An 81,646-nucleotide genomic window follows, 5' to 3' on the forward strand; every position below is an offset into this window, starting at 1 on the left:
CTGGATACAGCACCGAATTCCGGACGGAGCAAGAGGTGCGGGGGCCGCTGGCTGGATACAGCACCGAATTCCGGACGGAGCAAGAGATGCGGCGGCCGCTGGCTGGATACAGCACCGAATTCCGGACTTCTCAAATCAAAATAAAAGCTATAAAAACAGCACTGCAAATTGCAGTGCTGTTTCTCTATATCACAGTAGATGATACGAGAAGTATCTTCGCAGGCTCCTCCGTATCGTTATACCATTCGTGTTCCATTTTCGAATCGATGTGAATCGAGTCGCCCGGCCCCAGAACCGTCCGCGCACCCTGGATGATGACCTGCAGTGTGCCACTGAGCACATAGATGAATTCCTGCCCCCTGTGGGTGTATGGCGAGTGTTGTGTCTCCCCTGCTTTCAACTCCACGAGCGCCGGGGTGAATAAAGGATTCTCTATATCTCCGGACAAGTCCTCGTATGAAAAATTGCCGTTCAGTGACGCGGTGTCCACCGGGTCTTTCTGGTTATCATCAAAGAAGAAATTGACATTGACGTCGAGTGCTTCAGAGATTTTTTTCAACGATGTGAAAGTCAGTGTCCTCAAGTCGCGTTCGACCTGAGATAAGAAGCTGATGGACAACCCGCTTTCGGCACTCAGCTCCTTCAACGTCATTTTCCTGCCCTTCCTTAATTTCTTCAGTTCACTTCCCAGTGTCTCACTCATATCCCGACCCCATTTGCTTATGATCTGTGCATATTGACGAACACACTCTTCACTTCCACGTAGTTTGCGATGCCGTAGTCCCCGCCCATATCGCGGCCGATGCCGGAGTGCTTGTAGCCGCCGAACGGCATGGTCTCTAGCTCGAGTCCGAAATCGTTGATCCATACTGTGCCGGCTTCCAATTTTGATGCGATATAGTGGCCGTCTTTGATATTCTCCGTCCAGACGCTTGAAGCAAGGCCGTAGTCGCTGTCATTCGCCCTTTTAATTGCTTCATCGATATCATCGAACGGCATGACGCACATTACAGGTCCGAATATCTCTTCCCTCGCGATCGCCATATCATCCGTGACATCTGTGAATATCGTCGGCTCGACAAAATATCCCTTATCGCCGATGCGGCTGCCGCCGGTGATCACTTTCGCACCGGCTTCTTTGCCTTTCTCGATATATCCAAGGACCTTATTCATCTGCTTCTCTGAAATCAACGGGCCGATATCGGTGTTTTCATCGAGACCGTCGCCGACGACCAGGTCCTCCGCCCGCTTCTTCAGCTCCTCGACCACCTTATCATAGATTCCCCGCTGCACATATACCCTTGTCGTCGCACTGCAGTTCTGGCCGGAGTTGTACATCGTGCCGTCGAAGATCCCGTCAAGCCCTGAGTCAAGATCAGCATCTTCCAGTACAATCGCCGGTGATTTTCCGCCGAGCTCCAAAGTGATGGACTTGATGTCTTCAGCGGCATGTTTCATGATTTCACGGCCGGTGTTCGTCGATCCTGTGAATGCAACTTTCGATACGTCCTTATGGGTGACGAGCGAGTGGCCCGCCACCGAGCCCTGACCTGGTACGATGTTGACCACACCGTCCGGGAAGCCCGCTCCTTTGAAGAGATTGGCCGCATAAAGGATTGATAACGGCGTATCCTCGGCAGGTTTCAATACGATTGTACAGCCTGCAGCAAGCGCCGCACCCATCTTCCACGCCGCCATCAGAAGTGGATAGTTCCATGGCACGATCTGCGCCACGACGCCGACCGGCTCATGGACGGTATAAGTCACGTAATTCGGGTCGACATTCGTCGTCTTGCCGAAGATTTTCGTCGCCCAGCCTGCATAATATCTGAAATGCGTGACAGTGCCGTCCACATCATCTTCCAGTGCCTGCATATATTTCTTTCCGTTGTCCAGTGCCTCCAGCTGAGCAAGCTCTTCCCGGTTCTCCTCAAGCAGATCGGCGAACTTATAAATCAGTTCAGATCTTGAGGCCGCATCCATCTTCGTCCATTCCCCATTGTCGAACGCCTCTTTTGCGGCACGCACCGCCTTGTCGATGTCCTTTTCCGTCGCTTCACTGACAGTTGCGATCACTTCTTCGGTCGCCGGATTTTTGACTTCGAATGTATTGCCGCTCTCCGAAGGCGCATATTCCCCGTTGATGTACAGCCCCTTCTCCTGCTCCAAAAACTCCCTTACTTTAGGTTTCAATTCCATCAATGACATCCCATCCCACTCCTTGTTTTGATATTTAATGACTAAATCTTCTGTCAACTAAATCATAAACGATGCCAAATAAAAAATCAATCATAATTTCACTCACTGTGAAATTATGATTGATCAGGATTTAATATTCTAATTGTTTTCAAGTCTTGAAAGCACTACTTCCCCGAGCACTTTCGCACTGACCAGCAATGATTTTTCATCGATATCAAACTTTGGATGATGATTGATATAAGGTTTTTCAACACCTTCAGGTTTTGCACCGACATTGATGAACGTGCCCGGTGTTTTCTGCAGATAGTAGGAGAAATCTTCAGAACCGCTCGCTGGATCATGGTGCGCGACGTTCGTGAGGTGTCCGCCAGTGCTGTTCTTCAGAATCTCTTCAACCGCCTGTGTTTTTTCCGGATCATTGTAAAGTACCGGGTAATCGTAGATGTACTCGAGGTCACAGGTGACTCCGAACGAAGTCTCTATCCCCTTAAGGATCTTGACCATCTCGTCATGGATGGGTTCTTTATTCTCCTCTTCCATGTAACGTACAGTTCCGCGCAAAGTCACTTTGTCCTGGATGACATTCTGTCCGCCCGGCGCTTCAAAAGCCGTTACGGATACGACTGCGGTGTGTTTCGGGCTCATCCTTCTTGAAACGATCGTCTGCACCTGGGTCACGAAATAGGAACCTGCGACGATCGGGTCGATCGTCGTTTCCGGCATCGCGCCATGACCCCCGCTGCCCTGTATGTGAAGATTGAAGTTTGAACGTCCGGCCATCGCATTGCCCTCGATCAGTCCGACTTCACCGGTTTCAAACATCGGGAACAGGTGGATGCCGTAGACTTCATCCAAATCATCAAGTATACCGGATGCGATGATGCTCTTCGCGCCGCCCGGCGGCACTTCTTCAGCATGCTGGTGAATGAGTTTGATGGTCCCGTCCCACTCGTCCTTCAATTCGATGAGTACTTCGGCAAGTGTGAGCAAATAAGCTGTATGCCCATCGTGGCCGCACGCGTGCATCACACCATCATTTTTGGATTTGAACGGTACATCCGTTTCTTCGGTGATGGGCAAAGCATCAAAGTCTGCCCTCAAGCCGATCGTCCTGCCCGGGCTTTTCCCATTGATCTCAACGACGATGCCGTTCTCACCTTCGATTTTCTCCGTGACCTTCACATCTTTATCTTTATAGAAATCCGCGATGTAACGGGCTGTCTCCTCTTCTTTGAATGAAAGTTCGGGATTCTCGTGGAGATGACGCCTGATTTCGATCATACGCGCTTCTTTTTCTTCAAGTTTTTGGAACAGCTTTTCTGTAATTGACATACAAAACCCTCCTGATAATGTTACTTTCATTTTATACTTTATTTCGATAGTCTTCAAATATTTTGTTACCGGTTTCACAAAAATTCGGATATGCAATCAAATGAGTTATGATAAGATGATATGTATAAAAACTTTAACTTAGGGGCAAGAGATATGACTATTGATAAAAAACCAATGAGCTTCTCAAAATCCATCAAATCAACGCAGGTCTTCCCTGAGCATACCAATCACCTGGACACGATGTTCGGGGGGAAGATACTCGCAAACATCGATGAGATTGCCGCCATCGCGGCGATGAAACATGCAGAAACGAACTGCGTCACGGCATCCATAGATTCCGTGAACTTCCTGAAACCGATCCGTGCCGGGGAAATCGTTACATACGAAGCGTATATTTCACATGTGGGCACATCTTCACTTGAAGTCTGTGTCCAGATCAAAGTGGAAAACCCATTCACCCATCAGAGCGACCTGGCGGTGCTCAGCTTTCTGACTTTCGTCGCCGTCAACGAAGCCGGCGAGAAAGTCGAAGTGCCTAAAGTATATCCGACCAACCAGCACGAAGAATGGCTGTTCAAGACAGCGGATGACCGCATAAAAAAACGGCAGGATCAGCGTGTGAAAAGTAAGGAAATGATTGAATTCCTGAAGAGTATCGAAGAAACCTCATAAAATAAGGAAACGGGACTATTCCCGTTTCCTTATTTATTCGGTCCGAACACTCTCGCTCCATTATTCTCCGGTATACCATCCAGACGTTTCTGCATGGTTTTTTTCCAGCTTTCAGCGAGCAGCGCCACATCCCTCAGATTTTCCGCAAGGCCGGGGTTTTCCGGCTGGTTGTACATCACTTCATTGCAGGCATCAATCGTCCATTCAGGGTTCGGCCGTTCCAGGAGCCTGATGCTGTCACCGTTCTCCACGCACCCTTCCTTGATCACCCTGAAATACCAGCCGGTCCGCCCGCTCTCCTCGATTTTCAGCGCAAGGTCGACGATCCTGTGTCTTCTTGCAGGACGCCAGCAGGGTCTCCTCGGCTGCGAAACTTGAACCTCCGCTTCACCAATCCGGTAAACATCACCAATGCATACATTCGTTTCATCCAGGCCGGTGACGGCCAGATTTTCTCCAAAAGCGCCCGGACCGATATCCTGACCGAGCGCATTCCTCCAATCCGTATAATGTCCGGCAGTATAACAAAACACCGCCTTTTCGGGTCCGCCATGATTCTTCTTATCCCCGACTTCATCGTTTTGAAATCCTTTTTCCGTCAGGTAAACCGCTTCATTGGTTTTCCCGCGGTAAATTGCCGTCGTCCATTCACGATCCATCTTCCGTTCTGCATTGTCATCCCCATATGTTTTTGCCTTGCCGATGAATAGGTGCATCACTTTGCCAAGTTCCATATCCTGCCTCCAGCGCATAAAATTAGATGGTACCAGTTTACCATGGTTCTCAAATACTGAAAAACTGAAAAGCCCCTCTCTCTCCCCATGCAAAAAGGCAGTGGGACCACCGCCTTAATTTTCCCTCACCTTGACGTTTTTATCGTTGAACTCCGTGATGGCATATTGGACTGCAAAAATCTTTTGAAGTTTACGGTTGATTGCGCTTTTGGGAAATCTGGTCTTGTAATTCGATCGTTTTGCCACCGCTTCCGTTTCAAGGTACTCAGGGTGGGTTTTATCGTTCAAAATCATATAAAGCCTGTCAAAGTCCTCAATCCCCTTTGACTCTTCTATCGGGCACGGGCCTGTATATCCCACAATTTCCGGACACGGCCTTTCCTCTTCCGATAAAAACTCGACGAGTTCAATCTTATGGAACCACTTTGTTTTATAATCATATACATATCCGAGGCTGCCGCCTTCGGTCAAAAGTGCATCCACTTGAATATGGCTTGAAGTGAGCTCCGGCTTTTCCCGGCCATCGTCACCCTGGTCATCGGAAAATACCCGGATCACCAACTTATCATATATGAACTGGGCAGAATGCACATTATTCCAGTCGAAGACTGACTGGATGACCAGATGAAGCTCGTAGAAGTTCAGTCTTGTCGGTATGATCATTTCACGGTAAATCTTATTTTCCCCTCCGGGGAGGGAGATTTTAATTTTGAATGCGTTATAGGAAGTGTGTCTCTGTTTGTTTTTCAACAGGACATTTTTATAACGTTGCTCCTCCACTTCCCCTAAATTCGTTTCCCTGATCGTTTCAAGCACTTTCGGATGCGTGATGCCATATTCACCCTCCAGCCTGATGACGAGACCGGATGCGATCAATTCTTTGAACTCCCCGATATCGTTGTAGAATGGATGGTCGTTCTCAGCCCTTTCTTTTATCACCTGAAAACTCTCATCCGGTAAAGACAGCAGTATCCTTTTAATACGTCTACTGTCCGTCAGCAACCTTTTCAGTTCATCCACAAAAACTTCCTTTTGAAGTGATGCAGGTGTATGTGAAAGCGCTTTCGAAATTTCCTTTAACTGAGTGATTGTTATTCCTCTCAACAAGTCCTCAAGATCCAGATCAGCGTATGAAATAAGGATCGCCCTTTTAAGCGGACTGATTTCATTCAGCCATTTCAGGTTTTTGTCATTCTTATTCATCTCTTTGACCAGGCTTCTTAAAGTCCCTTCATGAACCACATATTGGTTTCCCTCATAAGGGACCAGAATGAACTGGTCGACCAAAAAAGGATGTTCTTCCCCGGATGCCTCCACAGTATAATAACCATCTTCGGACTGAGAAGCTTTCAACTGCTCGATAAGACTAAGGTCCTGTGTGCTCAGCTGTTCCACCAGCCAGCTGATATGATAAGGGTTTGTCATTTCACGGTACCTGTAAACGACAAATTCATCAATGGACTGATCACCCTTTTTCCGTTTCTCATTCAATTGATTTAAAATGTCCTCCGTCACAAATTTTCTGTAAAACTCTTGAATCCCCATATAACGACCCCCTTCAAGACGTCTCCCATGTCGCCGGTTAAGCTTAGTATAAATGTATCACAAATTGTAATGATACACTAGATATTTATGTCAATTTTCTGTTAATTCAGTAATTTTACTGCCCCGGCTTTCCTGGCCTTGTTCTGCAGCCTCTCTTCCTTTGTAACCAGCCAGTGATATAATATTCTTTAGATAATGTAATGGAAGGGATGTATTTTATGGGGAACGGTTATATTTCAGAAAAAGAAATCCAGGTGTTATATTCAGATACCGATATGATGGGTGTCATCTACCATGCAAATTACCTGAAATGGGCAGAGCTTGGCCGGATGCAGCTGATTGAAGATGTTGGTTATGATTATGCTGCAATGGAGCGCGAAGGCTATTATGCCCCGGTATATAACGTCGATATCACTTATAAAAAAGCGTTGAAATACGGGGACCGTGCCTTCGTCAGAACATGGGTCCAGTTGAATTCCGGAATGAAGACCATATACGGTTTTGAAATCATCGACGGTGATGGTGAATTGTGCACATTCGGCACAACCACACATGTCGTCGTCAAAAAAGTGGAGGGGGAATTCAAGACGGTTCCCTTTAAACGGATCTACCCCGAGTGGTTCCGGAAATATGAAGAGATCAAGATGAAATAAAAGAACCGGGCATAAGCCCGGTTTTTTCCATTAGTCATCTTTTTCCACATCAAGTACTTCACCTGTCGTTGCATTGATTTCAACTTCGTATTCGGAGCCGTTATAATCGATTTCAATATCGTATTCATCATCCTCCTTATCGAGGTCCCATTCTGCAACTGTGCCGCCGCCGACAGCCTCAAGTGCTGCCTCGATTGCTTCTTCAGAAGAAATGAAGTCTCCGTCAAGCTTTATGTTGTTCGTATAGTTCCCGCCGGATTCATTTTCCTGGTCGATATCTTTGACTTCACCTGTCGTTGCGTTGATTTCCACTTCGTACTTGGAGCCATCATAAAAGATGTCTATTTCATATTCATTGTCATCCCTGTCGAATGCCTTTTCGTGCACATCCCCGCCACCGACTTTATCTTTGGCCACCTTAACAGCTTCATCCATACCTATGAATCCGGAATCCGTTACCGTCTCCTCATCTGATGTGTGCCTGCCTTCTTTTTTCCCGACTTCGACATCCTTTACATCACCTGTCGTTGCGTTGATTTCCACTTCATACTTGGCACCGTCCTTCAGGACGTCAATTTCGTATTCATTGTCGTCCCTGTCGAACTCCTTCTCATCCACTTCACCGCCGCCTGCTTCATCCTTTGCGATCTTCACCGCTTCATCCATGCCGATGTATCCACCATCTGTCACTTCTGCAGCGTCAGTCTGAGCACCATCAACTTCATCACTTTTCGCTTCACGGTCGGTTTCTTCCTCTTTGATGCTTAAATCTTCAGCGTTGATCTCTACATCATATTCATCTTCACCATTTTTCATTTCAATCTCATAGTAATATTCACCGTCATCCCCATCCAGTTCCACATCAGTGACGCTGCCTTCAAAACGTTCTGCGGCCATGTCCACTGCATCCTGGACAGAATACTTGAATTCAGAAGTTTCCCCGGTTTTGACGATTGCCACGCCTGCGTTGTCCGCGTTTTCCCATTCCATATCATCCGAAGCATTCGCCGTTGAACAGGCCCCAAGAACCAAAGCTGCTGATAAACTGCCTGCCAGTAAAGTGTTTTTATAGAATTTCATTTCTTAACTCCTCCTTTATATCTTACTTATATAATAGCCCGCCCTGACTAAAGGGTGCTTAAAGTAAAATTAAAGGTCGGTTAAAAAATAATACATGATTTTTAAGCGCCTGCCTGCGCTTTAGCCCTGAGCCTGATTGCAAGTGTAATCAGCACAAAACACAGCAAAGCCGCGGCCAGGTTGACCATGACCACACCCGGCCAGTGATGGCTGACCCAGAACACTCCTGCAAACGTCCCGAGCAGGGAGGCCCCCACATAGTAGAAGAACAGGTAGAGCGAAGAGGCCTGGGCTTTATTCGCCCCGGCGCTCCTGCCGACAAACCCGCTCACAACGGAGTGGCTCGCGAAAAATCCGTAGGTGAATAAAGACAGGCCAAGGATGATTGCCGGCACGCTCGGGATGAACAAGATCAATATACCAAAGGTGAGTATCGTAAGCCCGAGATAGATCACCTTCTCCTGTCCAAGGTGCATCACCAGATTTCCGTTGATTGCTGAACTGACCGTGCCGATCAGAAGGATGAGGAAAACCCAGCTGACGATCGACTGGCTGATGTGGAACGGGTCACCGAGCAGAACGAATGTCACATAGCTGAACAGGGCGATATTCATCCCCATCAATAGAAAACCTGTGCCGAAGAGGCATAACAGTAAAGGGTTTTTCAGGTGGCCGATGAGCGACCCCAGCAAAGTGCCGACTGAAAATTTTTGAGCCTCGAAATGGCGTGAGGGGTTGAGCAGCTTCCAAAATATCAAAGTCGCGACGACACTGATGATGCCGATGGCGAGGAAAGCGACCTGCCAATTGAATACGTCCCCCATGAGCCCGGAGAACACACGGCCGAAAACCGCCCCGAGCGAGTTGCCGCTGATGTAGAGCCCCATGGCAAGCGGCATGCTTTTCGGGTGGATTTCCTCGCTGATGTATGCCATCGCGATGGAAGGGACACCGGCAAGGACGACACCCTGCAAAGTTCTGAGTATCAGGAGCATCGTGAAGCTCCCGCCGCTCAAAGGTGTCAGCACACAGAGTAAAGACGCTGCAAACATTGAGGCGACCATGATTTGCTTGCGGCCGACCGCCTCGGATATCGAACCGAAAAGGATCATGCTGACGGCTAAAGCAAGCGTGGTCAAAGTCAGGGACAGGCTCGAAACGGCTGGCGTGACATCGAACACCTGCGTGAATTCAGGCATGAGCGGCTGTGCAGTATAAAGGATTGCAAACGTGTTGAAGCCCGCAGCAAAAAAAGCAATGGATATCTTGTTAAACTCCGGGGTCCCCTTTTCTATAAAGTCCATGATCAGCATCTCCATCGGATTTTCTATTACTTATCATGCTACCATTGTGGTATCTGTTAGTAAATTGCCGGTATTCATCCATCAAAAAAGCAGCGGACCCTCCCGGGAACACTGCCTTAACAGATCAGTCATACTCCACATCCAAAATTGCACCGTTTCTTGAATCTACCTCAACTTCAACTTCCCGCCCATCCACGTTCAACTCGATTTCGTATTCAAAATCGTCATCATCATACTCCCACTCGATGACGATGCCGCCCACTGTATGAAGCGCTGTATCCATCGCTTCCCGTGGTGTGATCATCCTGTCCTCATCATCCTCATACCCTGCCCCGGAGTGTTCCCTCCCCCCGTCTTCATTTGATGGTCCTTCCGCCATGCCTTCACTTCCGGCCGGTGATCCATCCTCTTCGTTCCTTTCAACTTTTACAGGCCCGCCTCCAGACTCCAATATGATGTCATACTTCTCATCGGTCAGCTCCCAGGCCGATACATCACCGCTGACCTCCCCTGCCGCAATATCGAAGGCCGCTTTGGGAGTGATGCGGGTTTCCCTGCCTTCTGTTCCACCGCTGACGATGTCGCTTTTTTCAAGTTTGATGATACCAAGATCATCCGCATTCACTTTGCTCTCGTATTTCACTTCACCGTTGATGATTTCAACTTCATAATGATAAACACCGTCATCCTTATCGATTTTCACTTCAGTGACAGCACCCTCGTACAATGTGCTGATTTTGTCCACCGCTTCCTGCGGCGTATGTTGAATGTGGCTCACTTCTTCGGCTATATGATTTACAGCCCGCCCCTCATTGTTTTTATGCTGCCACTTCAAGTCTGTCTCTGCTGTTGCTGATGTGCATGCGCCAAGTATAAGAAAAGAGCCCAGCACAGCAGTCAACGCGTGTTTTTTCATATCAATGATCCTCCGTCCTCATTCGATTACTTCAAATATACCTCTCCTCTGCTAAAGGATTTTTAACAATGCATTAAAAACCGATTAAGACACTTGAGTATTTTGATTTTTCAAAAAACTGTCTTCCCATTTATTTCGGTTTATGAGATAATTATTATAAATGAACATCTGTAACATTAAACGGGGTGAGTAGGAAGGGGGAGCGTGATGAAACGGTTATCCCGGGGGATGCTGTTTTTCCTGATCACCGTCATTTTGAGCGGCTGCAGTGAGGATGATTTCGATGGCCGGACATTCAAGATCATTGATTCGACGAATGCCTTGGAGAAGAAAACAGAAGACACTTCAGAAAAGGAAAGGGGTGAACTCTTGTCTTTGACTTTCGATTCCGGGGAAGTCACCATCAAATCCGTCGAAAATTTGAGGGGGGAGTATACCGCAGTGGATGATCAGCTGGAAATCACTTTGATGGACCACGAAGGGGAACTGCTGCTTATATTTTCTGACCTTGCTTCAAGTGTCGAAAAAAACGTCAAGTATCAGGCGGAAATTTCTACTGTCGACTATTCTCTGGAGAGGACCGAGGCACTGGCACATCTCGAGTTCATCGCAATACATGACCAGGAAGGGAGGATGGTCTTTTTCGAAGAAACAGAAGACTGACCACAAAAAAACGACCTCGTTCGAGGTCGTTTTCATCGTTCCATTTTCCAGTTCAGGCGGAAGCGCACATTGAGCACCGTGCCTGAATCGGCATAAGTGATCGCACCCTGATTCTTTCCTGCGATGAAGTGCTTTAAAACGTGTTCGCGCGCCTTCAACACTTCATCAGCGATTTTTTCACCGCCGGGCCCTTCACTTTCCGTCTCCAGAGATTTGAAGATATACGGTGATTCCTCAAATTCATAAAGCTCCATATCTTCCGAGTGCCAGGAACTGTCCAGATAAAATGTCTGGTGATGGGCACAGATCAGATCTTCATAGAGCTGTTCTGAAATTTCCACTCTCCGGTACGATTTCACACCATCTTCTTCATTGCATAAAGTCGCAAAATACTTGTCTTCCTCCACTTCAATCGAAGATGGTTTCAAGTTCTTGAGCTCCGAGTAATTTTCTCCGCGTATGCCTTCAAGCAGCGCCCTGTATATTGCGATATCAGAATCATTTTCGACTGTTAATATGAAGTTGTTAAAATCATTCAGATGATACATATGATTTTTATACATCACGAGTCTGATCCTCCGTCCGTTTATTTCAACCACAATATATTATACATTATTTCACAAAAAATTTATACCGATGTGCATGTTCCCTTGAATTTTGTACGAGGATTGGACGCAGCCATGAGACTCCGGTCGCATCGGCCGCTTCACTTATCCAGTATGATCCGGTCAATATCTTTCGGGAAGTTGTTGAAGTTGTGCGTTCCTTCTTCACCGATATATAATGCATCCTCAATCCTCACACCGCCGAAACCCGTCTGGTAAATGCCGGGTTCGATTGTGATCACGTGCCCGACTTCAAGCGGATCCCCGTTTTCACTGTCGAGTGACGGCTGTTCATGCAGTCCGTACCCGAGGCCGTGCCCGATGCGGTGCGTGAAGTAATCCCCGTACCCCGCTTCTATGATCAGATCTCTCGCCGCAAGATCCACTGCCTTCATCGGAGTGCCGGGGACAGCCTTTTCGATGCCCGCTAGATTCGCTTCATGGACAGCGTTATAAATCTCACGCTGCTGATCCGTCGGCTCCCCGATGATGAAAGTGCGTGTCATATCGGAAACGTACCGTGATTCCGAAACGATGCCAAAATCTATCAACAGGAAATCCCCCCGGCGCACTTCCGCATCACCGGGTTCACCATGGGGCAGGGCCGAGTTCTCACCAGTCAGGACGAGCGGTCCGAAAGATACATCTTTAGCACCATAGTTTTTCAACCTTCCTGTCAGAAAATCCGCAATTTCTTTTTCGCTCTTCCCGATGACGCCTGCTTCCGTCAAATCCGACAAGGCCTTCTCCGTAATATCCACCGCTTCCTGCAGGTGTGCTTTATCCTCTTCATTTTTAATGCCGCGTAATGCGTTCACAGCGGGATCAATCGAAAAAATACTTTCTGCTGCATATTCATCGAGCAGCTTCACATACCTTTCATATACAAGGTGGCTGCCTTCGATACCGATTGATTTTGTCTGTCCGTGGGCAAACTGCTCGAACAGTAATCTGAAAGGATCTTCGCCGTCGCGGTGCGGCATATGGTTCACGACCGTGGCAGTCTCATTCACGATTTCCTGATCGAGTGCTGGATACATGATCGTCGTCTCTTCGCTTTTCGCATCGATGATGAGGGCAAGCAGCCTTTCATGCGGTTCGATGAAGCAGCCTGTAAAATAAAATATGTTCGTCGGTTCAGTGAGTAAAACCGTATCGACGTTCACACTTGATGCAAGTTTGGAAACTCTCTCTTTATATATGGACATTGTCTTCCCATCCTTTAAAATTTATTCGGCCGGTGCCTTACAGTTATCAATAAAACTTTGGCATGGTATGATTTATTATAATGTTATTAATGAATGGTGATGACAATGAAAAGGTTTTATCAGTCCCTGAACACCCTGCATACCAAAATCAACAAAAATTTTAAACTGCCGCCTTTGATGTCTTTCTCGCTTGTCACCCTGTATATCCTCCTTACATCGCTTATCGCTTATTCGATCCATTATGCTTTGACAGGGGAGGGCGGCGGCTCGCTGACGGATAATTATTTTGTGATGGTCTTGAGGACCGTCATCATCATCCTGTTCATCAACTTCAACATCATTTATTTATATATACTGGTGCGCTATTTCAGACGCGATAAAATCCCTTTGCGTGTAATCTACTCTTATTATGCGGTTTTTTCGACACTTCTGTTCTTCATTGCCGTCACTCTGCTCTTCAGTGTCATGTTTTCCTACTACGTGATCGGCATGCAGATGGAATCGATCTTCCTCATTTTCGGCATTGCGATACTCATTATATTGACTGGTGCAAACCTTTATCCGGCCTACTTCCTGTCACTCGCCTTGAAAGAGGAGCCGGTGGATGTTTTTTGGGCGATCATCCTTTGTGTAATAGGTATCCATTTGTTCAGCTACCTCTTCTTCAGCATTTGGAACAGGATTCATATTTTCCAATTATGGTTATAGACCGAAAGCGGCTCTACCGGGCCGCTTTTTTAATCGAATGTGCCCTTCACAACAGTTTTTCCATATTGTTTGAGCACCACGCCCTTGGCGATGACGGCATCCAGATTGAAGCCGTCATCGAACAGCAGCAGGTCCGCATGCATATTTTCCCCGATGCGGCCTTTATCGGAAAGGCCCAGCACCTCTGCAGTGTTTTTGCTGACAATTGAAAAGACTTCCTCAGGACTTAAAACGCCACTTTCATACAGCTCTGCCACCCCATGCAGCAGTGTCTGCAAAGACGCCACTTCCAGCTTTTTCAGGTTTCCCGATGCATCGAAGACAGGCAGGCTGCCGTTGCCGTCGGATGAGAGCGTCAGCCGTCCGACATCACCGTCCGCCGCCTTGAATTTTTCCACATCGCGAACGATATCCGGTCCGGCGGTCATATCCACATAAGCACCAAATCTGGTAAGCTCTGCCGCCTCTGCAATCAACCCATCCGTCCGGTTCACGTGCGTCGGAAATATATTATACGCCGGCAGATCGTACTCTTCTATCAGTTCTTTCAGCTGTCCGAGCCCGGCTTTTCCGCCGCCTGTATGGAAATGGGTCACCCCCGCTTTCCCCGCGGTCATTCCGCCGACCCTCGTTTCCGCTGCGATTTTCGCAATCTCCCCTGTGGTGGGCTGACTGGAGCGGTGGTCGGAAATGGCAATTTCCGCGGTCCCGATGACCGGATCCACCAAATAGATGTCCCGTTCTATCGTACCGGTGATGGTCGGCGGCGGGATCTGGTAATTTCCTGTATACATCAAAGCCGTGATGCCTTCTGTCGTCAGGGCTTTTGCCTTTGCATAGAGTGCCTCAAGTGAACGGCTCGTCTTATCCGTCCCGATCAGGCCGACAGCGGTCGTTATTCCGGCTTCCACGAATTGGCGGATATGTGTTTCCGGGGTGCGGGTATGATAACCGCCTTCCCCGCCACCACCGATCAGATGCACATGAGGGTCGATGATCCCGGGCATCATGATCCTGCCCTCGCCCGGGATGATGTTGACCGGAATGTCGAGGACCAGATATTTTTCGATATCGACTTCATTTTCCACCAGTGCAATATGTTCGCCGATGATCACGACGTCATTGATCCCTGCATAGGCAGGCGCAAACACTTCAGCGCCCGTTATGATCGTGATCATGCTTCATCATGCTCCAGGTATGTGTCGAACCAACCGGTCAGATGTTTCAACCTTTCGATCCTGAGGTTCGGCTTTCCTGTCCGGGACAGGTTGTGGTCTGCTGCAGGGAAGCGTATGAACTCAGTCTCTTTCCTTTTATACTTCAGGGCGATGAAGAGCTGCTCCGCCTGCTCCACCGGACAGCGGTAATCATTCTCACTGTGCAGTATCAGGAGCGGCGTCTCGATATCGTCCACATACTTGATCGGTGAATGATGCCACATTTTTTCAATTTCATTGAAATCCGCCTTGATCTGCCAGTCACTGAAATAGTATCCAATATCGGACACACCCCTGAAGCTGACCCAGTTGGATATGCTGCGCTGTGTGACTGCAGCTTTGAAGCGGTTTGTATGACCGACGATCCAGTTCGTCATGAAGCCGCCGTATGATCCCCCTGTCACCCCAAGGTTATCCCGGTCGATCCAATCGTATTTTCCGGTGATGAAATCCACCCCTGCCATGATATCTTCATAATCGCCGTTGCCGTAATCGCCTCTGACATCATTGACGAACTTCTGGGAATAACTGTGGGATCCGCGTGGGTTGACATACAGGACAGCGTACCCTTTCGCCGCGAAAACCTGCATTTCATGGAAGTAAGTATTTGAATAAAATGCATGCGGGCCGCCATGTATATTCGTCACCATCGGATACTTGCGCCCTTCTTTGAAACCTGCAGGTTTCATGAACCATCCATGTATGGCCGTATCATCAAAACTTTTGTAATCGATGGCTTCCGGCCTGACGATTTCAGTCTGCTCCACGTATTCTCCATTGATCGCCGTCACCGGTTCCAGTTCATTGCTCTTCAAATCGAGCCGGTACAACTCCCCGGGATGCTCCGGCTTCGATATTGTCAGCCAGGCATGGGTTTCACCTGCATCCATACCGTGTATGTGGTGGGCCCCCTGCAGCAGCGGAGTGAGTGTTCCGTCCAAATTACCGCGGTGGAGGTTGACACTCCCGTCTTCTGAAACGAGGAAGAGAAATTCTGCATCTGAAACCCACACAGTCGGATTCATCACCGTCGACTGCTGGGTGTCGTGCACCGCATAATCTCCGACCGGTTTATCGAGGTGCTTTGTAAGCTCCGTCCATGTCCCGCTTTCAATATCGTATAAAGCGATATTGGCATGAGTCGCATTTTCAAATTCACGCCCTGCATGCGTTATCAATAGATGCTTCTCATCGGGACTCACATCCACTTTCATTACATACCCTTCTTCTTTGGCGATTTCCTCACTTTTCCCATCGCCCCTTTGGATGTACAGCTTTTCAGAGAAATTGAAATCCTTGTCATCACTGTCATCGGAGGAATAAATGATTGCACCTTCGCCGAAAGCGGCATGCACAGTGAAATTCGCACTTCCAGACAAAACCGTCTGTTCCTTCTCCGTCTTCAGGTCCAGGGACTTTACGGCCTGATACTTCTCTTTCACGAGACCCAGGCTGTCCGCTTTATATTTCATTCGGCGTATGACGACCGGTTCAGGGAACTTCTCCCCGTTTTCCTGCTTCTTTTCCGTCCCCCCGGTGCCGTTTGCACTTTCGGAAGTGAGGGACACATGATAGAAAATCTTTTGTCCGTCCTTTGAAAATAATGCACTGGCGACGCCTTCCTTTTCCCTCGTCAGCTGCTTCCTTTCACCGCCGTATAATCCGAGCAGGAACACCTGCGGTTTATCATATTCACCTTTCGCGATGAAGATCGTTTCTTCACCGGACGGTGAATGGGCCACATTCGAAATGCGCTCCTTTTTGAAGGTCAGCTGCCGATTGCCGGAATCATCATATTTATAGAGGTTGGTCACATAATCATTTTCTTCCTCATCCAGATGCGTCACTGAATATGTAACTGCATCGCTGCCGGTCACTACAACGGGTGCCGCCACCGACTTGATATTGAATATATCTTTAATGTCTGATTTTTTGGACACAAAAAATCCCCCTTATCTGTTTCCTACAGTTTAACACTAATAAAGGGGCGGTTTGAACAATAAACCATTTAATTTTTAAAGCATTCCGAAAGTTCCGTCATGCCCTCGATGAGCCTTGGACCGGGCCGCGTCAAAAGATCCGGGTCGATGGCACACTGCCTGTCGGTATTTTTTATCGACAGACCCGCGATACCGCGCATAGCCTCCACCTCTTCACTCAGCTGCCCTTCATCTGCACCGCTGACGGAAACTATGTAATCGGGATCCCGGGCCAGTATTTCTTCATAACTCACACTGACAAACCCGTCCAGGTCTTCAAAAATATTTTCAGCACCTGCTTTTTCCAAAACATCATGGAGGAATGTGTTCCGGCCCGTCGTATAGATTTCCGGTCCGCTGCTCACCTGCAAAAAGACGGTTTGGCCTTCTCCATGAACCGCCTGCCCGGCCACTTCTTCCAATCCCTCTTCAAATGCACGGGCCGCCTCCAGAGCCATGTCATCCTCCCCCGTAAATCCGCCGATGTCAATAAAGGTCTGAGGGATCTCATCCACAGTGTCCGCTTCTTCAATGAAGATGACTTCAGCCCCCGTAGCCGCGGCAGCCTCTTCCAGTACACTGCCATGGACGGCACGGGAAGATTCATGGGACAGGATATGGGTCGGCTCCAATGCCATCAGCTGCTCCACATCAAATTCAAATGCATCAAGCTTGCTGACATCAGGATCGCCGATGAGCGCTTCAGGGTATGTATCGGCAGTGGAGATGCCTTCAATCTCCTCCCCCAGACCCAGTTCGGCAAGTATTTCGGTATTGCTCGGCATCAAGGATACGATCCTTCTTTCCCCGACAGAAAAAGACTCCGAGCTGTTGAGCTCAGAGCCTGCATCACTGCTTAGATCCGAATCTGAAGATGTGTGTTCCTGCTGCTCGGAAAAATCATTCTGCTGTTGCTGCTGTTGCTGCATCATCATCATGCCGCACCCCGACAAGTTCATCGCCAGGAATAGCATGACCATTGTTTTAATGACTTTTCTCATAGAAAAACTCCTTAAATTCACATTTTTTCAGGGGCTGAAACACCGACGAGGTTAAGGGAATTCTGCAGCGTCTGCCTCACTGCCTCTATCATCAGTAAATATGCACGGGTTTTATCCGGGTCCCCGCCCAACACTTTCTCTGCATTATAAAACTTATGGAAAGTGCTTGCAAGTTCCTGGATGTAGGTGGCCATCCTGTGGGTTGCACGATGTTCTGCAGCTCCTCTGATGACATTCGGGAAGGCCGCCATCTTCTTGATCAGGTCAAGCGCCTGCTCCTGGTCTATGATTGAAACATCCGCACCTGCATCCAATTTATGACCCTTTTCTTCCGCCTGCCTTAAAATACTGCAGATCCTCGCATGGGCATATTGCGCATAATAGACAGGGTTGTCATTGGATTCCGATTTTGCCAGGTCCATATCGAAATCAAGGTGGGAGTCGGAGCTTCTCATCGCGAGGAAGTAGCGGCATGCATCGACACCGATCGTATCGATCAATTCACGCAGTGTGACCGCTTTGCCGGTACGCTTGCTCATCTTGACTTCTTCACCATTCTCAATCAACCGTACCATCTGCATGATCTTAATTTCGAGCATGTCAGGATCTTTGCCGAGTGCGCCGAGAGAACCTTTAAGACGGTTGATGTACCCATGATGATCTGCACCGAAAATATTGATCAGCTTGTCATAGCCCCGTTCGACTTTGTCGTAGTGATAGGCCACATCCGGCATCAGATAAGTGTATGTACCGTCGCTTTTACGAAGTACACGGTCCTTGTCATCGCCGAAGTCGGTCGTACGCAACCATAAGGCGCCGTCGGCTTCAAACGTATAGCCGTTTTCACTCATCACTTCCAGTGCCGCTTCGACCTCTTTCTTCTCGTACAGTGAAGTTTCGCTGAACCAGTTGTCGAAGTGTACATTGAAATCATCAAGGTCCTTCCTGAGCTTTTCCATCTCGAAATCCACACCGAGTTTTCTGAACATCTCTATACGGTCCTCTTTCGAAGTCTCCATCAGCTCAGGTGATTCTTCAGCAAGCTTCTCTCCGATCGCCTGGATGTCTCTGCCCATATAACCGTCTTCCGGCATGATCAGCTCCTGCCCGAGCGCTTCAAGATATCGTGCATCGATCGAGAGTGCGAGATTATCGATTTGATTGCCAGCATCATTGATATAGTATTCGCGGACAACTTCATATCCTGCAAAATCCATGATATTGGCGAGCGTATCACCGACACTTGCGTTTCTGGCATGGCCGATATGCAGGTCCCCCGTCGGGTTTGCACTGACGAATTCCACGAGCACCTTTTCTTTCTGATCAGGAGTGGAGCGCCCGTAATCTGCACCCAGCTCCACCACCCGGGGGATGATCTGTGTGATTGATGACTCATCCATATAAAAGTTTATGAAACCAGGTCCCGCGATATCCACTGATTTGACCTTGGCAGCGGAGCGGTCCAGTTTTTCAACGATGGCGGAGGCGATGTCCCTTGGATTCTTCTTCGCCTGTTTCGTCAGTGTCATCGCGACATTCGTTGAAAAATCGCCATTCTTTTTATCTTTCGGGGTTTCCACCTTTATTTCAGGCACTTCATCAACGAGACCCGAGCTTTCCACTGCGCTTTTTATTGCTTCCAATAAACCGGCTTTTAAGTTCATCAATAACCCTCTCTCTCTAAATTATAATGATAGCTGCCCAGCAGCTGACCCTGTTCGTATAACTCATAATCGATGACTATGCGGTCACGCTCGACGAGCAAAGCTTTTGTATACAAAGTAAAATGGTGGCGCCCTGCCGCCGATTCATAAAATGTATCGGTCATCTCATTCCTGACAAAAGTGAACGTCATGCTTACGACGCCGTTCCTCTGGATTTTGATGAAATCCTCGCCGACCCGCAAAATGACCTCCAGCTGATGCCCTTCCATATCTTCCTGATACTTCAAATACCTGTCACGCTTTTCAACTTCCGAAACTTCGACTTTCTGAACGAAAGAGCGGTCCTCCCCGCCCGTCCGGAAATTTTGCGTGAGTAAAAATTTTGTTGTTTCACCCTTCATATCATCACCTGCAAGTAAGGTAAATTATATCATATTTAAATATTTTTAGAGAGTGGGAATAAAAAAAGGCAGGGTGTCCCCCGCCTTAGTGTCCCAGTTATATTTCATATAACTAAATAGTATTTTATAATCGATCGGGAAAATCTGCAACCTCCCGACATAAAAGACATAATTCAGACAAAAATTCAGTCGTCTTTCATCACGTCCTGTAATTCTGATGAATTATCCCACATTTCTTCATTGTGGTTTTGAAGGAATGTCTTAAGTGAACGTCTGCTCTCCTGATCCATGTCATCGATGATGATCTTCCCTTTCATGGACCGGTCCATCTGGTTCACGTGTTCATGCATCAGTTTGTAGCCGCGCTTTTTCGTCTTATTGACCGCCTCGTAGCAGGCGGTCACACCATGGTACAATGGTCCGTCCTTAGTGCGTTCGACCGTCACCCAGACCAGCCAGAACCTTCTCTCCCCTTCACCTTTCGGCACTTCCGGATCCGCCACCCATTTGACGCGTCTTTCCACCTCGGCACGTCCATGCAGGCCGCCGACATCTATGAAGACTTCCTGAGTGTCTATATCGATATACACCGGTGCGACGTTTTCGACGCTGATCATTCCGAAGTTCTGCCCTTTGTGGCCTGTCAGGGGGTCGTCCTTTATGATGTTGAATTGGAATCCCGGCTTTTTCCCATTGGAATCATTTGACATTATATCCTGCTCCTATGCTAATTGATTCAGTATATTGATTATTTCACCTTTGATTTCAAGGTCTTCGATCTCTAATATCTTCTCTTTCGGATAGTATAACTTCGATTCCATCCGGTGTACACCCGTTATGGAATTGATGATTGCCGACTGGCTGCTGATTTCCCTGAGTTCCCCGCTGTCCCTCTGGAGGTGGATCGGCTTCCGGTTGTTCTTCGCACCCGGACGGTCGTAATCATAAGGAAGATCCGAGAATGAATCACTGAAGAAATAGTACTCCGGGTCGATGCCTGCGCTTTTGAACAAGTCCTCGAGCTCGCTCTGCGTGATGTACGAACCGTCAAACGGAAGATATTTGAACAACTCCCGGTTCACAAAGCGGTTCGCAAGGTCCGACAATATCTCATCGTCCTCATTGATCCACTCCTGCAGATAGAAATTGACGACCATTTCATCCAGCCGCAGGTAATCGTCGACGGAGACATCCTCCTCAAAGAACGGTATGAAATATTTCGGTGCCTGCTTGAATTCATGACCGTGTTCATATAAATGCTTGGCACGTTTCAGGGCCAGGTTCAACAGCACCTCACCACCCCGGGAGACCGGATGAAAATAAACCTGCCAGTACATCTGGTAGCGGCTCATCAGATAATCTTCCACTGCATGCATACCGCTCTCCTTGATGATCACTTCTTCCTTTGAAGGCCTCATCACACGGAGTATCCTCTCCATATCAAACATGCCGTAACTGACGCCCGTATAGTATGAGTCCCTTTGAAGGTAGTCCATACGGTCCGCATCAATCTGGCTCGATATCATGCTGATGATCAGCTTGTTTTCATGTGTCTGATCGATCACCTGAGCGACTTCACGCGGAAATTCCGGGCTGACACGCTTAAGGACTTTATTGACGTCCGTATTGCCCAATATGATTTTCCGTGTGTATTCTTCATGATCTGTATGGAATATCTTCTCGAAACAGTGGGAGAAGGGGCCGTGTCCGAGATCATGCAGCAAAGCCGAGGCGAGTGCAAGCAGCCGGTATTCACCGCTCCATTCCCCATGTTCCTTGAAATTCTCTGTCATCCGTCTGACGATTTCATATACACCGAGAGAATGGTTGAAGCGTGTATGTTCAGCAGAATGAAAAGCCAGATACAGTGTACCCAGCTGTTTGATCCGGCGGAGGCGTTGAAATTCCCTCGTCTTTATAAGGTCCCAGATCAATTGGTCACGGACATGGACATACCGGTGGACCGGGTCTTTGAAAACTTTTTCTTCAGCAAGTTGTTTTTTTGCATATGGAATTTCCGTCAACATGGTGGACTGCCTCCTTTGCCTTCAATTCCCATATTATCATAACTCATTATATTAAGTGCAAATCACACGTCTTCGTCCGGCCTCCGGACGTAAAATACGGCGGATGCGCCATGGCATCCACCGTCACTGTTTCATTTATAATTTCCTTTCGCGCTTATCATCCTTCTGCTCCTGAACATCTTCTTCACGTTCGGCGTCCTCTTTGATCTCTTCGCCCGGCGGCTGATCCGGGGGCACCTGCTCCCTGACCTCGTCCCCGCCTACTTTTTCCTTCTCTTCAAGTGCTGCCTCATCTTCACGTGTCGTCATTCTTTTATTTTCATCGTTCTTTTTATCCATATGATCGGGCCTCCTTCTTTTATATCACAATTCCCAATACACGCATGTCGTTAAACTAAATTTCATACTTTTTTTCATGCCTGCCGTAGACGAAGTGGAAGATGACCATCGCCGCCGCTATGGAAAAGACGAGCAGCTGGTAGAGCCCGCCGTAACCGGTGAATGGTACGACCATCCCGAGAAAGAACGGGCCGAAGCCGAGGCCGATTTCCAACATGATGAAAAAAGTTGAAGTCGCAAGACCGACATTATCCCGCTTTGCGACCTTCACACACACCGCCTGGGCCGCCGACTGGAAATTGCCGTAACCAAGCCCGATCAGGAACCCTGCAAGCAGAAGCACACTCCCGGCCGTCGCCTGTCCGAGCGTGAAGAACCCGGCTGCCGTCATGATGAAGGATGGATAGAGGACGACATTCGCACCATACCTGTCCAACATCTTACCCGTGATCGGACGGGTCACCATTACTGCGGCTGAATAGACAAGGAAGAATACACCAGCCGCAGTGACCAGATTCATCCCAAGCGCGTACGTGTTGAGGAATGAGAGCACCGCTGAATAGGCGAGTCCCATGAACAGTATTGAAAGGCCCATCGGCAGGACATCCCTGTCGATCATCACGAATCTCCCTTTCGGCGCAGTTTCCGGCCTCGGCGTATTATTGATCCTGATCACAGGGAGCAGAAATGAGACGGCCAGAACAATGAGACCGACGTAAATCAGCATCATATTGAAACTGATGTGTTCAAGTGCAAGGAACGATAAAAAGGGCCCGAAGGCCGCCCCGAGGATCATGCTCAGGCTGAAATGGCTGATGCCTTCGCCCCGGCGCTCCGGCGGTACGGAAATCGTCGCGAGCGTATTCAGGGCAGTGCTGATGATGCCTGTGGCCACACCGTTCAGCAAACGTACGGCTATCAGGAGATGAAGCCCGCCGTCGATGAAGTACAAAGCATATGTAATGAAAAAGAAGACGGTTCCGATATACATGATTTTCCGGGCGCCCATATTGTTGATCTGATACCCGGTGAGGGCCCGCCCGGCCAGCACCCCGACGATGAATACACTCGCTGCGAATCCGGCGGTGCCCGGCGATGCCCCGTAATCTTCAATCGTCACAGTACCGACCGTCACTAAAGTCGAATACATCGAAAACATCAAGATGAAGTGAAATAGAAAAATGACTGAAAACTCGCGCGTCCAGATTTTACCTTTATATTTATTTTTAGACACTGCACCCCTCCTCTGCCAACATCACAAAACCAGTAACGCTGCGTTACTGGTTTAAAGGGTTGGAAATATTTTCGCATCAAGCGCATGTCTGATATCTTCATTGCGCCTGATCATGCGCCGGATATACTCCTTATACCTGCCGTCAAATTCCCCGGACAGGGTGTACGGGGTCTCGGGGTCGATATTCAGGACATTTAAAAACTTTTCAAGTAGATCATCCGCAGTCCAGCTTTTTCCAAGGAGTTCATTTAAGGATGCCATGACCCGGGGGTTGATATCCGGATAATCGAACTTGGTCTCCGCATCCTTTTTCGCATGACCATAAAATTCCCTCATGACCTCCGCCCGCTCTGCACCGCTTCCGGTGATGCACAAATAAACCTGTACGGCGACACCGTCCCTGATCCGCCTCTGTGATATTCCGGCAAACTTTCTGCCGTCCATACTCAAATCATAACTTCCGGGGCAATAGCTTCCATGAATTTCATATGCTTCCACATCCGCACCGTCCAGCACATGCCGGATCAGGTCGAGCATCAGCTCATAGCCCGCATCAATCGTCGGTGAATGTTTCTTATTCATGATCAGCGAGATGTTCAGCACCCCGTCATCCAGTACGACACCGAGCCCGCCACTGTTCCTTATAATGTAATCATAACCCGTCGAGGTTAAATGGTCCAGGCCGTCCTGAAGATGCGGGAGCCTGGCATCGTGGAGGCCGAGGATGATGAACGGATGATGGACCCATGCCCGGAACTTGAAGGAGCCATCACCGCCCACAACTTCCTGGAGGACATCATCCATCGCGAATGATTGATAAGGATGTACTGTCTCACCGGGCGGTATATAGTCCCACCGTTCAGCAAACAAATCATTCATGGTCATTTTTCATCGCAAGTGCCTGAGTCGCAGTGAATAAGGCAAGATTAAAAACTTCGTCCGTGGTGCAGCCGCGGGATAAGTCGTTGACCGGCTGGTTGAGCCCCTGCAGTATCGGTCCATATGCCTCAAAGCCGCCAAGGCGCTGTGCGATCTTATAACCTATGTTCCCCGCTTCAAGATTCGGGAAGATGAATACATTCGCATTCCCCCGGACTTCGGATCCCGGCGCCTTCTTTTCGGCAACGCCGGGAACGAAAGCTGCGTCAAACTGGAACTCACCGTCAATCGGCACTTCAGGGAGTTTGTCCTTGGCGTATTGTGCCGCTGTCCTCACACGCTCGGTTTCTTCTGTTTTGGCCGATCCCTTGGTAGAGAAGCTGAGCAGCGCCACGGTGGGATCCACGTTGAAGCTCATGGCCGTCCTGGCCGTTTCGACCGCAACTTCCGCCAGTTCTTCAGCATTCAGGACAGGGTTGATTGCGCAGTCGCCCATGACGTAGAGTTCTTCTTCGCGCAGCATGAAGAAGATGCCGCTTGTACGGGAGACACCCGGTTTTGTTTTGATGATCTGCAGCGCCGGACGCACAGTGTGCGGTGTCGAATGCATCGCACCGGATACAAGTCCGTCTGCTTTCCCTGTATATACCATCATGGTTCCAAAGTAGTTCACATCATTTATGATATCGTCAGCCTGTTCTTTGGTCACTTTGCCATTCCGTCTTTCAACGAAAGCATCCGCAAGTTCCTCTTTATCATCACAGCTTACTGGATCGATGATTTCCAGACCCCCGATGTCGAGTGACTTTTCTTCAGCCAGAGCTTTGATTTCATCATGGGCCCCCAATACTATGGGATGAACATAATCGGTTTCATTCAATTCAACCGCCGCTCTCAATATTCTCGCGTCAACACCTTCAGGAAAGACGACTCTCACATTCTGCCCTTCTAAGTTAGCTTTTAATTTATCTAGAAATTGACTCATGATTTCCTCCTTGAAAAGCCTATGTACGAGATTATTATACCTTTTCTGTCACATTTTTTCATCCTTAAATACTTTTAAAACGTTTTCAGTTAGAGTATCATTGATATGATAACAATAAAAAAAGAGAGGTTTTTAAAATGAGCGAAGCTGTTTCAACGTTGGATGGATGGTGGAGCCTTCATCTGCTGTATAATGTCGACTGGGCGTCATTGAAGACACTGGAAGAGTCGGAGAAAAACCGGCTGGTCGGCGAACTTCAAGAGTTTTTGGAGCGTGAGGAAGAAGTTCATCAAAATAAAGAAGGCAGCTATTCATTTTACAACGTGACCGGACAGAAAGCTGACGTCATCCTCTGGATGCTGCGCCCGACAGTCGATGAGTTGAATAAATTGGAGTTGGAATTCAATAAACTCGGCATCAGCAAGTATCTGATCCCTTCCTACTCCTATTTCTCAGTCATTGAAATGAGTGGATACCTTGCCAAGGAATCGGATGAAGATCCTTACGAGAACCCTTATGTCAAAAGCCGCCTCTATCCGGAAGTGCCAAAATCCAAATATATCTGTTTTTACCCGATGGATAAAAAACGTGATCTCGATGATAACTGGTATATGCTTCCCATGGAAGAAAGGCGCCGCCTGATGCGCGACCACGGCATGATCGGCCGCAAGTATGCAGGTAAGGTGAAACAGTTCATCACAGGCTCCCAGGGTCTTGATAAGTATGAGTGGGCTGTGACTTTATTTTCCGATGATATGCTCGAATTCAAGAACATCATCTATGAGATGAGATTCGACGAAACATCTGCAAGATACGGTGTGTTCGGCGATTTTTATGTCGGTGTCCACCTCCCGACGGCGGAGCTGCCTGCGTTTTTCAAGTAGGAACAGATGTTTAGACACCATGGAAATCGGCTATAACAGACTGCTGGATTAATTTTATCAAAGGGGTGTTTATATGGGCCGTTTAATAAGAAGACTTGCAATAGTCCTTGGACCTTTAATTATTAAGAAGATATTCAACAAGAAGAAATCAGGTAAATAACGATATAAATCTGCCGGGGGGTTGGCCATCCGGCATTTTTTTATCCTGCAGGGCTGCACCCTGCTTTGATTTTCCGGGTACCGCTTGTGAAAGCGCAATTATTTTTGATAGTATGTCATAAAACAGTAAATGAGGAAAAATCATGTCATCCAATATCAACAGGTCCAAGAGATGGATACTCATATTCACCGGCACTGTGACTTCCGTCGTCGCCATCCTGCTGCTCGTCACCGGCCTGATCTTCATCATGACGGAAGGCGGGATATTCGGCTTCGCCATAGTGCTTTTCGGCCTGATTTCAATCTGGTTTGCACAGCGGGAATTCAAGGAATATCGTCAGCTGAAGAAGGAAGCTGATGAAATGCGGAAGCAGGGTTAAATTACACGGCTGCAGTCAGCCTAATTATGTATTTTCGCCAAGTTTTCAGAAATGGTTTGAATTATGGGCGGTATTCACTTACCATTCAATTATAATCAGATTTAAGCGAATCAAACTTTAAGTGAATGAATCCATATATTAAAGGAGGTAATTCTAATGGCATTTGTAATCACCCAGCCATGTATCGGCGAGAAAGCAGGAGACTGTGTGGACGTATGTCCGGTCGACTGTATAGAAGAAGGGGAAGATCAGTACTTCATCGATCCCGACATCTGCATCGACTGCGGTGCGTGTGTCACCGTATGTCCTGTCGAGGCGATCATTGAAGAATACGACATGACCCCGGAAGACGAACCATTTTTCGAAAAGGCCAAGAAATTCTACGGCCTTGCGTGATGATGGATTGCATAACAATACCCGTTCATGATGAAAGCCGCACCCTGTGAGGGTGCGGCTTTTTTAGATCCCAGCCATTCCTATGATCACCATCACCCAGGCAGCCAGAAACAGTACGCCGCCGATCGGGGTGACCGCCCCGAGGACTGAGATGCCTGAGACCGCCAATACATACAGTGATCCGCTGAAAAAGATGATGCCTGCGAACATCAGCCAACCGGCCGCATTCATCGGCACACCGGTGAGTCCGACCAGGATGCCGATCGCGATCAAACCGGCCGCATGGAACATCTGATACTGCACTGCCGTTTCCCAGATCCCCAGATAATGATCGCTGATCCGGCCTTCCAGCCCATGTGCGCCGAATGCACCCAGTGCGACTGATATGAACGCATTCACAGCACCCAATATTACAAATAATTTCATATCCATTTACTCCCTGCTGTTAAAAATCAAAAATCGATTCATCCGTCCGCTTATTTTCCCGCGGCGCTCCCTCATCCTGACTGCCGCCCATCAATTCGAGCATCCTTTTGTCTTTATCCGTCAGACCCGGCCCCGCTGCTTCTTCCTGTATGCGGCCGGCCTTCCGGTCATCTTCCGGCTGTGCCTTCAGGATGCCGACCAGCGTCTCGATTGTGTAGAGGTGCTTCTCAAACTCTCCGGGCCTGGACGAAACCTCGAGCATGTGCAGCTCTGATTTGATCTGTTGTATGATCTGCCGCTTCATTTCCGCTCACTCCAGTCCACCATCGCCCGACCGTTGGCATGCAGGTATTCATTCGCCCGGCTGAACGGCTTTGAGCCGAAAAACCCGCGATACGCGGATAAAGGGCTCGGGTGTACGGATTTTATTATCAGGTGCTTCGAGCCGTCTATGAGCGCCTCTTTTTTCTGTGCGGGCTTACCCCAGAGAATGAACACGACATTTTCAAGTTCTTCGGATACGATTCCGATGATACTGTCCGTGAACTTTTCCCAGCCGAGTCCACGATGTGAATTGGCCTTGTGTGCATCCACGGTCAGGACCGTGTTGAGCAGTAAGACCCCCTGGTCCGCCCAGTCCTTCAGGCTGCCGCCGGTGCGTTCAATGCCGAGGTCATCTTCGAGCTCTTTGTATATGTTACGGAGGGACGGCGGAATTTTTACATCCTCGTTCACGGAAAACGCTAGACCGTGCGACTGCCTTTCCCCGTGATACGGGTCCTGCCCGAGGATGACCACCCTGACATTTTCAAATGAGGTCAATTCGAATGCTGTATATATTTCCTCCCTTGGCGGGAATACTTCACCGTTTTTAAATTTATCTTCCAGAACTTCTTCCAGTGTACTGAAATCATGCTGTGCCTTTATCTTTTTGAATATATCCGCCCATTCCATTTTCATCACCTCTTACAAAATTTTATTATACCATTCCTGTAAGCAATGCTCTAGAAATACACCGTCATATATAGTAAAATATCATTATTAATCTAATAGAGGAAAAGAGGAAATTTTATGAAGCTTCAAAAGACCCTTACCATCGCGGGCACCGATGTCAGCGGTGGTGCAGGCATCGCCGCTGACCTGAAGACATTCCAGGAGCATGAGACTTACGGAATGTCCGTCATCGTCACCACTGTGACGATGGATCCGGAGACCTGGTCCCACCGGGTGTTCCCTACGGCTTTGGAAGTCGTGGATTCACAATTGGAAACAGCTTTATCAATTTCACCGGATGCCATCAAGACAGGCATGCTCCCTTCCGAAGAAGTGATCGAAAAAGCGAAGGAGGCTTTTTTGAACAGCGATGCAGAATCATTCGTGATCGATCCGGTCATGGTATGCAAGGGTGATGATGAAGTCCTGAATCCCGGCCTTGTGGATGCGATGATTGAACACCTGCTCCCGCATGCGACGATCGTCACTCCCAACCTGGTCGAAGCAGGCCACCTGACCCGCCGCAGGACACCCAAAACGCTTGAAGAAGTGAAGGAGTGTGCAAAGGAAATCGTCAAACAAGGCGCAAAAAACGTCGTCATCAAAGGCGGCACGGGCATCGAGGGTGACAAAGCGATCGACGTGTACTATGATGGTGAAGCATTCCATCTGCTGACCACCGAGAAGATCGATGCTTCATACAACCACGGGGCAGGATGTACATTCGCCGCTGCAATCACCGCAAACCTCGCCAAAGGTGAAGCACCTCTTGAAGCGGTGCAATCGGCCAAGGCGTTCGTCACCTCGGCAATAAAGAACGGCTGGAGACTGAATGAACATGTGGGCGTCGTCAGACACGGCGCAGCGAATACAGTGGAAGAGATTGAAGTAACAGAAGAGAAGATTTAAAAGAGATAGCCCGTCTATCTCTTTTAAATTGAATTCATATGCAGAAGTGGGAGTTGCATTTTAATGGAGACTATTGACCGCGGAAAAGTGCAGGAAATGTTGAATCAATATCAAAATCAACCTGTTTACATCCACGTCGAAATAACGAGCGGCGTGTATGCAGATCATTTGAACGAGGATGTCTTCAATGCAGGGACATTCCTCCGGAACATCCAGGTCGAATATATCCAGGGTGCCATCCGGGGCGGCAAAGATGGCGCATACCGCGTGGGCCTGAAGCTCGTGAACGGCGGATGGATATATGTCCTCGGCCTGACGCATTATGCCATCAATGAAAACGACGAATTCATCATGCACGGTTTCGACCATGACGGCAAATTGGCAAGCGCATTGGAAATATCTTCCAATGAGTTTTTCAAATAGGAGGCATCACAATGGAAAAAGAAAGACATGTTTTAGTCGTCTTCCCCCACCCGGATGATGAGGCATTCGGTGTTTCAGGCACCATCATGAAATACATCGATTCAGGTGTGCCCGTGACATACGCCTGCCTGACATACGGGGACATGGGAAGAAGCCTGGGGTATCCTCCTTTCGCAACGAGGGAATCATTACATGATATAAGGAAGCAGGAAGTTGAGAAAAGTGCTAAAATAATGGGGCTGACTGATTTAAGGCTTCTCGGTTACAGGGATAAAACACTCGAATTCGAGCCGCCCGGCCATTTGGCTTCCGTCATAAAAGACATGATGGATGAACTCAATCCTTCAAGGATCATTTCCTTCTACCCGGGATATTCGGTCCACCCTGATCACGAGGCGACTGCAGAAGCTGTCTTAAAGGCAGTCGAGGACATGCCTCCTTCGGAAAGGCCTGCCCTTCAGCTCGTCGCTTTTGCCAAGAGCACACTGGATGACCTTGGAGATCCTGACATCATCAATGACATCACCGGTTATGAAGATAAAAAAGAACAGGTGATGGCGGCACACATTTCCCAGACCGGCCCGTTGCTCAAAAGGCTGGCTGCCGGGACTGTAGAAGGACAGGAAGCAAGGGAAGCTTATTTGAAGTTGGAACAATTTTACAGTTATGATATAGATTAAGGAGATTATTATGGAAGAATTGGATTTAACGACACGAGAAGGTCGTTTTAAACATTTTGGTTCTGTTGAACCTGTGAAAGGGACGAAACCAACAGAAAAAGCTGAAATGGCTGATCTTCAAAATTCTAAAAAAGATTTTCTATTTGCAGTCGAGTCCGTGGGCATCAATAATTTAAGTTATCCGGTGGTGATTGGTGATTTCCAGTCAGTCGGCAACTTCGAACTCGCAACCAGCCTGCGCCGTGAAGAGAAAGGCGTCAATATGAGCCGTTTGCTCGAGGCGCTCGAAACGGAGAACAGAAATGGCGTCAGACTTGATTTCGCAACGCTTGAACAAGTCCTTAAAGTGCTCCGTGACCGGATGCGTCAGGAAAATGCCGAAGTCACCGCAGATGGGAAATGGTATTTTTCCAAGCCGAGTCCCGGCACGAATCTGCACGGTATGGCCCACGCTGACGTCAAATACTCACTTGCACTGGATGAAGGCGGACTGACAAGAAAACAGTTCGGTATGACAGCCATGGTCACGACGCTGTGCCCTTGTTCAAAAGAAATCAGTGAATACAGCGCCCATAATCAGCGCGGCTACGTCAAAGTGCTGATAGATGTCGATCCTGGGGCGGACTTGCCTGAAAACCATAAGGAAATCGTTTATGAATTACTTGAAATAAATGCATCAAGCCAGCTCTACCCTATCCTCAAAAGGACGGATGAGAAGATGGTGACGGAGCGCGCTTATGAAAATCCGCGTTTTGTTGAAGATCTGATCCGTCTGATTGCATACGATATTGCAGAGCTTGACTGGGTCAAAGGTTTTGAGCTGGAGTGCCGCAACGAAGAAAGCATCCATCAGCATGATGCCTTCAGCCGCATGAAACACCAAAAATGAAAAAAGACATCCTTTACGGATGTCTTTTTTCATTGGAAGTGAATTCCAGTTCATTGTTCAGGACTTTCTCTATCGCTTCAGCTACACCGTCATGGGTATTCGTCCCCGTCACCACATCGGCGATCGCCTTCACTTCAGATGTCGCATTTCCCATGGCTACAGAAGTGCCGACACGCTTCAGCATTGATATATCATTAAGGTTGTCCCCGATGGCCATCGTCTCGTTCAGTTCAACGCCCAAAGTTTCTGCCAGCTTTTCAAGTGCAATGCCCTTTTGTGCTTCTGCATGCGTGAGTTCGATATTACCGTGTGACGACGCTGAAACAGCAACATCACCGATTTCATTCAGATAGTTTTTGGCTCTGACAAGTTTAGGCCTGGAGGACGAAGCCGCAAGGAATTTCAATATGTTTTCATCTTCGCTTTCGTATACAGCCCGGTAGTCCTGGACTTCCTGTAATGAAGTTTTTGCGAGCCGCTCGCGCATCAGCCTTCGGATCTTTTCAACATCAGGGGTGCCTCCGGACTGTCTTGCCAGCTCTATGAAAATATCTATATCCCTTTCAATGCTCGTTGTATATATTGCCCGGTCGGTATAGACCTGATAAAAGACATCTTCAGCTTTCAGCACTTCCGTCACATCTGCAATCAGATCACGGGTCAGAGGATGGCTCGCCACCACTTCATGTGACGCATCACGCACCTGTGCACCGTTCAAACAGATGTACGGGATCTGAAGTCTGTACTCCCGCACTATCGCATGTGCTTCATAGTAGGCTCTGCCTGTTGCAATGACGACATGAATGCCCTGCCCGATCGCCTTATTGATCGCGAGTATCGTCCTCGGCGTGATTTCATGCTCCGGTGTCAGCAGGGTCCCGTCCATATCAATTGCTATCAACTTGACCATAAGCTAGATAAAACTCCCTTTAACTTGATATATTTTAATATTATGATTCATGTGTCCCTTTTGCGTCTCAAATCCTTGAAAAAATCTTTCAGGATCCTGCTGCATTCCTCTTCCATGACACCTTCCGTCACAAGCGGCCTGTGGTTGAATCGGGGCTCATCAAGGAGTTCCATCAGGCTTCTCACAGTACCGCCCTTTTTATCATAGGCACCGAAAACGATATGTGGCAACCGGCTCATTATGATGGCTCCTGAACACATGACGCAGGGTTCCAGTGTGACATACAGGGTGCAATCCTCCAGTCGGAAAGACTCGAAACGATCACTCGCCCTGTGGATTGCAATCATCTCGGCGTGGGTTAATGGGTGGCCTTCAGTTTCCCTCAGGTTATGGCCGCGTGAAATGATTTCTTTTTCATGCACCACAACCGCACCAATGGGCACTTCGCCTTTTCCATACGCTTTTCCCGCTTCTTCCAGTGCTGCCCTCATGAAGAATTCATGGTCGTTTGGTTTTGGCATTGACTATAAACTCCCCGTCCCGGATCAGATCCGTTACACTGTCGACGATCAAATCAGCGCCTTTCAGCTGCTCCCGCCTCGATGTACCGCTTAAGACACCTATCGTGTAAAGGCCTTCTTCTTCACCGAGCAAGGTGTCCGCATTATTATCCCCGATCATCACCACATCATCCACATCGTATTCATGCCTTTCCAAAAATGGCCGGACCACCCTGAAATCCGGCTTTTTATAGTCAGTGTCATCCCCGGCCACGATATCATCGATCAATTCCGTGAGTCCGAGTTGACTGACGAAAAGCTCCGCCCCTTTCCTTGAATCACTTGTGACGATGACATTCTTATAATCCAGCGATTTCAGCGTGGTGAGCACTTCCCTCGAACCATCGATCAGCTCCATGTGGCCTGCGATGAAATCCAGATTTTCCTCATAAAATTCCTGTGCCCACTTTCCCCCGCCAGCGGCAAATCCTTCGTATACAGCATGTATATCTGCACCCGTACCGCTGGCAGCTACGGAGTCGGATAGCATTTTGTTGTTTTCAAGGCCGAGCGCGCGTGCGACGTCTTCTTTTTGCGGATGAAGTCCGAAGTGCTCTGTAAAAGCTTCAACACTTTTAATCGCAAAAGGCGTCCATACTTTTTCATAATTCAACAATGTGCCGTCCTTATCAAACAGTATCGCTTTCAATTCCTGTCCTCCTGTTAAAAATAAGAAGGCACAATGCCTTCTTACACTTTATCTTTTATTGCGTTTATCATTTCTGCGGTCATTTTTTCCAAATCGAACATGGGATTGAAACCCCACTGCCTTTCGGCTTCACTGGTATCGATCGAATCCGGCCAGCTTTCGGCAATTCCCTGTCTGACCGGGTCCACGTCATAATCCAGCTCGAAGCCGGGTATATGCTTCCTGATCTCCCGGGCGATCATTTCGGGCTCGATGCTCATTGCCGAAACGTTGAAGGCATTCCGATCGACCAGATTTTCCGCATCCGTCTCCATCAATTGTATCACAGCATCGATGGCATCATCCATATACATCATGTCCATATAAGTCCCTTCCCCGATACAGGACGTATACTTCCCAGCCTTCACCGCCTCAAAATAAATTTCAACAGCATAGTCGGTGGTCCCGCCGCCCGGCTCCTTGATGTGTGAAATCAGGCCGGGAAACCTGAGCCCGCGCGTATCCACGCCAAATTTATCGAAGTAATAATCGCACAGCAGCTCCCCCGCAACCTTATTTACCCCGTACATCGTGGTCGGCCGCTGAATCGTCGTCTGCGGTGCGTCTTTTTTGGGTGTGGAAGGGCCGAAAGCCCCGATGGAGCTCGGCGTGAAGAATTTCGCTTTCCTTTTCCTCGCGACTTCGAGTGCATTGACGAGTCCACCCATATTGATGTCCCAGGCAATCAGCGGTTTCGACTCGCATGTGGCACTGAGGAGCGCCGCCATATGCATGATGGTGTCCGGCTTGAACTCATCCGCTATACTCACCATCTCATCATACCTTCTTACATCCAGTATTTTAAACGGCTTACCCTTTAATGGTCCTTCGGCAGGCGCATTGATGTCCGTCGCCAGCACATTCTCCTCACCGTATATTTCCCTCAGCCTGACGGTCAGCTCTGTACCGATTTGCCCGAGGGCCCCCGTGATCAATATTCTTTCCATAATAATCCCCTTTTATGATATCACATTTAATTCTTTTCCGACTTTTTCATAAATTTCCAGTGCCTCATCGAGCATTTCTTTCGTATGCGCCGCTGTCGGCATATTCCGCACACGGCCGGTGCCTCTCGGCACAGTCGGAAATACGATGGACTTTGCATAGACGCCCTCTTCCATCAACCGCTTTGAGAACGCCTGGGTGGTTTTCTCATCACCGATGATGCACGGCGTGATCGGCGTTTCCGAATTGCCGATATTGAAACCAAGTGTCTCAAGGCCTTTCTTCAAATAATCGCCGTTTTCCCACAAGCGGTCATGCAGCTCAGTGGAGGCCATCAGCATCTTCACTGCTTCATTGATCGCTTTAGTATCTCCCGGCGTCAGAGACGTGGAGAACAGGAACGGACGTGCCGCCACTTTCAAATAATCGACCAGGTCCTGAGTACCGGCGATGTAACCGCCGACGACCCCGATCGCCTTGGACAGCGTGCCCATCTGGATATCGACTTCCTTCTCAAGTCCGAAGTGCTTAACCGTACCGGCCCCTTTGCCCATGACGCCGGAACCGTGTGCATCATCCACATAAGTGATGAGGTCGAATGCCTTGGCGATCTCGACGATTTCAGGAAGTTTCGCAACATCCCCGTCCATTGAAAACACACCGTCGGTGATGTACATCACTTTTTTAAACTGACCGGACTCGGTCGCTTCCCTGGCCTTCTTCCTCAGATCATCCATATCGGAGTGATTGACACGGATGATCTTTGCGCGCGACAGACGGCAGCCGTCGATGATCGATGCGTGATTCAATTCATCGGACAGTATCGCATCTTCCTTATCCATCACACCCTGTATCGCTGCCATGTTGCAGTTGAAACCGGACTGGAATGCGACCGCCGCTTCCGTCCCCTTGAACTTCGCAAGGGTCTCCTCCAATTCAACATGGACATCCAGTGTACCGTTGATCGTCCTCACTGCACCTGCTCCGACACCGTGGGAATCTATCGTGTCCTTCGCTGCTTTCTTCAATAGTTCATCTGTCGCAAGGCCGAGGTAGTTATTCGACGACAGATTGATCAGCGCTTCGCCGTCAATGTCGATCACCGGCCCATTCGCGCCCCTTACCACATTGATTTCATTGTACAGACCATTGTCCTTCAAATCCTGCAGATTCGAAGATAAAAATTCGTTCAAAATTTTAGACATTTACCTCTCTCCTCTCGTTTCCATTTTATCACAATAAAGCGCTTTCTTTTATATGAAAATCGGTTTTCAGGCGAAGTAACAGTATTCAATTTAGAGCAAATAGTTTAAATAATTAAAATTATTTGGTAAAATGAACTATTATCTTATGGAGGTTAACAATGATGTCTATTAGCGATATAGCTGAAACCCTTCTTCCAAAAATGACGGAACAAAGAAGATATTTACATATGCACCCCGAGGTATCGTTTCAGGAAGAAGAAACTTATAAATATATACTGAAATACCTGCAACAGTATGAGAACTTGAAAATACGTGAAAATGTCGGAGGACAGGGCCTGCTTGCGACGATCGGGGAAGGAGGCCCCCATATCGCCATCCGTGCGGATTTCGATGCCCTCCCCATTCATGATGAAAAAGACGTACCCTATAAATCAACGGTTCCCGGTGTCATGCATGCCTGCGGACACGACGGCCACACAAGCACATTGTTCGCACTCCTCGACCTTTTGGCAGAGCAGGAGGAGTCAGGCAACCTCAAGGGGACCGTCTCCCTCATATTCCAGTTCGCCGAGGAGATCCAGCCCGGCGGTGCAGTATCCATGGTCCGGGACAATGTCCTGGAGGGCGTCGACAAAGTCTACGGTCAGCACTACTGGAGCCAGTATCCTGTCCACACGGTCAAAACCAAACCCGGCCCTGTCATATCAAGTCCGGATTATTTCGTCATCACGATCAATGGTAAAGGTGGACATGCCGCCCAGCCCCACGATTCCGTAGACCCGGTCCTCATTGCAGCAGAGATGATCACCAACCTTCAGAGCGTCGTCTCAAGGCAGATCTCCCCGATTGACAATGCCGTGGTGACATTCGGTAAGGTGAGGGCGGGAACGGCATTCAACATCATTCCCGACACAGCTGAAATCGTCGGTACGGTGCGCACTTTCAAACCTGAAATCAAAGATCGGATCCATGAGATATTCCAAAAGGAAGTCGAATATACGGCAAAGAAACGCGGCGCCGAAGGCGAACTGCTCTATAATTACGGCTATCCTGCCGTAATTAACCATGAGGATGAAGCTGAAGTGATCGAAAAAGCTGCACTGGAACTGGGCCTTCCTTTTGAAACCGCCAGGCCGCTCATGATTGGTGAGGATTTCAGCTATTATATCCAGGAAAAGCCCGGTGCCTTTTTCCTTACAGGTTCCGGCAACGCAGAGAAAAACTCGACCTACGTCCATCACCATTCGATGTTCGACCTGGATGAAGACGCTATGGTCAGCGGACTTTCCATGTTCATGAAAATCCTCGAACTTGAGGGGGTGATCGAATGGAATTGAAACGGATAGAAAAGCTGGCGGAGGATAATTTCATCGAAATGATCAAATTACGGCGTCATTTCCACATGAATCCCGAATTATCATTCCAGGAATTCCATACACCCGCCTATATCGCAAATTACCTGCGTGACCTCGGCCTTGATGTACAGGAAGGCGTCGGCGGCAGGGGTGTGGTCGGCAAGCTCATGATAGATCCAGATATGCCCACTGTGGCGCTTCGTGCCGATTTCGACGCTTTGCCCATCCACGACCAGAAGGACGTGCCATACCGCTCCACAGTCCCTGGAGTGATGCATGCCTGCGGTCACGATGCACACACGTCCGTCATCATGACGGCAGCCCGCATATTAAGTGAAAATAAAGACGCTCTGAAAGGCAATGTGGTGTTCATCTTCCAACATGCCGAAGAAGTCGATCCCGGCGGTGCAATCCAGATGATCGCCGACGGCTGTCTGGACGGTGTCGATGCCATTTTCGGCCAGCATGTCTCGACCAGCCTCGATATCGGCACCATCGGTTACATCAAAGGTACGGCAACCGGCATACCGGACGACTTCACAGTCAAAATCAAAGGCCGGGGCGGTCATGCCTCCAAACCGGATGGCGCCATTGATCCGCTTGCCGCAGCACTCTCATTCTGCCATCAGATGCCGTATGCGGTGACCCGTAAAGCATCACCGATGGAACCGGTCGTCCTTTCCATCACGATGTTCAACGGCGGCCACCAGCATAACGTCATCCCCGATGAAGTCGAAGTCGGCGGCACGATACGTACATTCAATCATGAGACCCAGGACGTCATGATCAGAGAACTGAAAAAATGTCTCGAAGGTCTCGTGACATTCACAGGCATCTCTTATGACCTGGATTATATGAAAGGCTATCCGCCTGTCGTCAATGATCATGAAAAGACGGATATCGTGATGCAGGCATCCGGGGAAGTATCCACAGTGAATGAAGTGAAGCCGCTTGAGCCGAGCCTCGGCGGGGAAGATTTCTCTTATTACCTGCAGAGGGTGCCGGGCACTTTCTATTTTACAGGTGTCAGGAATTCAAGCTTCAGGGCAGATTACCCACACCATCACGGTATGTTCGACATCGATGAAAAAGGGCTGATCAATGCACTGTCGGTGATGCTGCGTTCAGTATTTATATACTTTGAAGAGGAGTCATCAAAATAATGGATATAAAGAAAGAAGTAGAATCCAGATATGAAGAGATGAAAGCTGTGCGCCGTCACATGCACAGACATCCCGAACTGTCTTTCCAGGAGACCAATACGAAGAAATATATATACGATCAGATCAAGGATCTGCCGCTCGATATTGAAAAGGATGTCGGCGGCAACGGCCTGCGTGCGATGCTGCATGTCAGTGACGATTTCAAAACCGTGGCCCTGCGTGCGGATTTTGATGCCTTGCCGATCAGGGAAGAGAATGATGTGGCGTACAAATCCGAAGTGGAAGGGGTCATGCATGCATGTGGGCACGATGCACACACTGCCATGCTGATCACCACCGCCCATATTCTAAGCGCGCACAAGAACGCACTGCCCGTGAATGTGGTCTTCATTTTCCAGCATGCGGAAGAACAGCTTCCTGGTGGGGCGAAGGGCATGGTGGAAGCCGGCGTGCTTGAGGGTGTGGATTACGTCTACGGCATCCATGTTTCAAGCAAATACCCGACAGGCATGCTCGGTTATACTTACGGCTACAAACATGCAGCTGCAGACGCGTTCCATTACAAAGTGATCGGCCGCGGCGGCCACGGCGCGGAGCCCCACGCCGCCATCGATCCGGTCGTCGCCTCCGCTTCGCTGATCCAGCAGCTGCAGACGATCGCCTCAAGAACCGTCGATCCCCTGAAGTCTGCCGTCGTGACTGCAGGGATGTTCAATGCAGGCAGCGCCTTCAATATCATCCCGACCCTTTCGGAAGTATCCGGTACTGTACGGACGTTTGAAAAAGATGTGCAGGACCAGGTGATGGACCGCATGGAAGGTATCAGAAAAGGCTTGGAAGAGAGCTACGGGGTGAAATGCGAACTGGAATACAACAAAGGTTATCCTGCCGTACTGAATACGGATGAAGCGGTCGATGGACTGCTTGAAGCAACCGAAACCGGGACGGACTTCATCACTTCCATAGAGGAAGTCGAACTTTCAATGGGCGGGGAAGACTTTTCATACTACCTTGAAAAGGTGCCCGGTGCGTTCTTCAATATCGGCACCATGAATAAAGCACTCGAAACCGATTACCCGCACCATCACCCGAGATTCGACATCGATGAAGCGGGGATGAAGGCGGGCGTCGAATCATACCTGCGCCTGATCACAAATTTCAGGTAATACAGTAACGCTCGGGTGTTGGACACCACTATGAATGAGCAGATGGCTCCCCAGTTTGTACGTTAAATATAAAAAAGCGCAGAACCTCGATTGAGATTCTGCGCTTTCTTTATAAAGGTTGAAATTATTTAACGATTTCAGTTACAACGCCTGATCCAACAGTACGTCCACCTTCACGGATGGAGAAACGTGTACCGTCTTCGATAGCGATCGGTGAAATGAGTTCAACATTCATTTCAACGTTGTCGCCAGGCATAACCATTTCAGTGCCTTCAGGAAGTTCTACAACACCAGTTACGTCAGTTGTACGGAAGTAGAACTGAGGACGGTAGTTGTTGAAGAATGGAGTGTGACGTCCACCCTCTTCTTTTGAAAGTACATAAACTTCAGCTTTGAAGTTTGTGTGTGGTGTGATTGATCCAGGTGCTGCAAGTACTTGTCCACGCTGGATGTCTTCACGTGCTACACCACGGAGAAGCGCACCGATGTTGTCGCCGGCTTCAGCATAGTCAAGAAGCTTACGGAACATTTCAACACCAGTAACTGTTGTCTTAGTGGATTCTTCAGCAAGACCGATGATTTCAACTTCTTCACCGACTTTGATTTGACCGCGGTCAACACGGCCTGTAGCAACAGTACCACGGCCTGTGATTGAGAATACGTCCTCAACAGGCATCATGAATGGCTTGTCAGAGTCACGCTCTGGAGTCGGGATATAGTCATCCACTGCTTGCATGAGGTCAAGAACTCTCTGCTCCATGTCTGCATCGCCTTCAAGAGCTTTAAGCGCTGAACCAGCAATAACCGGGATGTCATCACCAGGGAAGTCGTACTCGGAAAGAAGTTCACGAACTTCCATTTCCACGAGCTCAAGCAGCTCTTCGTCGTCAACCTGGTCAACTTTGTTAAGGAATACTACAAGTGCCGGTACACCAACGTTACGTGAGAGCAGGATGTGCTCACGAGTTTGTGGCATTGGGCCGTCAGCTGCAGATACGACAAGGATTGCGCCGTCCATTTGTGCCGCACCGGTGATCATGTTTTTAACATAGTCGGCGTGACCTGGGCAGTCCACGTGTGCATAGTGGCGGGAATCAGTTTCGTACTCGATGTGGGACGTGTTGATTGTGATGCCACGCTCTTTTTCTTCCGGTGCGTTGTCGATCATGTCATAGCTTTGCGCTGTAGTGTCACCATGTTTAGCAAGTACAGTTGCGATAGCAGCTGTCAATGTTGTTTTACCATGGTCAACGTGACCAATTGTACCAATGTTAGCATGCGTTTTGGAACGGTCGAATTTTTCTTTAGCCATTTTAAAATACATCTCCTTATTTAAAGAAATTTAATTTGTTTTATTGTTCACTCGGGAAAGTGCAGCACCCTCCCGAGGTGTTTCCTAAATCACTTATAAATGATTTACACACAAAAATCAAGTGACCTAATTATTGACCTGTGTTTTTCTTGATGATTTCTTCAGAAATTGATTTAGGCACTTCTTCATAGTGGTCGAAAGTCATTGTATAAGTTCCGCGTCCCTGCGTGTTTGAACGAAGTGACGTTGCGTAACCGAACATTTCGGAAAGTGGAACGAAAGCTTTGACGAGCTGTGCGTTTCCGCGGGAATCCATACCTTCCACACGTCCGCGACGGCTTGTCACATCACCCATGATGTCACCCATATATTCTTCAGGCATAACAATCTCTACCTTCATCATAGGTTCGAGGATGACAGGGTCACAGACTTTGGCAGCTTCTTTCAAAGCAAGTGATGCCGCTATTTTAAACGCCATCTCTGATGAGTCGACATCGTGGTATGAACCATCGAATAATTTTGCTTTGACGTCAACCAGAGGGTAGCCGGCAAGCACACCGTTATCCAGGGAGTCCCTGAGGCCCTGCTCAACAGACGGGATGAATTCACGTGGTACTGCACCACCGACGATTTTGTCTTCGAATTCGAATCCTCCGCCCTGTTCGTTAGGTGTGAATTCAATATGAACATCACCGAACTGACCGCGACCGCCTGACTGACGGGCAAATTTACCTTGAACGGACGCTGATGATTTGAACGTCTCACGGTAAGAGACCATCGGCGCGCCAACGTTACATTCAACTTTGAATTCACGCTTCATACGGTCGACAAGTACATCCAGGTGAAGTTCACCCATACCGCCGATGATGACCTGGCCGGTTTCATTGTCGGTACGCGCAGTGAAAGTAGGGTCTTCTTCCTGGAGCTTCACAAGGGCTGAAGTCATCTTATCCTGGTCGGCCTTGGATTTAGGCTCGACTGATAAGTGGATGACCGGCTCCGGGAATTCCATAGCTTCAAGAATGACCTGATTCTTCTCATCTGTAAGGGTATCACCTGTCGCAGTGTCTTTCAGTCCTACAGCAGCTGCGATATCACCGGAATACACTGTCGGGATCTCCTCACGGGAGTTCGCATGCATCTGCAGGATACGTCCGACACGCTCACGCTTGTCTTTAGTCGTGTTTCTGATATACGAACCGGAGTCCAAAGTACCCGAATACACACGGAAGAAAGTCAGCTTACCTACGAACGGGTCAGTCATGACCTTGAATGCAAGTGCAGCAAACGGCTCAGAATCGTCAGGTTTTGCAACAATCTCTTCCTCTTCGTCATCTTTAAGGTGACCGACGATCGGTTTTACGTCCAATGGAGATGGGAGATAGTCGATTACCGCGTTAAGGAGTAGTTGAACACCTTTATTTTTGAATGCTGTACCACACAGTACAGGGTAGAATTCAACATCCACCGTCGCCTGACGGATGGCTGCTTTAAGCTCATCGGTTTCGATGTCTTCCCCGCCAAGGTATTTTTCCATGATGTCTTCATTTACATCTGCGAGACCTTCAATCAGGGATTCTCTCAATTCTTCAGCTTTAGCCTTGTATTCTTCAGGGATTTCAATTTCTTCAATCTCCGTCCCCAAGTCATTACCATAGTTGTAGGCTGTCATGTGAATCAAGTCGATGATTCCGTTGAAGTTATCCTCTGCTCCGATAGGGAACTGGATTGGATGGGCATTTGCCTGGAGGCGGTCCCTGATCGTACCGACTGAATATTCAAAGTCGGCACCGATTTTATCCATCTTATTAATGAATACGATACGAGGCACGCCGTAAGTTGTTGCCTGTCTCCAAACCGTTTCCGTCTGCGGTTCGACACCCGACTGGGCATCAAGAACTGTTACAGCGCCGTCCAGCACACGAAGTGAACGTTCAACTTCAACAGTGAAGTCTACGTGCCCAGGCGTATCGATGATGTTTACACGGTGGTCATCCCACTGGGCCGTTGTCGCAGCAGAAGTGATTGTGATGCCGCGTTCCTGCTCCTGCTCCATCCAGTCCATCTGTGATGCACCTTCGTGCGTTTCACCAAGCTTGTGGATACGTCCCGTGTAATAAAGAATACGTTCAGTCGTCGTAGTCTTACCGGCATCAATGTGGGCCATGATACCGATGTTACGCGTTCTTTCTAATGAGAATGGTCTTGCCATGAGTATTCTTTTCTCCTTCCAAAAATGGATTGCAATTTATACTATCAGGCACCGGTACTACCAGCGGTAGTGAGCAAATGCTCTGTTAGCTTCTGCCATTTTGTGTACTTCTTCGCGTTTCTTAACAGCACCGCCTGTGTTGTTTGCAGCGTCAAGAATTTCATTCGCCAATCTCTCTACCATAGTCTTTTCCCCACGCAGACGAGCGTAGTTCACAAGCCAACGCAGGCTGAGCGTTGTACGGCGTTCAGGGCGCACTTCCACTGGCACCTGGTAGTTTGAGCCACCAACACGGCGTGCTTTTACTTCAAGTACCGGCATAATGTTCTCGATTGCTTCATCGAAAACCTCCATTGCATCTCTGCCTGAGCGCTCTTCGACCAAATCGAATGCACTGTACAGAATACTCTGTGAAGTACCGCGCTTACCGTCGATCATCATTTTGTTGATCAGCTTTGTAATCAATTTTGAGTTGTGTATCGGATCTGGCAACACATCTCTTTTAGTAACTGGACCTTTACGAGGCATATTGTAATCCTCCCTTCAAATATTATCTCAAAGTTTAATTCATTCATCGTTCTTTCAATTCATCTTACTTTTTAGCTTTAGGCTTTTTAGCACCGTAAAGTGAACGGCCCTGCATACGACCATCAACACCTGAAGTATCAAGTGCACCACGTACGACATGGTAACGGACACCCGGCAAGTCTTTTACACGACCTCCGCGGATAAGAACAACACTGTGCTCCTGCAGATTATGGCCGATACCAGGGATATATGCGTTGACCTCTATATTATTTGAAAGTCTCACACGGGCATATTTACGAAGCGCCGAGTTCGGCTTCTTCGGAGTCATCGTGCCTACACGCGTACATACACCACGCTTTTGAGGCGCAGCATCTTTCGTCACACGTTTTTTAAGGCTGTTGAAACCTCTGTTCAATGCTGGTGAGTCTGTTTTTTTGCCTTTTGATTGACGAGGCTTTCTGATTAGCTGATTAATAGTTGGCATCTTGGATATTCCTCCTCCCTTTACTAAGTTTCTTTAATACCACACATCCAGGTGGTTCATTTTTAGAGTATAAAAAATCTGTAAGAAATGATCCTTACATTTTCACATCTAAATTGTCTCTCCAAAGAGGTAATTACCCATCGCAGAGTAACCTTAACAATAATAGCATCTTAAAAACGCCATTGTCAAGGTTTTCTTTGCATTTCACCCTTAAAGAACCCCAGATACCCATCCTAACAAGTTAAACTCTGACGTACAAGGGGGACTGGGCTTCATTATGAAAAAAATTAGGGAAGGCCGCCTTCAATCAAGCGACCGTCCCACTGTGAATATATCGCATGCCATCCCTGGGAGATGACACGCAGTTTTAAAGAAGGAGGGCTGCTCCATCAACCCTGATCCTTCAATCAGTCTTCCACAAGCACTTCTTCGGCACTTTCTGCCGTCTGCTCCATATCGACTTCAACATCACGGTATTTCGGCATTCCGGTACCTGCAGGTATCAGCTTACCGATGATGACGTTCTCTTTGAGACCGAGCAGGTCATCACGCTTACCTTTGATTGCTGCATCCGTAAGGACCCTTGTCGTTTCCTGGAAGCTCGCAGCAGACAGGAAGCTTTCAGTCTCCAGTGATGCTTTGGTGATACCGAGGAGGACGGGCTTGGCTGTCGCCGGACGTTTCCTCTTCTTGAAGATTTCTTTATTCGCGTCCGTGAATGCATGGATATCCACCAGTGCACCTGGCAGCAGCGTCGTCTCGCCTGCATCGATGATCCTCACTTTGCGGAGCATCTGTCTGACCATCACTTCGACGTGTTTATCATCAATTTCAACACCCTGCATACGGTAGACTTTCTGCACTTCTTTGAGCAGGTACTCCTGCGTCCTGTTCAGACCTGCAACCGTCAGCAGCTCTTTCGGTTCGATTGAACCTTCAGTCAGCGGCTGACCCGGAACGACCGTATCTCCGACCTCGACTTTCAGACGTGCAGCGCCCATGGCTGTATACGTCCTCGTCTCCTGCTCGCCTTTGATCTTGATTTCCTGTTGACGGTCTTTGACGATTTCAATATCCGTGACTTCCCCGCTGATCTCGGTGATCGCTGCCTGCCCTTTCGGGTTACGTGCTTCAAACAGCTCCTGGATACGCGGCAGACCCTGGGTGATGTCGCTTCCTGCCACACCGCCGGTGTGGAAGGTACGCATCGTCAGCTGTGTACCCGGCTCACCGATGGACTGGGCTGCAATTGTGCCGACGGCTTCGCCGACTTCTACTTTGTCACCGGTCGCAAGGTTCTTGCCGTAACAACGTTCACATACCCCGTGACGGGCATTACATGTGAATGCAGAGCGGATATATACTTCTTCGAGACCACTTGCCACGATTTCTTTCGCAGTTTCAACAGTGATCAGTTCATTGGCTTTCACGATTATTTCCTTGGTTTCAGGATGTCTGACCGTTTCCTTTGCATAACGGCCTTCGAGACGGTCGAACAGAGGCTCTATCAGTTCAGACCCTTCAGTCAGAGCCGAAACGAGAAGGCCTTTATCAGTACCGCAATCTTTTTCACGGACGATCACATCCTGTGCCACATCCACAAGACGGCGGGTCAGGTAACCAGAGTCAGCAGTCTTAAGTGCTGTATCGGCAAGTCCTTTACGCGCACCGTGAGTGGATATGAAGTATTCGAGTACTGTCAGTCCTTCACGGAAACTTGAAGTGATCGGCAATTCGATGATCTGTCCCGACGGGTTGGCCATGAGCCCACGCATACCCGCAAGCTGTGTAAAGTTCGATGCGTTACCACGTGCACCCGAATCACTCATCATGAATATCGGGTTCAGGCGATCCAGTGATGCCATCAGTTTTTCCTGAATGATATCTTTCGCTTTTGTCCACAGTTCAATCACTGTATTGTAGCGTTCATCTTCCGTGATCAGACCACGGGAGAACTGCTTTTGGACTTTTTCGACTTTCACATCCGTTTCATCGATGATGTGCTGTTTATCCGGTAATACGACGATGTCGGATACACCCACTGTGATACCTGCTTTTGAAGAATACTTGAATCCGAGGTCCTTCATCAGGTCAAGCATTACGGATGTCTCCGTAATATGGAATTTATTGAATATTTCAGCGATGATCTGGCCAAGGTATTTCTTGTCGAAAGGCGCGACCAATGGTCTGTCCTTATAATATTCCTTCAGTCCGCCTTCGCCCAACTCCCCGACTTTCACGAAATACTCATCCGGAGTCTTTTCTTCCAGATTGGTTCTCGTCGGTTCATTTATATAAGGGAATGACGGTGGCATGATTTCATTGAAGATGATCTTACCGACGGAGGTCAGCATCACTTCTCCACGGTGCACCTCTGAAATCTTTTCATCCTCGAATGAATCGGTATGCACGCCGATTCTTGTATGAAGCCCAACATAGCCGTTTGTATAAGCCATGATGACTTCGCCTGCATCTTTGAAAATATGCCCCTCGCGCTTATCATTTTCACGCTCAAGGGTTAAATAGTAGTTACCCAGAACCATATCCTGTGACGGTGTCACCACCGGCTTGCCATCTTTCGGATTCAGGATGTTCTGTGCTGCAAGCATCAGCATCCGTGCTTCAGCCTGTGCTTCTTTGGACAGCGGTACGTGGACTGCCATCTGGTCACCATCAAAGTCGGCATTATATGCAGTCGTTACAAGCGGATGAAGACGGATTGCCCGGCCTTCCACGAGTACTGCTTCAAATGCCTGGATACCAAGGCGGTGAAGTGTCGGCGCACGGTTCAGAAGCACCGGGTGTTCTTTGATGACATCTTCAAGGACATCCCACACTTCACTTTCCATTCGTTCGATCTTACCTTTGGCATTCTTGATGTTGGTCGCCATCTCCCTTTCAACCAGTTCTTTCATGACGAACGGTTTAAAGAGCTCAAGTGCCATTTCCTTCGGCAGACCACACTGGTACATCTTCAGGTTCGGTCCGACAACGATGACCGAACGGCCTGAGTAGTCGACACGCTTACCAAGCAGATTCTGACGGAAACGTCCCTGCTTACCTTTCAGCATATGTGACAATGATTTCAACGGACGGTTGCCCGGCCCTGTCACCGGACGGCCGCGCCGGCCATTATCGATCAATGCATCCACTGCTTCCTGCAGCATCCGTTTTTCATTTTGGACGATGATGCCCGGCGCCCCCAGATCGAGCAGACGCTTCAAACGATTGTTACGGTTGATTACACGACGATAGAGATCGTTAAGGTCACTTGTCGCAAAGCGTCCGCCGTCAAGCTGCACCATCGGACGGATTTCCGGCGGGATGATCGGCAGTACATCCAGAATCATCCACTCCGGATCATTACCGGAATGACGGAATGATTCAACCACTTCCAGACGTTTGATTGCACGCGTCAGGCGCTGGCCTGTCGCCGACTCAAGCTCTTTCCTCAAACTTGCAAGTTCTTCTTCAAGATTGACTTCACGCAGCAGATCCTTGATCGCTTCAGCACCCATTTTCGCAGTGAAAGTATTGCCGTGCTTATCATAATACTCACGGTACTCTCTTTCAGATAACAGTTGCTTCGGCTCAAGTCCTGTGGACCCCGGCTTGACGACTGCATAGGATGCGAAATAAATGACTTCTTCAAGTGACCGTGGTGACATATCGAGCAGCAATCCCATTCTTGACGGGATGCCTTTGAAGTACCAGATATGGGAAACAGGGGCGGCCAGTTCAATATGCCCCATTCTCTCGCGACGCACTTTGGCTCTGGTCACTTCGACGCCACAGCGGTCACAGACCATACCTTTATAACGTACACGTTTATATTTGCCGCAGCTGCACTCCCAGTCCTTCGTCGGACCAAAAATTTTCTCACAGAATAATCCATCGCGCTCCGGCTTTAGTGTCCTATAGTTGATTGTTTCGGGTTTCTTGACCTCACCGAATGACCACGAACGGATCTTTTCCGGTGAAGCAAGCCCGATTTTCATATATTGAAATCTATTGACATCTATCAATGAGCTTTCCTCCCTAAAAGTTTAATCAAGCTCAGTACATCACTCAGTGACATTTTCAGTCGCAACCTGCTTTTTGTCGCTGACATTCAGCTGGTTTGACGCATCTTCCTCGTCTGTATCATGCATATCCACTTCCTTGTCCTGGTTATCCATGATGTTGACGTTCAGACCCAGGCTCTGCAGCTCTTTCATCAAAACTCTGAATGACTCGGGAACGCCTGGTTTCGGTACATTCTCACCTTTGACGATCGCTTCATAAGTCTTGACGCGTCCGACTGTGTCATCCGATTTAACTGTCAAAATTTCCTGTAATGTGTAAGCTGCACCGTACGCTTCAAGTGCCCATACTTCCATCTCACCGAAACGCTGACCGCCAAATTGAGCTTTACCTCCGAGCGGTTGCTGTGTAACGAGTGAATATGGCCCTGTACTTCTTGCGTGAAGCTTATCATCAACCATGTGTGCAAGTTTCAGCATGTACATTACACCCACGGAAATCCTGTTTTCAAACGGTTCGCCTGTGCGTCCGTCGTAAAGGACAGTTTTTCCATCACGTGCAAGTCCTGCCTCTTCCATCGTATTCCAAACATCGTCTTCGTTGGCACCATCGAATACCGGTGAAGCCATCTTGATGCCCATGGAGCGTGCTGCCATTCCAAGGTGCATTTCAAGGACCTGCCCGATGTTCATACGTGACGGTACACCAAGCGGGTTGAGCATCAGGTCGATCGGCGTGCCATCCGGCAGATAAGGCATGTCCTCTTCAGGTAAAATACGTGAGATGACACCCTTGTTACCATGACGGCCGCACATCTTATCGCCGACGCTTATTTTCCTCTTCTGGACAATATATACTCTCACAAGCTGGTTCACTCCCGGAGACAGTTCGTCGCCGTCTTCACGGTTGAACACTTTGACGTCCAGCACGATGCCGCCGGCACCGTGAGGTACACGCAGGGAAGTGTCCCGCACTTCACGCGCTTTCTCACCGAAGATTGCATGAAGCAGGCGCTCTTCTGCAGTCAGTTCCGTCACACCTTTAGGCGTGACCTTGCCGACAAGGATGTCTCCATCCGTCACCTCGGCACCTACATATACGATACCGCGGTCATCCAGTTTCTTCAGGGCATTGTCTGAAACGTTCGGTATGTCACGCGTGATTTCTTCCGGTCCAAGCTTGGTGTCCCTTGCTTCCGATTCATATTCTTCAATATGGATCGAAGTATAGACATCATCTTTGACCAGTCTCTCACTCATGATCACGGCATCTTCATAGTTATAGCCGTCCCATGTCATGAAGCCGACTACCAGGTTGCGTCCGAGGGCCATTTCACCATTGTCCATCGAAGGTCCATCAGCAAGGATCTCACCTTTGGACACCACATCCCCGACCGAAACGATCGGCTTCTGATTGTAACATGTACCTGAGTTGGAACGGATGAATTTTGAGAGGTTGTAGACATCCTTTACAGTTTCAACTTCTTTGCCGTTCTGTTCTTCAATACGGTAAACATGAACTTCCTTCGCCTCCACATGGGAGACCCTGCCTTTAAATTTCGAAACTACCGCCGCACCGGAGTCACGCGCAGAGACATGCTCCATGCCTGTTCCGATGTCCGGTGATTCCGGAATGAGCAGAGGTACTGCCTGACGCTGCATGTTGGCACCCATCAGGGCACGGTTCGAGTCATCATTCTCAAGGAACGGGATACATGCCGTCGCTGCTGAAACCACCTGTTTAGGTGATACATCCATATAGTCGATGCGGTCCCTGTGCATCTGTGTGTTGTTCCCGCGGAAGCGACAGAACACTTCTTCGTTTTCAAACCCGCCATCTTCATCAAGCGGTGAGTTGGCCTGAGCGACGACATAGCTGTCCTCTTCATCGGCTGTCAGATAATCGATCTGGCTTGTCACACGACCTGTCTCATGGTCGACTTTCCTGTAGGGTGTTTCGATGAAGCCGAACTCATTCACACGCGCATAGCTTGATAATGAGTTGATCAGACCGATGTTCGGTCCCTCAGGCGTCTCGATCGGACACATCCGTCCGTAATGCGAGTAGTGAACGTCCCGGACTTCCATCCCTGCACGTTCACGCGTCAGGCCGCCGGGTCCGAGGGCCGACAGACGCCTCTTGTGGGTAAGCTCGGCAAGCGGATTGGTCTGATCCATGAACTGTGACAGCTGCGAGCTTCCGAAGAACTCTTTGATCGAAGCGATCACAGGACGGATATTGATGAGCTGCTGGGGCGTTATGGATTCAGTATCCTGAATGGACATACGCTCACGGATTACACGCTCCATACGGGAGACCCCGATCCTGAACTGGTTCTGAAGCAGTTCCCCCACTGAACGCAGGCGGCGGTTCCCGAGATGATCGATATCATCCGTGTAGCCGACTCCATGCAATAAGTTGAAGAAGTAACTGATCGACGAAATGATGTCGGAAGGTGTGATCGATTTAACTTCAACGTCCGGGAATGCATTGCCGATGACTTTAGTGGTGCCTTCTTCAAAGTTCGGTGCTTCCACGTCGATTGACTGCACTTCTATCGGCTCGTCCAGAATGCCCTGCTCAAGCTCGAACGTTTCAAGGTTGGCTGTGGATTCAAGCATTTCAGTAATCGAATCAAGCGTTCTGCGGTCGATCGTCGCACCTTTTTCCGCAATAATTTCACCAGTCTCTTTGTCAACGATCGGTGCAGCCAGCACCTGGTTGAACAGACGGTTTTTCAGATGGAGTTTTTTATTCATTTTGTAGCGTCCGACACTTGCCAGGTCATAACGTTTCGGATCGAAAAACCTTGTATACAGCAGGTTCTTCGCATTTTCCACAGTAGGCGGTTCACCCGGGCGTAAACGTTCATAGATTTCAAGCAGTGCCTGGTCCACAGTTTCCGTAGTATCTTTGTCTAATGTGTTGCGTATATATTCATTATCACCAAGAAGGTTGATGATTTCCTGGTCTGTTGAGAATCCTAGGGCTCTGACCAATACCGTAATCGGAAGTTTGCGGGTGCGGTCGATTCTGACGTATACTACATCCTTAGCATCAGTTTCATATTCAAGCCATGCTCCACGGTTTGGAATTACCGTCGCACCGTAACTCAGTCTGCCATTCTTATCATATTTCTCAGAGTAATAAACAGATGGACTGCGCACGAGCTGGGATACGATTACACGTTCAGCGCCGTTGATGATGAAAGTTCCGGTGTCCGTCATCAATGGGAAATCACCCATGAATACTTCCTGCTCTTTCACTTCACCTGTCTCTTTTATTACCAGGCGAACTTTCACGCGTAATGGTGCAGAATAAGTGGCATCGTGGTTCTTTGCCTCATCTTCATCGTATTTTGGTTCACCAAGTTTGTAATCTACAAACTCCAACGACATATTCCCGGTGAAATCCTCCACCGGTGAGATATCCTTGAACATTTCGATCAGACCCGTCTCCAGAAACCATTCATAAGACTTTGTCTGAATTTCAATCAAGTTAGGCAGATCCAATTTCTCTTCGATCCGTGCATAGCTTCTGCGTCTAGCATGTCTTCCATATTGAATCACTTGACTCATCGACAGATTCACCCCTAATAAAATTTACGTAAAACATACACATTAGCATACCATTATGTTTAAAGACAAAAAGAAAACGGAATCGAAATCAACCCCATTTTCTATTTATATTAAACAGTATTTAATACGCTCCATTTCAATAAGCAGATAAAAGTGCATACTTATTGGTATTATATTTTTACATTCTATAACTATATCATAACAGTTTTGTCAAGTCAAATTCGTTATTGATTTTCATTTCACTTTGTGGTTCCGGGTTGCCGGCACCGGTCATTTGACACCTTTCAGCACATGATAGCCCCTGTCCTTCATGACGACACTGGCGTTGCCGAAGGTGTTTTCGATGGCACCCTTATAGGATTTCATGCCCTGCTTCTTCTGGACGACCATGTAAAATGATCCACCTTCACGGAGCCGTTCGAAACCGTCAGCTATAATCCCCATCACCGTCTCCTTCCCCGCCCTGAACGGGGGGTTCGTGACATAGAGTTCCGCCGCGGCATCTGAACGGTCATACTCCTCCCGGTTGAAGATTTCTGCATTGACCCCATTCTTCCGGACATTCTCATGAAGCAGTCCTATGGCATCTTCATTGACTTCAACCATCACCGGGTCAATTTTCAAGACGCTGCCAAGGACGATCCCGAGCGGCCCATAACCGGCACCCATATCAATGAGGGTGGAATACTCCTTACCCGCATCCGAAACTACACCTTCAAGAAGCGTCCTCGTACCGTAATCCACCTGTCCTCTCGAAAATACGCCGCGGTCGGTTTTGAACTTGTATGTCTCACCGTGGAAGTCGAAAGAGATTTCACTGAAATCATGTTCACCCTCATCAGTTGTAAAATAATGTGACATGGCCTCACCCCGGTCAATTAATATGTAATAAAAACGAGACCCATCTAAACGTTATGTTTATCATGAGCCTCGTCCCAGATTCTCTATTCACAAATATTATTTGAGTTCTACGCCGGCACCGACTTCTTCGAGCTTTTCTTTAAGCTCATCAGCGTCTTCTTTTGAAAGTGCTTCTTTGACGACTTTTGGCGCACCGTCAACGAGTTCTTTAGCGTCTTTAAGACCCAGGCCAGTTGCTTCACGCACAACTTTGATGACTTTGATCTTGGATGAACCGGCATCTGTAAGTTCAACATCGAATTCAGTCTGCTCTTCTGCAGCTGCTTCTCCGCCGCCTGCGCCTGCTGCTGCTACTGGAGCTGCTGCAGTGACACCGAACTCTTCTTCAATTGCTTTTACCAGGTCGTTTAATTCTAATACTGACATTTCTTTAATTGACTCAATGATTTGTTCATGATTAGCCATTATAATTTCCTCCGATTTTTAAATTAATTTAATTGCAATTATGCTTCTTCATTTTCCTTTTCTTCACCGATCGCCTTAACTGCATAAGCGAAGTTGCGTACCGGAGCCTGAAGGACAGATAGCAGCATGGATACAAGACCGTCTTTTGAAGGAAGTGCTGCGATTGCATTCACATCTTCCGCCGGAGCGAAAGCACCTTCGATGACACCTGCTTTGATCTCAAGCGCTTCATGTTCCTTCGCAAAGTTATAAAGTACTTTGGCAGGAGCGATTACATCTTCATTTGAAAATGCTACAGCGTTGGGACCGGTCAGGAATTCATTCAGTTCTGTAAGTTCAGCTTTTTCAGCTGCACGGCGCGTCATGGTATTTTTGTATACCTTGAATTCCACACCTGCATCTCTGAGGTTCTTACGCAGTTCAGTCATTTCCGCAACTGTCAGTCCACGGTAGTCAACGACCACTGTAGAAACGGACTCTTTCAACTGAGTTGCGATTTCATCAACAAGATTCTGTTTCGATTCCATCACTTTTGACATTTTTACACCTCCATGATTTTTGTGTGTATAGGCTGGTGCAATAAAAAAAGCACCTTTTACCCACGGCAAAAAGTGCTTGAATATCTATTGGTCAATTCAAGTCATTTTCATTTGCCTCGGCAGGATATGGTTTTAAGCAGCGGCGGACCGCCACTCCTGCTGTCTTAGGTAATATTTTAATACAAGTGCAACTGTACAACATCAAGCTGCACTTGTCAATATTATTTTAAATCAGGCATTTCTGACTTCGTTGTTGTCCACTTTGATGCCAGGGCCCATCGTAGATGAGACGGCCACAGTTTTGAAGTACGTACCCTTGGAAGAAGCCGGTTTCGCTTTGACCAATGCATCATGCAGCGCCTTGAAGTTTTCAACCAGCTTCTCAGTATCGAAAGATGCCTTTCCGATTGCAGCATGTACAATGCCGGACTTTTCAGCGCGGTATTCTACTTTACCTGCCTTGATTTCCTCAACCGCTTTTTTGACATCCATCGTTACAGTGCCCGTTTTAGGGTTAGGCATCAAACCTTTTGGTCCGAGTACACGGCCCAATTTACCGACTTCACCCATCATGTCAGGTGTAGCGACAATTACATCAAAATCGAACCAGCCGCCGTTGATCTTTTCAACGAACTCCTGGTCTCCTGCGTAATCTGCGCCTGCTTCCTGAGCTTCTTTAAGCTTTTCACCTTTTGCGAATACCAATACACGCTGTGACTTCCCAGTACCGTGCGGCAATACGATTGCGCCACGGATTTGCTGGTCGTTTTTACGTGTATCAATACCCAGGCGGAAAGCGACTTCTACAGAAGCATCAAAATTTGCAGTACTTGTTTCCTGAGCCAGTTTGACTGCTTCTTCGATTGAGTATGAAGAATCGGCATCGAATTTTTCAAGTGCTGCCTGATACTTTTTACTTCTTTTAGCCATTTATAATTCCTCCTTGTGGTTTTAGCGGGTTATCCTCCCACGTTTGTATTAATACATTTCTATACAGTCATCGTTGATTTTACTTTTGAATTTCGAAGCCCATGCTTCTGGCTGTACCTTCGACCATACGCATTGCCGCGTCTACGTCAGCCGCATTAAGATCTTCCATTTTCGTTTCAGCAATTTCACGTACCTGCGCTTCTGATACTTGAGCCACTTTGTTCTTGTTCGGTTCACCAGAACCCTTGTCCACGCTGGCAGCTTGTTTGAGCAATACTGCAGCCGGCGGAGTTTTTGTGATGAATGTGAATGAACGGTCTTCAAATACAGAGATTTCAACTGGAATGATCAGACCAGCCTGCTCCTGTGTACGTGCATTGAATTCTTTACAGAATCCCATGATATTGATGCCTGCCTGACCCAGTGCCGGACCTACCGGTGGAGCCGGGTTCGCCTTACCTGCAGGAATCTGCAATTTCACAACGTTGATAACTTTTTTAGCCACGATGTGCACCTCCTCGTTTATCGTGATGTGGTCATAGGATATTATAAATTTTATCCTCCCACCCGCATCTTTAAAAATTAAAGATGGCCGGAAAATTCCGACCATGATATTTTACCATTATTCAGTTCATATTACAAGACGCCGCCTTATAATTTTTCAATCTGGTCGAACTCCACCTCGACCGGCGTCTCCCGGCCGAACATTTCCACAAGTACGGTCAGCTTGTAACGCTCCTCGTCGATGGATCTGATTTCACCCGACTGATTTTTGAACGGCCCGTCTATGATGTTGACGACCTCTCCGACTTCAACTTCGAAATCTATGGTTTTCTCGGCCATGCCCATGGATTTAAGAATGAACTTCACTTCCTCGGGCAATAATGGATTCGGCTTGCTCCCCGCACCTTGTGAACCTACGAAACCGGTCACCCCGGGTGTATTCCTCACAATATACCAGGACTCGTCTGTCATTATCAGTTCTACTAGTACATAGCCAGGAAACGTCTTTTTCATCGCAGTTTTACGCTTGCCATCTTTAACCGTCGTCTCTTCCTCTTCCGGAATCACCACACGGAAAATCTGATCCTGCATATTCATCGATTCAAGACGGGCGAGCAAGTTCGCCTTCACTTTGTTTTCATATCCTGAGTAAGTATGTACGGCATACCAATTTTTTTCCTCAGACATCCTATCGCTCCTTTAAATTACAAAAAATCTATCACTGCAGTGATACCTAAATCCAAAACATAGAAAAAAGCCAAGAAAAATATAACCGTTAATGTAACAATCATTGTAAATCTCGCAGTTTCCTGTCCTGTCGGCCAACTGACCTTCTTCATTTCGCTGACGACATTTTGAAAGAAATTCTTATTGTTTGACATTTTTAACATATCCTCCTACTTCAGATGGAACTTTTATGAGTCGTATGCCGATTACATTTTCTGCAAAACTTCTTTAATGTTAAACGTTCTTTATGTTCAGACACGATTTGATAATTCCTGGACCCACATTCATTGCACAACAATGCTATTTTCATAATGATACATCCCATTCCAATTCCTGTATACTATACCGATTTTAAAAAACAATGTCAAACGCTCCCGGATCCCGGCCGGGTTCACTTTCTGCATTTTCTTCTGACCCTGTGCAGGCCGTTCATTATCGCTTTTTCACTTACATGCAGTCTCTCACTGATTTCTTTGATGTGATAACCGTAATTGCAATAATGGACGATTTCCCTTTCCAGAGGGGAGCATATTTTACGGTTGTTCAAAATGTCCGCCCTGTTTTCTTCATCAATCAGGATGTCGAGGGGGTTGTCCCGGACTGTGTTCCGATGATCGCCTGCATCAAAGGTGATATCCTCGGCAGACCGCAGCATTTCAACCGTCTGGTGCTCTGTCCCCCTGTAAAAGAGCTTCCTCATTTCGTAAGTGATCACTTTTGATACATAATGCCGGTAGTTTCCCGCTTCCGGATTATATTTGTGGCACAGTCTCAAGGCAAGTTCCATCATTTCCTGCAACGCATCTTCGCGATCATGGAATGTAAAAGGATACTTCAATGTCTTTCTGAATACCGTCTTTCTGAGGTTGTCATCTATCCAGTCGAACGCGCAGACATCCCCCTTGCTGACCCTGTATGCACAGCGGTTCATTTCATCATCCAATGATTCTTTTATGCAGAAGCGGTATTGAGCGATCAGATACATCGTCCGTCCTCCATCGTTTACATACAAATATATGGGGTGTCGGAGGATTCATCAAGACGTTATTTCAGGCCCCTCCTCCATTTTTCGAGTTCTGAGAGGACATCCGGACTGATATCGAGTTTCTGCCTGGGCAGTTTTTCGTTTATTGCATCAATTTCCTTACTGATGTTTTTTTCCGAATCCTCAAGCAGCATCCACATTTCCCTTGAAGAGATCCTGTAGGCACCAAGCGCAAAAATCGCATTCTGTTCCGTCAGGTCACTTGTGACCACGCTGATTTCGCAGAGGAAGGGATGGTATGTGTCATGGACGAACCGTTCGATATATTCATCCGCCGTCTCTTTCTCCTTCGTAAACACCACGGTGACGCCATGCTTCTCGGTGATTGATTCCATACTTTTCACTTCATACGCATCAAACACTATGATGATTTCATATTTGGCCACCATCTGGAATTCGGCAAGGACTGTAATGACTTCTTCTCTGGCGAGTTCAAGCGACAATTTCGATTCTGCGTGCAGCTCTTTATTGGCACCGATGAGATTATAACCGTCGACAAGGAGGATTCTGCGTTTTTTCCTCATATCATCACGTCCCGGCAGGGTTTTGCTTCCTGTACACTTCATACATCAAAAGCGCAGCCGAAACCGAGGCGTTGAGGCTCGTGATTTCACCATTCATAGGAATTTTGACGATGAAGTCACATTTCTCAAGCGTTTTTTTGCTGATGCCCTGCCCTTCGCTGCCGATGACAAGTGCCGTGCTCATATCCATCGCAAGCTCTCGGTAGTCCGTCTCTCCGCTGCCGTCACTGCCGACGACCCAGAAGTTTCTCTCTTTCAGCCTGTCGATCGTCTGGTTGATATTGGTGACGCGCACGACCGGAATATATTCGATGGCCCCCGTCGATGTTCTGGCCACTGTTTCAGTGAGTTGGACGGAGCGTCTTTTTGGAATGATCACTCCGTCAAAACCCGCACCGTCACACGTCCTTAAAATCGATCCGAGGTTATGAGGGTCTTCGAGTCCATCAAGGATGATGACGTTTGCAGTCTCCTTCCCGGCGATGCTCTCCATGAATGTTTCAAGTTCCATGTATTCATGGGCACTGATCATGGCGATGATGCCCTGGTGTTTTTCATCCGTCATGCCGTCCATCTTGCTTTTCGGGACCTGCTGGACGATCACTTTAAGTTCCTTCGCCAGGTCCAGCAACTCTTTGACCTGATTTTTATTGATGGTGTCCTGAACGAATATTTTATTGATATCACTTTTTGAACGCAGCGCTTCCCTTACTGCATTCCTTCCTGCAACAACCGATTCAGCCATTGTGAACCCTCCCTTCCTTAATGATTTCACGCATCAGTGCTTCAACCCTTTCCTGATTTTCCGTCAGATCCAGGTAACCGATCAATGCTTCAATGCCGGAGGCATTCCTGTATTCCTGTATACTGGCATTTTTCGCCCGTGTCGCACTGGATTTATTGCGGGCACGCTTTGCAATTTCCCATTCCTCTTCAGTGAGGAGCGATCCTTTCCTCAAATGGAGCAAGGCACGGGACTGGGCCCGTGCACTCACCCACAGGTTCGCTTCCCTGTGCAGCTCCTCAGGCTTCAGGCGCGGCTTTTCCCTCAGAAGGTGAGTGCGTATATGAACCGCATAGATTGCATCTCCGAGAAAGGCGAGGGAGAGGCTCGGCACTTCCCCGACTTTGAAATCAGCCACGTCTGAACCGCACCCCTTCTTTTGTATCTTCGAGAACGATGCCCTCTGCCTTCAGTTCATCCCTGATTTCATCGGCACGTGCAAAGTCTTTGTTCTTTCTCGCCGCGTTGCGCTCCTCGATCAGTTTTTCGATTTCTTCATCCAGCAGGACCTCCTCTTTTTCCAGTACGACCCCGAGTACTTCACCATACTTTTCAAACGCCCCGATGAACGCATTCAACACTGCATGATTCGTCGTATTATAACGTAAATATTTATTGAGTTCGGTCGTCAGGTCATGCCATGTACTGATTGCATTCGCTGTATTGAAGTCATCATCCATATGCGCTTCGAACGTTTCAATATTCTTATGAATGATCTCCATCACTTTTCCATCCGCTTCTGTGCCGACAGCACTGCCCAGTCGCTCCTTAGCCTGTGCATAACTGCCCTGGATGCGTTCAAGTCCGGCCCTCGCCGCTTCGACCAGTTCACGGTTATAATTGATCGGGTTGCGGTAATGTACGCTGATCATGAAGAACCTCAGCACATTTGGGTTGATTTCCTTGATGATGTCGTGGACGAGTATGAAATTGCCGAGGGATTTCGACATCTTCGTGTTATCGATATTGATATAGCCATTATGCATCCAGTAGTTCGCAAATGTTGCATCCGTCATACATTCACTCTGTGCTATTTCATTTTCATGATGCGGGAAGGTGAGATCCTGGCCGCCTGCATGGATATCGATCGTGTCACCGAGGTGCTCCCTTGCCATGACGCTGCATTCGATATGCCAGCCCGGGCGTCCTTCGCCCCAGGGGGCTTCCCATTTGATTTCATTTGGTTTCGCCTGTTTCCACAGTGCGAAGTCCAGCGGGTCTTTTTTCTTCTCCCCCGCTTCAATGCGTGCACCGACCTTCAGGTCATTTATGGACTGGTGGCTCAGTTTGCCGTATTCATCAAAGGAGCGCGTTTTGAAATAAACATCTCCGCCAGATTCGTATGCATGCCCTTTGTCGATGAGTATACCTATGAATTTAATGATGTCATCCATATGATCCATCACTCTCGGATGTGCCGTTGCACGTTTTACGTTCAACGCACCCGTATCATGGAAGAAAGCCTCGATGAACCGTTCGGCGATTTCCGGCACACTCTCCCCGAGCTCCCGTGATGCTTTGATGAGCTTGTCGTCAACATCCGTGAAGTTTGAAACGTAATCAACTTCATACCCTTTGTACTCCAGGTATCTTCTGACAGTATCAAAAGCAATTGCCGGCCTTGCATTACCTATGTGGATGTAATTATACACCGTAGGGCCGCAGACGTACATCTTGACCTTTCCCTCTTCAAGCGGTTTGAACGTTTCTTTCTGTCTTGTCAATGTATTATATATGCGAACCATCTCGTACCTCATTCCTCACTTCTTTTCTGAAATCTCTTATCTCATCTTCAAGCCCCAGTATCATATCGAGGATCGGGTCCGGTAAATTCGTGACATTCATATCACGGGCATCTTTGACTTTTTCGCCGGCCTGTTTGACGATCCTGCCGGGGATGCCGACCACGGTCGAATCTTTCGGTGTATTGATCAGTACGACCGAATTGGCGCCGATTTTTGTGTTCTCCCCGATCCGTATGTTGCCGAGCACCTTCGCACCTGCTGCGACCAGCACATTATCATCGATGTCCGGATGCCTCTTCGTTTCCTCTTTCCCTGTGCCGCCGAGTGTGACACCCTGATAAATCGTCACATTATTGCCGATGCGGCATGTCTCGCCAATCACGACGCCCATGCCGTGGTCGATGAAGAGCCGCCTGCCGATCTGCGCCCCCGGGTGTATTTCTATGCCCGTTGCAAAACGGCTGAGCTGGGATAGGGCTCTCGATAATGTCGCAAACTTCTTTTTATATAATTTGTGGGCCAGCAGATGCATCCATACTGCATGAAGTCCCGAGTAAGTGAACGCCACTTCAAATTTGCTCTTGGCTGCGGGGTCCAGTTCAAGTACCATATTGATGTCTTCCTTCATTCGATTAATCATGGTGATCCTCCTCTCAATCATAAAAGCGCCGCTGCCCAAATAACTGGACAGAGGCGCTTCCGCACGGTTCCACTCTGTTTACAAAGCTCACTTTGCACTCTTGGTATTCAAATGTGGCGTGCGCATTTCTGAATGTAATGTGGTTGTCTTTCCAGCAGCCAGACAATCTCTGATTTCCACAATACACCATACTTCATTTCTCCGTTACAGATATATTAATCGATTATTTCCATGACTGCAATCAGTTCGTCCCGGTTCATTTCAATTCCGCCACTCTTTCGAGCACTTTCTCCCTGCCGATCAATGAGATGGCATCCGGCAGTTCCGGCCCTCTCGTCTGGCCTGTGACGGCCACACGTATCGGCATGAAGAGCTGTTTCCCTTTATAACCGGTCGCTTTCTGGACATTTTTGATGGACTTTTTGATCGTGGCGGGATCGAATGCCGTCAATCCTTCAAACTCATCATGCAATGCTTTCATCAATTCAGGGATATGTTCCTGGTTGATCACTTCCGTCGCTTCGGCATCGAATTCTATATCATCTTTGAAGAACTGCTCGGACAGCGTTGTGATCTCCCCGGCAAAGCTCATCTGAGGCTGGTAGAGCGCCACAAGCTTCCTTGCCCAGTCCAGCTCTTCCCCTTCAGGATTTTCGCTGATCAGACCTTCTTCGATCAGGAACGGCAGAGACATATTAAATACCGTTTCCGCATCTTTTTCTTTCATGTATTGGTTGTTGATCCATGTCAGTTTCTGCTTGTCAAAGAAAGCGGGGGCTTTTGAAAGCCGCTTCTCATCGAACAATTTGATGAATTCCTCTTTGGAGAATATCTCTTCTTCGCCTTCAGGCGTCCAGCCGAGCAGCGCGATGAAGTTGAACAATGCTTCCGGCAGGTAGCCGAGCGCTTTATACTGTTCGATGAATTGGATGATTGCACCGTCACGCTTGGAGAGCTTCTTTTTGCTCTCATTGACGATCAGCGTCATGTGGCCGAATTCAGGCGGCGCGAGGCCCAGTGCTTCATACACCATCAATTGCTTCGGCGTATTGGAGATATGGTCGTCACCGCGCAGCACATGCGAGATTTCCATTTCATGGTCGTCGATGGCAACCGCAAAATTATACGTCGGGACCCCATCTTTTTTAACGATGATCCAGTCCCCGAAACCGTTCGATTCAAATGACACTTCTCCTTTTACGATATCATTGAATTTGTAGACTTTATCCTTCGGCACACGGATGCGGATGGCAGGCTCCCTGCCTTCGGCTATCAGCGCCTCTTCCTCTTCTTTCGTCAGGTTGGCATGGTGGCCGCCGTATCTCGGCATCTCTCCGCGCTCAATCTGTTCCTCGCGTTCCTGCTGGAGTTCCTCACTCGTCATGTAGCACCGGTATGCAAGGTTTTCGTCCAGCAATTTCTGAATATAAGGCTCATATATATGACCGCGTTCCGACTGGCGGTATGGACCATAGCCGCCATCTTTATCAATACTTTCATCCCAGTCCATTCCAAGCCACTTCAAATTGTCGAGCTGGGATTCTTCGCCGGTCTCGATATGGCGTGACTGGTCCGTATCCTCGATGCGGATGATGAAATCCCCGCCGTAATGACGTGCAAACAAATAGTTGAACAACGCTGAACGCGCGTTTCCTATATGCAGAAATCCGGTCGGACTCGGCGCATATCTGACTCTTACTTTATCCATTAATATTCCTCCATTTTTGTGAGCAGAACCACCGCTTCTGAAGTGATGCCTTCAGCCCTGCCGACAAATCCTAGTTTTTCTGTCGTCGTCGCTTTAATATTAACATTTGATACTTGCGTCTTCAAAATTGATGCGACACTTTCCCGCATTGCGTCGATATGCGGTCTGAACTTCGGTGCCTCTGCCATGATGACGGCATCAACATTACCGATTTCATATCGTTCCTCATTCATCTTACGTACCACTTCACCGAGCAGGACTTTGGAATCCATGTCTTTGAATGCATCGTCCGTGTCGGGGAAAAATTTACCGATGTCCCCCAGCGCAAGCGCACCCAGGATGGCATCTGCGATTGTATGGAGCAGGACATCCGCATCCGAATGGCCTGCAAGGCCTTTTTCATGAGGGATTGTGAGGCCGCCTATAATCAACGGTCTGCCCTCGGTGAATGCATGGACATCAAAACCATGACCGATCCTTATCATTTCCTCTCACCTCTCCCGGCTATGATCGACTCTGCGATGATCAAATCTTCGCGGGTCGTGATCTTAATATTATTGTAATCCGATTCCACAATATGTACTGCTTCACCCAGAGCTTCGACCATGCTTGAATCATCCGTCACGGCAAGATTGTTCCGCCGGGCATTCTCATGCGCTGCTTTGATCAATTCATAGTCGAATGCCTGGGGAGTATGTGTAATCAGCAGTTCCTCCCGGTCCAGTGTCGCCATCACTTTGGAGCCGTCTGTCCTTTTAATCGTATCCTTGACTTTCACGCCGCATATCACAGCTTTATGCCTGGTGACCGCTTCGTAAACCCTCTCCAAAAGATCAATGCCTGCAAACGGCCGTGCGCCGTCATGTATGAAGACATAGTCACTTTCGGGGATCTTCTTCAGGACATTGTAGATGCTGTCCTGCCTCTCCCGGCCACCCGTGAAAATGCCTTTGACTTTTGGATGGGCCGAGAGTTCCTTTTTGACCATCTCCACTTCATCTTCCCTTGTTGCCAGGTAAATCCCGTTGCAATTCACATCTGACTGAAACAGCCCGACCGTCCGTTCGATGACAGATCTGCCGTTCAATTCGATGAATACTTTGTTTTTATTGTAACCCATCCGGCTGCCGAGGCCGGCTGCAGGTATAATTGCGATATAAGCCATCATTAACTCTCTCTCTTTGTAAAGATAATGCGTCCTGAATTGGTTTGCAGAACACTTGTCACTTCAACACTGACCGTCTTGTTGATCAGATTTTTACCTTCTTCTATGACCACCATTGTACCATCTTCCAGATAACCGACACCCTGCCCTTCTTCCTTACCATGCTTTGTCACCATGATATCCAGAGTGTCACCCTGCTTGATGACCAGCTTGATCGCGTCAGATAGTTCATTGACGTTCAGTACTTTGATGTGGTGCACCTGACAGACCCGGTTGAGGTTATAGTCCGTGGTGATCAGGGCCGCATCCTCTTCTTTGGCCAGCTGTATCAGCTGCTGGTCCACATCCAGCTTTTCATAGGCGACGGGCTGGACGGTCACATCCAATCCGCTGTCCTGAAGCGTCTTCAGCATCTCAAGACCCCTCTGCCCGCGGTCACGCTTCATTGAATCCGCCGAATCTGCAATAAGCTGGAGTTCATCGAGAACAAACTGGGGCACGACGAGTTCGCCTTCTATGAAACCTGTTTTGACCACATCTATGATCCGGCCGTCGATGATGGCACTGGTGTCCACCAGTTTCTTCTGCCCCTGCACCCTCTCTCCGGATTGCTTCACATTCTGTTTCGGTAAGATTTCAAGCACTTCCGTGTGTTTTTTCAAGCCGATCTGAAAGCCCAGATAACCGAGGATGACGGCAAGCGCAAACGAGACGACTTCACTGATGATGGGAATGTTCAATGTATTGAGTAATAATGATATTAAGACGGCAACTACAAGCCCAATGACCATGCCCAGTGTTGCAAAGATGATTTCCGGCAGGTTGCGGTTCATGATCATCCCTTCGCCTTTGCTGATCAAAGACTCGACCTTGGGCACAGTCCAGAAAAACAGCAGTAAAAAGAGGATGCCCCCAATCAGGGCGTGAACCAACACGTTATCCAGAAACACCGGAAAATCAACAGGCAGTATGGAAAACAGATCGGGCAGAAGCCATACTCCGAGAGACACACCGATTAAAAAATATAATATATATATCAGGTATTTCAGCAAATCATTCACCTCCCTTCGAGTATATTCACATGCCTAGTTGAAGGCGTGTTTTATCGCTTCGGTCAGATGGCTCACGCCATATACTTCCAACCCTTCCGGAAGCTTGACGCCCGCAAGGGAAGATTTCGGTACGATTGCCCGTTTGAACCCGAGTTTAGCCGCTTCCTGCAGGCGCGATTCTATTTTGGTCACTCGCCTGACTTCCCCTGTCAGGCCGACCTCCCCGATGAAACAGTCATCACCGCGCACTTCCATGTTCTTGAAACTGGAAGCGATGCTGATGATGACGCTCAAGTCGACAGCCGGTTCATCCAGCTTGACCCCGCCTGCAACTTTTATATACGCATCATGCTGCTGCATGAGGTAGCCTCCGCTTTTCTCCAGCACCGCCATCAACAGTGACAGCCGGTTGTGGTCGACGCCCGTCGCCATACGCCGCGGATTGTGGAAATGCGTCGGTGTCACAAGTGCCTGGACTTCGACAAGCATCGATCTTGTCCCTTCCATAGTCGCCACTATGGCGGATCCCGGGGTGTTTTTGGACCGCTCTTCAAGGAAAATCTCCGAAGGGTTCAGGACTTCTTTCAACCCCGAGCTTTTCATTTCGAATATCCCCATTTCATTCGTCGAACCGAAACGGTTTTTCACGGCCCTTAAAATCCGGAAAGTCTGATGCTGATCACCTTCGAAATAAAGTACGGTGTCGACCATATGTTCAAGCATACGCGGCCCCGCAATCTGGCCTTCCTTCGTGACATGTCCCACTATGAAGGTCGCGATGTTTTCACCTTTGGCGATGTTCATGAGACTCTGCGTACATTCCCTCACCTGGGACACACTGCCCGGGGCACTGGTGATGTCAGGGTTGAAAATCGTCTGGATGGAGTCGATGATCAGGAAATCCGGCTTTGATTTTTTGACTTCCCCGTGGATATGGTAAAGGTTCGTCTCACAATATACCTGAAGGTTCTCACTCATTTCATCGAGCCGGTCCGCCCTGAGCTTGATCTGCTCAAGCGATTCCTCTCCCGATACATAGAGGACTTCGTGGTCTTTTGACAATGTCAGGGCAGTCTGCAGCAGGATGGTGGACTTTCCGATCCCCGGATCCCCGCCGATCAGTATGAGGGAGCCGTCCACGATTCCGCCGCCCAGCACACGGTCAAATTCCCCGCTGTTCGTCATTGTTCTCGGTGTCTCGGTCTTTTTGACATTGTTCAGCTTCGTCGGACGGCTGATTTGCTTATCCGGCGTCTCTTTGCCAAGCGTCCCCCGCCCTTTCGTTTCTTTATGGACCAGCTTCTCTTCCATCTGGTTCCATCCGCCGCAGTTCGGGCACTTGCCCATCCACTTCGGTGATTCATATCCGCATGCCATACATTCAAAGACATTCTTCACTTTCGCCATAATTTCTGATGACCCCCACTTCTCTTCCTCATTATTGTATAACTCTGCAGCGTGATTTTAAAGTATGTAGAATAAAACAGAACAGCCCAAACCATTCACACATGATTTGGGCTGACACTGCTTATTTCTCTGCCGCTTCCTTCTCCTTCGAAGCCACTGTGAATTCTTCATTTTTATAATCCACAGTCACGACCTTGTTTGCGAAATCGGCACCCGACAGCAATGATTCACTCAAAGTGTCTTCAATATTCTTCTGGATGCTCCTTGCGAGCGGCCTCGCCCCGTATTCAGGATCGTAACCGTCTTCTGCAATTTGAGCTTTTGCAGCTTCAGTGACCTCGATATTGATGTTCTGATCGACAAGCCTCTCCTGGAGCTGTTCAATCATCAGGGAGACGATCTCTTTCAGGTGTTCTTTTTCAAGGCTGTGGAAGACGATGATATCATCGACGCGGTTGATGAACTCAGGTCTGAATGTATCTTTCAGCTCTTTCATCATCGTGCTTCTGATCGTTTCATAATCCTGGCTGCCGGAGCCGGAAGTTGTGCCGAATCCTGCAAACTTACGGTCTTTCAGTTCCTGGGCACCGACGTTTGAAGTCATGACGATGATCGTATTCCTGAAGTCGACTGTTCGTCCGTTTGCATCCGTCAGTCTGCCTTCATCCAACACCTGCAGCAGCATATTGAAAACGTCGGGGTGTGCTTTTTCAATTTCATCAAACAGCACGAGTGAATAAGGCTTTCTTCTGACTTTCTCGGTCAGCTGTCCGCCATCCTCATATCCCACGTATCCAGGAGGCGAACCGACAAGGCGGGACACGGAATGCTTTTCCATGTATTCACTCATGTCCACCCGGATCATGGCATCTTCCTCACCGAACATCGCTTCGCTGAGCGCCCTTGCAAGTTCCGTCTTGCCGACGCCGGTCGGTCCAAGGAAGATGAAACTTCCAATCGGACGTTTCGGGTCTTTGAGCCCGGATCTCGCACGACGTACAGCTTTGGAAATAGAAGTGACCGCCTCTTCCTGTCCGATGACTCTGTCATGGAGGATCGACTCAAGGTTCAACAAACGCTCAGTCTCCTCTTCAGCGATTTTCGACAGTGGAATCCCTGTCATGCCGCTGATGACTATTTCTATATCACTTTGTGTCACTGACTGTGATGACTGTCCCTGCTCTTTTTTCCAGCTGTCCTCTTTTTCCTTCAGCTCTTTTTCGAGCTTGGACTGCTGGTCACGGTAGTTGGCCGCGGCTTCAAATTCCTGACTCTGCACCGCCGCAGTCTTCTCTTTCTTGACTGCTTCGAGCCTGCTTTCAAGATCCTTCAAATCCGGCGGGGAAGTGTAGCTGCGCAACCTCACTTTGGATGATGCCTCATCGATCAGATCGATCGCCTTGTCCGGCAGAAAGCGGTCCTGGATATAGCGGGCACTCATCCTGGCTGCTGCTTCAACCGCTTCATCAGTGATATTTATGCGGTGATGTGCTTCATATTTGTCCCTCAAGCCTTTCAGGATCAGAATGGTGTCTTCGACATTCGGCTCATCCACCTGTACCGGCTGGAAGCGGCGCTCGAGCGCCGCATCTTTTTCAATATGCTTACGGTACTCCTCCAATGTGGTCGCACCGATACACTGCAGCTCGCCCCTGGCAAGCGCAGGCTTCAAGATATTGGAAGCATCGATTGCGCCTTCCGCACCACCGGCACCGATCAGTGTATGCAGCTCATCGATGAACAATACTACATTGCCTGCTTTATGGATTTCCTCCATCACTTTCTTCATGCGTTCCTCGAACTCACCGCGGTACTTCGTGCCCGCGACCACAGTGCCCATGTCCAGGGACATCACACGTTTATCCTTCAGTGTTTCAGGCACTTCATTTTTGATGATGGACTGGGCGAGCCCTTCTGCGATCGCAGTTTTACCCACGCCCGGCTCACCGATCAATACAGGGTTGTTCTTGGTCCTGCGCGACAACACTTCGATCACGCGTGTGATTTCCTTTGAACGTCCGATCACCGGGTCGAGACGATCTTCACGGGCGATTTCCGTGAGGTCCCTCGCTAGTGAATCCAGTGTCGGTGTATTGTTATCTTTCTTTTGTCCGTCTTTATTCTGAAGGGCATCCGGGTTGCCGAGCATCTTGATGACCGAGGCACGGGCTTTTGTGATGTTCAGGTCCAGGTTGGTGAGCACCCGTGCAGCAACGCCTTCACTTTCCCTGATGAGCCCGAGCAACAGGTGCTCTGTGCCCACAAAGTTATGATGCAGCTTACGCGCTTCATCCATGGACAGTTCAATCACTTTTTTTGCACGCGGCGTATAATGGATGGAGCCGGTCGCATCCTCACCTTCGTTGATCAGATTGAAGACTTCATCCCGCACATTATCTTCGCTGATATTGAAGCTCGAAAGCACTTTAGCAGCAATCCCCTCTTTTTCTTTGACGAGTCCAAGCAGCAGGTGTTCCGTCCCGATGCTTGAGTGTTTCAGGCTGATGGCTTCTTCCTGGGCATAAGCGAGCACTTTTTGGGCTCTTTCAGTTAATCTTCCAAATAACATTTATGATGTCCCTCCTATTAATTCACGTAGTAATGTTGCACGTTCTTCGTCAACCGCTCCCTCTAATGATGCATACTCTTTTTCCAGGGTGTTCAAACGCATTTTGATGAACGCCGGCTGAATCAGCTGTATCTGCTCCTGGAATCTGATGGTGTACTCAGGCAAAAGTTTTAAATCAACGCCCAGTTTAACATTGCTTAAATGATTCGCCGCTTCTTTCAAAGATATGGTATGGGCGTATTTGAGCGTGCCGTAAGAACGGAATATGGAATCCTTCGCTTTCAGGAGATGATCATCATTCATGATGGAGCGCATCTCGTCTTCTTCTTCAATGATCCTCATTTTCAATTCATTCAGGCTGTTGATGATTTCTTCCTCGGTCCGTCCCAGTGTAAGCTGATTGGACAGCTGATAAATGTGACCCAGCGGAACGGAGCCTTCCCCGTATATTCCCCTCAGCGTAAAACCGAAACGGTTCAGGTTGTTTGCGATCCTCTGTATCCTGTTTCCGAGTGACAGTCCCGGTAAATGCAGCATGACGGAGGCTCTGAGCCCGGTACCGACATTGGTGGGGCAGGCAGTGAGGAATCCGTATTTATCATCAAATGCATAATTCAGTTTTTCTTCCAGTCTGTCGTCAAGTGCAGAAGCCCGCTTGTATAATTCATCCAGCGAGTCACCCGCTCCCATCACCTGGATCCGGACATGATCTTCTTCGTTGACCATGATGGAGACCGACTCGTCATCGCTGATGTAACTCAACCGCCCCCGCTTTGTGAACAAGGGGCTGATCAGGTGTTTCTCGACCAGCAATGCTTTATCTTCGAACTTCATTTCATCCAGGTGGACCTGTCTCAGGTCAGTCAGTGCGGCATTCAATTTCTCGATGACTTCCGACATGCCCTCATCCTTCAGCATGCAGGGAAAAGGGAGGTCCCTCACATTGCGGGCGAGACGGATCCGGGATGACATTTCCACGGGTGTTTCTTTGGCTTCGGTTATCCATGGACTAACTTTTCCCATCGTCATCACCTGCCTCCAATGATTTTATCCGGTCCCTGACCACTGCCGCTTCTTCGAACTCCTGGCGCTCCACCAGCCCGGCCAGCTCCTCCCGGAGACTTTCAATCTGTTTCTTCACCTTGATGTAGGCCGATGATTTCTCCGGTACTTTCCCGACATGCTGCGTCTGGTACAGCTGGACCTTGGTGATGATTTCGCTGCTTTTGCTGCTGAAAGTGTCATAGCAGTCCGCACACCCGAACTTGCCCCTTTTAAGTATGGTTTCTATCGTGGAGCCGCATGTGTCACAGCGCCTTTTCTGTTTTCTGCTCGCTTCCGCAGACTGCTGGGCGGAAAGCGACTGCAGGAGCTGGTGGATGTCGAACGAATCATCCGGGAAGCTTGCAAACTGGTTCGAGAACGACTTATTGGCGCAGGCTTCGCATAGATACCTTTCTGTTTTGTTCAAGCCACTGCCTGTCGTGATATGAACAGTCGCTTCATTTTCCTGACATGCTTCACAGATCATAAAAATCACTCCTCGGTGTATAGGATGACATCGATGATGTTCAGTAGTATCTTCGCCCGGAGCTGGTCCCTGTACGGCAGTTCAATCATCAACGACTCGCGGTCGAGGGCCGCATTGATGATTTTCCCCTCCTTCAAAGTGATCACTTCGTTTTCGTACAGGGACTGGACGATATGCCGGGCATTCCTCTGGCTCAACCCGGTCCCTATCATTTGTTTTAAGCGGGCGAGATATTCCGCTTTTGTATGTGTCTCGACTTTGGTGATCCGTATATATCCCCCGCCACCCCGCTTGCTCTCCACCAGATATCCGTGCTCGTTGGTGAATCTGGTCTTTATGACATAGTTCAGTTGGGACGGGACACAGTCAAATTTTTCAGCAATATAGGCACGCTTGATTTCCACGGGTTCGCCGTCGGAATCCGCCAGTAATGCCTTCAAATATTCTTCAATGATATCCGACATGTTACGCATGCTGTCACCTCTTTTGACCTTCTTTGACTAAAGTATACAGCCTGCGCTAAATTTTGGCAAATTTATTGTTCATATTTCAAGGTTGTTCTTTATTTCTGTAAACGTTTGCATTATAATGATTCGGTATCGCCTTTCAGCCTCATATACTTTATAATGAGGAACGAGACGTACACATACATATTTTACATCATAAATCTTGTAATATGGAGGATTTTATCATGAGTATTGTTATGGGAATAGTGGGTGTGCTATTCGTAATGTTCCTCGCCTGGATTGCGAGCACCAACCGTAAGCTCGCATTCAAGAAGTGGAAGAACATCCTGATTTTAGTCGCCCTGCAACTGTTCTTCGCATTCCTGTTCTTGAACACGACCTGGGGTCAGACTGTCATAGGGTGGCTGGCGGATGCTTTCGACACCCTCCTCGGCTTTGCACGTGAAGGTGGATTGTTCGTCTTCGGTGATCTGATGAGTGATAATGGCGGTGAAGCCACAGATGTGTTCTTATTCAACGTTTTAGTACCCATCATATTCATATCGGCAATCATCGGCATCCTCTCCTACACCAGGATCCTGCCGTTCATCATCAAAGGCCTCGGTATACTGCTCACCAGAATAACCGGCCTGCCCTATATCGAATCCTATAACGGTGCGGCTTCCATGATGCTCGGTCAGTCGGAGGTTTTCGTCTCACTCAAGAACCAGCTGCCGAGAATGACGACTGCACGCCTTTATACACTCGCGGCACAGGCGATGAGTTCCATCTCCCTGTCGATTGTGGGCGCCTTCTTCACCATGCTGGAGCCGCAATTCGTGTTGATCGCCATCGTGCTGAACTTATTCGGGATTTATGTCATCGTCCATATCATCAACCCTTATGAAGAGTTGATCGTTGATGACGGTGCAGAAATTTCCACCAAGCCGGAAGCAGGGAAGTCATTCTTCCAAGTGCTTGGCGACTATATCATCGATGGTGGTAAAATCGTACTGATCGTCGGTGCCATGCTGATCGGTTTCATTGCGCTGATCAACCTGCTGAACGAACTGTTCCTGCTCATACCGGGATCAAGCCTCACGTTCCAGGACATCCTCGGCTATATCTTCATGCCGATCGCATTCCTGATCGGTATCCCGTGGAATGAAGCGCAGATTGCCGGAAGCCTTATGGCGACCAAACTGATCACAAATGAATTCGTAGCGATCATTGAATTCCAGCCTATCGCTGAAGAAGTATCAAGAAAGACGCAGGCAATGCTTTCAGTATTCATGATTTCATTTGCCAACTTCGGCAGCATCGGCATCATCGCCGGTTCCGTCAAAGGTCTCCACAATGAAAGCGGGGACAAGGTGGCGAGATTCGGTCTCAAGCTCGTCTACGGTGCGACTCTCGTCAGCCTGCTGACAGCGACGATCGTCGGTTTCTTCTTTTAATATTTAAACGAAAAAGAACGCTCAATCCGAGCGTTCTTTTTTATCTTCATGATGCAATGAGGGTGAAGATGCCCATCAAGATGATTGTCATGGCGGTAAAGGTGAGGAAATAAATGACATAGCGGCGTTCATGTTTTTTGAAATAACCCCCGAACTGCAAAATCGAGAGCATCCCGGTGATCAGGAAACCTGCAATTGAGATGATGAGTACTATATACATAATATTTAAAATCATGATTGAAGCATCCTCCGTTATGAATCTTAAGACCATTGTACAGTAAATCCGAAATTACACCACGTAAAATTGAAACGGCCCGGAATCTCCTGATTTGATTGGGGCGGATGGATGTGCTAGCATGTATGTGAATATGGGAAAGAGTCCACTAGGGTTCCGCAGCACTGCTGGTCTGGACCGAGAGTGGACCCATGGAGCAATCCGTGACACGGAGGGATAAAAGCCTGGGAGATTTGAATATCTCCCGGGCTTTTTATTTTATATTTGAAAGGATTTGAATTTATGAACTGGATCAAGATCATCATCGCTTCGGTATTTGAGGTCGGCTGGGTCATCGGCCTGAACCACGCCGACAACTGGTGGCAGTGGGCCCTTACAGTGATTGCGATTTATGTGAGTTTCCACCTTTTGATCGTCGCTTCCATGGCGCTGCCGGTGGGCACTTCCTACGCTGTGTTCGTCGGCCTCGGGGCGACCGGGGTCGCAATCACCGATTTCGTGCTGTTCGGGCAGCCGTTTACAATCTGGAATCTCGTATTCATCGCAGTGCTGCTGGCCGGTGTCATCGGCCTGAAGATGGTCACATCGGAAGAACGTATTGAGGAGGCGGAAAAGTAATGGCTTGGATATTATTGATTTTCGCAGGCATCTTTGAGATGCTCGGCGTGAACGCGATCAACGTCTACACCCATAAAAGGACGAAGTCTGCCCTCTTCGGCATACTGGCCTTCTTCGGCCTGAGCTTCATCTCACTGTCCCTCGCCATGAACGAGATACCGATGAGCACCGCCTATGCAGTCTGGACCGGCATCGGTGCAGCAGGCGGGGCGATCCTGGGCATGCTGTTTTATGATGAACCGAAAAACTTCCCGAGAATCTTTTTCATCGCTTTGATCATCGGCAGCGCTGCCGGTTTGAAGGCGATCAGTTGATATGATGCAGTAAACTGCCCGGCACGCTGGTTTTCTCAGCACGGCCGGGCAGTTTTTACAGGGAGGGGATCATGTACTCACAGTCCCAGTTCCTCTTTCACTTTCTTCTTCCGTTCTTCAAGAGCATCCGCCCCGACTTCCTGCAGCTCGCCTGTTTCAGCAATATGTTTCAGATTCTCAAGCTGGAAATACCAGCCGGCGAAGTCCTCCACGATATTCCCGATTGCCGCAGGCAGTCTTTCCTGGAACCTCACCAGCGTCTTGTCCTCTTCAGCCTCGACAATCTCGATCCTCACATCTCCTGCACTCCATGTGAAGACCAGCCTCTTCCTTTCGATGAGGTCCAGTATATACATATGATCGTGCGTGCCGTCACCCAGCTCAAGCAATAACTTCTCCGGCCTTGCTTCGTCTTCGAATGTCAATTCCGGAAACCATTGTTTGCTCCCCTCCGACGTCCCGAAATAATAAAACACATGTTCATGCCCTTCATTGATTTCAATTTCAAGCGTCTGGTAAGCGCTGTATTCATCAGTCCAGTATTCAGTTTTCATGATGGCATCCTCTCCTTTTCAAATGTTTAAACCATTCATGTTTCCATTATAGCAATTAATCCCCTGATAAAAAAAGCAGTGCACTTTTGCACTGCAGGAATATCCTTTATAAAAGTTCTTTTGCGAGCAGTTTATACACATCCAGACGTTTCTCCTGTGAGTGCGGGATGCTGCAGATCATCGCTTCTTCGAATCCGTACAGCTCCTGTTCCTCCTTCATTTTTGCGGCCACTTCTTTGGCGGAACCGACAAGGTGGAGTTTACGGCTCCTCTGTATGGACATCCTGTCCATTTCGCTGAGCGGGTAATTCTGCGCCTCTTCCGGCGTCATCGTCTGTGTGATCCGCCCCTGCTCGAGCATGAGCCTTGAAATATCATAAGGCAGCGCCTCATACTCCGCTTCTTCACGTGTCTCGACAGCCGTCACCATATATGAGACATTGATCGCCGGCTCCTCCATCAGCGCCGACGGTTTGAACCTCTCCTTGTAAAGGTCCAGTATCTCCTTAGAGAGTTCACCGTTGAAGAATTGCGCAAATGAATAGCCCGCACCCATCCCGGCAGTGGCGATTGCACTGTTCCCCGTCGAACCGAGCATCCACGCTTCAGGCAGTTCTACATCCGAAGGATATGCCGGCGTCGAACCGTACAGGCGGCCTTCCGGCACTTCATCGTTGAGCAGCTGCATCGTGATCTGGAATTTTTCATAGAGGTCGTCCACCTTCGGCTGTCCACCTTGTGCGAGTGCATACATGGCGGAGTGATCGCCCCCCGGCGCACGTCCCGCACCGAAATCGATCCTTCCTGGTGAAAATGCACTGAGGGTCTTGAAAACTTCAGCCAGTTTCAGAGGTGAATAATGCATCATCATGACCCCCCCTGTGCCTATCCGTATATTTTCAGTTTTCGCTGCAAGCCTTGCTGCAGTGACTTCCGGCGCCGAGCTCACATGCGACCTTGTACCGTGGTGTTCAGCCATCCACATCCGGTGGTAGCCCAGCTCATCCGCGAGGACCGCAAGCTCATCCGCCTTGAGGAGTGCCTCAGCCGACTTGTTGCCCATGGTGACGGGCGCCTGGTCCAATACGCTCAATTTCATTTACAGCCATCCTTTCGATTCTCAAACAGGTATTTTTCAAATTAGAAATGATATTATCAGCTGCATCCGGCCCATTCAATATAACTGCCTGAAATAAAGCCAGCCCGCCGTTTACTTTGGCTGCCAAATCATATATTCTCAGTATATTGAACCCACCTTGAAGGAGTGATCCAATGCCAGCTGAGGCGCATGGTGCCCGCGGCCGTCCTTTTTTAAAGACTGCCGCACTCTTCCACCTGTATTTCATATCATTCTACCTGCTGATGCTCATCATCTTCAGCCGGTTCACCGTGAGTGCGCTGCTGCTGCTCATCCCGCTCCTCATCCTCGGAATGGTGCCGCTCATGGAACGGGGATTGAAGGCGCATAAGGAGAAGTCCGTACAACGGGAATTCTTTCCTGCCATCGGGTTTCTGACGTTGTTCGTATCAGCGAAAGTGATCATGCTCGGCTCCCTTCATGCCAGCATGTCGGCTTTTTACATCGTCGACCTGGAAGCCTCTGTAATCAACATGTTACTCGTCGGAACTTTTACACTCGCCCTCGCTTTATCGATCTATTTCTTTTTCACTGCAGAGTCATGGACCGGGCGCTTCATTTTTGTCATTCTCGGTGTGTATTCCGCAGCCCGAATACTGCACCCTTTCGCCGTCATTCCTGGAATTACGGGATGGATTCTGCAATACATGACCCTCGCCGCACTGCCGGTGATACTTGCCGCCCTGTTCATCAGGGCGAAACGCGGAGGGGACTCGGAATGAACTTTCATCCATGTCCGATTTTCGTCATGATTCGCATCGTTCATCTGCAGATGCTCTGCTATACTCAATGTAAACAGACTAATGAATCAGGTGATCATATTGTCACGTAACCATTTGAATGCTCTAATCATCAGGTTTTTAATCTTCATCGCAGTGTTTGCCACCTTGTACATCACAAGCGCTTACCTGCTCACCTTCATCGTCACGGATATCAACTGGGCGATGCTCATCCATATCGCAAATATTTTCATCATGTTTTCCCTTTCGCTCTTCATCACCAAACATTTGAGCAGATGGGTGGGGGAAAAACAGTCATGAGAGGCAGTATATGCCCGGTCAAGAAGTTCATTCCTGGCCGGGCATATTTTTATTGGGCGGATCCCCGGTCTAAATCAATGGATCTCTTAAATTATATTGACTTACTAGGAGATTACCGTTACTATTCCTATTATGTTGGTATGACTTTATGATGTGAGGTGAACGGACTTGAAAGTGGAATTGGATAACGTCCATAAGGAATTCAAAAAAGGAAAAGATCAGAAACTCCAGGTATTGAAAGATATAAACTTCAACATTGAAGAGGGTGAGTTCGTCTCCCTCCTCGGCCCTTCCGGATGCGGGAAATCGACGGTCCTGAAATTGATCGCAGGTCTGGATGCAACAACTTCCGGGGAGGTGCGCGTCAATGGCGGGAAAGTGACGAAGCCGGGTACGGACCGCATCGTCGTCTTCCAGGAGGGCGGGCTGTTCCCCTGGATGACCGTCAAAGAGAATGTCGCCTACGGGCTGAACCTGAAAAAGATGTCGAAGGCCGAAGTGGAACAAAAGACGGTCGACGGACTCCAGATGGTGCATCTCGGCAATTTTGCCGATGCCTACCCGTATGAATTATCCGGTGGTATGAAACAGAGGGTGGCCATTGCACGCGCGCTGGTGATGGACCCGGAAGTCCTTCTGATGGATGAGCCTTTCGCCGCCCTCGATGAGCAGACGAGACTCGTGCTGCACAAGGAGCTTCAGAACATTTGGAGGAAGACAGGCAATACAATACTGTTCATCACGCACAACATTCGTGAGGCACTGACTTTATCGGACCGCGTACTTTTAATGAGCACACGCCCGGGACAGATCAAAGCATCCTTCACCGTCCAGGCCGCACGTCCTAGGGATCCGGCCGACAGCGTCATCGTCGATCTCGAAAAGCGTGTCATGACGGAACTCGAAATTGAAATGGAAAAAGTGTTGAAGGAGGAGTTTGGTGATGACTACAGTCTTAAGACGGATCATCTTCGTAGCGGTGATCATCGGGATATGGGAAGTAATATCTAAACTTGGGTTCTTCCCGACATTCATGTTCCCGCCCCTGATCATCCCGAATGAACCGGGCGGGGTCACGGTGGTCGGCACGCTGATCAGCAGCATTCTCTCCGGTCAGATCGTGACCGCAACCGCGACGACGCTCACAAGGCTGCTGGCCGGCTTCACGATTGCCATCGTGCTCGGGCTGACCTTCGGCTTTTTGATCGCCCGCTACAAATGGGTGGATGACACCCTTGGCTTCTTCGTGACGGCACTGCAGTCCATCCCGAGCATCGTGTGGTTCCCGCTCGCAATTGTATGGTTCGGACTCGGCAATACCGCCATACTATTCATAGTTGCCATCGGGGCGACCTGGACGATGACGGTGAACTCCAGCGCTGGATTCAAAAATGTACCCTCAATTTACTTGAATGCGGCAAAAACACTCGGTTCTTCGGGATCGCACCTCCTCCGGACGGTGATCATCCCGGCTTCCGTCCCGCATATCATTTCAGGGCTGCGGGTCGCATGGGCATTCGCCTGGCGTGCGATCATGGCCGGTGAGCTGCTCGGCTCGACCGGCGGTCTCGGCTACCTGCTGGATCTCGGCCGCTCCATCCAGGCGATGGACCTCGTTCTCTCAATCATGATTGTGATCGGTGTAATCGGTACGATCATAGACAATCAGGTATTCCTGCGCATGGAGCGTGCAGTGGCACGCCGATACGGGCAGACAGTCTAAAAATCAGGAGGATTTCAAATGAAGAAATATATATTGGGCATCATCGCATTATCTTTGGCAGTCGTTGCAGGATGCAATAATGAGGAAGAAGCAGCTGAAGAAGTCAGGATCGGCTATTTCCCTAACCTGACGCACATTTCAACGGTCATAGCACTGCAAAATGGTTATTTCGAAGAGGAGTTCGGTGAAGACATTTCAATCGACACCAGGACGTTCCCGAACGGCAGTGCATTCATGGAAGGGATGTCCACGGATGAATTCGATATCGGTACTGTGGGACCTTCCCCTGCCACGACGACTTACATGAGGAACCCTGCACATTCAATCATCGCCGGTGCCGTAAACGGCGGAGCAGTCCTTGCGACAGCTGAAGATTCCGGCATAGAGTCAGTGGAGGACCTTGACGGCAAAAGCGTGGCCATTCCGACCATCGGCTCCACCCAGGACATCATGCTGAGAAAAGCACTGCATGAAGCCGGGTTGGATGTCGATGATTCAGGCGGCACCGTAAGCCTGAATCCGCAGGCACCGGCAGATACATCCACACTGTTCCTCCAGGGTGACGTGGATGCCGCGGCAACCCAGGAGCCTTGGGGAGTATTTCTGGAAAACCAGACGAATGCAGATATTCTGCTGGATGAAACTGAATTCGGCTGGGGTGCTGATTCGACGATAACGGTCGTCGCGGCAAGGGATGCATTCACCGAGGCGAATCCGGAACTCACTGAAAGCTACCTCCGCGCCCATATGAGAGCCATTGAGTTCATCGAAGAGAACCGCGAAGAAGCGGTCGGCATATTTGTTGGGCATATCACTGACATCACAGGCAGTGACCTGAGTGAGGAAGAAACGCTGGAAGCAAGTGAACGGCTTCACCCGACCTATGAAATCGACGAGCAGGTGCTTCAGGAAATGGCAACGATCAGCTATGAAGCAGATTACATGTCAAGTGATGACATCGATGGCTTGATCAATACGGAATTCATCGATGCAGTCACTTCTGAGTCCGGTGAATAAAGCGAAACGGAACTCATACAAAAATATTTTAAGGCCGGAACGTGTGAGTTCCGGCCTTATTTTCATTTCTTCTTTCCAAGAGGTCATGTCTTGATGGGTATACCCAGGAAAGTGTCATCGATGATGCACCAGCATCTGCCTATATTCCCGCTGCACGAGCTGAAGGATGAAGGATGATGACCGAAGAAATTAAACGCGCATGATTCCCGGGAGTCTCCAGGAGTCATGCGCTTCTATTTTACATTCCTACGGAAAGTTTATTATCCATATCCACTTTCACCATATCGATGAAAAACCGGTGGAAAACGAGTGAATCCGTAAGTTCCGGATGAAATGAGATGCCAAGGTGCCTGTCAGACCGCACCGCAACAATCCTGCCCGCCGTTTTGGACAGTGTTTCGACACCTTCTCCCGTTTCTCTGATATGGGGCGCCCGGATGAAGACAGCAAGCGCCTTCTCCTCGATGCCCGCAACCGGGAGTTCCTCCTCAAAGCTGTCCACCTGTCTGCCGAAAGAGTTCCTTTCGACTGTGATATCAAGTTTCCCAAGATGACCTTCCTCATACCCTTCGATGTTCCTGGCCAGAAGTATCAGGCCGGCACACGTGCCGAACATCGGAAGATCGCTCTCTCTGAGGATCTCTGTGAATCCATATCGATCCATCAGGCGCCGCATGGTCGTTGATTCACCTCCGGGCAGGATAAGGCCGTCGATTCCCGAGAGCTCCTCCACCCGTTTTATGGGTATTGCTTCCTCGCCACACGCCTCGACCAGTCTGATATGTTCCCTGACCGCCCCCTGCAGTGCAAGTACACCGATCTTCATTACCAGCCGCGCTCCTGCATTCTCTCTTCAAGGGAAAGCTGGTTGATGTCGAGACCCTTCATTGCTGTACCGAGTTCTTTCGCAAGCTTGCCGATCAGCTCGTAATCCTGGTAATGCGTTGTCGCTTCGACGATGGCCTTGGCGAATTTTTCAGGGTTTTCGGACTTGAATACCCCTGACCCAACGAATACGCCGTCTGCACCAAGTTCCATCATCAGTGCCGCATCCTGTGGTGTCGCGACCCCGCCTGCTGCGAAGTTGACGACAGGCAGTTTGCCGATTTCCTTAATTTCCTTCAGGATATCGTATGGCGCACCATGATTCTTCGCTTCGGTCATCAGCTCGTCATCACTCATCACAGTGATCTGACGGACCTGATTGTTCACCATCCTCATATGCCTGACTGCTTCTACGATGTTACCTGTCCCCGGCTCACCTTTCGTACGGAGCATCGCCGCACCTTCCCCGATACGCCGCGCCGCTTCTCCAATATCACGGCAACCGCATACGAACGGGATTGTATAGTCGTCCTTCTTCAAATGGAACACCTCGTCCGCCGGTGTCAGCACTTCTGATTCGTCAATATAGTCGACACCCATCGCCTCCAGCACTCTGGCTTCTGTAATATGCCCGATTCTGACTTTCGCCATGACCGGGATGGAGACGGCCTCCATGACCTCTTCGATGATTCTCGGATCGCATGCTCTGGCCACGCCGCCTGCTGTACGGATATCGGATGGCACACGTTCAAGCGCCATGACCGCCACGGCACCGGAAGCTTCTGCCACCTTCGCCTGCTCGGCATTCACGACGTCCATGATGACGCCTCCCTTCTGCATCTCGGCCATCCCTCTTTTAACTCTTTCAGTCCCTGTCTGTTGCATATATACCGGCTCCTTTTTTCTTATTGATATTCTATTGATTTAGTATAGAATTGATTCTGAATACTCGAAAGCATCAGTTCGGAATAATTTTAGGGGGTCAGATAATGCTGATAGAATTGAATCGACAGTCGGACAGACCGCTTTTTGAACAGCTGTATGGCGCAATAAAGACGCAGATTTTGGATGGGACACTCAAAAGCAATGAGAAACTGCCCAGTAAAAGGCAGCTGCAGATGGACCTGACGATTAGTCAGACGACGGTGGAGCATGCGTACAACCAACTGATGGATGAGGACCTCATCTACAGCAGGGAGAGGAGCGGGTTCTACGTGTCCGCCTTCGAAGAGCTCAAGGCGGAGACGCATTCTGTAATACCGGAAATTAAAAAAAAGCGCCGCAGGGCGTATCGCCTGCCCTTGGGCACGATCGAGACGACCATGGTGCAGAGGGAGGTACTGAAACAGATTGCCAGGGAAGTCTTTTCCGACCCTGAACTGATGAACCAGGGCGAAGATAGTGGTGAACTGCTGCTCAAGGAGGAGATCAGGGACTATCTCCATATCAACCGCGCTGTGACATGTTCAGTCGATCAAATATTCATAGGCCCTTCGACGGAATCCCTTTTGGAACAGGTCCTCCTTCTGCTCGGACATCCCAGGATGACGATAGAGGACCCCGGCTACCCCGTTATAAAAAAGGTGCTTGGACGATTGGGGGGGAATATGGACTTCGCCCCTGTACTGAATGACGGAATCGATGTGGAGATGGTGGAGAAGCTGGATAACCCGGTCGTCCATGTCACCCCCTCCCACCAGTTTCCAAGCGGTGTCACCCTGTCCCTGAAAAAAAGGATACAGCTTTTGAACCATGCAAGCCGCAGAGGTCATTTTATTATTGAAGATGACTATGACAGTGAATTCAGATATACGGGTAAGCCCCTGCCCTCCCTGCAGGGGCTTGACCAGAACGACCGGACCATTTACATGAGCACATTCTCAAAGTCGCTCTATCCATCTCTAAGGCTTTCATGCATGGTGTTGCCCAAAGCCCTGGCAGAACTTTATTATCGGGAAGAACTGTCCTGCAATGTCCCCCGTCAGATGCAGCATATCATCGCACACTTCATGCAGCGTGGTTATCTGAACCGTCATATCAGCCGGATGCGTAAATCTTATCGTGAGAAGATGCAGGAAGTTACAGGGTGGATCCGGACGCACCACCCCGAAGTTGAGATACAGGGAGAGCACACCGGAATGCATTTCATGATGCGCCTCCCGGGACGGGATTTGGAAACCCTGGCCGAAAAGCACGGCATCGTACATGGTAATGGCTATTCATATGAAGAGAATCTTCAAAATACCGTGATTATCGGAATTGGTGAAAAAAAAACCGGAGACATCATTGATATCCTCGGACGGTTCCTTGAAGATGTATACAACTGAAGGACCGGTGCCGGCCTGCCGTCAAAAATAAAAAATAAAAAAACGCATGGATATTTCCATGCGTTTTGAGTGGGCCTAAGTGGACTCGAACCACCGACCTCACGCTTATCAGGCGTGCGCTCTAACCAGCTGAGCTATAGGCCC

The 81,646-nt window shown here is 48.7% G+C and carries 86 protein-coding genes, 1 tRNA gene, 1 riboswitch and 1 other annotated feature; of the genes, 23 read left to right on the top strand and 64 right to left on the bottom strand.

Annotation, left to right across the window (positions count from 1 at the left end; translation table 11 throughout):
• Positions 1–184: 184 nt before the first annotated feature.
• From BUA12_RS09550 to BUA12_RS09560, 3 genes are all read right to left on the bottom strand, one after another.
• The gene (locus BUA12_RS09550) at positions 185–703 is read right to left on the bottom strand and encodes a helix-turn-helix domain-containing protein (RefSeq protein WP_072710384.1); all 519 of its coding nucleotides are present in this window, start codon (positions 701–703) and stop codon (positions 185–187) included.
• A gap of 17 nt (positions 704–720) precedes the next feature.
• Positions 721–2,208 (bottom strand): aldehyde dehydrogenase family protein, encoded by a 1,488-nt coding sequence (locus BUA12_RS09555; RefSeq protein ID WP_072710385.1) that lies wholly within the window; start codon positions 2,206–2,208, stop codon positions 721–723.
• 129 nt (positions 2,209–2,337) lie between these two features.
• Positions 2,338–3,531 (bottom strand): amidohydrolase, encoded by a 1,194-nt coding sequence (locus tag BUA12_RS09560; protein WP_072710386.1) that lies wholly within the window; start codon positions 3,529–3,531, stop codon positions 2,338–2,340.
• Positions 3,532–3,684: 153 nt separating this feature from the next.
• Between BUA12_RS09560 and BUA12_RS09565 the strand changes: the two genes are divergently transcribed.
• On the top strand, positions 3,685–4,203 hold the full coding sequence (locus BUA12_RS09565) for an acyl-CoA thioesterase (RefSeq protein ID WP_072710387.1): 519 nt from the start codon (positions 3,685–3,687) through the stop codon (positions 4,201–4,203).
• Positions 4,204–4,232: 29 nt separating this feature from the next.
• On the opposite strand, the gene BUA12_RS09570 is transcribed toward BUA12_RS09565, so the two are convergent.
• Complete coding sequence (locus BUA12_RS09570; protein WP_072710388.1) at positions 4,233–4,937, bottom strand: MOSC domain-containing protein; 705 nt, start codon at positions 4,935–4,937, stop codon at positions 4,233–4,235.
• Positions 4,938–5,051: 114 nt separating this feature from the next.
• A complete protein-coding gene (locus BUA12_RS09575) occupies positions 5,052–6,482 on the bottom strand; it encodes a plasmid pRiA4b ORF-3 family protein (protein ID WP_072710389.1) in 1,431 nt (476 codons plus the stop codon).
• 218 nt (positions 6,483–6,700) lie between these two features.
• Here BUA12_RS09575 and BUA12_RS09580 point away from each other — a divergent pair, with 218 nt between their 5' ends.
• On the top strand, positions 6,701–7,135 hold the full coding sequence (locus tag BUA12_RS09580; protein ID WP_072710390.1) for an acyl-CoA thioesterase: 435 nt from the start codon (positions 6,701–6,703) through the stop codon (positions 7,133–7,135).
• Positions 7,136–7,165: 30 nt separating this feature from the next.
• On the opposite strand, the gene BUA12_RS09585 is transcribed toward BUA12_RS09580, so the two are convergent.
• The 3 genes from BUA12_RS09585 to BUA12_RS09595 form a co-directional block, all read right to left on the bottom strand.
• Positions 7,166–8,215, bottom strand: coding sequence for a PepSY domain-containing protein (locus BUA12_RS09585; protein WP_072710391.1), 1,050 nt, complete (start codon positions 8,213–8,215; stop codon positions 7,166–7,168).
• Positions 8,216–8,316: 101 nt separating this feature from the next.
• Positions 8,317–9,519, bottom strand: coding sequence for an MFS transporter (locus tag BUA12_RS09590; protein WP_072710392.1), 1,203 nt, complete (start codon positions 9,517–9,519; stop codon positions 8,317–8,319).
• 124 nt (positions 9,520–9,643) lie between these two features.
• Positions 9,644–10,435: a PepSY domain-containing protein gene (locus BUA12_RS09595; RefSeq protein WP_072710393.1), complete on the bottom strand. Its 792-nt coding sequence runs from the start codon at positions 10,433–10,435 to the stop codon at positions 9,644–9,646.
• A 207-nt stretch (positions 10,436–10,642) separates the two neighbouring features.
• Between BUA12_RS09595 and BUA12_RS09600 the strand changes: the two genes are divergently transcribed.
• Positions 10,643–11,098: a hypothetical protein gene (locus BUA12_RS09600; RefSeq protein ID WP_072710394.1), complete on the top strand. Its 456-nt coding sequence runs from the start codon at positions 10,643–10,645 to the stop codon at positions 11,096–11,098.
• A gap of 32 nt (positions 11,099–11,130) precedes the next feature.
• On the opposite strand, the gene BUA12_RS09605 is transcribed toward BUA12_RS09600, so the two are convergent.
• Both BUA12_RS09605 and BUA12_RS09610 read right to left on the bottom strand, forming a co-directional pair.
• A complete protein-coding gene (locus BUA12_RS09605) occupies positions 11,131–11,661 on the bottom strand; it encodes a phage lytic cycle repressor MrpR family protein (protein WP_072710395.1) in 531 nt (176 codons plus the stop codon).
• Between the two features lie 143 nt (positions 11,662–11,804).
• Positions 11,805–12,911 (bottom strand): M24 family metallopeptidase, encoded by a 1,107-nt coding sequence (locus BUA12_RS09610; RefSeq protein WP_072710396.1) that lies wholly within the window; start codon positions 12,909–12,911, stop codon positions 11,805–11,807.
• 105 nt (positions 12,912–13,016) lie between these two features.
• On the opposite strand from BUA12_RS09610, the gene BUA12_RS09615 reads away from it, so the two are divergent.
• Positions 13,017–13,619 carry a hypothetical protein gene (locus tag BUA12_RS09615; RefSeq protein ID WP_072710397.1) on the top strand — a complete coding sequence of 201 codons (603 nt, stop codon included), beginning with the start codon at positions 13,017–13,019 and terminating at the stop codon, positions 13,617–13,619.
• Positions 13,620–13,648: 29 nt separating this feature from the next.
• Here BUA12_RS09615 and iadA read toward each other — a convergent pair whose 3' ends face one another.
• The 11 genes from iadA to pta form a co-directional block, all read right to left on the bottom strand.
• Complete coding sequence (gene iadA / locus BUA12_RS09620) at positions 13,649–14,797, bottom strand: beta-aspartyl-peptidase (protein ID WP_072710398.1); 1,149 nt, start codon at positions 14,795–14,797, stop codon at positions 13,649–13,651.
• Positions 14,794–16,776 carry a S9 family peptidase gene (locus BUA12_RS09625; RefSeq protein WP_072710399.1) on the bottom strand — a complete coding sequence of 661 codons (1,983 nt, stop codon included), beginning with the start codon at positions 16,774–16,776 and terminating at the stop codon, positions 14,794–14,796. The genes iadA and BUA12_RS09625 overlap by 4 nt, the downstream gene beginning before the upstream one ends.
• A 68-nt stretch (positions 16,777–16,844) precedes the next feature.
• Positions 16,845–17,816 (bottom strand): ABC transporter substrate-binding protein, encoded by a 972-nt coding sequence (locus BUA12_RS09630; protein ID WP_084670118.1) that lies wholly within the window; start codon positions 17,814–17,816, stop codon positions 16,845–16,847.
• Between the two features lie 17 nt (positions 17,817–17,833).
• Positions 17,834–19,480, bottom strand: coding sequence for an arginine--tRNA ligase (gene argS, locus BUA12_RS09635; RefSeq protein ID WP_072710400.1), 1,647 nt, complete (start codon positions 19,478–19,480; stop codon positions 17,834–17,836).
• A complete protein-coding gene (locus BUA12_RS09640; RefSeq protein WP_072710401.1) occupies positions 19,480–19,881 on the bottom strand; it encodes a DUF1934 family protein in 402 nt (133 codons plus the stop codon). Before BUA12_RS09640 ends, argS begins: the two co-directional genes overlap by 1 nt.
• Before the next feature lie 185 nt (positions 19,882–20,066).
• Positions 20,067–20,591 carry a YwhD family protein gene (locus tag BUA12_RS09645; RefSeq protein ID WP_072710402.1) on the bottom strand — a complete coding sequence of 175 codons (525 nt, stop codon included), beginning with the start codon at positions 20,589–20,591 and terminating at the stop codon, positions 20,067–20,069.
• Positions 20,592–20,603: 12 nt separating this feature from the next.
• On the bottom strand, positions 20,604–21,905 hold the full coding sequence (locus tag BUA12_RS09650) for an HD domain-containing protein (protein ID WP_072710465.1): 1,302 nt from the start codon (positions 21,903–21,905) through the stop codon (positions 20,604–20,606).
• A gap of 138 nt (positions 21,906–22,043) precedes the next feature.
• Positions 22,044–22,247 carry a hypothetical protein gene (locus tag BUA12_RS09655; RefSeq protein ID WP_072710403.1) on the bottom strand — a complete coding sequence of 68 codons (204 nt, stop codon included), beginning with the start codon at positions 22,245–22,247 and terminating at the stop codon, positions 22,044–22,046.
• 55 nt (positions 22,248–22,302) lie between these two features.
• The gene (locus BUA12_RS09660; RefSeq protein ID WP_072710404.1) at positions 22,303–23,481 is read right to left on the bottom strand and encodes an MFS transporter; all 1,179 of its coding nucleotides are present in this window, start codon (positions 23,479–23,481) and stop codon (positions 22,303–22,305) included.
• A 51-nt stretch (positions 23,482–23,532) separates the two neighbouring features.
• On the bottom strand, positions 23,533–24,360 hold the full coding sequence (locus tag BUA12_RS09665) for a lipoate--protein ligase family protein (RefSeq protein WP_072710405.1): 828 nt from the start codon (positions 24,358–24,360) through the stop codon (positions 23,533–23,535).
• Positions 24,353–25,345, bottom strand: coding sequence for a phosphate acetyltransferase (gene pta / locus BUA12_RS09670; protein ID WP_072710406.1), 993 nt, complete (start codon positions 25,343–25,345; stop codon positions 24,353–24,355). Before pta ends, BUA12_RS09665 begins: the two co-directional genes overlap by 8 nt.
• 137 nt (positions 25,346–25,482) lie before the next feature.
• Here pta and hemQ point away from each other — a divergent pair, with 137 nt between their 5' ends.
• The 3 genes from hemQ (at position 25,483) to fdxA (ending at position 27,164) form a co-directional block, all read left to right on the top strand.
• Positions 25,483–26,229 (top strand): hydrogen peroxide-dependent heme synthase, encoded by a 747-nt coding sequence (gene hemQ, locus BUA12_RS09675; protein WP_072710407.1) that lies wholly within the window; start codon positions 25,483–25,485, stop codon positions 26,227–26,229.
• A 302-nt stretch (positions 26,230–26,531) separates the two neighbouring features.
• Positions 26,532–26,768: a hypothetical protein gene (locus tag BUA12_RS09680; protein WP_072710408.1), complete on the top strand. Its 237-nt coding sequence runs from the start codon at positions 26,532–26,534 to the stop codon at positions 26,766–26,768.
• A gap of 156 nt (positions 26,769–26,924) precedes the next feature.
• Positions 26,925–27,164 (top strand): 4Fe-4S ferredoxin, encoded by a 240-nt coding sequence (fdxA, locus tag BUA12_RS09685; protein WP_072710409.1) that lies wholly within the window; start codon positions 26,925–26,927, stop codon positions 27,162–27,164.
• Positions 27,165–27,227: 63 nt separating this feature from the next.
• On the opposite strand, the gene BUA12_RS09690 is transcribed toward fdxA, so the two are convergent.
• From BUA12_RS09690 to BUA12_RS09700, 3 genes are read right to left on the bottom strand one after another with little or no spacing between them, the layout of a single operon-like run.
• Positions 27,228–27,590 (bottom strand): DUF423 domain-containing protein, encoded by a 363-nt coding sequence (locus BUA12_RS09690; RefSeq protein WP_072710466.1) that lies wholly within the window; start codon positions 27,588–27,590, stop codon positions 27,228–27,230.
• A 19-nt stretch (positions 27,591–27,609) separates the two neighbouring features.
• Positions 27,610–27,894 carry a DUF5327 family protein gene (locus tag BUA12_RS09695; RefSeq protein ID WP_072710410.1) on the bottom strand — a complete coding sequence of 95 codons (285 nt, stop codon included), beginning with the start codon at positions 27,892–27,894 and terminating at the stop codon, positions 27,610–27,612.
• Positions 27,891–28,544, bottom strand: coding sequence for a uracil-DNA glycosylase (locus BUA12_RS09700; protein WP_072710411.1), 654 nt, complete (start codon positions 28,542–28,544; stop codon positions 27,891–27,893). The genes BUA12_RS09695 and BUA12_RS09700 overlap by 4 nt, the downstream gene beginning before the upstream one ends.
• 117 nt (positions 28,545–28,661) lie before the next feature.
• On the opposite strand from BUA12_RS09700, the gene thiD reads away from it, so the two are divergent.
• From thiD to folE2, 4 genes are all read left to right on the top strand, one after another.
• Entirely contained in the window at positions 28,662–29,492 is an 831-nt protein-coding gene (gene thiD, locus BUA12_RS09705) for a bifunctional hydroxymethylpyrimidine kinase/phosphomethylpyrimidine kinase (RefSeq protein ID WP_072710412.1), read from the top strand.
• Between the two features lie 63 nt (positions 29,493–29,555).
• The gene (locus BUA12_RS09710; RefSeq protein WP_072710413.1) at positions 29,556–29,915 is read left to right on the top strand and encodes a DUF1806 family protein; all 360 of its coding nucleotides are present in this window, start codon (positions 29,556–29,558) and stop codon (positions 29,913–29,915) included.
• 11 nt (positions 29,916–29,926) lie between these two features.
• The gene (bshB2, locus tag BUA12_RS09715; RefSeq protein WP_072710414.1) at positions 29,927–30,595 is read left to right on the top strand and encodes a bacillithiol biosynthesis deacetylase BshB2; all 669 of its coding nucleotides are present in this window, start codon (positions 29,927–29,929) and stop codon (positions 30,593–30,595) included.
• Between the two features lie 10 nt (positions 30,596–30,605).
• Positions 30,606–31,484 (top strand): GTP cyclohydrolase FolE2, encoded by an 879-nt coding sequence (folE2, locus tag BUA12_RS09720; RefSeq protein WP_072710415.1) that lies wholly within the window; start codon positions 30,606–30,608, stop codon positions 31,482–31,484.
• 13 nt (positions 31,485–31,497) lie between these two features.
• Here folE2 and BUA12_RS09725 read toward each other — a convergent pair whose 3' ends face one another.
• Genes BUA12_RS09725 through BUA12_RS09745 form a run of 5 tightly spaced genes read right to left on the bottom strand, consistent with a single transcriptional unit; the run spans position 31,498 to position 35,792 of the window.
• Positions 31,498–32,394 (bottom strand): Cof-type HAD-IIB family hydrolase, encoded by an 897-nt coding sequence (locus BUA12_RS09725; RefSeq protein ID WP_072710416.1) that lies wholly within the window; start codon positions 32,392–32,394, stop codon positions 31,498–31,500.
• A gap of 47 nt (positions 32,395–32,441) precedes the next feature.
• Entirely contained in the window at positions 32,442–32,915 is a 474-nt protein-coding gene (gene tadA, locus BUA12_RS09730) for a tRNA adenosine(34) deaminase TadA (protein WP_072710417.1), read from the bottom strand.
• Entirely contained in the window at positions 32,893–33,603 is a 711-nt protein-coding gene (locus BUA12_RS09735; protein ID WP_072710418.1) for an HAD family hydrolase, read from the bottom strand. Before BUA12_RS09735 ends, tadA begins: the two co-directional genes overlap by 23 nt.
• A gap of 41 nt (positions 33,604–33,644) precedes the next feature.
• Positions 33,645–34,589 (bottom strand): NAD-dependent epimerase/dehydratase family protein, encoded by a 945-nt coding sequence (locus BUA12_RS09740; protein WP_072710419.1) that lies wholly within the window; start codon positions 34,587–34,589, stop codon positions 33,645–33,647.
• A 12-nt stretch (positions 34,590–34,601) separates the two neighbouring features.
• Positions 34,602–35,792 (bottom strand): glycine C-acetyltransferase, encoded by a 1,191-nt coding sequence (locus tag BUA12_RS09745; RefSeq protein WP_072710420.1) that lies wholly within the window; start codon positions 35,790–35,792, stop codon positions 34,602–34,604.
• 158 nt (positions 35,793–35,950) lie between these two features.
• Here BUA12_RS09745 and BUA12_RS09750 point away from each other — a divergent pair, with 158 nt between their 5' ends.
• The 3 genes from BUA12_RS09750 to BUA12_RS09760 are packed head-to-tail and all read left to right on the top strand — an operon-like array spanning position 35,951 to position 39,476.
• Positions 35,951–37,129 (top strand): M20 metallopeptidase family protein, encoded by a 1,179-nt coding sequence (locus tag BUA12_RS09750; protein WP_072710421.1) that lies wholly within the window; start codon positions 35,951–35,953, stop codon positions 37,127–37,129.
• Positions 37,120–38,310: an amidohydrolase gene (locus BUA12_RS09755; protein WP_084670120.1), complete on the top strand. Its 1,191-nt coding sequence runs from the start codon at positions 37,120–37,122 to the stop codon at positions 38,308–38,310. Before BUA12_RS09750 ends, BUA12_RS09755 begins: the two co-directional genes overlap by 10 nt.
• Positions 38,310–39,476: an amidohydrolase gene (locus BUA12_RS09760; protein ID WP_072710422.1), complete on the top strand. Its 1,167-nt coding sequence runs from the start codon at positions 38,310–38,312 to the stop codon at positions 39,474–39,476. Before BUA12_RS09755 ends, BUA12_RS09760 begins: the two co-directional genes overlap by 1 nt.
• A gap of 124 nt (positions 39,477–39,600) precedes the next feature.
• On the opposite strand, the gene tuf is transcribed toward BUA12_RS09760, so the two are convergent.
• The 29 genes from tuf to BUA12_RS09905 form a co-directional block, all read right to left on the bottom strand.
• Positions 39,601–40,788: an elongation factor Tu gene (gene tuf / locus BUA12_RS09765; protein WP_072710423.1), complete on the bottom strand. Its 1,188-nt coding sequence runs from the start codon at positions 40,786–40,788 to the stop codon at positions 39,601–39,603.
• A gap of 130 nt (positions 40,789–40,918) precedes the next feature.
• Positions 40,919–43,000, bottom strand: a complete 2,082-nt coding sequence (gene fusA, locus BUA12_RS09770) for an elongation factor G (protein WP_072710424.1) — start codon at positions 42,998–43,000, stop codon at positions 40,919–40,921.
• 57 nt (positions 43,001–43,057) lie between these two features.
• Positions 43,058–43,528 carry a 30S ribosomal protein S7 gene (gene rpsG, locus BUA12_RS09775; protein WP_072710425.1) on the bottom strand — a complete coding sequence of 157 codons (471 nt, stop codon included), beginning with the start codon at positions 43,526–43,528 and terminating at the stop codon, positions 43,058–43,060.
• Between the two features lie 64 nt (positions 43,529–43,592).
• Entirely contained in the window at positions 43,593–44,012 is a 420-nt protein-coding gene (gene rpsL, locus BUA12_RS09780; RefSeq protein ID WP_072710426.1) for a 30S ribosomal protein S12, read from the bottom strand.
• Positions 44,013–44,419: 407 nt separating this feature from the next.
• Positions 44,420–48,037 (bottom strand): DNA-directed RNA polymerase subunit beta', encoded by a 3,618-nt coding sequence (gene rpoC / locus BUA12_RS09785; RefSeq protein ID WP_072710427.1) that lies wholly within the window; start codon positions 48,035–48,037, stop codon positions 44,420–44,422.
• Positions 48,038–48,076: 39 nt separating this feature from the next.
• Complete coding sequence (rpoB, locus tag BUA12_RS09790; RefSeq protein WP_072710428.1) at positions 48,077–51,613, bottom strand: DNA-directed RNA polymerase subunit beta; 3,537 nt, start codon at positions 51,611–51,613, stop codon at positions 48,077–48,079.
• 270 nt (positions 51,614–51,883) lie between these two features.
• A complete protein-coding gene (locus tag BUA12_RS09795; protein WP_072710429.1) occupies positions 51,884–52,474 on the bottom strand; it encodes a class I SAM-dependent methyltransferase in 591 nt (196 codons plus the stop codon).
• Positions 52,475–52,570: 96 nt separating this feature from the next.
• Positions 52,571–52,939, bottom strand: coding sequence for a 50S ribosomal protein L7/L12 (gene rplL, locus BUA12_RS09800; RefSeq protein ID WP_072710430.1), 369 nt, complete (start codon positions 52,937–52,939; stop codon positions 52,571–52,573).
• 38 nt (positions 52,940–52,977) lie between these two features.
• On the bottom strand, positions 52,978–53,478 hold the full coding sequence (gene rplJ / locus BUA12_RS09805) for a 50S ribosomal protein L10 (RefSeq protein ID WP_072710431.1): 501 nt from the start codon (positions 53,476–53,478) through the stop codon (positions 52,978–52,980).
• Positions 53,479–53,512: 34 nt separating this feature from the next.
• Positions 53,513–53,665 (bottom strand) — a sequence feature (ribosomal protein L10 leader region).
• A 44-nt stretch (positions 53,666–53,709) separates the two neighbouring features.
• Positions 53,710–54,408, bottom strand: a complete 699-nt coding sequence (gene rplA / locus BUA12_RS09810) for a 50S ribosomal protein L1 (RefSeq protein ID WP_072710432.1) — start codon at positions 54,406–54,408, stop codon at positions 53,710–53,712.
• A 79-nt stretch (positions 54,409–54,487) separates the two neighbouring features.
• Positions 54,488–54,913, bottom strand: coding sequence for a 50S ribosomal protein L11 (rplK, locus tag BUA12_RS09815; RefSeq protein ID WP_072710433.1), 426 nt, complete (start codon positions 54,911–54,913; stop codon positions 54,488–54,490).
• A 146-nt stretch (positions 54,914–55,059) separates the two neighbouring features.
• Positions 55,060–55,599 (bottom strand): transcription termination/antitermination protein NusG, encoded by a 540-nt coding sequence (gene nusG / locus BUA12_RS09820; RefSeq protein ID WP_072710434.1) that lies wholly within the window; start codon positions 55,597–55,599, stop codon positions 55,060–55,062.
• Positions 55,600–55,616: 17 nt separating this feature from the next.
• The gene (secE, locus tag BUA12_RS09825; protein WP_072710435.1) at positions 55,617–55,793 is read right to left on the bottom strand and encodes a preprotein translocase subunit SecE; all 177 of its coding nucleotides are present in this window, start codon (positions 55,791–55,793) and stop codon (positions 55,617–55,619) included.
• A 20-nt stretch (positions 55,794–55,813) separates the two neighbouring features.
• A complete protein-coding gene (rpmG, locus tag BUA12_RS09830; RefSeq protein ID WP_072710436.1) occupies positions 55,814–55,963 on the bottom strand; it encodes a 50S ribosomal protein L33 in 150 nt (49 codons plus the stop codon).
• Between the two features lie 66 nt (positions 55,964–56,029).
• Positions 56,030–56,623 carry an RNA polymerase sigma factor gene (locus tag BUA12_RS09835; RefSeq protein ID WP_072710437.1) on the bottom strand — a complete coding sequence of 198 codons (594 nt, stop codon included), beginning with the start codon at positions 56,621–56,623 and terminating at the stop codon, positions 56,030–56,032.
• 59 nt (positions 56,624–56,682) lie between these two features.
• Entirely contained in the window at positions 56,683–57,207 is a 525-nt protein-coding gene (locus BUA12_RS09840; protein WP_072710438.1) for an NYN domain-containing protein, read from the bottom strand.
• A gap of 4 nt (positions 57,208–57,211) precedes the next feature.
• Positions 57,212–57,952 carry a 23S rRNA (guanosine(2251)-2'-O)-methyltransferase RlmB gene (gene rlmB, locus BUA12_RS09845; RefSeq protein ID WP_072710439.1) on the bottom strand — a complete coding sequence of 247 codons (741 nt, stop codon included), beginning with the start codon at positions 57,950–57,952 and terminating at the stop codon, positions 57,212–57,214.
• The gene (locus BUA12_RS09850; protein ID WP_084670124.1) at positions 57,945–58,349 is read right to left on the bottom strand and encodes a Mini-ribonuclease 3; all 405 of its coding nucleotides are present in this window, start codon (positions 58,347–58,349) and stop codon (positions 57,945–57,947) included. The genes rlmB and BUA12_RS09850 overlap by 8 nt, the downstream gene beginning before the upstream one ends.
• Complete coding sequence (cysS, locus tag BUA12_RS09855) at positions 58,342–59,736, bottom strand: cysteine--tRNA ligase (protein ID WP_072710440.1); 1,395 nt, start codon at positions 59,734–59,736, stop codon at positions 58,342–58,344. The genes BUA12_RS09850 and cysS overlap by 8 nt, the downstream gene beginning before the upstream one ends.
• Positions 59,720–60,376 (bottom strand): serine O-acetyltransferase, encoded by a 657-nt coding sequence (gene cysE / locus BUA12_RS09860; protein WP_072710441.1) that lies wholly within the window; start codon positions 60,374–60,376, stop codon positions 59,720–59,722. Before cysE ends, cysS begins: the two co-directional genes overlap by 17 nt.
• Before the next feature lie 256 nt (positions 60,377–60,632).
• Positions 60,633–62,084 carry a glutamate--tRNA ligase gene (gene gltX, locus BUA12_RS09865; protein WP_072710442.1) on the bottom strand — a complete coding sequence of 484 codons (1,452 nt, stop codon included), beginning with the start codon at positions 62,082–62,084 and terminating at the stop codon, positions 60,633–60,635.
• Positions 62,084–62,569 (bottom strand): 2-C-methyl-D-erythritol 2,4-cyclodiphosphate synthase, encoded by a 486-nt coding sequence (ispF, locus tag BUA12_RS09870; protein ID WP_072710443.1) that lies wholly within the window; start codon positions 62,567–62,569, stop codon positions 62,084–62,086. Before ispF ends, gltX begins: the two co-directional genes overlap by 1 nt.
• A complete protein-coding gene (gene ispD / locus BUA12_RS09875) occupies positions 62,566–63,249 on the bottom strand; it encodes a 2-C-methyl-D-erythritol 4-phosphate cytidylyltransferase (RefSeq protein ID WP_072710469.1) in 684 nt (227 codons plus the stop codon). Before ispD ends, ispF begins: the two co-directional genes overlap by 4 nt.
• Before the next feature lie 2 nt (positions 63,250–63,251).
• Entirely contained in the window at positions 63,252–64,301 is a 1,050-nt protein-coding gene (locus BUA12_RS09880) for a PIN/TRAM domain-containing protein (RefSeq protein WP_072710444.1), read from the bottom strand.
• A 33-nt stretch (positions 64,302–64,334) separates the two neighbouring features.
• The gene (radA, locus tag BUA12_RS09885; RefSeq protein ID WP_072710445.1) at positions 64,335–65,708 is read right to left on the bottom strand and encodes a DNA repair protein RadA; all 1,374 of its coding nucleotides are present in this window, start codon (positions 65,706–65,708) and stop codon (positions 64,335–64,337) included.
• Positions 65,709–65,829: 121 nt separating this feature from the next.
• Entirely contained in the window at positions 65,830–68,277 is a 2,448-nt protein-coding gene (locus BUA12_RS09890; RefSeq protein WP_072710446.1) for an ATP-dependent Clp protease ATP-binding subunit, read from the bottom strand.
• Positions 68,278–69,300, bottom strand: a complete 1,023-nt coding sequence (locus BUA12_RS09895) for a protein arginine kinase (protein ID WP_245772804.1) — start codon at positions 69,298–69,300, stop codon at positions 68,278–68,280.
• Positions 69,287–69,808: a UvrB/UvrC motif-containing protein gene (locus BUA12_RS09900; protein ID WP_072710448.1), complete on the bottom strand. Its 522-nt coding sequence runs from the start codon at positions 69,806–69,808 to the stop codon at positions 69,287–69,289. Before BUA12_RS09900 ends, BUA12_RS09895 begins: the two co-directional genes overlap by 14 nt.
• A 5-nt stretch (positions 69,809–69,813) precedes the next feature.
• Positions 69,814–70,281, bottom strand: coding sequence for a CtsR family transcriptional regulator (locus tag BUA12_RS09905; protein WP_072710449.1), 468 nt, complete (start codon positions 70,279–70,281; stop codon positions 69,814–69,816).
• Between the two features lie 218 nt (positions 70,282–70,499).
• On the opposite strand from BUA12_RS09905, the gene BUA12_RS09910 reads away from it, so the two are divergent.
• Positions 70,500–71,711: a NupC/NupG family nucleoside CNT transporter gene (locus BUA12_RS09910; RefSeq protein ID WP_072710450.1), complete on the top strand. Its 1,212-nt coding sequence runs from the start codon at positions 70,500–70,502 to the stop codon at positions 71,709–71,711.
• Positions 71,712–71,757: 46 nt separating this feature from the next.
• On the opposite strand, the gene BUA12_RS09915 is transcribed toward BUA12_RS09910, so the two are convergent.
• On the bottom strand, positions 71,758–71,946 hold the full coding sequence (locus tag BUA12_RS09915) for a hypothetical protein (RefSeq protein WP_072710451.1): 189 nt from the start codon (positions 71,944–71,946) through the stop codon (positions 71,758–71,760).
• Between the two features lie 137 nt (positions 71,947–72,083).
• Positions 72,084–72,179, top strand: a riboswitch (guanidine-I (ykkC/yxkD leader).
• 49 nt (positions 72,180–72,228) lie between these two features.
• On the opposite strand from BUA12_RS09915, the gene BUA12_RS09920 reads away from it, so the two are divergent.
• Entirely contained in the window at positions 72,229–72,564 is a 336-nt protein-coding gene (locus BUA12_RS09920; RefSeq protein WP_072710452.1) for a DMT family transporter, read from the top strand.
• Entirely contained in the window at positions 72,564–72,878 is a 315-nt protein-coding gene (locus BUA12_RS09925) for a DMT family transporter (RefSeq protein ID WP_072710453.1), read from the top strand. The genes BUA12_RS09920 and BUA12_RS09925 overlap by 1 nt, the downstream gene beginning before the upstream one ends.
• Before the next feature lie 77 nt (positions 72,879–72,955).
• Here the strand turns inward: BUA12_RS09925 and BUA12_RS09930 are convergent, their stop codons facing one another.
• Together BUA12_RS09930 and BUA12_RS09935 are read right to left on the bottom strand one after the other, a co-directional pair.
• On the bottom strand, positions 72,956–73,432 hold the full coding sequence (locus tag BUA12_RS09930) for an SRPBCC domain-containing protein (RefSeq protein WP_072710454.1): 477 nt from the start codon (positions 73,430–73,432) through the stop codon (positions 72,956–72,958).
• A 106-nt stretch (positions 73,433–73,538) separates the two neighbouring features.
• Positions 73,539–74,531: an MsnO8 family LLM class oxidoreductase gene (locus tag BUA12_RS09935; protein ID WP_072710455.1), complete on the bottom strand. Its 993-nt coding sequence runs from the start codon at positions 74,529–74,531 to the stop codon at positions 73,539–73,541.
• Positions 74,532–74,704: 173 nt separating this feature from the next.
• Between BUA12_RS09935 and BUA12_RS09940 the strand changes: the two genes are divergently transcribed.
• The 5 genes from BUA12_RS09940 (at position 74,705) to BUA12_RS09960 (ending at position 78,350) form a co-directional block, all read left to right on the top strand.
• Complete coding sequence (locus BUA12_RS09940; RefSeq protein WP_072710456.1) at positions 74,705–75,292, top strand: hypothetical protein; 588 nt, start codon at positions 74,705–74,707, stop codon at positions 75,290–75,292.
• Positions 75,293–75,391: 99 nt separating this feature from the next.
• Complete coding sequence (locus BUA12_RS09945; RefSeq protein ID WP_143146128.1) at positions 75,392–75,610, top strand: hypothetical protein; 219 nt, start codon at positions 75,392–75,394, stop codon at positions 75,608–75,610.
• Positions 75,611–75,778: 168 nt separating this feature from the next.
• Entirely contained in the window at positions 75,779–76,621 is an 843-nt protein-coding gene (locus BUA12_RS09950) for an ABC transporter ATP-binding protein (protein ID WP_072710458.1), read from the top strand.
• Entirely contained in the window at positions 76,554–77,333 is a 780-nt protein-coding gene (locus BUA12_RS09955) for an ABC transporter permease (protein WP_072710459.1), read from the top strand. Before BUA12_RS09950 ends, BUA12_RS09955 begins: the two co-directional genes overlap by 68 nt.
• Before the next feature lie 18 nt (positions 77,334–77,351).
• Positions 77,352–78,350, top strand: coding sequence for an ABC transporter substrate-binding protein (locus BUA12_RS09960; protein WP_072710460.1), 999 nt, complete (start codon positions 77,352–77,354; stop codon positions 78,348–78,350).
• A 238-nt stretch (positions 78,351–78,588) separates the two neighbouring features.
• Here BUA12_RS09960 and pdxT read toward each other — a convergent pair whose 3' ends face one another.
• Together pdxT and pdxS are read right to left on the bottom strand one after the other, a co-directional pair.
• Positions 78,589–79,176 (bottom strand): pyridoxal 5'-phosphate synthase glutaminase subunit PdxT, encoded by a 588-nt coding sequence (gene pdxT, locus BUA12_RS09965; protein ID WP_072710461.1) that lies wholly within the window; start codon positions 79,174–79,176, stop codon positions 78,589–78,591.
• Entirely contained in the window at positions 79,176–80,060 is an 885-nt protein-coding gene (pdxS, locus tag BUA12_RS09970) for a pyridoxal 5'-phosphate synthase lyase subunit PdxS (RefSeq protein ID WP_072710462.1), read from the bottom strand. The genes pdxT and pdxS overlap by 1 nt, the downstream gene beginning before the upstream one ends.
• Before the next feature lie 104 nt (positions 80,061–80,164).
• Here pdxS and pdxR point away from each other — a divergent pair, with 104 nt between their 5' ends.
• On the top strand, positions 80,165–81,502 hold the full coding sequence (pdxR, locus tag BUA12_RS09975) for a MocR-like pyridoxine biosynthesis transcription factor PdxR (RefSeq protein WP_072710463.1): 1,338 nt from the start codon (positions 80,165–80,167) through the stop codon (positions 81,500–81,502).
• A gap of 70 nt (positions 81,503–81,572) precedes the next feature.
• Here the strand turns inward: pdxR and BUA12_RS09980 are convergent.
• Positions 81,573–81,646, bottom strand: a tRNA-Ile gene (locus BUA12_RS09980).

The organism is Lacicoccus alkaliphilus DSM 16010, from assembly GCF_900142805.1.
GTDB classification, from domain to species: domain Bacteria; phylum Bacillota; class Bacilli; order Staphylococcales; family Salinicoccaceae; genus Lacicoccus; species Lacicoccus alkaliphilus.

Bases quoted from the DNA above. Each gene is read 5' to 3' on its own strand.
- BUA12_RS09550 (WP_072710384.1), bottom strand. From the start codon at position 703: ATGAGTGAGACACTGGGAAGTGAACTGAAGAAATTAAGGAAGGGCAGG.
- BUA12_RS09555 (WP_072710385.1), bottom strand. From the start codon at position 2,208: ATGTCATTGATGGAATTGAAACCTAAAGTAAGGGAGTTTTTGGAGCAG.
- BUA12_RS09560 (WP_072710386.1), bottom strand. From the start codon at position 3,531: ATGTCAATTACAGAAAAGCTGTTCCAAAAACTTGAAGAAAAAGAAGCG.
- BUA12_RS09565 (WP_072710387.1), top strand. From the start codon at position 3,685: ATGACTATTGATAAAAAACCAATGAGCTTCTCAAAATCCATCAAATCA.
- BUA12_RS09570 (WP_072710388.1), bottom strand. From the start codon at position 4,937: ATGGAACTTGGCAAAGTGATGCACCTATTCATCGGCAAGGCAAAAACA.
- BUA12_RS09575 (WP_072710389.1), bottom strand. From the start codon at position 6,482: ATGGGGATTCAAGAGTTTTACAGAAAATTTGTGACGGAGGACATTTTA.
- BUA12_RS09580 (WP_072710390.1), top strand. From the start codon at position 6,701: ATGGGGAACGGTTATATTTCAGAAAAAGAAATCCAGGTGTTATATTCA.
- BUA12_RS09585 (WP_072710391.1), bottom strand. From the start codon at position 8,215: ATGAAATTCTATAAAAACACTTTACTGGCAGGCAGTTTATCAGCAGCT.
- BUA12_RS09590 (WP_072710392.1), bottom strand. From the start codon at position 9,519: ATGGACTTTATAGAAAAGGGGACCCCGGAGTTTAACAAGATATCCATT.
- BUA12_RS09595 (WP_072710393.1), bottom strand. From the start codon at position 10,435: ATGAAAAAACACGCGTTGACTGCTGTGCTGGGCTCTTTTCTTATACTT.
- BUA12_RS09600 (WP_072710394.1), top strand. From the start codon at position 10,643: ATGAAACGGTTATCCCGGGGGATGCTGTTTTTCCTGATCACCGTCATT.
- BUA12_RS09605 (WP_072710395.1), bottom strand. From the start codon at position 11,661: ATGTATAAAAATCATATGTATCATCTGAATGATTTTAACAACTTCATA.
- BUA12_RS09610 (WP_072710396.1), bottom strand. From the start codon at position 12,911: ATGTCCATATATAAAGAGAGAGTTTCCAAACTTGCATCAAGTGTGAAC.
- BUA12_RS09615 (WP_072710397.1), top strand. From the start codon at position 13,017: ATGAAAAGGTTTTATCAGTCCCTGAACACCCTGCATACCAAAATCAAC.
- iadA (WP_072710398.1), bottom strand. From the start codon at position 14,797: ATGATCACGATCATAACGGGCGCTGAAGTGTTTGCGCCTGCCTATGCA.
- BUA12_RS09630 (WP_084670118.1), bottom strand. From the start codon at position 17,816: ATGAGAAAAGTCATTAAAACAATGGTCATGCTATTCCTGGCGATGAAC.
- argS (WP_072710400.1), bottom strand. From the start codon at position 19,480: ATGAACTTAAAAGCCGGTTTATTGGAAGCAATAAAAAGCGCAGTGGAA.
- BUA12_RS09640 (WP_072710401.1), bottom strand. From the start codon at position 19,881: ATGAAGGGTGAAACAACAAAATTTTTACTCACGCAAAATTTCCGGACG.
- BUA12_RS09645 (WP_072710402.1), bottom strand. From the start codon at position 20,591: ATGTCAAATGATTCCAATGGGAAAAAGCCGGGATTCCAATTCAACATC.
- BUA12_RS09655 (WP_072710403.1), bottom strand. From the start codon at position 22,247: ATGGATAAAAAGAACGATGAAAATAAAAGAATGACGACACGTGAAGAT.
- BUA12_RS09665 (WP_072710405.1), bottom strand. From the start codon at position 24,360: ATGAATGATTTGTTTGCTGAACGGTGGGACTATATACCGCCCGGTGAG.
- pta (WP_072710406.1), bottom strand. From the start codon at position 25,345: ATGAGTCAATTTCTAGATAAATTAAAAGCTAACTTAGAAGGGCAGAAT.
- hemQ (WP_072710407.1), top strand. From the start codon at position 25,483: ATGAGCGAAGCTGTTTCAACGTTGGATGGATGGTGGAGCCTTCATCTG.
- BUA12_RS09680 (WP_072710408.1), top strand. From the start codon at position 26,532: ATGTCATCCAATATCAACAGGTCCAAGAGATGGATACTCATATTCACC.
- fdxA (WP_072710409.1), top strand. From the start codon at position 26,925: ATGGCATTTGTAATCACCCAGCCATGTATCGGCGAGAAAGCAGGAGAC.
- BUA12_RS09690 (WP_072710466.1), bottom strand. From the start codon at position 27,590: ATGAAATTATTTGTAATATTGGGTGCTGTGAATGCGTTCATATCAGTC.
- BUA12_RS09695 (WP_072710410.1), bottom strand. From the start codon at position 27,894: ATGAAGCGGCAGATCATACAACAGATCAAATCAGAGCTGCACATGCTC.
- BUA12_RS09700 (WP_072710411.1), bottom strand. From the start codon at position 28,544: ATGGAATGGGCGGATATATTCAAAAAGATAAAGGCACAGCATGATTTC.
- thiD (WP_072710412.1), top strand. From the start codon at position 28,662: ATGAAGCTTCAAAAGACCCTTACCATCGCGGGCACCGATGTCAGCGGT.
- BUA12_RS09710 (WP_072710413.1), top strand. From the start codon at position 29,556: ATGGAGACTATTGACCGCGGAAAAGTGCAGGAAATGTTGAATCAATAT.
- bshB2 (WP_072710414.1), top strand. From the start codon at position 29,927: ATGGAAAAAGAAAGACATGTTTTAGTCGTCTTCCCCCACCCGGATGAT.
- folE2 (WP_072710415.1), top strand. From the start codon at position 30,606: ATGGAAGAATTGGATTTAACGACACGAGAAGGTCGTTTTAAACATTTT.
- BUA12_RS09725 (WP_072710416.1), bottom strand. From the start codon at position 32,394: ATGGTCAAGTTGATAGCAATTGATATGGACGGGACCCTGCTGACACCG.
- tadA (WP_072710417.1), bottom strand. From the start codon at position 32,915: ATGCCAAAACCAAACGACCATGAATTCTTCATGAGGGCAGCACTGGAA.
- BUA12_RS09740 (WP_072710419.1), bottom strand. From the start codon at position 34,589: ATGGAAAGAATATTGATCACGGGGGCCCTCGGGCAAATCGGTACAGAG.
- BUA12_RS09745 (WP_072710420.1), bottom strand. From the start codon at position 35,792: ATGTCTAAAATTTTGAACGAATTTTTATCTTCGAATCTGCAGGATTTG.
- BUA12_RS09750 (WP_072710421.1), top strand. From the start codon at position 35,951: ATGATGTCTATTAGCGATATAGCTGAAACCCTTCTTCCAAAAATGACG.
- BUA12_RS09755 (WP_084670120.1), top strand. From the start codon at position 37,120: ATGGAATTGAAACGGATAGAAAAGCTGGCGGAGGATAATTTCATCGAA.
- BUA12_RS09760 (WP_072710422.1), top strand. From the start codon at position 38,310: ATGGATATAAAGAAAGAAGTAGAATCCAGATATGAAGAGATGAAAGCT.
- tuf (WP_072710423.1), bottom strand. From the start codon at position 40,788: ATGGCTAAAGAAAAATTCGACCGTTCCAAAACGCATGCTAACATTGGT.
- fusA (WP_072710424.1), bottom strand. From the start codon at position 43,000: ATGGCAAGACCATTCTCATTAGAAAGAACGCGTAACATCGGTATCATG.
- rpsG (WP_072710425.1), bottom strand. From the start codon at position 43,528: ATGCCTCGTAAAGGTCCAGTTACTAAAAGAGATGTGTTGCCAGATCCG.
- rpsL (WP_072710426.1), bottom strand. From the start codon at position 44,012: ATGCCAACTATTAATCAGCTAATCAGAAAGCCTCGTCAATCAAAAGGC.
- rpoB (WP_072710428.1), bottom strand. From the start codon at position 51,613: ATGAGTCAAGTGATTCAATATGGAAGACATGCTAGACGCAGAAGCTAT.
- BUA12_RS09795 (WP_072710429.1), bottom strand. From the start codon at position 52,474: ATGTCACATTATTTTACAACTGATGAGGGTGAACATGATTTCAGTGAA.
- rplL (WP_072710430.1), bottom strand. From the start codon at position 52,939: ATGGCTAATCATGAACAAATCATTGAGTCAATTAAAGAAATGTCAGTA.
- rplJ (WP_072710431.1), bottom strand. From the start codon at position 53,478: ATGTCAAAAGTGATGGAATCGAAACAGAATCTTGTTGATGAAATCGCA.
- rplA (WP_072710432.1), bottom strand. From the start codon at position 54,408: ATGGCTAAAAGAAGTAAAAAGTATCAGGCAGCACTTGAAAAATTCGAT.
- nusG (WP_072710434.1), bottom strand. From the start codon at position 55,599: ATGTCTGAGGAAAAAAATTGGTATGCCGTACATACTTACTCAGGATAT.
- secE (WP_072710435.1), bottom strand. From the start codon at position 55,793: ATGTCAAACAATAAGAATTTCTTTCAAAATGTCGTCAGCGAAATGAAG.
- rpmG (WP_072710436.1), bottom strand. From the start codon at position 55,963: ATGGGATGTATCATTATGAAAATAGCATTGTTGTGCAATGAATGTGGG.
- BUA12_RS09835 (WP_072710437.1), bottom strand. From the start codon at position 56,623: ATGTATCTGATCGCTCAATACCGCTTCTGCATAAAAGAATCATTGGAT.
- BUA12_RS09840 (WP_072710438.1), bottom strand. From the start codon at position 57,207: ATGAGGAAAAAACGCAGAATCCTCCTTGTCGACGGTTATAATCTCATC.
- rlmB (WP_072710439.1), bottom strand. From the start codon at position 57,952: ATGGCTGAATCGGTTGTTGCAGGAAGGAATGCAGTAAGGGAAGCGCTG.
- cysS (WP_072710440.1), bottom strand. From the start codon at position 59,736: ATGGTTCGCATATATAATACATTGACAAGACAGAAAGAAACGTTCAAA.
- cysE (WP_072710441.1), bottom strand. From the start codon at position 60,376: ATGATTAATCGAATGAAGGAAGACATCAATATGGTACTTGAACTGGAC.
- gltX (WP_072710442.1), bottom strand. From the start codon at position 62,084: ATGGATAAAGTAAGAGTCAGATATGCGCCGAGTCCGACCGGATTTCTG.
- ispF (WP_072710443.1), bottom strand. From the start codon at position 62,569: ATGATAAGGATCGGTCATGGTTTTGATGTCCATGCATTCACCGAGGGC.
- ispD (WP_072710469.1), bottom strand. From the start codon at position 63,249: ATGGCTTATATCGCAATTATACCTGCAGCCGGCCTCGGCAGCCGGATG.
- radA (WP_072710445.1), bottom strand. From the start codon at position 65,708: ATGGCGAAAGTGAAGAATGTCTTTGAATGTATGGCATGCGGATATGAA.
- BUA12_RS09890 (WP_072710446.1), bottom strand. From the start codon at position 68,277: ATGTTATTTGGAAGATTAACTGAAAGAGCCCAAAAAGTGCTCGCTTAT.
- BUA12_RS09895 (WP_245772804.1), bottom strand. From the start codon at position 69,300: ATGGGAAAAGTTAGTCCATGGATAACCGAAGCCAAAGAAACACCCGTG.
- BUA12_RS09900 (WP_072710448.1), bottom strand. From the start codon at position 69,808: ATGATCTGTGAAGCATGTCAGGAAAATGAAGCGACTGTTCATATCACG.
- BUA12_RS09905 (WP_072710449.1), bottom strand. From the start codon at position 70,281: ATGCGTAACATGTCGGATATCATTGAAGAATATTTGAAGGCATTACTG.
- BUA12_RS09910 (WP_072710450.1), top strand. From the start codon at position 70,500: ATGAGTATTGTTATGGGAATAGTGGGTGTGCTATTCGTAATGTTCCTC.
- BUA12_RS09915 (WP_072710451.1), bottom strand. From the start codon at position 71,946: ATGATTTTAAATATTATGTATATAGTACTCATCATCTCAATTGCAGGT.
- BUA12_RS09920 (WP_072710452.1), top strand. From the start codon at position 72,229: ATGAACTGGATCAAGATCATCATCGCTTCGGTATTTGAGGTCGGCTGG.
- BUA12_RS09925 (WP_072710453.1), top strand. From the start codon at position 72,564: ATGGCTTGGATATTATTGATTTTCGCAGGCATCTTTGAGATGCTCGGC.
- BUA12_RS09930 (WP_072710454.1), bottom strand. From the start codon at position 73,432: ATGAAAACTGAATACTGGACTGATGAATACAGCGCTTACCAGACGCTT.
- BUA12_RS09935 (WP_072710455.1), bottom strand. From the start codon at position 74,531: ATGAAATTGAGCGTATTGGACCAGGCGCCCGTCACCATGGGCAACAAG.
- BUA12_RS09940 (WP_072710456.1), top strand. From the start codon at position 74,705: ATGCCAGCTGAGGCGCATGGTGCCCGCGGCCGTCCTTTTTTAAAGACT.
- BUA12_RS09955 (WP_072710459.1), top strand. From the start codon at position 76,554: ATGACTACAGTCTTAAGACGGATCATCTTCGTAGCGGTGATCATCGGG.
- BUA12_RS09960 (WP_072710460.1), top strand. From the start codon at position 77,352: ATGAAGAAATATATATTGGGCATCATCGCATTATCTTTGGCAGTCGTT.
- pdxT (WP_072710461.1), bottom strand. From the start codon at position 79,176: ATGAAGATCGGTGTACTTGCACTGCAGGGGGCGGTCAGGGAACATATC.
- pdxS (WP_072710462.1), bottom strand. From the start codon at position 80,060: ATGCAACAGACAGGGACTGAAAGAGTTAAAAGAGGGATGGCCGAGATG.
- pdxR (WP_072710463.1), top strand. From the start codon at position 80,165: ATGCTGATAGAATTGAATCGACAGTCGGACAGACCGCTTTTTGAACAG.